Here is a 115,343-nt window from a genome sequence, read left to right on the forward strand (position 1 = left end):
TCAGCGCCGGGGGACACCCTGACCTGTTGAAAAAAAAAGATCCCGCCGGGGGCGGGATAAATTCGATCGGCCGTATCCCCGGCTCAGCGCCGGGGATACGGGATCTCATTTATTTGCTCAGGTACATCTTCCGCCTGGAGTAGAGGTTGTAGAAGGCATCGTCTTTCAGGTTTTTGATAAAAAGGATGCTCTCGCCCGTGCTCTTCATTTCCGGCCCCAGGTTCTTGTTGACCTTCGGGAATTTATTGAAGCTGAATACAGGCTGCTTGATGGCAAACCCTTCGAGCTGCGGGTTAAAGGTGAAGTCTTTGAGTTTGTTGTGGCCCAGCATGACCTTGGTTGCGTAGTTCACGTAGGGCTCCCCGTAGGCTTTCGCAATAAAGGGTACCGTACGGGACGCGCGCGGGTTAGCCTCGATGATATACACCTGGTCGCCCTTGATGGCGAACTGTATATTGATCAGCCCCACCGTGTTGAGGGCAAGGGCGATCTTCTTGGTGTGGTCCCTGATCTGCTGTATGACGAATTCACCCAGGTTGAACGGGGGCAGGGTGGCATTCGAATCCCCGGAGTGGACCCCACAGGGTTCGATATGTTCCATAATCCCGATGATATAAACCTCTTCCCCGTCGCAAATGGCATCGGCTTCTGCCTCAATGGCCCCATCCAGGTAATGGTCGAGCAGGAGCTTATTGTTGGGGATGTTCCGAAGCAGGTCCACCACATGGGCTTCCAGCTCTTCCTTGTTGATGACGATTTTCATCCCCTGTCCCCCGAGCACGTAGGAGGGGCGCACCAAAAGGGGGAATTTGAGTTTTTCAGCCAGTTTCAGGGCTTCATCGGCGCTTTCGGCCACCCCGAACTCCGGGTAGGGGATGCCGTTGTCTTTCAACAGGGTTGAAAAACTTCCGCGGTCCTCTGCCAGGTCGAGGGACTGGAAGGTGGTGCCCATGATCCGGATCCCGTATTTGTCGAGCTTTTCGGCCAGTTTCAGGGCTGTCTGCCCCCCGAGCTGCACGATTACCCCTTCCGGTTTTTCATGGAGGATAATGTCGTAGATGTGTTCCCAGAAGACGGGTTCAAAATAAAGTTTGTCGGCCGTATCAAAATCGGTGGATACGGTTTCCGGGTTGCAGTTGATCATGATGGTTTCATAACCGCATTCCGCAGCGGCCAGTACCCCGTGTACACAACAGTAGTCGAATTCGATCCCCTGCCCGATCCGGTTGGGCCCCGAGCCAAGCACCACGATCTTTTTGCGGTCGGTCACCTCGCTGTCGTTGGCCACAAAGCGCTCTTTGGACGGCGTTTCTATTTCCTCCTCGAAGGTGGAATAGTAATAGGGCGTCATGGCCCGGAACTCTGCCGCACAGGTATCTACCAGCTTATACACCCGCCTGATCCCCATGGCCATGCGCTTGCTGTGTACCTCGCTTTCCCAGCACTCCAGCATGTGGGCGATCTGCCGGTCGGCAAACCCCTTCTGCTTGGCCTCCAGCAGCAGCTCTTTCGGGAGGGTCTCCACATTGTACCGGCTGATTTCCTTTTCCAGCTGGTACAATTCTTCATACTGGCGAAGGAACCACATGTCGATGCGGGTGATCTCATGGATGCGGCTAAGGGGAATGCCCAGTTGAATGGCATCGTAGATGACAAAGACCCGGTCCCAGCTGGCGTAAGTCAACTTCTGGATAATCTGGTCGTAGTCGGTGTAACTTTTCCCGTCGGCCCCCAACCCGTTTCGCTTGATCTCAAGCGACTGGGTGGCCTTGTGCAGGGCTTCCTGGAAGGAGCGCCCGATCCCCATAACCTCGCCTACCGATTTCATCTGCAGGCCAAGGGTGCGGTCGGCCCCCTCGAATTTGTCAAAATTCCACCTGGGGATCTTCACGATCACATAATCCAGCGTAGGTTCGAACAGGGCGGAAGTAGATTGGGTAATCTGGTTTTTGAGTTCATCCAGGGTATACCCTATGGCCAGCTTGGCCGCCACCTTGGCAATGGGATACCCCGTTGCCTTGGAAGCCAGGGCCGATGACCTGGAAACCCTGGGGTTGATCTCAATGGCGATGATTTCCTCTTCCTGGTCGGGGCTCACGGCAAATTGCACATTGCAACCCCCGGCAAAATCCCCGATGCTGCGCATCATTTTAATGGCCATGTCGCGCATGCGCTGGAAGGTCCGGTCGGAGAGGGTCATGGCCGGAGCCACCGTGATGGAATCCCCGGTGTGTATGCCCATTGGGTCCATGTTTTCGATGGTACAGATAATGACCACATTGTCGTTCTTGTCGCGGAGCAACTCCAACTCGTACTCCTTCCAACCCATCATGGCCTTGTCGATCATCACCTCGTGGATCGGGGAAATTTCCAGGCCACGGCTCAGCAATTCATCGAAATCTTCAGGACGGTAAACTATGGAAGCCCCGGCCCCTCCAAGGGTATAGCTGGCACGGATCACCAGGGGAAAACCAAATTCCTGGGCAATTTCCTTCCCTTTAAGAAAAGAGGTGGCCGTTGCCTGCGGGGCCATCTTCACCCCAATGCGCGTCATAAGTTCCCGGAATTTTTCGCGGTCTTCGGTAATGTTGATGGCGTCGATATCGACCCCGATGATCTTGATCCCAAATTCTTCCCAGATCCCCTTTTCCCCCGCCTCGATACAGAGGTTCAGGGCAGTCTGACCCCCCATGGTCGGAAGGACCGCGTCGATTTCCGGGTGCTTTTGGAGCACTTCTGCAATCGACCGGGTGGTCAGGGGGAGCAGGTACACATGGTCGGCCATCGAAGGGTCGGTCATGATGGTAGCCGGGTTGCTGTTGATCAGGACCGTCTTGATGCCGTCTTCCCGCAGCGACCGGAGTGCCTGAGACCCAGAGTAGTCAAACTCGCAGGCCTGACCGATGATGATGGGGCCGGAACCAATTATCAGTACGGAGTGTATGTCTTTGCGTTTGGGCATTTGGGGTGGAATTTGAAATTTCTGGATAAAAAAAAGGTGTTACTTTCAGCAAGTAACACCTGGATTATTTGTACAATGGGTATCCCATTACTTTTTGTGCCTCGGCTCGGAAGATACGCTTATTTTTTTACGTCCCTTAGCTCTTCTGCGCGCCAAAACCTTTCTGCCGTTGGCAGAGGCCATACGCTCACGGAACCCGTGCTTGTTCCTACGTTTTCTTTTCGAGGGCTGGAATGTTCTCTTCATGGATTGTGGTTTAACCGGTGTACGGTTGAGGCCCTGTGGCCGTGCAAAAATCTGGGCGCAAATATACAAAGAGTTTTCGCATTCCCAAACCCAAATAAATTTTTTTAGCATTGTTTTTACTACTTTTGCACCGGATCCTCCAGGAGCATTTCCCATGCAGAAAGTTTTGGCCATTCTTTGCGTTTTTGTCGGTTTTCAGGGCGCGGTATATTCCCAGGTAATGCTGGAATACCGGCTCAGGGAAGGAGACGTTTTCACCTTTGAACAACAGGCAGAACAACGGGTCTCCCAGACCCTGGAAGAAACCACCCAGGTGCTCACCAACCGCATTTCCGGGATTCTGCAGTACAGGGTCCTTAAAGTGAGGGAAAAGGGCTATTTGCTGGAGTTCCTGTTCAGAGACCTCGTTTTCCAGATCGAAGACGGGCAGGGCGGCATACTCCTCGACGTCCATGCGTCCGAACCTCAGAACGGGGATGCCCAGTCGATGGTCTTCAACGCCCTGCTGAACGTGCCCGTACAGATGGAAATTGACCGCAAGGGAAAAATCCTGCAGGTCAGCGGGGGCGACAGCCTGGTTTCCCAGGTTATCCAAAAATCAGGCGTGCCGGAAGGGTTTGCCCGGACGGTGATGCGCAAGTCCCTGGAGCAGGAATACGGCTCTGAGGCCCTTGCGCGCAGTTATGAACAAATGACCTACCTGTATTCCGGGACCCCGGTCCAGGTTGGGGACCAGTGGCGCAATGCCTTTGGAGGGAAATTGCAGGCGAAAAATCTCTGGAGGCTCGACAGCCTTACCACGGACCGCGCTTCCATCAGCGGGAAGGCCGAGGTGACCATGCGGGTGGAAGAACCCTCCATGACCATGGAACTGACCGGGAAACAGGAAAGCACCCTTTCAACAGACCGCCACAGCGGTTTCATACTTGAAATGCGGGTAACCAACCAGGCCAGGGGAATATCCACCCTCTCCCAGACAGGGCCCCTGGAGGTCCCTACCGTGGTAACGTCCAATGTAGTGTACCGTTTAATAGACCAGAAACATGTTCAATAAAAACATCAAGCTTGCCCTTGCCATTGCTATAGTGGCCTTTGCAGGGTACCAGTTCGCGGAAGGCGAAATTGGCAACGGAATCTTCCTGATCCTGCTGTCCCTTATCTTCGTTTTCCTCTATTTCCGAAATGAGATTATCCTCCTGTCTTTTTTGCGGATGAGGAAACAGGACCTGGAAGGGACCGAGAAATGGCTTCAGAAGATAAAAAATCCGGAAAGCGCGCTGACTACCAAGCAACAGGGGTATTACAACTATCTCTACGGCATCATCTTCTCCCAGAAGAACCTGACCCAGGCCGAGAAATACTTTCGCAAAGCCCTTAAATTAGGGCTGAACATGGATTACGATGTGGCCATGGCGAAACTGAGCCTGGCGGGAATCGCCATGCAGAAACGCAGGAAACGGGAAGCGGTTACCCTGCTGCAGGAGGCCAAAAAGCTGGATAAAAACAACATGCTGGGGGAGCAGATCAAGATGATGCAGCAGCAATTGAAACGCATCTAAGCAGGTTCCCTGGCCGTACCTGCGGCACCCTGTTACGGATGGAATGCATTCTTCATAGCCGATAATCTGACCGCAGGCAGGTACTCCCGGGTCTTTAAGCTGCCTGACGACTACGACCGTAAACCCCGCTGAAGGAAACGTAATTTTTGCTATGCGGGGTATTCCAATGGCAATGGAGGCCATTGAAGCATGCGACCCCCAGGCCATCCACGCAGAAAATGGACCGGAGTTTCTCTCCCGGGTGTTTTTGAACTACTGCCACCCGGAGGATCTCCGGATCAAATACATCCCGCATGTAAAGCCAGGTCAGAACAACGACATAGAGCGGTTTACAGGACCTGTCATGAGGATATCCCCGGGGCGTATTTGTGCCGGGGAATCCAAAAAGCCGACCCGGAGACGTAAGGTCCGCAGAAGCGGGGAACAGGTTCCCTCTTCAAAAATTCTTTCGCAGGAAAGATACAGGGGAATATCCTGAAAAATCTTCCGGGGAGCATGCCCCTCAAAACATCTTTTTGTTTAATTTAACACTGCGCGGAAAGAGGGAAGCCTTCAGAAAGGGAGGAGCCTTCTCAACGGCCTGAATCCAGTGGCAGGAAAAAGTAATGCTTCCAATACCCATTAAGATGAAAATAAATGCAGTTTATTTAGTGCTTTTGTGGCTCGTCCCACTGGTAGGTGGCATTGATAACCAAGGGAAAAGGAACATTGCCTCAAATAGCGAGGATTATATCAAAGTAACATTTAACGGCACAGAGTTCCTCTTCAATGAAAAAGATTACCTGCAGGCCTTCACCGGAATCATGCCCGATGGCAGGCACTTTTTATCCATTAACGGCAGTATTCCCGAAGACAGTTCGGGTTCTTCCGAAGCCGTTTCAATCCTGATTTACTCTCAGGATGAAATTAGGGCAGGGATCTACGGTGATGGGGGATTTGTGGAGTTTGGACCCTTTGGAAATTTGTTTGTGGGACCGGAGTTAGGGTTTATCTCTCAAACAAATTCTTTGTTAACGGCCACAGATCCAAACAACCCGCAATCCACAGTAAACATTCTTGAGTTGAATGAAACGGGCGTTAGAGCTACATTTTCAGGGACGGTAATCAACCCAATGGATAGAAGCTCTCACAGCATTAGCAATGGGGAGTTATTTGTTGCGTTTTAAATCCACACCATTATCAGAACACCTGTTTTAAGTCTGTTACTTTTACTTTCTTTTACAAGTATATCGTGCCGGCAAACGGCAGAGAAATACACCGAATCGGTAGAAGAGAAGGTCAATAATTTTGAAAAGTCACCCGGCGATGGGGTATGGCGGGAGGAACTCCATAAAATAACGCCATTTACCACAACACAACTCATCTCTAAATTGCCCCGGAATATATCGGGAGTACCCCTAAGAAGCGCTTCAGAATCTGGAATGCAAATGGTTACAGCAACCTACAGTAACGATACGGAATCAACAGATGAAAGCAAAGTTATTACCGTTACCATTACAGACGGTGCGGGTACAAACGGACAAGGGCATATAAACGCGGTTTATAGAATGCTTGCACAGGACATGGATTTAAAGACATCTAATGGGTGGACTAAAACCTATACCCTAAGCCATTTGAGAATTATGGTGAAGGAAGAACAGGACAAGGAAATAACGCTGTCCGAAGTAGAGTATATCAAAAATAAGCGCTACCACGTTCGATTAAATGGCAGGAACATAAACAGTGACGAATTGCTTAAAATTATGAATGATTTTGAAAAAACTGATTTTTAATGTGCTGATAGTGTATAAGATATTGATTTAAAACCATCCGTTATTCGTTCTTGTAATAACATTGCTTTGGTCCTGTAAAGTAGAAACCAAGGCTGACTTGAGGTCAACACCCAAGCTTCCCCTCCCCCACCCGGCTTCAATTTACCCGGAATACCTGCATTCCACCATCAGGCCCTGAACCTACTGTCCGCGTAACGAGGGTTTAAACCAGGCCGGCGGTAAAGAATGTAAACGAAAATTAATTGCCCCCCTGCTTATGTCCCGAAACGGGCCTTTAGGGCATGCTCTACCCTGAAAAGGAGGACACCGATCATCAGGCACATCACCACAATCGCCAGAAAAGCAGCCCATCCGGGATGCATTGGGAACTGAAGGCCGGCCAGGCCCAGCACCAGCTGTATCCCTCCGACCCAAACCATACCGCGTGCGGCATAGGTTTGCGCAAAATCCCAGCATTCCTGGCTTTTCATGGAACGGGCCGTTCGATACCCGTAGAGCCAGTTGATGTTCTTTGGGGGGTATTTCCAGAGGATGGTGCCTGAAATTGCGAAAATCACCCCGGTAAGCACCAGGGTTAGCGTCCAGGGGTTGGTCAGAAGCGCTTCCATATCCATGCCGTTAGAGTTGCCCAAGATGAAAGTTGCCCGAAGGGCCCCAAAGCCTCCCGACGATCAGGGCCCAACCCGGTAATAGCCCTTCATCGGGATATCGAGCTGGTATACCTTCCGGGAGGCGTTATTCAGGTGGGGTTCCCTGAGCCAGGGATTATGGCGCTTGAGGATCTTGTAATTGATGCCATACTGGGTCGCAAACTCTGCAAAATTGGCCACCGGGGTATCGACCTCAACCTGGAAGGTGGGGACATTTTTGTACAGGTGCTCCTCTTCCATCATAAAACCGTATTTGTCGGGGTTGGAAAGGATTTCCTTGATGGCCAGGATGCGGAAGAGGTACCGGCCGGTTTCCTGCCCGAGCAACAAATCGTAGTAGCCGCCGGCCTGCTGGACCGACATGAAGCGATCGATCGCACCAGTACCCGCATTATAGGCCGCGGCCGCCAGGGTCCAGCTTCCGTATTTCTCTTTGTATTTCTTCAGGTAACGGCAGGCCACCTCGGTCGATTTTTCGAGGTGGTACCGCTCATCCACATTTTCATTGATCTCCAGGCCATATTCCTTTCCCGTGGCCTTCATAATCTGCCAAAAGCCGGTGGCCCCTGCAGGGGAAACCACGTTTTGCAGGCCGCTCTCAGCCACTGCAAGGTATTTGAAATCATCAGGGATGCCGTTTTTGGCCAGGATAGGCTCAATAACCGGGAAATACTGGTGTGACCGCTTCATCAGCAGCAGGGCATTGGACTGCCAGTAGGTGTTGACAAGGAACTCCCGGTCAATCCGCTCCAGTACCTCGGGGTCGTCCTGGGGCACCGGTTCCCCGGCAAAATTGAGATCGTCCGGGATCGCGATGGCCGATATCTGATACGTCGGGCTAACCCGCAATTCCGGGTCAGTAGCCGGCCCTGAAGCAGCCGGTGATTCGGGCGGTTCCAATCCCTGCTGTACGGCAAAAATGAGGGTGCTGACCACGAACAGGAACCCAAGAAACATCAGGCTGTTTTTCAGAAATCGCATAAGACAGGGCTTAAAAGTTTGTATTCAAAGGTATTAAAAGGAACTATCATCCTGCAAAATTATTGCAGGGAGGTGTTCATTTAGCCATCGGTGGCGGTGAAGGATCATGGTATGGGTACCCCCGGGCACCGCAATACACGAACCGATGTGGGCCATGGGGAATACGGAATCCTTATCGCCATGGATATGGACCAGGCCGGGAATGGGGGTATCGCGTTCCCAATGGACGATGCGGTCAAGGGCCCAGTCGAGGTAGGTTTTGTCGCGCACGGCCAGATACCGCTCGTAAAGCTGCAACCGCTTTTTGACCGGATCGCCAAAGGCCAGCCGCGCCAAAACTTCCACATTGCTGATGATACCTGTGGGGAGGAGTTTGTACAGGCGGGTATACCGGGCTACCAGGAGCCGCCGGGGCATTTCCAGGCGCGACTTGATGCTCGAAATAATAATGGTTTTGCGGGGCTGCAGGTAGCCGGCCATTTCCTGTGCCAGCATCCCTCCAAAAGACACCCCTACCAGCACCGGATTGGGGTGGGTTACCTTTTTAGCCATCTCTGCGGCATACTCGCTGAGGGTCATCCCCGGCCGCGGAATAAACCACTTCAGCAGGTGGACTTCGAACTCGGCAGGGGGAAGGTGGATGAATTCAAAAATCTCGGGGCTGGCGGCAAGGCCGGGGATCAGATATACGTGGATCTTATTAGGGGTATCCGGGTTCAAAACACGCTAAATCTTAGTTTTTTAGCATTTTTTTTAGTACTTTAGCATTCTGTTTTGGTTGTTCTTTAAAACTTCCAGAAAAGCGATCTTTTTACAGGCTCAGCTCCGATGGCATAGATCGCATTTTTTTCATCTGAAACCAAATTAAATCAAACTATATGAGTGATCTGGCCATCAAGGACAACAGCTTTCTGCGCCAATTTGAAATTCGCGTAGACGGGGAGCTGGCAAAAATCGAGTACTCCTCACAGGAGCGCAAGGTATTCCTCACCAAATTAGTGATCCCGGAAGCCATCGACCGGGAAGGTTTCAAAGAAGAGTTCATCAAGGCCGTACTGCACCACATCCAGGAACAAAACCTGCGCGTAGTTCCGACAAGCCCGCAAATTGCGGGGTTCCTGCGAAAAAATCGCCAGTACAAGGAAATGCTGCCTATAGGCATCCGGATATAAACAGCACCCCTTACGGCAATCCCAGTATCCCGGCCACAGTGCCGGGTTTTTTATTTCGGGGATCCCCCTCAGGGGCCAAACGCACCAACCCATCGGAGTCTATCCTGTCAAGAACTACCCGGTGCAGGGTGTTGACCAGGGCAGGGTCCCAGGGGGCCTTTACCTTCACGTAGTTTTCCGTAAAGCCATGGATATAGCCCTTTTTATTTTCCCCTTCAAATAGTACCATCCTGGGCAGGCCGAGTTGGCTTTCGTAAAACGCCCTCCGCTTCTTTTCCGAAAGGCCCCGCAGCAGGGTGCTCCTGCGGGCCCGCTGCTTCGCGGAAACCACCCCGTCCATGGCAGCAGCAGGGGTATTGGGCCGCTCCGAGTAGGGGAAAACATGGAGGTAGGCGATGTCGAGCCCGTGAAGGAATTCATAGGTTTCCATGAACGCTTCCTCCCCTTCCCCGGGAAATCCGACGATGACGTCCACCCCGATACAGGCATGGGGCATCCGTTCCCGGATGCGGGAGACCCGTTCGGCATACAATTCCCTCAAATAGCGCCGGCGCATGCGCCTGAGGATTTGGTTGCTGCCGCTCTGCAGGGGGATGTGGAAATGGGGTACGAAACTGTTGCTGCAAGCGACAAAGTCAATGATGTCGTTGGTAAGCAGGTTGGGCTCAATGGAAGAAATGCGCAGCCGGTGGATGCCTTCCACGGTATCCAGGGCCTGGATGAGCTCCAGGAAAGTGTGCTCATGCTTTTTGTTCCCGAACTCCCCCTTTCCGTAATCCCCAATATTTACCCCAGTAAGCACGATTTCCCGGATGCCCTGCCCGGCGATCTCAGCGGCATTCCGCAATACATTCTCCATGGTGTCGCTGCGGGAAATCCCCCGGGCAAGGGGAATGGTACAATAAGTACACTTATAGTCGCACCCGTCCTGCACCTTCAGGAAAGCCCGGGTACGGTCCCCGATGGCATAGCTGCCCACGTAAAAATCTGCCTGATCGATCTCACAGGAATGCACCTGCCCGGTTTCCTGTTTGCCCAGGCCCTGCAGGTACTGCCCCAGGTTGAATTTCTCGGTGGCCCCGAGGACAAGGTCCACCCCTGGTATGGCGGCAATCTCCCCCGGCTGGAGCTGGGCATAACAGCCCACCACGGCCACGAGCCCTTCCGGGTTTGCCTTTTGCGCCTGCCGGAGCGCGGTCCGGAACTTCCGGTCGGCATTCTCCGTCACGGAACAGGTATTGATGACATACAGGTCCGCAGCCTCCGAAAAATCCACTTTCCGGAACCCGTCTTTTTCAAGGTCCCGGGCAATGGTGGAAGTTTCCGTAAAATTGAGCTTGCACCCCAGGGTGTGATAAGCCACCTTTCGTTCCATACCCGTTTTAAGCGGTTTTTTAAGGCCGCAAAGATACCAAAAATCAGCAGAAAGCCAGTGCCTTGCAGAAAGAGGGCGCGACCGGCATCAGGATTTCCGGTACTTCCGGCTTTGTTCAAACACCTGCAGGAAGATCTCCTCATCTTCCCGGGTAAATTCCTGTCCCCGGCGCTCCATGGCCACCCGGGCCGCTTCAAAAGCTTTTTCCGGGAAGTAGGTGCTAAACCCGGATGTCCCGCCCCAACTGAAGCTGGGGATGAAATTCCGCGGGAACCCGGCCGCAAAAATATTGCAGCTGACCCCAACGACGGTCCCTGTGTTGAACATGGTATTGATCGCCGATTTGCTGTGGTCGCCCATGACCAGGCCGCAGAATTGCAAGCCGGTTTGGTCAAAACCACCACTCTGGTAATTCCAGAGCCGCACCCTGGCGTAATTGTTCTTCAGGTTGGAATTGTTGGTGTCAGCCCCAAGGTTGCACCATTCCCCCAAAACGGAGTTCCCCAGGAACCCGTCGTGGCCCTTGTTGGAGTACCCGAACAGGACTGCATTGTTGACTTCTCCCCCTATTTTGCACCAGGGGCCTGCCGTGGTGGGCCCGTAAATCTTTGCCCCCATCTTTACCACCCCATGCGCGCCGAGGGCAAACCCGCCCCTTATTAAACTCCCTTCCATGACCGTGGCACCCTGCCCGATGTAGATGGGGCCTTCTGAGGCGTTCAGGATGCTGAACTCCACGCTGGCGCCTTCCTCCAGGAAGATGTGTTCGGGGTGAACCGCCCGGTTCGAGGCCGGGAGGGGCATCGATTCACGGCCCCGGGTAAGCCTTTCAAAATCCTGTTCCAGGGCCGGGCCGTTGATGGAAAAAATATCCCAGGTATTGCGCAACTCCAGAACGTCCCCAGGGTAGGCGATGCGCCCCAGGCCCTCAAGCTGTCCCTCCTCCAAAGGCTCCGGGCTGCGATAGGCAAGCAGGCCGGGAGGCCCGAAAAGGGCTTCGCCTTTTTTCAGGTTCTGCACCGCCTGCACCAGGTGGGCATCGGGAAGCAGCGAGCCTTTGATAAACAGGTTGTCGGTACCGGCCTCCATGGGAAATTTCCCGCTGAGGTAGGCTACCGTCGAAAATGAAACGGGGGCACCCAGGTCGTGGGCCCACTTTTCCTGCAAGGTAAGGATGCCGGTGCGCAAGGCGCCCACGGGGCGGGTGTAGGTAAGGGGAAGGAGGGCTTCGCGCCGGTCACCGTCAAAAAGGATATAATGCATGGCAGGCCATTTTAGGACAAAGGTAACAATTCACCGTATTCCTTCCCGGCCTGCCAAATACCGCGGAAAAGAGGCCAAAAAAAAAGGGCAATACCCCAGGGGGTACTGCCCAATATGCGTGTAAGGACAAAAAAGTGGCGGTTGCCCCTTAGTCCTTTTTGAACTTCTGGTATTTGTTTTTGAATTTGTCGATCCGGCCTGCGGTATCGACCAGTTTGGCTTTCCCGGTGTAATACGGGTGTGAGGTCCTGGAAATTTCCAGTTTCACCAGGGGGTATTCCACCCCATCCACTTCAAGGGTCTCTCTGGTATCTGCCGTGGATTTGGTGATGAAGACATCCTCATTGGACATGTCCTTGAACGCTACCAGCCTGTAATTTTCGGGGTGAATGCCTTTTTTCATGGGTAATACGATTAATTCCTGCAATTTTTCAAGGGTGCAAATGTAAGGAATTTTTATTTTAAATCCTTAGGACCCCAGCCGAAAAAAATGAAATTAAATCCATATTTTGGTGTAACGTTTCCCCCTGGGAATAAACCAATAGCCACCAAACCTTAAATATAGATAGTATGGAATCCACTGCACCCAAAACCGGTAAATTTTCCCTTAACTACGGACTGATCCTCGGGGGTCTGGGGGTCGTCTTCGGGATAATGCTGTTTATCAGCGATGCCCATACCTCCCAAAGCCCGGTCAATTCCATTGTGAGTATAGCCATGATGATCGGGGTGATCTTCTGGGGGATCATCAGCTTCAGAAAAGCCAATGAGGGCTTCCTCACTGTTGGACAGGCCTTGAAACTTGGGGCCGGGATCGCCTTGATCGCCGGGGTACTTACGATCCTTTGGACCCTGGTCCTCACCAATGTCCTCGATCCGGATTTCCCGTCCAAAGTCATGGACGCCCGGCTGGCCGAAGCGGCTTCCGACCCTAACCTGACCCCGGAAATCATCCAGCAGCAGAAGGAAATGGGCCTTAAATTCTGGTGGGTGGGCTACCCTGTGATCCTGATCGTCAATATCCTGTTGGGATTGCTCATCGGCCTTGTGGGAGGCCTGATCTTCAAGAAGGCGCGTCCGGAGTATTAATCCCAAAAGCCTACCTTTGGGGAGGAAAAAGCCATACCCCTTGATGCACCTGTCCATCGTCATCCCCCTGCTGAACGAGGAGGAATCCCTCGGAGAACTCTACCATTGGATTGCAGATGTCATGCAATCCAATGGTTTTTCGTATGAGGTCCTGTTCATCGACGACGGCAGTACCGATAACAGTTGGGGGATTATCCGGGAGCTCGCTGCCACCCACCCTGAAGTTCGCGGGATACGGTTCCGGAAAAATTTCGGGAAATCCCAGGCCCTGCACGCCGGGTTCAGGGCGGCAAGGGGGGAGGTAGTGATCACCATGGATGCCGATTTGCAGGACAACCCCGAGGAAATCCCGGAAATGGTGGGGATGGTCAGGGAAAAGGGCTACGACATGGTCTCGGGCTGGAAGAAAAAGCGGTATGATTCCCTGCTGATGAAAAACCTGCCGTCCAAGTTGTTTAACTGGGCGGCCCGAAAAACCTCGGGGGTGCGCCTTCACGACTTTAATTGCGGCCTGAAGGCCTTCCGCAGGGAAGTCATCGAGAATATAGAGGTTTCCGGGGAGATGCACCGGTACATCCCGGTATTGGCCAAGAATGCAGGCTTCGGGAATGTCGGGGAACAGGTGGTACGCCACCAGGCCAGGAAATACGGGAAAACAAAATTTGGGGCAGACCGTTTTATCAAAGGGTTCCTCGACCTGATCACCATTTGGTTTGTTTCCAAATTCGGCAAGCGACCCATGCACCTTTTCGGGGCCCTGGGGGTGCTCATGTTTGTAATCGGGTTTGGCTTTGCCCTCTACCTGGGAATCGACAAATTGTTCCTGAACCCAACTGGCCGGCTGCTGGCCCAGCGTCCGGAATTTTTCATCTCCCTTACTGCCATGGTTATCGGGACGCAAATGTTCCTGGCCGGGTTTTTGGGGGAAATGATCCTCAGGGTAAAAAAGAACCAGGAGCGATATACCATCCAGGAAACCCTGAATCTCGACAAACCCCTGACAGGGGCCGTTCATGAAGTCACGGGTTAGGCACGCCTGCTGGGGTCCTGCCCTGTCCCCTTTTTAGATTTTCTGATGTAACTTTGCCAAAAAACCACCCATGCCCATCGACCCTTCCATCCTGGAGGCTGCCCAAAGCTGGCTGACCGATTTTTTCGACCCGGCGGTAAAGGCGGATATCAGGGAACTGATCGAAAAAAACCCGGAAGAACTTACCGACCGTTTTTACAAAACGCTTGAATTTGGAACCGGCGGCATGAGGGGGATCATGGGGACGGGCACCAACCGGATCAACAAATACACCCTCGGGAAAAGTACCCAGGGCCTGAGCGATTACCTCCGGGAGGTATATGGGCCCGATGGCCTGAAGGTCGTCATCGCCTATGACTGCAGGCACAACAGCCAGTCCCTGGCCCGCACGGTGGCCGAGGTATTTTCCGCCAACGGGATCGGGGTCTTTTTGTTTTCAGAGCTGCGCACCACCCCTGAGCTTTCTTTTGCCGTGCGGCACCTCGGATGCCATGCGGGGATCGTCCTGACCGCGTCCCATAACCCGCCCGAATACAATGGGTATAAGGTTTACTGGACCGACGGGGGGCAAATCGTACCCCCCCAGGACCAGGAGATCATTGACCGGATCAACCGCCTCCGGTACGAGGATATCCGGTTTGAAGCCCGGCAGGAGCTGATCACTGCCATTGACCGGGAAGTCGACGAGGCCTTTATAAACGCCTGCGTGCAGCACGGGAGTTTCGATGCCCCGGGGCGGGAAGCCCTCTCCATAGTGTTTACCTCCCTGCACGGGACGTCCATAACCGCCATCCCCGAGGTCCTCAGGCGGGCCGGCTATACCGGGGTTACCATCATCGAAAGCCAGGCTACCCCTGACGGGAGCTTCCCTACCGTAAAATCCCCCAACCCGGAGGAACCCGAAGCCCTGAAAATCGCCCTGGAAAAAGGCGCGGAAATTGGGGCCGATATCGTTATTGGCACAGACCCCGACAGCGACCGGCTTGGGATTGCCGTGCGGAATGCCGAAGGGCAACTCGAATTGCTCAACGGCAACCAGACCATGGTGCTCATGACCCGCTTCCTGCTGGACCACCGGAAAAAAGCCGGTTTTCAAGGGGATGAATTCATTGCCTCCACCATTGTTTCCACCCCCATGATGCAGGCCATGGCCGATGCCTATGGGGTGGAATGCAAGACCTCCCTGACCGGGTTTAAGTGGATCGCCAAGATGATCCGGGATTTTCCCGACCAACACTTTGTCGGGGGCGGGGAGGAAAGTTTCGGCTATATGGTTGGGGACTTTGTACGGGACAAGGATGCCGTGACCGCGACCCTCCTGGCCTGCGAAATTGCTTCGGCGGCCAAGTCGCGGGGAAGCAGCTTTTACCAGGAGTTATTGCAGTGCTATGTGGATTTTGGCTGCTATCGGGAACGCCTGGTTTCCCTGACCAAAAAGGGCATGCACGGGGCGGCGGAAATCTCCGCCATGATGCGGGAATTCCGGGAAAATCCGCCCGCAAGCCTGGACGGCTCCCCGGTGGTGCGGATTGACGATTACCAGCAGTCGGTTTCCCGCAACCCCCGGGAAGGAACGACCAGGCCTATCGAACTGCCCCGGTCGAATGTACTGATCTACACCACCGAAGAAGGGCTTCGCCTGGCGGCACGACCCAGCGGCACGGAACCCAAGATAAAATTCTACCTGAGTGCTCACCAGCCGATTGAAGACACGGAAGCGTACCCTGTGGCCCTGCAGGAACTGGAATCCAAACTGGACCGCATCCTGGAGGAACTCAACTTAAACGGATGAGCTACTTCAGGAAAATCCTCCGTTTTGCCCTCCCCTACCGCCGGTACGGGCTGCTGAATATCTTCTTCAATATCCTCTATGCCCTCTTCAGCGCCCTCTCGTTTGCGGCCCTGATCCCCATGCTGGATGTGCTTTTTGAGCAAACCCGGGAAATCGCCACAAAACCGGTATACCAGGGCATCGGCCAATTGGAGCCTTTTGTAAAGGGCTGGCTGTATTACCAGGTGGGCAACGTGGCCGGGGAAGACAAAATGAAAGCCCTGGTTTTGGTCATCGGGTTGGTATTGCTGCTATTCCTGTTAAAGAATGTCTTCAATTACCTGGCCATGTACTTCATTACCTTCCTCAGGAACGGGATCCTCAAGGACCTGAGGAATGCGATTTATGAAAAGATCGTCTCCCTCCCGGTTTCCTATTATTCCGAAAAGAAAAAAGGGGATGTGATCGCCCGGATTACTGCCGACGTACTGGAGATCCAGCACTCCTTCCTCTCCATCCTGGAGCTCATTGTCAGGGAGCCCCTGACCATCCTGTTTACCATTGCGGTGATGTTCTTTATCAGTGTTGAGCTCACGGTTTTCGTCTTTGTCTTTATCCCCCTGGCCGGGATCGTGATCTCCCGCATCGGGAAATCGCTGAAACGGCGCTCCGACCGGGTCCAGGCCGAGCAGGGGGCCCTGCTTTCCATTGTGGAAGAAACCCTCGGGGGGCTGAAGATCGTGAAGGCCTTCAATGCCGAAAAACGGTTTATAAAGGTCTTCCACGATTCCACCGGACGGTTCTTCCATTTCTCCAACAGCCTGCTGAACCGGCAAAACCTGGCTTCCCCCACCGGGGAATTCCTGGGTATTCTGGTGATCGGGGTCCTGCTGTGGTTCGGGGGTCGGATGGTGCTTGTGGAAAATACCCTTGACGCCTCTTCCTTTATCGCCTACATGGGCCTTGCCTACAACATCCTCACCCCGGCCAAGGCGATCAGCAAGGCTTCCTACGGGGTTCGGAAAGGGAATGCCGCAGCGGAACGGGTACTCGAAATCCTGGAAACGGAAAACCCTATTAAAGATCCGGAGGATGGCAGGCAACTGACCGGGTTTAACGAAAGCCTCTGCCTTGAGGATGTTTCCTTCAGCTATGGGGAAGAGCCGGTCCTGAAGCAGGTGAGCCTTAGGGTACCCAAAGGGAAAACCGTGGCCCTGGTCGGGCAATCGGGCAGCGGGAAAAGTACGATAGCCAGCCTGGTTACCCGCTTTTACGACGTGAATTCCGGCTGCATCACCATCGACGGCACCGACCTCCGCGAAGTGACAAAGGCCTCGGTACGACAGCTGATGGGCCTGGTGACCCAGGATTCCCTCCTGTTCAACGATACGGTGCACAACAACATCCTGTTGGGCCGGGAAGGGGCATCGCGGGAAGAAGTGGAAGCTGCTGCCCGCGTCGCCAATGCCCACGACTTCATCATGCAGCTGCCACAGGGGTATGACACCTCCATCGGGGATGGGGGCAACCGCCTCAGCGGCGGACAGAAGCAGCGCCTTTCCATCGCCCGGGCCGTACTGAAGAACCCACCCATCATGATCCTGGATGAAGCGACTTCCGCCCTTGACACCGAAAGCGAAAGGCTGGTGCAGGATGCCCTTGAAAACATGATGCGCAACCGCACCTCCCTGGTCATCGCCCACCGCCTGAGCACCATCCAGAAAGCCGATCTTATCGTGGTCATGCAGCAGGGTGAAATTGCCGAACAGGGGACACACGAGGAACTACTCCAAAAAGGAGGGGTGTATTCCCGCCTGGTGGAAATGCAACAACTCGGATAAGGCAAAAAGGATACTGCCCTCCTGAGGCCCCGTTAAACCTTTTGGGCCCGGAAGGGGTCTAAAGCACAATATGGCAACCATGTCAGCCGATTCCATTTTAGTGGCGCAACTCAGGGACCCGAAAAGCCGGGAGGCAGCCTTCAGGGAACTGGTGTTGCGGTACCAGGAACGGCTTTACTGGCATATCCGGGGCATCGTGCTCTCCCATGAGGATGCCGATGACGTGCTCCAGGAAACCTTTATTAAAGTCTATAGGAACATCGACAGCTTCAAGGGGGAGAGCAAGTTGTATTCCTGGATGTACCGCATAGCTACTAACGAGGCTTTGAGCTTTCTGAAGCGGACTGCCAAAATACGGGGCGGCAGCAGTGAGGCCCTGCAACAGCATCTGGTGCAAAACCTGCAGGCGGACCCTTATTTCGATGGGGGCCAGGCAGAATTGAAGTTGCAGGAGGCACTGGCCGGGCTTCCGGAAAAACAGCGACTGGTGTTCAATATGAAGTATTTCCAGGAGATGAAGTACGAGGAAATGTCTGAGGTACTCGATACCTCGGTAGGCTCCCTGAAAGCCTCCTACCACCTTGCCGTAAAAAAAATAGAAAAACACCTCAAGGCAGGCCTGTTGGAGCGGCACTAAGATTTTAAGGATTAAACCTTTGGGATAAATTAGCGTCTAAGAAACAATGAGCACACCATCTAAGTACCATGGGTTCAAGGTCCCTGAAGGCTACTTCAGAGGATTTCCGGGGCGCCTCTCCGACCGGTTACGGGAGGAGGAAGGTCAGGCCCCGCCTGTGGAAAGCGGATTTAAGGTGCCTGAAAACTACTTTGAAACCTTTCCGGACCGCCTTCAGGAGCAGCTGAAAAAGAAAGAAAACCCGGTGCGCCCGCTGTGGCCGGCCTTGAGGTTGCCCATCGCTGCGGCAGCAGCTGCCGTGCTGTTGCTGTTCCTCCTCCGTCCATGGGCGCAGGGGGATACCCCCACGCCCCGGTTTGAAGACCTCGCCGGGGAAACCCTCGAAGCCTACCTTGATTCCGGGGATTTGGACCTCACGCCCTATGAGCTGACGGAAACCATCCCCCTGGGGGAAATAGGCCTGGCCGATGTACTGGAAGCCAGTCCCGGGGACCGGCTAATTATAGAATACCTGGAAAACGATACCGATACGGACGATGAACTCTACTGGGAAAATGACAACTAGGACCCTTCGAACAAGCTTCCTGGCGTGCCTGGGCTTTCTGCTGGTCACTACCGCCTTCGGACAGGACCCCGATGACCGGGAAAAAATCAAGGCCCTTAAGGTGGCCTTCTTCACCGAAAGGCTAAGCCTTAGCCCGGAGGAAGCCAGCGTATTCTGGCCGCTGTACAACCAGTACGAAGAAGAACGCGAAGCCCTCAGGGACAGGCAGCGCAGCGAAGTAAGGAACAGGCTGGAATCCCTGGGGTCCATCCCCGAGACGGAAGCCCGGAAAATCCTGGACCGCTACCTCGCCCTGGAAGCGCAGGAAGAGGAAGCAGAACGTAAGTTCTACCAGAAAATGGCCGATCAGTTTTCCGCCACCCGCACCCTGGAACTTTTTAAGGCCGAACACGATTTCAGGCGTCGTTTGCTGGAGGAATACCGAAAGCGCAAGGGTAACCGTCGCTAAAACCCCTATCGAAAACGCAGCCTGGAAATCCTTCCTTTTCCGGAGCCTATGGCCGTGGAGTCGTCCAAGAAGCGCAGGCTGTAGAACCCTTCCTTGGAAAGCAGGGCCCAGGTGTCTCCCCCATCGCTTGAATAGGATATCCCCATAAACCCAACGGCTACCAGGTCGCGTCCATGGCGCCCGGGCACATACTGCACGCAGCTGCGGTAGCCCGGGGCGCTGCCGGAAGCGCGGAGGGTCCAGGTCTTCCCCCCGTCATGGGTGGCCACCTTGTTGGCCCGGGTATCTTCGGGCAGGGTGTAGTCGCCCCCAATGGCATAACCGGTAAGGGTATCGTAAAAGTCCAGGCTGTACAGGCCGTAGGTCTCCGATTCCGGGCGCACCGGAGTGGAATACACCTCCCAGCTATGACCCAGGTCGCTACTGTGCAAAATCCGGCCTTTGCTGGTAACCACCCAGCACTCCCCTCCCCGAATGGCGATATTGGTGTCACTGGCAGCAAAGGCCCCTTCGCCCTCCAGGGCCGTGGGCAGTACTTCACAAGGCAGTTTATTCCAGCTTAGCCCCCCATCCCGGGTAAGCAGGATACTCAGGCAGCCTCCAAGGGCATCGCCCACCGCAACCCCGTTCAGGTCGTCCCAGAAAGCCATGGCATCGTAAAAAACCCCTGGGCCGTGTTCCTCATAAACCAGTTCCATACGCCCCTGCCCACCGGTTTTGTACAAAAGGGCCGGGTCACCGGCGGAGAGCATAAAAAAATCGCCAGGGGTGTGGGCCACCGCCCGGAATTCAGGGTAGCTCCCCTTATACTCCATACGGCCTGTCCTGACCGTGAAATCCCGGGTGTCAATGCTGCCGAAAAGGCCGTTGCTGCCTGCAAACCCCACGCTGCCTGCCATGGGCTCCAGGGCACGGACCGAGATACTGCTGTCCTGAAGGAGGGTCATTACCTCCACCGTGTGGAAGGGAGCCGCTTCAGGAGGTTCCCCGCAAGCCATTGCCCCGATGAGGCAAAAGAAGCCAAATACTCTTTTCATTTCACATTCCGGTTTGGGTAAATATAGCCCTATTTGAGCCAAAAGGGTACCTTTGCCCCCTATGATGCGTTTTCATAAAAACCTGACAGACGGGGTCATCGAGGCCCTTGAAAAAATCTTTAACGAGGGGGCCTATGCCGACCGGGCCCTGGAATCCCTGTTGAAACATAACCGGCAATGGGGAAGCAGGGACCGTGGTTTCGTGGCAGAAACCGTGTACGAGATCGTCCGCTGGAAACGGCTGTATGCCGAAATTGCCGGGGCTGCTTCACCCTACAGCCGGGCAGACCTGTACCGGATCCTGGGTGCCTGGGCCCTGCTGAAAGGGCATTCCCTCCCCGCCTGGCCCGAATTTTCCGGTTTGGAGGAAAAAGAAATCAGGGACCTTCATGCAAACCTGGTAAAACAGCGTAAGTTCAGGGAGTCGGTGCCGGACTGGCTCGATCGCCTGGGCGCGGAAAGCCTGGGCGAGGAAGCGTGGACACGGGAACTGGAAGCCCTGAATCAACAGGCACCGGTGGTGTTGCGCGCCAATACCCTGCGTACGACACCTGAAGCCCTCAGGACGCAATTGGAAAAGGAAGGGTTCAAGACCGATTTTATAGAAGGGTACCCCTGGGCCCTCAAGCTTCAGCAACGCGCCAATGTCTTCAGGACGCAGGCCTTCCGCGACGGGTGGTTCGAGGTACAGGATGCTTCCTCCCAAAAGGTGGCCCCCTTCCTGGAAGCAGGCCCCGGGATGCGGGTCGTGGACGCCTGCGCGGGGGCCGGGGGAAAAACCCTGCACCTGGCGGCGCTTATGGAAAATAGGGGACAGCTCCTGGCGCTGGACGTGTACCCGGCCAAGTTGGAGGAACTGCAAAGGCGGGCCAGGCGGGCCGGGGCGTACAACATCGAAGCCCGTGCCATCACCTCCTCCAAGGTCGTCAAGCGCCTGGAGGGTAAGGCCGACCGCGTGCTGATTGACGCCCCCTGTTCCGGGCTGGGGGTGCTCAGGCGCAACCCCGATGCCAAATGGAAACTGGATCCCGGATTTGTGGAAACGGTTTGCCAGACCCAGCGGGACCTGCTGCGAGAGTATAGCCGTATGGTGAAACCCGGCGGGAAGGTGGTGTATGCCACCTGCTCCATCCTGCCTGCGGAAAACCACCTTCAAGTGGCCGAATTCCTTGAGGGTGAGGCCGGTAAGGGGTTCCGGCTCCTCAAGGAGGAAGCTGTTTTTCCTTCCCGGGAAGGATTTGATGGGTTCTACATGGCCCAATTGGAACGGGTCGGGTGAGCTGTTGACAAAACAGGCCCCGATTGTTGATTTCTTCAACCCGTGCCATTGGGATGAAAATAATACCTTTGTGGCCTGAAACCCCTACAAGCCGGCTTCCCATGATCCACTTTTTCGGAGATCCGCAAACCACTGTCTATGCCTTGTCCTGCGAAGGCGAATTGTCCGCAGAAAATACGGCTAAACTGAGCTGGCTCTTCGGCAACCAGCCCCGGCTGGATACGGCGTCTGTGGACGCCTTTTTTATTGGGCCCCGGGCGGCCATGGTGACCCCCTGGAGTACGAATGCCACGGAAATCACACAGAACATGGGGATTGAAGGCATCCGCCGGATCGAGGCCTACCGCCGCACCCACGCTTCGGACACCGCATATGACCCCATGCTGTTCCAGAAATATGCCAGCCTGGGACAGGAGTTGTTCCACATAGCCCACCAACCAGAACCCGTACGCGGTATCAGCGATATAAAGGCTTACAACCAACAGGAAGGCCTGGCCCTGAGCGGGGAGGAAATCGCATACCTTGAACGGTTGAGCCAACGCCTTGGGCGGCCATTAACCGATTCGGAAGTTTTCGGCTTCAGCCAGGTGAATTCCGAACATTGCCGCCATAAAATCTTCAACGGGACCTTTGTGATCGACCACATGGAAATGCCGGATTCCCTTTTCAGGCTCATCCGGAAAACCGCTGAGGCCCATCCCAATGACATCGTTTCTGCCTACAAGGACAACGTGGCTTTTTTGAAAGGGCCTGAGGTGGTGCAGTTCGCCCCGAAAAGGCCCGATGTCCCTGACTGGTATGAGGAAAAACCCTTTGCCTCGGTCCTCTCCCTTAAAGCGGAAACCCACAACTTCCCAACCACGGTAGAGCCCTTCAACGGGGCAGCCACCGGGTCGGGGGGGGAAATACGCGACCGCCTGGCCGGCGGCAAAGGGGCGCTCCCCCTGGCGGGTACGGCCGTCTACATGACCGCCTATTCCCGTCTCGAAAAAGACCGGCCATGGGAAAAGGGAGTGGCCGCGCGCCAATGGCTCTACCAAACCCCTGTGGACATCCTGATAAAGGCTTCCAACGGGGCTTCCGATTTTGGGAACAAGTTCGGACAGCCCCTGATCTGCGGCTCTGTCTTCACCTTTGAACATGAGGAACGGGGACGGGTAGTGGGCTACGACAAGGTGATCATGCTGGCTGGGGGAATTGGTTACGGAAAAGCCTCGCAGGCCCTGAAGGATACCCCCCGAAAAGGGGACCGCATCCTGGTCCTGGGCGGGGATAACTACCGCATCGGGATGGGGGGCGCTGCCGTGTCCAGCGCCGATACGGGCGAGTTCAGCGCAGCCATAGAATTGAATGCCGTTCAACGGTCAAACCCCGAAATGCAGAAACGGGCGGCCAATGCGATCCGCGGCCTGGTGGAAAGCGAGCAGAACCCGATAGTATCCATCCACGACCACGGCGCCGGCGGGCACCTGAACTGCCTCTCCGAACTGGTTGAAGAAACCGGGGGATACATCCACCTTGAGCGCCTCCCCGTAGGGGACCCTACCCTGTCGGCCCGGGAGCTCATCGGGAACGAATCGCAGGAACGCATGGGGCTGGTCATGGGACCGGAAGACCTGGAGTTCCTGAGGCGGGTGGCTGAACGGGAGCGCGCACCTTTATACGACGTGGGCCACGTAACCGGGGACCAGCGTTTCACCATTGCCTCTGAAACGGAAACCCCCATGGACGTGGAACTTGCCGACCTGTTTGGCAGCTCGCCCAAAACCATTATGGAAGACAAGACCCTGGAGCGGCACTACCAGGAACTGGATTACCAGATGGAACGGTTCCACTCCTACCTCGATCAGGTTCTCCAACTGGAGGCCGTCGCCTGCAAGGACTGGCTCACCAACAAGGTAGACCGGTGCGTGGGCGGCAGGGTTGCCAAGCAGCAATGCGCGGGGCCCCTGCAATTACCCCTGAACAATTGTGGGGTTATGGCCCTGGATTTCAAAGGCCGCGAAGGTATCGCCACTTCGCTGGGGCATTCGCCGGTATCGGCCCTTATCGACCCGGAAGCCGGGAGCCGCAACAGCATCGCCGAAGCCCTTACCAACCTGGTGTGGGCCCCGCTGAAGCATGGCCTGAAATCGGTAAGCCTCTCGGCCAACTGGATGTGGCCCTGCAACAACGAAGGCGAGGATGCACGACTTTACCAGGCGGTTAAAGCCGCATCGGAATTCGCCATTGCCCTGGGGATCAATATCCCGACGGGCAAGGATTCCCTCTCCATGAAACAAAAATACCCGGACCGCGAGGTACTTGCCCCCGGTACCGTAATTATCTCAGCGGCCGCGCACTGCACGGATATCCGCAAGGTGGTGGAACCGGTATTCCGGAAAAAAGGAGGGCCGGTGTATTACCTGAACCTCTCCCGCGACGGGTTTAAACTGGGTGGGTCCTCTTTTGCACAGGTACTGGGAAAAGTGGGCCGGCAGGCGCCCACAGTCAGGGACCCGGAATATTTCGCAAGGGCTTTTGACACCCTGCAGGGCCTCATCCTCGAGGGGCAGGTGCTGGCCGGGCACGACGTGTCTTCCGGCGGGTTGATCACGACCCTGCTGGAAGGTTGCTTTGCCAACCCGGGAACCGGGCTCGAACTGGACCTGGGACCCCTGGGGGAACCGGACCTGATCAGGGTGCTGTTTGCGGAAAACGCCGGGGTGGTCGTGCAGGCCGCGGATGAAACTATAGAAAAGGTGCTGGATAAGGCCGGGATAACCTTCCACCGGATCGGAAAGGTACTCGAACGCCCGGAGATCCGGATCAAGAACCAACGCGTAAGCCTGGAACTCGACGTGGCCCCCCTGAGGGATACCTGGTTCAGGACGTCCTACCTTCTGGACAAAAAGCAGACGGCTTCCGACCTGGCCTCACAGCGTTATGCAAACTATAAAAACCAGCCCCTTGCGTTTTCCTTCCCCCAGGCCTTTAAGGGCCAGCTCCCCGCTATAAAAACGCCGGTCGGGCAGCGACCGAAAGCGGCCATCCTCAGGGAAAAGGGAAGCAATTCCGAGCGGGAAATGGCCCATGCCCTATACCTGGCCGGGTTTGATGTAAAAGACGTTCACATGACCGACCTGATCAGTGGGCGGGAAACCCTGGAAGGCATCCGGTTCATCGGGGCCGTGGGGGGCTTCTCCAATTCCGACGTGCTGGGCAGTGCCAAGGGCTGGGCCGGGGCCTTCAAATACAACGAAAAAGCCAGGAGGGCCTTACAGAATTTCTTCAGCCGCCCCGATACGCTTTCCATAGGCATCTGCAACGGCTGCCAGTTGTTCATGGAACTCGAACTGCTGCACCCCGACCATCAGGAGCATGGCAAAATGACCTTCAATGATTCCCACAAACACGAAAGCAGCTTTACCTCCGTGAAGATCGGGAAAAACCATTCCGTAATGCTTTCAGCCCTTGCCGGCACCACCCTGGGGGTCTGGATTTCCCACGGGGAGGGAAAATTCCGGTTGCCTTATGCTTCCGACCGCTACAATATCGTGGCGACTTACGGGTATGAAGGCTATCCTGCTAACCCGAATGGCAGTGACTATAATACCGCAATGCTCTGTGACGATAGCGGGCGCCACCTGGTCACCATGCCCCATATCGAGCGCTCCATCTTCCCCTGGAACTGGGCGTATTACGAGCCCGGGCGGGCCGATGCGGTTTCGCCCTGGCTGCAGGCATTTGTCGAGGCCCGAAAATGGATCGAGTCGCATAAGTAGGGGGATGAGTGTCCCCTTTGCCCGCTTTTTTCATATTTTAGGGGAAAGATCTTTTGCTTAATCCCCACTCCTATGAAAAAATCGCTGCAATTCCTGGGGCTCTTGGCGTCCTTATGGTTGTTTCCGGGTTTCCTCCAGGCCCAGTTCAGCCTGGAAGAAGTCCTTGGGGCGCCCTATACGGAATCCCTGAATGCCTCCCCTGACGGGGAGCATCTGGCCTGGGTGGTCAATGAAAAAGGGGTCCGAAACATCTGGTATACGCCTGTTTCCGCCGTGGCTCCCCGCCAGGTCAGCGGATACTCCGAAGACGATGGCCTTGCCATTTCCCTGGAGGCAGTCTTGCCGGACTTCCTTTTTTATGTTCGGGGCAATGGCCCCAACCGCAGCGGCGAACCTGCAAACCCGGCCAGCCTCCCCGGGGTGCCCGAGCAAAAACTAATCCGGATCCGCCTGTCGGACGGGCGCATTGACACCCTGGCCAGCGCGTCGGGGGCCCACCTCAGCCCAGATAGAAAAGCGTTGCTTTTCTCAAGGGGAAAGCAGGTGTACCTGCTAAAAGACATCACCGGGCCAGAGCCGCAAACCAGCCTGCTGTTTGAAGTTCGCGCCGGGGTGGGTTCCCTGTCCTGGTCGCCTGATGGCAGCCGGATTGCCTTTGTGAGCCCCCGGACCGACCACAGCTTTATCGGCGTTTATTCCCTGGAAACCCACCGCCTGCGATGGATCGCCCCCGGGCTGGGGTTTGATGAGTATCCTGCCTGGGCCCCTGATGGAAAACGCATAGCCTTCCTGCGCAGGCCGGGACGCAGCCAGGGGGAACTCAGGGACCTTACCGGAGGGAACCCCTTTGAACTCATGGTGGGGGATGCCGATACCGGCCAGGCCCAGTCGATCTGGAAATCCCCGGCAGATGACGGGGGGTTCGCCCAGTACTACCCCAACGCCCCCCTGCGGTGGACCCCGGGGAACCGGCTCCTGTTTTATTCCGAACACCAGGGTTGGAACCACCTCTACGCGATAAGGCCTGACGGCTCGGGGCTGACCGACCTTACCCCCGGCGCCTGCGAAACGGAAGACAGCAACCTTTCCCCCGACGGGCGCTACCTGTACTCCTCAAGCAATTGCGGGGACCTTAACCGGCGTCACCTTTGGAGGACCGATCTGGAACGCGGTAAATCGGAGCAAATAACGGGCCCAGAAGGCATCCAGACCCATGCTGTGGGCCTGGCCGGGGAGGTTTTGGCCTACCGGGAAGGGGGGTATAACCAGCCCACCACGGCCGTATTGCAAAAACAAGGAGAACAGACTGTACTTGGGCCCCAGGGCGCCAGCTTCCCAAAGGGAATGCTGCAAAAACCCGGGGAGGTAAGGTTTACGGCCCCAGATGGGCTGGAAATCCACGGGCAGCTTTTTGCCCCACCCCCGGGGGCAAAGAAAAAATACCCGGCTGTAATTTTCATGCACGGGGGCCCTATCCGGCAAATGCTCCTGGGCTACCATTTCAGCGGGTATTACGCCAATGCGTACAGTATGAACCAGTACCTCGCCTCAAGGGGCTACGTGGTACTGTCGGTAAATTTCCGCTCCGGGACCGGCTATGGCCGGGCATTCCGCAGGGCGCCCAACCAGGGGCCCAGGGGGGCTTCCGAATACCAGGACATCCTCGCCGCAGCGCGCTACCTGCAATCACTGCCTGAAGTGGATCCCGAAGCCATCGGGCTGTGGGGAGGGTCATACGGCGGGTACCTCACAGCCATGGGCCTGGCCCGAAACTCCGATCTTTTCAAAGCCGGGGTGGATCTGCACGGAGTGCATGACTGGGCCTGGCGGGGGCGGGAATTTTCACCCGGCGGAGGCTGGGGCCTCACCGAAGGCCTTATGGAGCAGGCCCTGGCATCATCCCCGGTTTCAGACCTCGGGACCTGGAAATCCCCCGTGCTCCTGATCAGCGGGGATGACGACCGCAACGTGATGATCGGGCAATCCATAGACCTTAAAAATAGGCTGGATGCTCTTGGGGTCTATAACGAGGTGCTGGTTTTCCCCGATGAGGTCCACGGGTTCCTGCGGCACGACAGCTGGCTGCAGGCCTATGAGGCCACCGCTTCCTTTTTTGACCGTTTCCTGAAAGGGATGCCCCCCCGGGACTGATCCAAAGGTTTTAAGAGGCGGGCAAAGGGCCCCCTGCCCCCTAAGATCTGCTCGATCGGTTTGGGCAAAAATACCGTTGCCAACGGCTCCCTGTGATTCCGACCTTTCCTTACGGTTTCTGTATTCCTTTGCAGGATTCCCAATCAGCCCGTTGGGAGATTGCTAATCCTGTTGTAAAATACCCCGGGCTTTTCGTATTTTGCAAATCGCTAACAACTAACTCCGATGCAATCCATTTCGAGACTCTTTGATATTCCTTATTACCAGAATGAGCACTTCCCCATGGAAAAATCCATGGTGACAAAGTACGACGGGGAGTGGCTCCCGGTTTCCACGAGCGAATACCTGGACCAGGCCAATGCCGTCAGCAGGGGCCTGCTAAGGCTCGGCGTGAAGCCCGGGGACAAGATTGCCCTTATTTCAATGACCAACCGCACCGAGTGGAATATCATGGATACGGGCATCCTGCAGCTGGGCGCCCAGGACGTCCCCATCTACCCGACGATTTCAGAAGCCGATTATGCCTATATCCTGAACCACTCCGGTTCTACCTATTGTTTCGTCTCCTGCCAGGAGGTACTGGACAAGGTGCGGGCCGTGCAAAAGGAAGTGCCGGCCCTGAAAGAAGTGTATTGCTTCGACCGGATCCCGGGCTGCAAACATTGGAGCGAGGTTAAGGAACTTGGGGCAGACCCCTCGAACCAACCGGAGGTGGAAGCCTGCAAAGCAAAAGTAAAACCCGAAGACCTGGCAACCCTGATTTACACGTCCGGGACTACAGGCAGGCCTAAAGGGGTAATGCTTTCGCACCATAACATCGTTTCGAATGTCCTGGCCAGCAAAGAACGGGTCCCGTTCGAGCAAGGGGGGTCGGCCCTGAGTTTCCTCCCGGTCTGCCACATCTTTGAGCGGATGATCCTGTACCTCTACCAGTATTGCGGAATCACCGTGTATTTTGCCGAGGGCCTCGACAAAATCAGCGAAAACCTGAAAGAAATAAAGCCGAATACCATGACCGTGGTTCCCCGCCTGCTCGAAAAGGTCTACGACAAGATCATTGCACGGGGCAGCGAGCTTACCGGGCTGAAGAAGGCCCTGTTTTTCTGGGCCGTTGAGCTGGGCCTTGAATACAAGCCTTACGGGGCCAATGGCTGGTGGTATGAGAAAAAGCTGGGCCTGGCCCGGAAGCTGATTTTCCGCAAATGGCAGGAAGCCCTTGGAGGCAATCTTGAAGTGATGGTCTCCGGAAGTGCGGCGCTGCAGGCGCGGCTTGCCCGGGTGTTTGCTGCCGCGGGTATCCCGGTGATGGAAGGATACGGCCTTACGGAAACTTCCCCGGTGATCTCGGTGAACGACCATCGAAACCGGGGTTGGAAAATCGGGTCCGTGGGGAAGATCATCAAGGGCATCGAGGTTGTGATCGCCCCGGACGGGGAAATCCTGTGCAAAGGCCCCAATGTGATGATGGGCTATTATAAGGAACCGGAAAAAACAGCTGAAGTCATCGACAGCGACGGATTTTTCCATACGGGGGATATAGGGGAATTCGACGGGGAAGGCTTCCTGCGGATCACCGACCGCAAAAAGGAAATGTTCAAGACCTCCGGGGGGAAGTATGTCGCCCCCCAACTCCTGGAGAACCGCCTGAAGCAGTCGCGGTTTATCGAGCAGGTGATGGTGGTCGGGGAAGGGGAAAAAATGCCCGCTGCCCTGATCCAACCCAATTTTGAATTCCTGCTGGAGTGGGCGAAACGGCATGATATTGCCCTCGGAGCCATGGAGTCGGCCCTGACCAGCCCCAGGGTCCTGGATCGATTCCGGCAGGAAGTGGAAGAGGCTAATGAGAATTTCGCCAAATGGGAAAAAGTGAAGGATTTCCGGTTGACCCCCGAAGCCTGGACCGTGGAGGACGGCCACCTGACCCCGACGATGAAGTTGCGCAGAAAGGCCATCAAAGAGAAATACCTGCCGCTCTACAACGATATCTACGGGCATTCATAGGACCCTGGCCGGGGGACTTGAAACTTACGGGAGGCTGTGGATGAATCCATGGCCTCCCTTTTTGCTTGTTGATAACTTCTCCTTACATTTATTATGCATGCATAGTATTTTTTCCTATATTTGGTACCATGGATCCCCTAATGATGAAGGACATTACCATCGACTATGCCCTGCGCGCCACCTGGCAGGCCGTAGCCCGAATGTATAACGAAGAGGCCAAACGGTTCGACAGCACCATGGCCGTTGGCTTTACCCTCCTGAGCATCGACCCCAAGACGGGAACCCCTTCCACCGCCCTGGGGCCGAAGATGGGCATGGAGGCCACCAGCCTTTCCCGAATCCTTAAAGCCATGGAAGAAAAGGGCCTGATCCGGCGACGGCCCAACCCGGAAGACGGGCGGGGGGTCCTGATCCACCTCACAGATTTCGGTTTGGAAAAACGCATGGATTCCAAGGATGTGGTCCTGCGATTCAATGAGGCAGTCCGCCAGGAAACCACTGAGGAAGAACTCGAGGGGTTTTTCGCAGTCATCGGGAAGATCAACCAATTGATTTCCGAAAAAAAGATATACCGTAAAGAAAAAGAGTCAACTACCAAATAGCCTGTATCCATGAAGAACAGACATATTCAAAAAGTGGCCGTAATCGGGTCGGGGATCATGGGAAGCGGGATCGCCTGCCACTTCGCCAACATCGGCGTGGAAGTACTCCTGCTCGACATCGTCCCAAGGGAACTCAACGAGGCTGAAAAAGCCAGGGGCCTGACCCTGCAGGATAAGGCGGTGCGAAACCGCCTGGTGAACGATTCCCTGGCCGGCGCCCTGAAATCGAACCCTTCGCCCATTTACCACCGCAGTTTTGCACAACGCATTAAAACGGGAAACCTGGAAGATGATATTTCCAGGGTTTCTGAAGCCGATTGGATCATCGAGGTGGTCGTGGAGCGCCTGGATATCAAAAAGCAGGTCTTCGAACAACTCGAAAAGCACCGCAAACCGGGAACCCTGATTACCTCCAACACCTCCGGTATCCCCATCGCCTTTATGAGCGAGGGGCGCAGCGCCGATTTCCAGGAGCATTTCTGCGGAACGCATTTTTTCAACCCGCCCCGCTACCTGAAGCTGTTTGAGGTCATCCCCGGGCCGGCAACCCGGCAGGATGTTTTGGAATTCCTCGCCGCCTATGGGGAAAAATTCCTCGGTAAAACTTCGGTACTGGCCAAAGACACCCCGGCCTTCATCGGAAACCGGATCGGGATCTTCAGCATCATGAGCCTGTTTCACGCCGTGAAAGACCTCGGGATGACCGTTGAGGAAGTGGACAAACTCACCGGGCCGGTCATCGGGCGACCGAAATCGGCCACCTTCCGCACCGTGGATGTGGTGGGGCTGGATACCCTGGTTCACGTGGCCAACGGGATCCGGGAGAATTGCCCGGGCGATGAACGGCATGAGCTGTTCCAGCTGCCGGGCTTCATCCAAACCATGGTCGACCAGGCATGGCTCGGCAGTAAGAGCGGGCAGGGATTTTATAAAAAGGTCCGCAAACCGGACGGTTCCAGCGAAATCCTGACCCTCGACCTCGACTCCATGGAGTACCGCTCCAATAAAAAGGCCGGTTTTGCCACGTTGGAGCAGACCAAAACCATTGATAACGTCATCGACCGCTTCCCGGTGCTGGTCGCCGGAAAAGATAAGGCGGGGGAATTCTATCGCAAAAGCTTTGGCGCCCTGTTTGCCTATGTTACCCACCGCATCCCCGAGATCACCGATGCCCCCTATAAAATCGACGATGCCATGAAGGCCGGCTTTGGATGGGAACACGGGCCCTTCCAGATCTGGGATGCCATTGGTCTGGACAAGGGCCTGGAACTGATCGCCTCCGTTGGGCAATCGCCGGCGGGGTGGGTGGACAAAATGAAAAAAGCGGGTATCACCTCCTTTTACAGCGTTGCCGATGGCGACACCCTTTGCTATGACCCGGAGGCCAAAACCTACGCCAGGATCCCCGGGCAGGATGCCTTTATCATCCTGGACAACATCCGGAAAACCAGGGAGGTGTTCAGCAATACCGGGGTGGTGGTCGAGGACCTTGGAGACGGCATCCTGAACGTGGAATTCCGTTCCAAGATGAACACCATTGGCGGGGATGTACTGGCTGGCCTGAACAAAGCCGTGGACCTGGCTGAGCAGGACTTCCAGGGACTGGTGGTGGGCAACCAGGCTGCGAATTTCTCAGTTGGGGCGAACATCGGAATGATCTTTATGATGGCCGTGGAACAGGAATATGACGAGCTGGCCATGGCGATAAAGTATTTCCAGGATACCATGATGCGGATGCGCTATTCGTCTATCCCGGTTATTGCAGCGCCCCACGGGATGACCCTGGGAGGGGGATGCGAGCTCAGCCTGCACGCAGACAAAGTGGTGGCTGCCGCCGAGACCTATATGGGGCTGGTTGAATTTGGCGTTGGGGTGATCCCCGGCGGGGGCGGCTCCAAGGAGATGACCCTTCGGGCTTCAGATACCTTCCGCAAGGACGATGTGGAGCTAAACGCCCTGCGGGAATATTTCCTGGCCGTAGCCACGGCAAAAGTTTCCACCTCAGCCTATGAAGCGTTTGACTTCGGGGTTTTGCAAAAAGGAAAGGATGTGGTCGTGGTAAACAAGGACCGCCAGATTGCCACCGCAAAAGCGCACGCTAAGCTGATGGCCGAAAGCGGTTATACCCAGCCCATCCCCAGGAACGACATCAAGGTGCTGGGCAAACAGGCCCTGGGGATGTTCCTGGTCGGGACCGATTCCATGAAGGCCGGCCGGTACATTTCGGAACACGACAAAAAGATCGCCAACAAGCTCGCTTATGTGATGGCAGGGGGCGACCTCTCAGAGGCCAGCTATGTCAGCGAGGCTTACCTGCTGGAGCTGGAACGGGAAGCCTTCCTTTCCCTCTGCACCGAACGCAAGACCCTGGAGCGCATCCAGCACATGCTTAAGACCGGAAAACCCTTAAGAAATTAATCGCATCGCAAAGCAAACCTATTATGAAAGACGCCTATATCGTTAAAGCATACCGGACTGCCGTCGGAAAGGCCCCCAGGGGCACCTTCCGTTTCAAGCGGCCTGACGAGATGGCTGCCGAGGTCATCGCCCACATGATGAAGGAGCTGCCCGGGCTGGATAAAAAACGGATCGACGACGTGATGGTGGGCAACGCCATGCCCGAAGCGGAACAGGGGCTCAACATGGCCCGGCTGATTTCCCTGATGGGACTCGACCTGGTGGATGTACCCGGGGTTACCATAAACCGCTATTGCGCTTCCGGCCTGGAGACCATCGCCATGGCGACGGCCAAAATCCGGTCGGGCATGGCGGAGTGCATCATCGCCGGGGGTGCTGAAAGCATGAGTTATATCCCCATGGGCGGATATAAACCCGTGCCGGACTACCGCCTTGCCAAAGCAGGCCATGAAGACTATTACTGGGGGATGGGGCTGACTGCAGAAGCCGTTGCCGATCAATTTAAGGTCTCCCGGGAAGACCAGGACGAATTCGCCTACCAATCGCACCAGAAGGCCCTGAAAGCCCAGCAGGAAGGGAAATTCGATTCCCAGATCGTGCCCATCACCGTGGACCACACCTTCGTGGACGGCAGGGGAAAGAAAACGTCAAAATCGTATACCGTGGAAGCCGATGAAGGCCCGCGGGCCGATACCTCCGTGGAAGCCCTGGGCAGGTTAAAACCGGTCTTCGCTTCCGGGGGTAGCGTAACGGCGGGGAATTCCTCCCAAATGAGCGATGGGGCTGCCTTTGTGATGGTTATGAGCGAAGCGATGGTAAAAGAACTAAACCTGGAACCCATTGCCCGCCTGGTGAATTACGCCGCCGTTGGGGTGGAGCCACGGATCATGGGGATCGGCCCGGTTAAAGCCATTCCGAGGGCCCTGGACCTGGCCGGCCTGAAACTGAAGGACCTGGAGCTTATCGAGCTGAATGAAGCCTTTGCCTCCCAGTCCCTGGCGGTCATCAGGGAACTCGGCCTTAACCCTGACCTGGTCAATGTAAACGGCGGGGCCATAGCCCTGGGGCACCCCCTGGGATGTACCGGGGGCAAATTGTCGGTACAACTCTTTGAGGAGATGCGGCACAGGAACCTGACGGGCAAATACGGCATGGTGACCATGTGCGTGGGTACCGGGCAGGGGGCCGCCGGCATTTATGAATTCCTGTCCTGAAGGGTTTTAACCCCGGGGACATAAAAAATTAGTCACGGAAATACGTAAAACATGAGCAGCGAAACCAAACAAAAGGACATTCTGAGGGGTGGGCAGTTCCTGGTTAAGGAAACCGCCTGTGAAGACATCTTCACGCTGGAAGACCTGGATGAGGAACAAAAAATGATGCGCGAGAGCGCCGTTGAATTTGTCGACCGGGAACTTTGGGCCCATTGGGAACGATTCGAACAAAAAGACTACGCATTCACTGAACAATGCATGAAGAAGGCCGGCGAACTGGGCTTTTTAAGCATTGCGGTCCCTGAGGCGTACGGGGGCATGGGGATGGGCTTTGTCTCCACCATGCTGGTCTGCGATTATATCTCCGGGGCCACCGGGTCGTTCAGTACCGCATTTGGCGCCCATACGGGGATCGGGACCCTTCCCATTACCCTCTATGGTACCGAAGAGCAAAAGCAAAAATACGTGCCCAAACTGGCCAGTGGGGAATGGTTCGGGGCCTATTGCCTTACGGAGCCCGGGGCGGGGTCTGACGCCAACTCCGGAAAAACCAGGGCAGTGCTCTCAGAAGACGGGAAATACTACAGGATCACCGGCCAGAAGATGTGGATCTCCAATGCCGGCTTCTGCAACCTTTTCATCGTATTCGCCAGGATCGAGGACGACAAGTACATCACCGGCTTTATTGTGGAAAACGACCCTGAAAATGGGATCACCCTTGGAGACGAGGAAAAAAAGCTGGGGATCCACTCCTCCTCTACCCGCCAGGTGTTCTTCAATGAAACCCGGGTACCGGTGGAAAACATGCTTTCCGAGCGGGGCAATGGCTTTAAGATTGCCATGAATGCGCTGAATGTGGGCCGGATCAAACTGGCTGCGGCCTGCCTTGAAGCCCAGCGCAGGGTAACCGATGAAGCCGTGCGCTATGCCAAGGAACGCGTGCAGTTCGGGACACCGATCATCGACTTCGGGGCGATCAAGGCCAAAATTGCCACCATGGCGACCAATGCCTATGTGGGCGAATCCGCTTCCTACCGGGCGGCCAAAAACATCGAGGACCGCATTGCCCTTAGGGTTGCCGCGGGGAACTCGCACCAGGAGGCCGAACTCAAAGGGGTGGAGGAGTACGCCATAGAATGTTCCCTACTGAAGGTAGCGGTTTCAGAGGATGTGCAGCAGACCACAGATGAGGGGATTCAGGTATTCGGGGGGATGGGCTTCAGTGCCGACACCCCTATGGAGTCGGCCTGGAGGGATGCGCGTATCGCCCGGATCTACGAAGGGACCAACGAGATCAACCGGATGCTCTCAGTGGGCATGCTGATCAAAAAAGCCATGAAAGGACATGTGGACCTGCTGGGCCCGGCCACGGCGGTAGGTGAAGAACTAATGGGTATCCCCAGTTTCGACACCCCTGATTTCTCCGAGCTGTTTGCCGAGGAGAAAGACCTGATCGCCCGGTTGAAAAAAGTGTTCCTTATGGTTGCCGGAAGGGCAGTCCAAAAGTTTGGCCCCGACCTCGAGGAACACCAGCAACTGTTGCTGTCGGCCTCCGATATCCTCATCGAGGTGTATATGGCGGAATCGGCAGTTCTGCGGGCTGAAAAGAACGCCAAACGCTTTGGGGAAGCCTCCCAGGAAGCCCAGATTGCCATGGCGCGCCTCTACCTCTACGAGGCGGCGGACATCGTGATCAAAAAAGGCAAGGAGGCCATCGTTTCCTTTGCCGAAGGAGACGAACAACGCATGATGCTGATGGGCCTTAAACGGTTTACCAAATACCAAAACCCTCCCAATGTAGCGGCCCTTCGGGAACTGATCGCCGACCGGGTGGCAGAGGACAACGGATATACCTTTGATTGACCCTTGTCGGTGGAATCCCGATCAGATATGACCGCCCCTGCATGGGGCGGTTTTTTTTCATTTGGCCGTATTTCGCGATTTTACCAGTGATGCCTTAAGGTGGCCTGTTTTGGGCTAAAGGGACCCCCCCCCCCACCCCCCAAAAACAAAATTACCCTCCCAGCCTGCACCCCGCCTGCATCCCGGCCTTTTTTTCATTGACAGAGTAAAGGAAACAACCTACATTTAGGGCATGGAAAAGACCCTGCTGGAAAACGCTTACGATCCGCAACACTTCCGGGAAGCCGGCTGCAGGCTGGTCCACAGGCTGGCGGACCACCTGTCTGCCGCACAGGGCGGATTTGGAAAAGTTTTGGAGTATAGGGAACCCCGGGAAGCCCTGGCTTTCTGGGAAGAGTATCTCCGAAATGGCACAAACGACAGTTTTGCAGGGGACGTTTTGGAACGGATCACCCGGGTACACCACCCGAAATACATGGGGCACCAGGTAGCCCCTCCCCTTCCCCTCGCTTCCCTGATGGCGCTTCTGGGTGGCACCCTGAACAACGGTATGGCTGTATACGAAATGGGGATGGCCCCAACGGCCATGGAGCGGATAGTCACCGACTGGCTATGCAGGAAAGTAGGATATTCCGACAGGGCCAGGGGGTTCCTGACCTCAGGCGGGACCCTGGCCAACCTGACCGCCCTGCTGTCTGCGCGGCGGAACAGGGCCCGACACGACATTTGGAACGAAGGATACAGCGGCGGACTTGCAATTCTGGTCAGCGAAGCCGCCCATTACTGCGTGGACCGGGCGGCCCGCATCATGGGCCTGGGTACCGACGGGGTACTCAAAGTGCCCGTACGGGAAGATTTCAGCATGGACACTTCCCTGTTGCCACAAATGTATCGGGACGCCACCTCCCGGGGGCTGGAGGTCTTCGCCCTGGTGGGCAGCGCCCCCTGTACGGCCACGGGCACGCATGATGACCTGCGGGCCCAGGCCGAATTCTGCCGGGAGAAAAACCTGTGGTTCCATGTAGACGGGGCCCATGGCGGTGCCGCAGTGTGTTCTGAAAAATACCGCCATATACTCTCCGGGATTGATGGGGCCGATTCCGTTGTGATCGATGGGCACAAGATGATGGGGATGCCGGTAATCACCACGGCCCTGCTCTTCAGGGAAGGGGCCGACTCTTACACCACCTTCAGCCAGGAGGCGGAATACCTCCTTACGGAGACCCCGGAGGAAGACTGGTATAACGGGGCCAAGCGCACCTTTGAATGTACAAAGCTCACCAGCGCCTTAAGCTGGTATGCCGTACTCCACCAGTATGGAGAAGGCATCTTTGGGGCCTACCTGGACCGGCAGTATGACCTGGCCAGGGAATTTGCCCGAATGCTGGACGGGAGGGAAAGGTGGGAACTCTTCGCGCATCCTCAATCGAACATCCTTTGTTTCCGTTGGGTCCCCGCCGGGGTCCCCGAAGAAGCCCTGGACAACCTGAACGCCCGCATGCGGCAACTGGTCCTGGAACAGGGGCAATTCTATCTCGTACAGACCCGGTTGCAGGGACGCTATTACCTCCGCACCACCCTGATGAACCCCTTTACAGAGCCCAAAGACCTCGAAAGCCTGGTCGATCACCTCGAAGCATTGGGACACCGAGTGATGAAGGAATCTGCCCCTTAATCCTGTATGCTTTGCAGCACCTCCTGTTCGCTGGCTTTCCGGGAAAAATTCAGGGCGCATTCGATCAGGGCCAGGTGGGAATACGCCTGGGGGAAATTCCCGAGCAGCCGTTTGGTCTTAAAGTCGATATCCTCGCTGAACAGGCCCAGGTGGTTGCTGTAGCCCAGGACCCGGTCAAACCACTCCTTTGACCGCCCTTCTTCCCCTATACGGAAAAGGCTGTTGATAAACCAGAAGGTACAGATGGTAAAGGAAGACGAGGGCAGCCCGAAATCATCCTCGTTCTTGTACCGGTAAAGGAGGCCTTCATGGCTCAACTCCCTTTCGATGGCCTTTACGGTGCTCACATAGCGGGGATCCATCGCATCGATAAAACCATAGGGTTCCATCAGCAGGACCGAGGCATCGAGGTACCGGGTGCCATAGGCCTGGGTAAAGGCCCCTGCCTCCTCATTCCAGGCTTTGTGGTGGATGTCTTCCCGAATCTCCGCTTCCAGGAGAAGCCATTTGTCGATTTTCTGCTGCTTGCGAAAAATCCGCGCCACCTTGATTGCCCGGTCGATGGCCACCCAGCACAGTACCTTGGAGAAGGTAAAATGCCTGTCTTCGGTCCGAAATTCCCAGATGCCCTTGTCGGGTTCTTTCCAGTGCTTCTGTACGATCCAGACAATGCCTTTAGTGAGCGACCAAAGCTCTTCCCCGTATTCGATATCGTTGGGGAATCGGACCAACTGGGTATGGATCACGTCCATAAGGATCCCGTAAATGTCATTCTGCCGTTGGCGGTACGCTGCGTTGCCCACCCGCACCGGCCGGGATCCTTTATACCCGCTGAGGTGATCCAGGGTTGTTTCGGTCAGCTGTTTCTCCCCATTGATGCCATACATGATCTGGAGTTTTTCATCCTTGTCAGGAATCAGGTCCACGACAAACTTCAGGTAACGACGGGCCACTTCTTTATGCCCAAGGTCGGAAACTACCTTTACCACCATGGACGCGTCACGGATCCAACAGAAGCGATAGTCCCAATTGCGCACCTCCCCCAGGGTTTCCGGGAGGGAAGTCGTGGCCGCCGCCAGTACCGCCCCGGTCCGGTCGTAACTCAACAGCTTCAGGGTAATGGCCGAGCGGTTGATCGCGGCATTGTATTCGCGGTACCTCGGCGTCTGGCTGCTCCAGTTAAGCCAGTAGACCTTGGTTCGCTCCATTTCGAGGTACATGTTTCGCGTGGTGGGTTTAAAAAGCTTTTCATTGTAGCCCATAAGGAAAAAGCCGTCTTCCCGGAGGGTTATGGGCCGGCCTTCCATCACTGCGTTTTTGTTGAAGGAAGTATACAGGAATACCGTGTCGAATTTATCCCCCTCATTAAGGCTGACGACAAAGGAGTGTTTTACATACGTACGGGTTTCCCCCTGGGCATATTCCAGACGGGGGTCGTATTTCACCCGGAAAACCGGGCTGCCTCCCAGGTGCCTGATGTAGCGGATGATTTCCGGAGGGGTGTGGTAACTGCCGTCGCGATTGCGGTAGCGCGGCATGAAATCCCTGACTTCGAAACGGTCCGGGCCCCTGGAAAACCGGGTAACCAGTAAGGCCGTTTCCTTTTTGTAGTATTGGGTGACTTCATACCCGGGTTCGACCAGGATTTCAAAACTCCCGCCCTTCTCTTCATCCAGGAGCCTGGCAAACACAGAAGAAGAATCGAACTCCGGGAGGCAGCACCAGTCCAGGGAGCCGGTTTTGGAAATGAGGGCAGCAGAACGGCAGTTTCCAATAATACCGTAGTCGAGGTTATCCATAGGCAGTAGTTTCCTTAAATCAGTGGTTTTTATTGGCCATCCGGGCCTTTTTGCCGAAATTTAGGGAAAATGGGTCCTTTAAACGAAAAAATCCCCTGAAATGAGCAAAACCATCATCCTTTCAAACCGCCTTCCGGTCCAATTACGAATCAGCGAGGGTCGCATCGAGGCCATCCCGAGTGTTGGGGGACTGGCTACCGGGATGAAGTCGGTCCACCAGGATGGGGAGAGCCTCTGGATCGGCTGGAGCGGGCTGACCCGGGAAGAAACCCCCGGGGACCTGGAAGGCGACATCGACAAGGCCCTGGCAGGCCACGGGTGCCTCAAGGTATCCCTCAGCAGGGAAGAAGTAGACGGCTTCTATTTCGGGTTCAGCAACCGCACCCTGTGGCCGCTGTTCCATTATTTCATGGAGTATTCGGAATTCGAGCTGGCCAACTGGGAGGTCTATGAGGCGGTCAACCGGAAATTCGCAGACGCCGTTGTGGAAGAAGCCGGGGAAGAGGACGTGGTGTGGGTACACGATTACCAGTTGTTACTGGTGCCCGAAATGGTCCGGCAGCAGCGTCCCGGGCTTTCCATAGGGTTTTTCCTCCATATCCCCTTTCCCTCCTTTGAAATTTTCCGGACACTTCCCTGGCGGAAGGAAATCCTGCGGGGACTGCTCGGTGCCGACCTGATTGGCTTTCATACCTACGACTATGAAAGGCACTTCCTCAGTTCGGTTCGCCGCCTGCTCGGGCTGGAGGTAAACTTTAACGAAATTCACCTCGAAGGGCGGGTGGCCAAGGTGGATTCCTTTCCCATGGGGATCGATTACAAAAAATTCCGGGAAGCCGCCCTCAGGCATGCCGCCATGGAAGAAGGGGAGGAATCTGACCTGCAGCGCCGCCTGAACCTGCACAAGGCCTCCACCCCGGAAGCCAAGTTTTTCCTGTCCATAGACCGCCTCGACTATACCAAGGGTATCGCCAAACGCCTGAAGGCCTTTGAATATTTCCTGCAGAAGTACCCTCATTACCGGGAAAAAGTGCGCCTGATCATCCTGGCGGTGCCTTCCCGCTCAAAGGTTCCCCAATACCGTCGCCTGAAAAAGGAAATTGACGAACTGGTAGGGCGGATTAACGGGGAACTTTCCACAGTAAGCTGGACCCCGATCTGGTACTTCTACCGCTCCCTGGAATTTGAAAACCTCATCGACCTGTATACCAGCTGCGATATCGCCTGGCTGACCCCGATCCGGGACGGGATGAACCTGGTGGCCAAGGAATATATCGCCACGCGGACCGACCAGTCGGGGGTGCTTATTTTAAGTGAGATGGCCGGGGCGGCCAATGAGCTGCACGAGGCCCTGCTGATCAACCCGAACAATTTCGAGCAAATCGCCCAGGCCCTGGACCAGGCGATCAATATGCCCCCGGAGGAACAGGCAGCCCGCAATGCCCCCATGCAAAAGCGCCTGGAACGGTATGATGTGGAGAAATGGGCGCAGGATTTTATGGACTCCCTTTTGGCACAGAAAAAGCAGGATGCCCCGTATGTGGCGAGCAAGCTGACCCTGGACCATATCGACACCCTGATGGGGCAATACCGGAAAGCCAAAAGCCGCATCCTGTTCCTGGATTACGATGGCACCCTGGCCGGGTTCAAAAACGACCCCACCAAAGTAGTCCCCGACCCCGCGCTGATGGAGTTGCTCGATGCCCTCAACCGGCAGGAGCACACCGAGGTCTTCCTGATCAGCGGGCGCGATAAGGAAACGCTGGGGCGTTGGTTCGAAGGAAAAAATTTTTCCATGATCGTGGAACACGGGGTGTGGATCTCGGAAAACGGGAAGGAATTCCAGCTGCTGGAAAATGTAAAGAACGACTGGATGCCGAAGATCCGGCCTGTCCTGGAATCTTTTGTGGACCGGACCCCGGGCTCCTTTATCGAAGACAAGAATTACTCCCTGGCCTGGCACTACCGCAACACAGACCCCGACTTCGGGCAGAAACGCGCTTCGGAGCTGAACACCGTCCTGACCTCCCTGATTGCCAACGATGACCTCAGCGTCCTGAATGGCAACAAGGTGGTGGAGATCAAGAGCAGCAATGTGAACAAGGGGCGTGCCGCCATGCGCATGATAGCGCGCAGGCCCTATGACTTCATCTTTGCCATCGGGGACGACTGGACCGATGAATTCATGTTCCAGGAACTGCCGCGGGAAGCGGTGACGGTAAAAGTTGGCCGCATGAAAACCCAGGCGCGGTATTACCTGGAAGGCATCGGTGCCGTTAGGGAATTGCTGCGGCATTTTGCCGATTTCGAGGCAGGAAAGTAACCCGTGGATACCCACAGAATGTTTTAGTTTTACCCCGTTAAGGCCCGGGGTGTCCCATGGCCGTTAGCCCGTATACCCATGGAAAAAACGCTTAAAAAGGCCTTGATCAGCTACCTGGCGCTGGTGTTTCTCCCCCTGCTGCCCGGAGGGGGAGGGGTCTATGCCCAGCCCGAAACCGACGTCTACCTGGCTGGCCTGACCACGAAAAACGGGGAAACCCGGGTTTCTGAGCCGGTGAATATTTCCCGGAATCCCGGGTATGACAACCAGCCATCCTTCACCCGGGAAGGGAACATAGTATATTCCCGCACGCGGGATGGGCAAACCGATATTGCCCTCTATTCCCCGGAAACCGGGGAAACCTCCTGGCGCACGAATACCCCCCGGGGAGGAGAATTCTCTCCCATGGAAATCCCGGGGAAGGCTTCCCTGTCCGCAGTCCGGCTCGACAGCACCGGCCTGCAACGCCTCTACGAGTATCCACCGGAAGGCGGGGCATCGGTCCCCCTGCATCCGACCCTTAAGGTGGGGTACTACCTCTGGCTGACTGAGGATAAGGTTGCCTGTACCGTGCTGGTGGAAGACCGGATGGACCTGTTCCTTCTCGATGTGGGCGAGCAACGGGCGACCATGGTCGAAAGGAATGTCGGCAGGTCGCTCCTGCCGGTCCCCGGCACAAAACAGTTTATTTACACGAGGACGGAAAACGGGCATTCGGTAGCGTATTCGATGGATCCGGAGGGCCTGGAGCAAAACCGTATCGTTTCCCTTCCCGGGGGGGTTCAGGACCTTGGCCGGCTACCCGACGGCAGGCTGCTCTGCGGGAAAGAAAACCAGCTGCTTGCCTTCACCCCCGAAACCAGCCAAAGTTGGGAGGTGCTCCACAGCTTCCCGACGTCCCTGGGCCATCTGACCCGCCTGGCCACCAATCGCGAGGGGACCCAACTGGCCTTCGCGGCCGAACCGGTACCGGCAGGCCGGTAACCCCGGGGCGCTCAGGAATCCGCATGTCCCCAGGGGGCGGGGTGAAAAACAGCAGGCGGTTGGCCGATCCTGTTTTGACGGGGGCCCGGGATTCCCTAAATTCACCCTTTGAACTTCAAAGTAAAGACCTGAACACATACCTATGAAAAAATTCCTGCTTTTCCTTGGGCTGGCCCTGGGGTGCACCGCCCTGCCGGCGCAAACCGACCCCCGTATATATGACATTATCGAATCGGTATCTGCAGCGCGGATCGGTAACGATATCACCACCCTTGCCGGGTTTGGCACCCGGCACACCCTTAGCGATACGGTTTCCCAGACACGGGGAATCGGTGCCGCGCGGCGGTGGATCAGGGCGGAATTTGAAAAAATTTCAGCAACCTGCGGGGGCTGCCTGGAAGTTTTTTACCAGAAAAACCTGGTGAAGGCCGGGGAAAACCAACGCATCCCGGAAGATGTCTGGGTGGTGAACGTGGTCGCCGTGCAAAGGGGGCAAAAGCATCCGGGCCGTTATGTGATGATGAGCGGCGATATCGACTCCAGGGTGAGCGATGCCAACGATGCGACTTCCGATTCCCCCGGGGCCAACGACAACGCCAGTGGCATGGCCGGGGTCCTTGAAGCCGCCCGGGTACTTTCCAAATACCGTTTCGACAACAGCATCGCCTATGTGGGGCTTTCCGGCGAAGAACAAGGGCTCTTCGGCGGCCGGGGCCTGGCAGAATACGCCCGCGACAATGCCTGGGAACTGATCGGGGTCATCAACAACGACATGATCGGAAATATCCGGGGGGTCGATGGGGTCGTGAGCAACCGGGATTTCAGGATCTTCTCCGAGCCGGTACCCCCGACTGAAACCGAAAGGGAACGCATGGCCCGACGCTTTTACGGGGGCGAAGTGGATGGGATCTCCCGCCAACTGGCCCGGTACATCCATCGGACAACCCGCACCTATATGCCCGGGATGAACCCCATGCTGATCTACCGCCTCGACCGCTTCGGGCGGGGAGGGCACCACCGGCCCTTCAACGACCTTGGCTTTGCAGGGGTCCGGATCATGGAGGCCCATGAAAACTATACCCAGCAGCACCAGGATATCAGGGTTGAGGAGGGCATACAATACGGAGATCTGCTGGAGTTTGTCGATTTTGGATATGCCGCCAAACTGACCGCGGTCAATGCCATTACCCTGGCCTCCCTGGGGTGGGCGCCCCCGGCGCCTTCCGGGGTGGAAATCGGCGGGATCGTGGAACCTTCCGCCCGCCTGCGCTGGGAACCCGTACCGGGCGCCAAAGGGTACAAAGTCTACTGGCGCGATACCACCTCCCCCACCTGGGACCACTTCCGCTATGTGGAAGGGGCCTCAGAAGTGACCCTGGATGGCATCGTTATTGATAATTATTTCTTTGGCGTGGCCGCGGTGGGTGAAGACGGGCATGAGAGCCCGGTGGTCTTTCCCTCCGGGATCTTCCGCAATTAAAAAGATGCCCCGATGAAACGCACCGTCTTTTTACTTTCAGGTCTCCTGGCCCTTTTGCCGGGCTGTTCCACCTCCCCTGAAAAGGCACCTGAGGTAGATTACCAGACGATGCACCTGCCCGAACTGGAGGGGTTTTTTCAACTTTACCAGAGGCTATTGGAACGCGGGGCCTACCAGGCCCTTGGGGATACCCTCCAGGCGGCCAACCGGGACCTGCAGGCCTCGGAACTCTATGTGGAGGCTGCCCGTGCCTACTGGAATGCCGGCATGGAGGAAGCCACGGCTTCCATGTTGCACCGGGCTATCGACCGGGGCATGTCGAACCCGAACATCCTGGAAAAAATCGGCGGGAGGAAGCAGGTGCCCGGGGGCGCCCTGTGGGAGTCCCTGCAAGGAAGGCTTGATTCCATCCGAACGGAGTTGAAACAAGTGTCCAATTTCGAGATGAAAGCAGGTTCCATGGAACGCTTCTGGCCCTTTTTCGATTCTGCCATGGCCGACACCTCCCGGGCCCGGCAACACCTCAGGGCCTTCGTCCTTTCAGGGCCCCCGGAAATCAGGGACTTTTATGTGGTACGTTACGGAAGTATAGGCAATATGTACGGGCAGATGATCAATGCCGCCCCGGAATATTACCGGTATCTAAGGGAACAGTTCAAACCGGACAGCCTCAGGGCCCTGCAACAGACCACCACCCTGTGGATGGAACATTTTCGGGAGGTGTTCCCCGAGGCGGTCTTCCCCAAGGTATTCCTGGTGCCCGGGATCCTGAACTCCGGGGGTACCGCAACTGAAATGGGGATGTTCCTGGGGGCAGACATGTACGGCCGCTCCCCCCGGATGCCCACGGAACAACTCAGCGAATGGCAGGAAGAATCCATCATGACCTTCAGGGACCTTCCCAGAATCACCATCCACGAGTTGATGCATTTCCAGCAAAATTACAGGGACACCCTGCGGGAGGGCACCCTCCTTAGCGCGGTCCTGCGGGAAGGCGTATGCGATTTTATGGTAGAGCTGTGCTCGGGGGAACCCCAGGAGAGCGAAAACCTGGAATTCCTCGCCGACCGGGGTAACCGCGAATGGATTTTCGGGGAACTACAGCAGGAATTGTTTGAGGAAGACACCTCCAAATGGTTGTATAACGGGGATATTGAAGACCGTCCAAACGATCTTGGCTATGCCGTGGGCTATCTCATAAGCAAATCCTTCTACCAGGGCCACCCCGATAAAAAACAGGCTGTGAAAGAATTGCTCACCACAGACGACTATACCCGGATCGTCAGGGGCAGCCGGTATGCCTACCTCCTGGAACGGGAGGGGGCTACCCCCGGGGATCAGGACCTTTAAGCAAGGCGTTATGAAACAAAGACTGTTATTTGCCTCCCTCTTGTTGACAGCATTCTGGGGAATCGCACAGGAAACCTATACCCGTCAGGATACGCTCAGGGGCAGCATCACCCCCGAGCGGGCCTGGTGGGACCTCAACCACTACGACTTATATGTGGAAGTAGACCCCGAAAGCCGGAGCATTACCGGCCGGAATACCATCCGATATGAGGTATTGCAGCCCGGAAACCGCCTGCAGGTGGACCTGCAGGAGCCCCTTCGCCTGGAGGCTGCATTCCAGGAAGGCCAGGAACTGGAGGTGGAAAAAGACGGCAATGCGCACTTCATCCTCCTGGAAAAAGCACAGGATCCCGGAAGCTTCGAGGCAGTGGAAATTCGGTATTCCGGGAAGCCCAGGGAAGCGGTAAATGCCCCCTGGGACGGCGGGTTTTCATGGAAACAGGACAGCAGGGGCCTGCCGTTTGTGGCCACCTCTTGCCAGGGATTGGGGGCCAGTGCCTGGTGGCCCAACAAGGACCACATGTACGACGAGGCAGACTCCATGTCGATACGGGTTGAGGTGCCCAAACCCCTGATGAACGTGTCCAACGGAAGGCTAAAAGAAGTAATCGACAAGGGGGAGACCCGCGTTTTCCACTGGACGGTCAGCAACCCCATCAACAATTACGGGGTAAACGTGAATATTGCCGACTATGCGCATTTCGGGGAAACCTACGAAGGTGAAAATGGGGCCCTGGACCTGGACTACTACGTACTGCCTGAAAATTTGGATAAGGCAAAAGAGCAATTCCGGCAGGTTCCCCTGATGCTGGAGGCCTTCGAGTACTGGTTCGGGCCGTATCCCTTCTATGAAGACAGCTTTAAACTGGTGGAGGTGCCCTATCTCGGGATGGAACACCAGAGTTCCGTAACCTATGGCAACGGGTACCAGAACGGGTACAGGGGGTATGACCTTTCGGGCAGCGGCTGGGGGATGAAATTCGATTTTATCATTATCCACGAGGCGGGCCATGAATGGTTCGCCAACAGCATTACCTACAAGGATATCGCGGACATGTGGATCCATGAAGGGTTCACAGCCTACTCCGAAAACCTCTACCTCGATTACCACTTTGGCTCCCGCGCAGCCTCGGAATACGTGGTCGGCACCCGGGCGAGGATCCGCAATGACCGCCCCATCATCGGAACCTACGGGGTAAACCGCGAAGGCTCCGGCGACATGTACTACAAAGGGGCCAACATGCTGCACACCCTGCGGATCCTGGTTGAGGATGACGCTCTGTGGCGCAGGGTGCTCCGGGGATTGAATGAAACTTTCCGCCACCAGACAGTGACCACCGAACAGATCGAAGGCTTCCTCAGCGAGAAGACCGGGAAAGACCTTTCGGCCTTTTTTGACCAGTACCTCCGCACTACGCTCATCCCGGTGCTGGAGTACCGGTGGGACGGCGTGGTTTTGCATTACCGGTACCGCGATATTGTCGATGGTTTCGACATGCCGGTTCGGGTATTCCTCGATGGGGAGGAATCGTGGATTTACCCCACGGCAGCCTGGAAGGAAACTTCCTTTGGCCGCCAACCCGTAACCTTTGAGGTGGACACCAACCTCTATGTGATCCCAAGGGGCCTGTAAAGGGCCCCGCCCCCCCCGGTGTGTTAAGGGAAGTGCTCTTGTTTGTTTTAAAAAGGTTATCTTTGAACCTTCCCGGCTGCCTCCCCTGCGCGCTGAAACCAGAACCCGCCCGGGAAGCCCCAAATGTCAAAGCTTCCGGAAAACCAACAATTTTTAGACCTTTCGGACTATGGAAGGCCTTTTGGCCGGCAGATCGCTTCCTGGCTGGTCCCCACCCCGCTAACACCCGTACACGTAACCCTTGGATTTGCACTTTGCGGCCTGCTGGCCATCTTCAGTATCTACCAGCAGCACTACTGGACTGCCGTTTTCTTCCTGGTTCTGAAATCCATCCTGGACGCCGCAGACGGGGAACTGGCACGAATGCGGAAAACCCCTTCCTATACCGGGCGCTACCTCGATTCTGTAGCCGACATTGGGATCAACCTGTTGCTGATGTACAGCATCTGGCAGGTTACCGACGGATCCAAATGGTTCTTCCTGCTGGCTTTTCTGGGCCTGCAACTGCAGGGAACCCTATACAACTACTATTACGCCATCCTTAAAAGACGCTTTCAAGGCGACACCACAAGCCGCATTTTTGAACGTACCCCCCCGAAAGCCCTTGCGGGGGAACGCCAGGGCTGGGTAACCTTCCTCTTCCGACTGTACCAGGGGTGTTACGGCCTTTTCGACCGGGCGATCTACGCCATGGACCGCAAAGCCCCCTCGGCAAAACACCTTCCCAAATGGCTCATGACGGCCGTTTCCACTTTTGGCCTGGGCTTCCAACTCCTGATGATCGGCTTAATGCTGGCCCTGGGGTTGAAAGACTTCATTTTCCCTTTCTTTATCAGTTATTCCGGGTTTATTTTCATTTTTATCGGGATCCGCCGCTATATAAATCGCTAAATCTTTTTACCTTTTGGAACGCCGGGTTCCACCCAAAACCCTGCACATAAAAGGTAACGCCATACCCTATGACCAGGAAACTCCTCCCCTTGATGGCCCTGCTTCTTGCCGGCTGCAAGTCCTCTCCCGAAGCCGTGAGCCAATCGGCCCTGCTGATCCGCAACGTCCAAATTGTGGATGTGGAAAGGGGTACGGTGGTAGAAAACCAGCAAATCGCTGTGGACTCCGGTAGAATCGTGCAAATCGCATCGCAAATCACACATCCCGAACGCTACCCTGTTATCATTGACGGCAAGGGGGCCTATGCGGTCCCGGGCCTTACGGAGATGCATGCCCACATCCCCTCGCCCCCTGTTTCCGAAACGCGAATTGCAGAAACCCTTTACCTGTACCTCGCCCGGGGGGTCACCACCATCAGGGGCATGCTGGGGCACCCTTATCACCTCGGGCTCCGAGAGCAGGCGAAAAAAGGGGAAATCCCCAGCCCCAGGATATTTACCTCGAGTCCTTCGCTAAACGGAAACACGGTCAGAACTCCCGAGGAAGCCATGGAAAAAGTACAGCAGTACACCCGGGAAGGATATGACTTCCTGAAAATCCATCCCGGGATCAACAGGGCCGTTTTTGATTCCCTGGTTGCCGCAGCCCGGCGGGAGGGCATCCCCTTTGCCGGGCACGTACCGGTGGATGTGGGGATACGGCACGCCCTGGAAAGCGGGTATGCCAGCATTGACCATGTAGATGGCTACCTGGAAGGCCTGGTCCCCGAAGCCGCAGGGGTGAAACCGGAAGACAATGGTTTTTTCGGGTTCCGCTTTACGACCCTGGCTGACACCGCTTTTATCCCCGAATTAATGGCGCTTACCCGAAAGCACAAGGTTTGGGTCGTTCCCACCCAGAGCCTGTTCGAGCGCTGGTTTGCCCCCACGGAGGCCGACAGCCTCCTCGCCCAGCCCGAAATGAAATACATGCCCGAAGCCACCCTCGACACCTGGAGGAAAGTCAAAAAGCAATACATGGAAGATCCTTCCTGGGATCCGGAACAATGGAAGGCTTTTGATGCCCTCCGCCTGGAACTGATCCGACGCCTGGCCGCAGAAGGCCATGGCCTGTTGCTGGGGTCGGATGCCCCCCAGGTCTTCAATGTGCCCGGCTTTTCCCTGAAACACGAAATGGCCGGCATGCGCCGGGCAGGCCTGTCACCAACTGAAATCCTTCGGATGGGCACCCTGCACCCGGCACAGTTTTTCGGGCAGGAATCGGAATGGGGCAGCCTGGAAGAAGGCAAGGCCGCAGACCTGTTCCTGGTCGAAGGAAACCCTTTGGAGGACCTCGGTGCCCTGGAAACCATCCATGGGGTTATGCTCCGGGGCCGGTGGATCCCCAGGGAAGAACTGGACCGGAAACTCCATGAAATTGCTGCCAACGCTGCATCGGATGATCCCGGGGGTCAGGATTGAGGCCAGGGGCAACAGGCCGGATGCCGGTTCCCCCAACACCCGTCCGTTATGACAAGAGACCAAAGCAAGAAACCTAACCGTCCTATGAATCGAAAAGACTTTGTGAAAACCACGGCCCTGGGGACCCTGGGCAGTGCCTTCCTTCCGGGCATCCTGGGGGCAAACCCCTCCGGCGTCAGGGCATTTGAAATGCTCGACACCATCGGGATTCAGCTGTTTTCCCTACCGAAAATGCTGGAGGCAGACCTCAGGGGTACCCTCGCCATGCTGGCAGAACTGGGGTACGGGGAACTTGAGTTGTTCGGCCCGTATCCGTTCAGCGCAGCGAGCACTAAGGCCAGTTGGCAACAGCTGATTCCGCTTCTGGGCTTTTCGGGAAGTGGATGTTTCGGGGTTTCCACAGGGGAATTCAAGGCTATGGCCGGCGACCTGGGCCTGAAAATCCCTTCGCTGCATACAGACCTCGATACCCTTGATCAGCACATGCCTATCCTGGCAGCGGAAGCCCGGGCATTGGGGGCCACCTACGTGACCCTGCCCCTTATCCCGGCCGAGCGGCGCCAATCCCTGGACGATTACCAAAAGATGGCGGACACCTTTAACCGCATCGGCAAGTCGGCCCTTGATGAAGGGGTCAGGTTTGCCTACCACAACCACGGATACGGCCTTCAGGAGCAGGACGGTAAAGTTCCGTTCCGGTTGCTCGTCGAAGCCACCGATCCGCAGTCGGTCTTCCTGCAAATGGATGTTTTCTGGACTGTTGCCGGCAAGGCAGACCCCACAACCTACCTGAACGACTATGCCGGGAGGTATAAGCTCATGCACCTGAAGGACATGAAGGAACGAAAATATTTCTCCGGGGACGGGGGTGACCCGGGGCAATGGATGGAGCTCTTCCCCCTGATGGCCTCCGCAGGAAAAGGCGTTCTGGATCTTCAGGCTATTGTAAAAACAGCCCTTGAGACCGGCGTGGACCACTTTTTCGTGGAGCAGGACCTGGTGGCGAACCCACGGGAAGCCCTGGGGGAAAGCCAGCGCTACCTCGGGTCGCTTTGAAAAGGCCAGGCGAACCGCGGCGCCCGGATACCCCCGGCCACACTTAAACAATATTCCATGATCTCGCTGAAACCCCTTTTCCTCCTCCTTTGCCTGACCAGTATCCTCAATGTACTTTCGGCCCAGGTCCTGCTCAAACCACAACAGGTTTTCGACGGAAATGCCATGCAGCCGGGCTGGGTGGTTTACGTGAAGGATTCCACCATAGCTTATGCCGGGCCGCAGGACCGGTTTCAGGTCCCGGAAGGAACACCTATTATGGCCCTGGAGGGAATGACTCTGCTTCCCGGCTTGATCGAGGGCCACTCACATCTGCTGCTGCACCCGTACAATGAGACCTCCTGGAATGACCAGGTGCTGAAGGAGTCGCCGGCGGAACGGGCCATCCGGGGGAGCGTGCATGCACACAGGTCCCTGATGGCAGGGGTGACCACCCTGAGGGACCTGGGATCCGAAGGTGCAGGATACGCCGATGTGGCCCTGAAAAAAACCATAGAAACGGGGATTATCCCGGGACCCCGCCTGTTGGTCGCCGGCCCGGCCATAGTGGCTACAGGCGCGTATGGCCCAAAGGGTTTCCATGAAGGGGTGACAGTCCCCCTTGGGGCAGAACCGGCCAGCGGCGTGGATGGGGTCATTGCCGCAGCGAGGCGACAACTTGGGGGAGGGGCCGATTTCATTAAAATCTATGCCGATTACCGATGGACCCCAGGGGCTCCGTCACAACCGACATTCCTGCCAGAAGAGCTGGAAGCCATTGTAGCTGCCGCCCGGAGTGCGGGAAAATATGCTGTGGCCCATGCCAGTACCCCGGAGGGCATGAAACGCGCGGTTCAGGCGGGTGTGGAAACGATCGAGCATGGCGACGGGGGTACTGCGGAGGTCTTCCGGATGATGAAGGAAAAAGGGGTGGTCCTCTACCCCACCCTGGCCGCCGGGGATGCTATCGAACGGTATGGCGGATGGGATGGTATCACGGAATCCGACCGCATCAGCAGGAAAAAGGAAAGTTTCCGCCTGGCACTCGCATCGGGGGTGGCCATAGGATTCGGCGGGGACGTTGGGGTATACCCGCATGGGGAAAATTACCGGGAGCTTGAACTCATGGTGGCCTATGGGATGGAACCCCTGAAGGTCCTGCAGGCGGCAACGGCCGTAAATGCCCAAACCTTCCACCTCGATCGGCTGGGGCGGATCTGTGCTGGCTTCCTGGCCGACCTGATTGCCGTGCCCGGCGACCCTTCGAAAGATATCCGGGCGCTGAGGGATGTCCGTTTTGTGATGTTCAATGGCAGGGTAGTCAAGGGAGGTCCCCGGGAATAAAGGTCCTTGTCGCCTCAAAAGGGACCGGAGCCGATTTCTGGCTGTGGATTGGGGTAAAGCACCGGTTTTTTTTAAGGTGGTGCCCCCCCTCCCCCAAAATCGAAAATACGCCCCTGCCCTGCAACCTGCACGCAGGAAGGAAAAAAAAAATCAATCGCCCAATACCCCTAAACTCCCAGATTACCTGGCCAGCAGAAAACCCCGGGAGCCTGGAACAGGTTAGCCGGTGCGTTACTCCTCCAATTCCCTTTTAAGGGCCTCCAACTGGGCACTCAGGGCATCAAACCGGTCCAGGGCATCTTTTCCGGGGGCCTGGTCGGCCTGGTCCATCATGGAATAAAGGTAGCGCCACTGATCGGCCAGCATGGGCTGCATGTAAATCCCCTCCTGGGTTTCTATCCGGCTCATGACCTGCCGAAGGGTTTCCAGCTTTCGTTTTTCAGCCTCGGAAGGGGCGGCAGATTTCTGCAATTCTTCAATTTTTTTCTCGAGGTCGTGCTGCAGCCTTAGCGTTTCACTGACCTTGTCACGGATTTTGAGCAGGAATCCGACCTGGGCATCCACTTCGGATTCGGTTACCCCGGAAGCAACCACCCTGGGGTCGAGGACCAGTTCAAAGGGCGCGCTTGCCTGGGCCTGCCCGGTATGGAGGACCGCCGTATACCGCCCGGGCCCGGCCATGGGGCCATTTTCGTACCTGCGGTTTTCCTGCGGGGACCAGGGGCCGGGCAGGGTCATGTCCCAATGGAACCGGTTGAAACCGGGATTTTTTGTAAGGTCTTTCGATACCCGGAATTCGGTGAAATTCGTAGCCATGTCCCGCTCGGCCCCGGTTCCGCTTTCGGACAATGCGTCACTGGTAAAGGCGGCCAGGACGGTACCTGAAGCATCGCGGATTTCCAGGTGCACAGGGCCTGGCACCGCCTCCGGAAGTACATAGTCAAAAATAACCGAAGGCTTTGGATACCTGGGGGTTTCACTGTCCCAGGCCCCGGAAGGGGTCCGGTAGCGGACAGTCGGTTCAGGCTGGAAAACCGCGGGGGCCTCGGGGGCTTTTGCTTCCATCTGTCGAAGGGCCGTGATGCGATCGAGGACCCAGAAGCCCCTTCCCATGGTGGAGAGTACCAGGTCGCCCCGGTGGATTTTCAGGTCCGTAATGGGGGTAATGGGCAGGTTTTGCTGGAAGGGTTTCCAGGTCTGTCCATCATCCATGGAAAGGTACATCCCATCTTCTGTCCCGGCAAAGAGGAGGCCTTCCCTCACCGGGTCCTCCCGAACCACTCGCACAGGGGTCCCGGAGGGGATACCATTGGTCCCGGGGGTAAGCAATTTCCAGTTTTTGCCGTAATTCTCAGTTTTGAACAGGTAGGGCTTAGGGTCCCCCAACTGGTATCGCAGGACGCAGACATACGCTTTTGCCGGGTTGTGCGGGGAGGGTTCCACTGCATCGACCCGCCCGCCCGGGGGCAGGGCTTTCGGGGTAACTGCCTCCCAGGAACTTCCCCCATCGCGGGTTACGTGTACGGGCCCGTCGTTGGCCCCTACCCAAATCACCCCTTCCTGCAACGGGGATTCCCTGATGGCGTAAATTGTGCTGTAGAATTCCTCCCCGGTGACGTCCCTGGTAATGGGTTCCCCGGAGACCACTTGTTTGTCAGCTTCGAAAGCCGTAAGGTCGGGCGAGATGATTTCCCAGGTTTTTCCTTCATCTACCGTTTTATGCACATACTGGGAGGTGTGGTAGATGACCTTCGGGTTGTGCGGTGAAACATGGATGGGGGATACCCGCTGGAAGCGGAATTCCAGGTCCCGGGGGTTATGGCCATACATGTTGGCAGCCCCCACATAATACGACTGTTCGGTGCCGGTGCGCTTGTTGTAAACCGTAAACCGACCCTTGCAGTTGGAATACACTATATCGGGGTTGGTCGGGTGGGGTACTGCCGGACCGGTCTCGCACCCTCCGGTATTGATGATGTAGCCTATCCCTTCAGCCTGCACCCCGTAAGGCGGCATACTGGGGACGGCCACGGTGGAATAGTTATCCTGCTGCCCCCCGTAAAGCCAGTACGGGTACTGGTTATCGACCTCCACCTGGTAGATTTCCGCTGTGGGCTGGTTGAACTGGGTAGACCAGGTTTGTCCCCCGTTGAAGGTGACGTTGGCCCCACCGTCGTTGCTTTGTATGAAAAGGTCCGGGTTGTCGGGGTTGATCCACATATCGTGGTTGTCGCCGTGCGGGGGCCGCATTCGGCTCCACGTTTTGCCGCCATCCTCAGACTTGAAGTACCCCGTTGCCATGGCGTAGACAATATCGGGGTTTTTGGGAACAACCCTGATATTGGTATAATAGAAGGGCCGCGTGCGAATGCCATTATGGGATGAAACCTGCGCAAAGCTCTCCCCCTGGTCTTCCGATTTGTACAGGCCGCCCTCCTCTCCCGGGGCTTCCACCAGCGCATATACGATACGGGAATCAGACGGGCACACTTCAATGTCAATTTTTCCTATCAACCCGGTGGGAAGGCCTTTTTCTATTTTAGTCCAGCTGGCACCACCATCGAGGCTTTTATAGATACCGCCTTCTTCCGGGGTCCCGCCGCTGATAATCGTCCATGGGGTCCTTTGGGCCTTCCAGGCTGCAGCAAAAAGGACATTTGGGTTGGTAGGGAGCAATTCCACATCGGAAACCCCGGTCCGGTCCGAGATCGAGAGGACTTGTTTCCAGGATCGCCCCCCATCGGTTGTTTTATACAATCCCCGTTCCGTACTGGCCTGGAAGGCTTTCCCGATGGCAGCCACATACGCCGTGTTGTGGTCCTGGGGGTGGAGGCGTACCCCACCGATCTGCCCGGTTTGCCCCAGCCCGATGTGCTGCCAGGTTTTGCCTGCATCGATGGATTTATAGACCCCTTTCCCCTCAATTACGTTACTGCGAAGGCCGTCGGAACCTGTCCCCACATAAACGATGTTGGGGTCATTTTGCGCCACGGCAATCGCCCCGATGGAAGGGGTGCTGAAATACCCGTCGGATTTATTTTGCCAGCTGGCCCCATAATCTTCTGTTTTCCAAACCCCGCCTCCCGTGGCTCCAAAATAAAACGTACCCGGATGGGAAGCCACCCCGGCCACCGTCGTAACGCGTCCACCCCGGTAGGGTCCCAGTTCGCGGTATTGCAGGGCGGAAAAATCCTGGGCCATCAGGGGTGTTGCGGCCATCAGGAAAGCCAGGAGGAAAAAAAGAGTATTCTTCATGGGTTTGAGGCTTTAGATAGGGACGGAAGATACGGATTGTTTGGAAAATGAGGGTGAATTTTTAATCCGCCATACTGCAAGGGGATTATCCCGGAGGGGGGTAATTTTGTTCCCGGGGGTGGGGGGCTTAGGCCCCAAAAGTTGTCGGCGGGAAACCTGTCCTTATGGATCTTTCAGCCCCAAAGCAGGGTCAAAATACCCTTATCTTATTTCAAGTACAGCTCGGTGAAATGCTTCATGTGCATCCCGGGCAACATCATCTTCCAACGGTCTTTTTTCGAAATAATCCCCTTGGCCGCCAGGCGGGACCCATCGATCCAGGTCCTGTAGATCAGGGCATATGCAACGATCAGGATCAGGAGGGTCCCCGGGCCGATGGCGTCCTGCCACCGCAACAACAGGATCAGCCCCAGGGGTATAAAAACGGCGAGGTAATAGAGGACTAAATTTTTCACAAAAGAACTTTTCTCACTCCATAAAATTACAGAATTACAGCGGATAATCGGGATGGAATCGGGATATTCGGCATAGTGAATTTCCCGGGTGCGGATGACTTCGGATAAGCTGCGCATGGGCGCTTTCTTTCAAAAAACCTAAGGATGCAGGCGGGTTGTGCACTTTAATGGCAGGGAGAGCACTACTTAATCCGCCTGCCCTGGGTGGTGAAGGATAAGCCCTGTTGGCCGGACGTTGATATCATAATGGCTTCAAACAGTGGTTCCGGTACGCCGGGAAGCACCGCCCAGTCAAAAATAAAATTGGCCCCAGTACCCCCTTCCCTGTCGGTCTCTTCAATTACGATCTCCACCGTTTCCATTGGGGCCACGAAGATAGTCCGGTCAAAATAGGTTCTTATTGGTGCCCCATGGGTGTTGAAATAGGCCGCCTTTTGCAAAAACAACGTATCCGAAAGGCTTGTGTTGCGCATGCTCACCGTAACCGTGAGGTCATGGGTCCGATGCTCCGTCAGGCTGTAAACCTGAGAGTAAACCGAAAGGTAGGTGGTTCCCCGCTCCAGGGAATCTGGCAAGGTCGCGGTTGCCCTCCGATTTTCCCAGTTCACAGGATTGGTGGAACTAAGTGTGCCTTCGTCGTTACAGGAATACGCAAGGAAACCAAGTAGCAGGAAAATAAATAGGGATTTCATAGGCTAGAATCTAAATCCAGGGCCTGAAAGCAAAGGCCCTGGCCCAGATAGTCTTTGGTAACGAAGGTACTTTTTTTTCGCTGTTTTTAGTATATCCTACCCGTAAACCAGACATTGGATCACCCCCTTAGGCCGGGTCCGTTAACACACTTTTAAGAGTTCCACCCTCCGTTTTTGGTATCTTTAGCCGACCAATTCCTAACCCTATGAAAAAACTATTCCCCCTGCTGTTGCTGTTCGCAACGGCACCGTTTTTCGGACAACAATTTGATATGACCCTTGCGGGCGACCTCAAGCCCCGGAACATAGGTCCCGGAGGGATGAGCGGCCGGGTTACGGCCATAGACGTGGTGACCGCTGACCCCGACATCATGTATGTGGGCACCGCATCGGGCGGCCTGTGGAAGTCAGCCTCCGGGGGGATCCGGTGGGAGCCCATTTTCGATAAGGAGGTTACCGCCTCTATCGGGGCGGTGGCCATCCAGCAGTCGAACCCCTCCGTGCTTTGGGTGGGTACCGGGGAGGGCAATCCCCGCAATTCCCTGAATGGCGGGTACGGCATATACCGCTCCCTGGATGCCGGCCGGTCCTGGCAGCGCATGGGCCTTGAAGAAACCCGGCATATCCACCGGATCCTGATTGACCCCACCGACCCCAATACCATTTATGTGGGCGCCATTGGATCGCCCTGGGGAGAGCATCCACAACGGGGGGTTTACAAAACCACCGACGGGGGAAAAACCTGGGATAAAATCCTGTTTGTCAACAACAAAACAGGGGTGGCCGACATGGTTATGGACCCCGCCAACCCCAACAAGCTCATGGTGGCCATGTGGGAACACAAGCGGGACCCCTGGTTCTTTAAATCGGGCGGACCGGGTTCAGGCCTGTACATGACCCATGACGGGGGGGTTACCTGGAAGCAATTGGGGGAGAAGGAAGGGTTGCCCAAAGGGGAGCTGGGCCGGATGGGCCTGGCAATCGCCGGGGGGAAACCCAATGTGGTTTACGCCCTGGTCGAGGCCAAAAAGAATGCCCTTTACCGGTCGGAAGACGGAGGATTCTCCTGGAAAAAGGTCAATGACGGAAACGACATCGGCGACCGTCCGTTTTATTACTCCGACATTTTTGTGGACCCGCAAAACGAAAACCGGGTCTATTCCGTATTCACCTATGTGAATGTTTCCGAAGACGGGGGACGCAGTTTCAACCAGCTGATGCCGGCCTATGGCGTCGATAACGGGGTACACCCCGACCACCACGCCTGGTGGATCCACCCGAAAAATGGCCAGTTTATGATCGACGGGAATGACGGGGGGATGAACATTACCCGCGACGGGGGGAAGTCATGGCGTTTTATAGGGAACCTGCCCGTGGGGCAGTTCTACCATGTGGCCGTGGACCAGGAGTTTCCCTACAATGTGTACGGGGGGATGCAGGACAACGGTTCCTGGCGGGGGCCAGCCTATGTTTGGAGGGCCCAGGGCATCCGCAATTCCTACTGGCAGGAAATCGCCTTCGGGGATGGGTTTGACGTGGTCCCGGACCCTGAAGATTCGCGTTACGGGTACGCCATGAGCCAGCAGGGCTTTGTGCAGCGATATGACTGGATGACCGGGAATGACTATACCGTGCGCCCCACGCCCCCGGACGCCACCACCGAATTGCGGTTCAACTGGAATGCAGCCATAGGACAGGACCCCTTCAACCCATCCACGGTTTACTTCGGCAGCCAGTTCGTCCATAAAAGTACCGACAAGGGCCTGACCTGGGAGGTGATCTCCCCCGACCTGACCACCAATGACCCCGAAAAGCAAAAACAAAGCGAAAGCGGGGGGCTTTCCATGGATGCGACCGGGGCCGAAAACCACTGCACCATCCTGGTGATCGAACCTTCGCCTGTGGAATCCGGAATGCTGTGGGTGGGTACCGATGACGGCCGGGTGCACTACACCCCCGATGGCGGCACTTCCTGGACGGAAGTGACCCAAAACCTGAAAGGGCTGCCCAAAGGGAGCTGGATTGCTCAAATAAAGGCCTCCGGGCGCAATAAGGGGGAAGCCCTGCTGATTGCCAACGATTACCGAAGGTATAACTTTACCCCTTACGCGTACCGCACCCGGGACTATGGAAATACCTGGGAGCGCATTGTTGATGGAAACGATGTGGAGAGTTTTACCCTTTCGATTGTGGAAGATCCCGAAAACCCGAACCTGTTGTTCCTGGGAACCGACGATGGGCTTTACCTCTCACTGGACGCGGGAAAATCATGGCAGAAGTGGACCCGGGGCTATCCGACGGTGCCCACCATGGACCTGGTGATACACCCCAGGGAGCACGACCTGGTGATCGGTACGTTTGGAAGGGCCTTCTGGGTACTCGACGATATCCGTCCCCTCAGGGCTTTGGCTGAAGACCCGACCGTGATGAACCAGCCCGTCCGGCTTTTTCCTTCCCCAACGGCCTACCTGGCTGCCTACCAGCAACCCTCCGGAAGCCGCTTTGGGGCGGATGCCATTTTCAATGGGGAAAACCGGGAAAATGGCGCCATGATCACCTATTATCTGAAGGAAGGGAAAAAGGCCGGCGAGGTACAGGAAAAACCGGAAGAAAAAGAAGCACCGGAAAATGGCGATTCCGACCCGGAAACATCCTCCGCGAAGGTGAAAACAAAAGACTCCGTGTTCCTGAAAATCTACGACGGGGAGCGGCTGATACGGACGTTGAAATTTCAAACCCCGGATTCGGCAGGCTTTCACAGGGCCTACTGGGGGCTGGACGAAGCCGGCCCCGACCGCCCTTCCCGCACGTTGCGCAAGCGCACCCGCGAACCCGGGGGGGTAACCGTCCTGCCCGGCACTTACCGGGTGGTAATCGAGCTCGGGGAGGCCCGGGATGAGACCACCGTTAGGGTTGAAGCCGATCCCCGCCTGCAACAATCCCCTGCTGCCCTGGAAGCTCAGTACGCTGCGGTGAAAAAACTGGACTCGTATATGCAAACGGCCGCTGATGCCGTAAAGCAGCTCCTGGAGAGCAAAAAAGTGGCCAGTCAGTACGAGAAGGAAATGAAAGACCTGGATAAGGAGAAGTTCAAGGAGCAGATCAAGGCCTCGGGCGAGATCAGCAAACAAATCGACTCCCTGCTGGATCGCTACCTGGGGAAGGAAGACAAACGTCAGGGGATTACCCGAAACCAGGAAATGACGGTGGTGCGCCGGATTTCCAATGCTTACGGGTATGTGGGGAGCCGCCCCTCCGGGATGACGGCTACCGAAGCCCGCCTGATGGAATTTGCCGAAGAGGACCTGAAGAAGGCCCTGGGGGAAACCAACGCCTTTTTCGCGAATGCCTGGAAAGCCTATCGGGAATCCATGCAGTCCCTTGACCTTTCCCCCTTCAAGGAAACCAAAACCCTGACCCTGGAATGAATGCAGCCACAGCCTACCCCCTGCGGATGAAATTATCCTTCCTCGCCATCGGCGTTGCCCTGGCCGTGTTGGGTTGCAAAAAGGAAGCGGCGGCGCCCACGGTGGCGCAGTCCCTTAAGGCGTATACCATCGAACAGATGATGGACAATGAAAGTGTGGGCGGGGGCAGTTTTTCCCCGGACCAATCCAAACTGCTGGTCCACAGCAACCGTTCGGGCATCTACAACCTCTATACCGTACCGGCAGCCGGGGGTGAGTTTACTGCGCTAACCGCCTCTGACAGCTCTTCCGTATTTGCCATCTCCTATTTTCCCCGCGATGAGCGCATCCTGTTCCGAATGGACAACAATGGGGATGAGGTATTCCACATCTACCTGCTGGAACCCGACGGGTCGCACCGCGACCTGACCCCGGAGGAAGGCGCGCGATCCCTGTTCTACCGTTGGGCAAAAGACAAGAATTCGTTTTACTTCGGTTCCAACAAGCGGGATGCCAATTTCATGGACCTGTACCGCATGGACCTGGAAACCTTTAAGCCCACCCTGCTCTTCCAAAATGACGGGGGGTACGAATTGGAGGCCATTTCCCCCGATGAGCAATACCTTGCCCTGGCCAAATCCATCAATACCAACGATAGCGATTTGTTCCTATACCATCTTGGGGAGGGTACCACCACCCGCATCAACGCGGGGCAATCGGCGAATACCGCCCAGGATTTTACCCCGGATAACACGGCCCTGCTCTACACCACCGACGACGGCTCAGAGTTTGCCTACCTCATGAAATACCACCTGGCCGACGGGACCCGGGAAAAGGTATTACAGCGCGACTGGGATATCACCGGGAGCAGCTTTACCGAAAATGGGAAATACCAGGTAACCTACATCAACCAGGATGCCAAAACGACAATCGAAGTGATGGAGGCCGGGACAGGAAAACAGTTGGAATTGCCTATTCCTGAAGGGCTGGACCTGAGCAGTGTGGCCTTCTCCGACGATGAGCGAACCATGCGTTTCTTCGCCGGGGGCTCCCACTCCCCTGCGAACCTGTATGTCCTGGACCTGGAAGACCAACAGATGGTCCGCCTGACCGACGTCCTGAACCCGGAAATCGATCCGGCCCACCTGGTCCGGGCCGAAGTGGTGCGGTTCCCGTCCTTTGACGGCCTGGAAATACCCGCCATCTATTACCGGCCGCATCAGGCTTCCGAAACGCAACCGGCCCCTGCCCTGGTCTGGGTACATGGGGGGCCCGGCGGGCAATCGCGACAGGGCTTTAACCCCCTGATCCAGTACCTGGTCAACCACGGGTATGCGATCCTGGCGGTGAACAACCGCGGGAGTTCGGGGTACGGGAAAACCTTTTACCAGATGGATGACCTGAACCACGGCGACAAGGACCTGAAGGACTGCATAGCCGGAAAAGACTGGCTGGCGGGCCTGCCCGTCATAGACGGGGAAAAAATCGGGATCATTGGCGGCTCGTATGGGGGCTACATGACCATGGCCGCCCTGACCTTCGCCCCGGAGGAGTTCGGCGTGGGGGTAAATATCTTCGGGGTGACCAACTGGATCCGTACCCTGCGTTCCATCCCGCCCTGGTGGGAATCGTTCAAAGAGGCCCTCTACAAGGAACTGGGAGACCCGTACAGCGCCGACTCGGTGCGGCTAAGGGCTATCTCCCCCCTGTTCCATACGGAGCAGGTAACCCGGCCGCTTATGGTTCTTCAGGGCGCCCAGGACCCCAGGGTATTGCAGGTGGAGTCCGACGAGATTGTAGCGGGGGTGCGTAAAAACGGGGTTCCCGTGGAATACGTCCTGTTTGAAGATGAAGGCCACGGCTTCCTGAAGAAGGAAAACCAGGTGGAAGGCTACCGAAAAATCCTGGAGTTCCTGGATACCCACCTGAAAAATGCCCCCGTTTCCCCGATCCGGGACAACCCCATGGAAGGGGGGGCACTGGAAAACGAATAAAGACCCCGGCGTTTGAGCATACGAAACAGGAAACAACAAGGGAAATTCAAGGCATGTTGGCTCGCCTGCCTGCTGGTGCTCCTTTTGGGCAGCCTTCAGCCCATGGCGGGCCAGCAGACCGGTGAAAACGAGCTGGGGGGGTGGTATATGTATTTCGGCACCAACCGCCTTTCACAGCGGTGGAGTTTGCATACCGAAGCCCAATGGCGTCACTACCAGTGGAGAGGGAATTTCAACCAGCTGCTGTTGCGCACCGGCATGAACTACCATATCAATCCGGAAGCCATAGCCACCCTGGGGTATGCCTATATCGGCACCGACCCGACTTTTGAAGAAAAGCCGTCGCAGGAGGCTGCCTTCGAAGGGAATTTTTTCCTGGAACACCGGATTTTTGAGCAATTTATTTTGCTCGACAGGATATGGGAATTCCGGATCGAACACCGATACCGCCTGGAACAGCGTTTTCTGGACTTCGGCGGGGATTCCGACCTCCAGCACCGGGCGCGCTACCGCCTGCAACTCACCCTTCCCCTTACCAACACCTTCTTCGTCAATTTCTACGATGAAGTCTTCCTGAACCTGCAGGACGAGATTTTCGGGCAAAACCGCCTCTACGGGGCCCTTGGGGTACACCTGACGGATAACAGCAACGTGCAGGTTGGGTATTTGAAAAACCATTTTCAGGGAGCGGACTTCGACCGCCTACAGGTAGCCCTGTTTTACAACCCCGACCTGCGGGGCCTTTTCAACAAGGCCAAACGCGACTAAGCCCGGGGCAGCCATCTGTATTTGCTGGGGGAGCCCTTGCGGCCTTAGGGAGCCTACCCTTGACAGGTACCGTTTATTTTTACGACCTTAGGGCAAAGGACCCTTCCATGAGAACCCAAAAAGTACATTTTGAAAATCGCCAGGGCCACCGCCTGACCGGACGGCTGGTCCTTCCGCCCAACCGCCACCCGCACCATTACGCCCTTTTCGCCCATTGTTTTACCTGCAGCAAAAACCTGGGTGCGGCCCGTCAGATCAGCCAGGCCCTGGCGGGGATGGGGTTCGGCGTGCTGCGGTTCGACTTTACGGGCCTGGGGGAAAGCGAGGGCGATTTTTCGGACACCAACTTTTCCGGCAATGTGGAAGACCTGGAAGCGGCTGCGGCCTTCCTGAAACGGGATTATGAGGCCCCCGCCCTGCTTGTGGGGCATTCCCTGGGCGGTGCGGCCGTACTTTTCGCAGCCACCAGACTACCCACGGTACGGGCGGTGGCTACCGTGGGGGCGCCTTCAGACCCGGATCACGTCACCCGCCTGCTCAAAAGCAGCCTGGAAGAAATCCGGGAAGAAGGCATGGCCAGGGTCAACATCGGCGGCCGTGGGTTCACCATACAGCGGCAATTCCTCGAAGACCTCCGGAACCACTCCCTGGATCGGGCGATCAAAGGCCTGGAAGCCTCCCTGCTGATCCTGCATTCCCCCCAGGACCGGGTGGTTTCCGTGGACAATGCCGAGAAGATTTATCGCGCCGCCCGCCACCCCAAGAGTTTCCTGAGCCTGGACGGGGCAGACCACCTCCTGAGCCGGGCGGAAGACGCCTCCTATGCAGGGCAGGTCATCGGGAGCTGGGCCTCCCGATACCTGGAAAGGCAGCGGGAAGAGCCGCTGAAAAGCGACCATCAGGTGGTGGCCAGCCTCGACGCGGAAGATGGCTTCACCACCCGCATGAAAGTGGGAAACCATTACCTGACCGCAGATGAGCCGGTCTCCTATTCGGGAAATGATTTCGGCCCTTCCCCATACGAATTGCTTTCGGCCAGCCTGTCGGCCTGTACGGCAATGACCCTTCAAATGTATGCCCGCCGAAAGGGCTGGCCCCTGGAAAATGTGGAGGTCCACACCTCATACGCCCGGGAGCACGCCCGGGATGGGCTGGAATGCATGGAGGACCCGAATGCAAAAATTGACACCTTCCACCGCGTCGTGGAATTCTCCGGGGCCCTGGACAAGGACCAACGCTCCCGCCTGTTGGAAATCGCGGGGCGCTGTCCGGTACACCGGACCCTGGAGTCCCCCATCCAGGTCCTTACCCGGGAGGCGGAAGATCGCCCGTAAAGCGCCGGTTGACAACCACTGCTGAATTCCGTATCTTTAAAGCCAACCCAAAAAACGATCCCGATGAAAAAACGCACCTTTCTGAAAAGAACCGCCATGGCCGCCACCGGAGTTACGGTAGCCCCTTCCCTCCTGTTCAGTTCCTGCAAAGGCGAACCAAAAGCAGCAGAACCAGCGGCAGCCGCGTTGGCCCCGGTCGTTTTTGAACTTCCCGAAATCCCCTATGGCTACAATGCCTTCCCGGAAATCATCGACGCGATGACCATGGAGATCCACCACTCCAAACACCACCAGGGGTATACCAACAACCTGAATGCTGCCTTGAAGGAAGCGGGCATTGGGGACAAAACACTTGAGGAGATCCTGGCTATGGACACCCTGCCCACGGCCATCCGCAATAACGGGGGAGGATATTACAACCATAACCTGTACTGGGACGTCCTGACCCCCGGGGAAGATACCGGGAGTGCCATTGAACCGGCGGTAGTGGAGCACTTCGGTTCTATGGAGGCCCTGAAGAACGAACTGGCCGAAGCCGGAGCCAGGCGTTTCGGGTCTGGCTGGGCCTGGCTGTGCCAGGATGCCGACAAAAAATTATTTGTATGCTCCACGCCCAACCAGGACAACCCCCTGATGCAGGTGGCAGAACGCAGGGGAACCCCGCTTTTGGGTATCGATGTGTGGGAGCATGCCTATTACCTGAAATACCAGAACAAACGGGGTGAATACCTCCAGAACATCCTGAAGATCATCAACTGGCAGAAAGTAGCCTCCCGGATGGCATAGGGCTCCGCGCCCCTGTTTTCAGGCATTTCCTTAACGCTGTATTTTTTTAAGGGATTGATGGGCCAGGTAAACCCGAAGGCCCAGCGCGCACATGATCGCCATCCACAATGAAAAAAGGAGTATTTCCATAACGTGTGTTCCTAAGTGTTCTTTCCGGGATCCTGAGCTGCAACGTTTCGGGATCTGCGGGATACGGTAAAGATAGGGATCCTGCCGGCGCGGGAAACTGACAAAAACACTCAGGTATCGCCCAAGCCGGGTGCTGTTCGTCGAAAACCCCGGGTCCGACAGGCGTTGGTCGAAAACAGGGGCAAAAAAGAACGGATGCTTTGGGATGACCTGGTGAGGAATACCTATTTTCACCTAATTTTGGAACCCCAGACCGGCATTCAATGAACCCCTCTGCTCCTGGTTGGATTGATAAATTTGGGTCCCTCACCGGGGACCGGCCCATGCCTTATACCGACTATCGGGGGCTGGATTCAGACCTGAGGGCCTGCGGCTTCCTGTATGGGATCAATGTGGGCATCCCGGCCACTGTGGTCCCCCCCTACCCCCTGTCCCAGGACGAAAATGCCAAGGTAAACCTGTTGGCAGGGCTCAGCTACAGCTACCGCCTGGCCCGCCCCGGGGGCGATTTCGCATCGTTCCTGGCCACTGCACTCGAATTTTACCATAAAATGGAACTGGCCCAGCCCAACTTGCTGCAAAAAGTTTTCAGGAGCGGCAAACCCGCTTCCCAGCTGGAAAAGTTGCTCGATTCGAGGGTCTACCTCGGGGAGCCCCTGTTGAGCCGGACCTTCAACTCCACCATTACCAATATGCTGTTACCCCTCGACCTGCTGGGCTTTCGCGCCTACCTCGGGGGCATCGCAGACCCGAAAAGCCATGTGCAGGAACTGGAATCCATAGTCATCAACCTGATCTACCATGCCCTGGACCCCCGGGGCCCGGGGGAAAGCCGAAAAAAACTCCTGGAGGTCTTCGAGAGCTCACGCAGCTACCTGAAGGCCCAGGATCCTTTCCTTTCCGATGACTTCCCCGCCCTGCTTTCGCACCACCGGGGGACCGATGTGGCCGGGTACCTGCTGGACATTGCCGCCCTGGCCGTTTTGGGACAGGAATCCCCGAAATTCCCGCGAAGGCAAAAAGAGGTATTCCTTCTGGGGGAATCCCTTGGGTTTTCGGAAAGCCAGGTGGAGGCTGCCCTTCGCGATGCGGAGAATTTTTTCAGGCTGTATGAGGACCAGGTCTATTTCCTGAGGGATGCGCTGCCCGGAGCTCAGTACTATGAGAGCATGGCCAGGGTCGTGGACCGGCTGATCCACCGCAACAGTAAAAGGCTCCGGAAAGAACTGATGGAAAGTAAGGAACTCATGGTGCTGCTTTCCAAATCGACCCTGAAGGAACTGACCCCGGAGGAGAAAAAAAAGGTCCAGAAACAACTGCTCGACGTTTTCAAAAGCATCCCTTCCCTGGCCATCTTCCTGCTTCCCGGAGGGGCGGTTTTACTCCCCATATTTATCAAGCTGGTCCCGAAGCTCCTGCCTTCCTCTTTTGACGAAAACCGGGTGGAAAAACCCTGAATTCCCACTATAAGAAATTTCTATAGTGTTTTTTAAAACCTTTTATACCAGAAGCTTATTTGCTGTTATTCCAACCAAAGCTTAAAATCCCGTACCCGTTCCCGGCTCACGATGATTTCCTGTTCCCTGAAGCGTTTGAGCTTAATTTTCAGGCGGGAATTCGAGTAGGCGACGATGTCTGAAATATGGTCGATATGCACATAAAACTTCCGGCTTACCCGGAAAAACGTTTCAGGTGAAAGCTCTTCCTGCAAGTGTTCCAGGGTGGTGTCCAGCAGGTAAGACCGCCCATCCGTGGTGGCGGCATAAGTGCCCTTGTTCTCGCTGTAGAAACACTCCACTTCGTCGGCAGGGATAATCTTCAGGTGTTGCCCTACCCGGGCTGTAAAGCGCTTTTTGTAGTCGCGGTCGAGGGGATGGACCAGGAGTTTTCGGATGTCCTCAAAATCGACCTGCAGGGGGCGGGCCACGGGGTTCAGGCTCCGGAATTTTTCAAGGGCTGCCTCCAGTTCTTCCTCGTCAATGGGCTTCAGAAGGTAATCGATGCTGTTGAGCTTGAATGCCTGCAGGGCATATTCATCGAAGGCCGTGGTAAAGATGATGGGGCATTTCACCGGCACCGCATCAAAAATTTCAAAAGACAGGCCATCGGATAGCTGTATGTCCAGAAAGATCAGGTCCGGGCCGGGGTGTTGGGCAAACCAGCTCACCGACTCCGAAACAGAGTGCAGCATATGCTCCACTGCCACGCCCTGGCGTTCCAGGAGCCGAGCCAGCCTCCGGGCCGCAGGCTTTTCATCTTCAATAATAACCGTTTTCAGGGGTCCTACTTCGCGCATCCTGCCGGGGGTTTCAGGGTTGGTCCATATAGTTTCCGGCTTCACGCCGGTCTTCTTCCATGTATTTCTCGATCATCTTCCGCTCCCAGGTCCTGCCAAAAAACGGGTTCCACTGGAAGGCCGACATGGCGTGGAACGCCAGGCCAATCCCCCAAAAAAGCGGGGTTACCAAAAATCCCCACCATCCCCACGAGAACCCCTTATGGTGCCCGTAAACGAGGTTCATCAGAATAATCAGGGTATTGATCACCATATAAACGGCCAGGTGGGTATAAAAGCCCCTGATTTCCTCCACCCGCTTTTTTGCGCGGTTCAGCTTTTGGCTATTTTCCATGGTTTCCGGGTTTTTTGTTATTCCCATCGGGATCCGTTTTGCTCTTCTTCCTGCATAAATTCCCGGATCTTCCGTTCTTCCCAATCCCTGGAGAAGAAAGGGTTCAGCCTGAAGGTCTTCAGGGCGTGGAAAAATACCCCGATCCCCCAGCCAAAGGCCGCCCACAGGAACCAGGCATAGCGCCATTCGTTGGTCAGGTAATTGATAAGGGCCAGCAGGCCGATGACAAAGATATAGGAGGTCAGGTTCCCGTAAAACTTTTTCAGTTCTTCCACGCGTTCCCGCGCTTTGAGGTATTTGCTTTCGCGTTCGTCCATTTCAGTATTTTAAAAGGGTTTATAGTGAAGGAGTATTTCAGGAGAGTTCCTGTTCTTCCCGGGCCATGAGTTCCCTTATTTTCCGGGCCTCCCAGTTCTTTCCAAGAAAAGGGTGGTATCCGTGGGCTTCCATCCCGTGCATCAACAGGCCAAACCCCCACCCCAGGGCGGGGATCAGGGCCCAGGGGAAGCTTGTAGTCCGCAGGTTGATCCAAAACAGGAAGGGGATTACCAGCAGGTACGAAAACAAATTGGAGTAAAACCCCTTAAGGCATGATACACGCTCCCTTGCGCGCTCGTATCGTTGCTGTTTTTCAAAGGCATCCATTGTGATTGATTTATAAGGTTTCGCCAAAATTCAGAACCCAGACCCGTTTTCCGAAAAAATTGGGATCCAATTGACGGAATCGCCTCCCGAATTGGCCATTCGGCGCTCACCAGTCGTCCCGTTCCATCAGTTCCCGTATTTTTCTGGCCTCCCACCGCTTACCCCAAAGGGGGTTGTACCCATAGGCCTCCAGGCCGTGCATCACCAGCCCAAAGCCCCAGCCTACTGCGGGAAAAAGTGCCCATGGGAAGGAGGTGGACTTCCAGTTGAGCCATGCCAGGAAGGGGATGACCAGCAGGTACGCCCCCAGGTTCCCGTAGAAACCTTTTATGGCCTCGACCTTTTCCTTTGCCTTTTGATAGCGCTTATCTTCCACAAAGGCCTCCTGGGTGACCGGTTGGGTGACCTGGCGGGTAAGGATGGGAATGGCTACCTCGAAAGTGCCGTCCTCCATTTTAATGGCTACCTGGCGCCGGGTTAGCAGGGAATACCGGTTGCGGATGTTCTGCAGCCCAACCCCGCTGGATTTCTTCACCACCTGCTTCGGTTGCAGGGTATTGGCAACCACGATAAACCCTCCCCGTTCCTCCACCCTTATGTGCAAAGGGCTTTCCTGGGTGACCACATTGTGCTTTACGGCATTTTCAAGCAGCAGCTGCAACGACAGGGGTACAATCTTACCCTCGGGGTTGGTGCTCTGTTCCGGGATATCGAATACGATGCTGTCTTCGAAGCGCATTTTAAGCAGGCGTACGTAGGTGCGGGCAAAGGCGAATTCCTCGTCCACGGGTACCACCTCCTTATTCTTCTGTTCCAGGACATATCGGTAGACCTTGGAAAGGCCCGTGGTAAAGCGCTGAGCCTGTTGCGGATCTTCTTCGATCAGGCTGGTGAGTACGTTCAGGCTGTTGAACAGGAAATGAGGATCCAACTGGTTTTTAAGGGCATCGAACTGGGCAGAGGCAGCCCCGGCGATGATTTTTTCCTGCTTCACCCGGGTTTCCTGACGGTACTTGTAATAATACAGGCCGAAAAAAATTGCGGAAACGCAAAGCGCAATCACCAGTGAATTGACATAGTACGCAGCAGATTCCCCCTTGATGAACTCCAGGAACCCCACCCCGTTAAAGCCGGTAAGGATGATGGAACGCGCCAGGAAGATTCCCAGCAGGGAAACAGCAATGTTACCCATAACCGTAACCAGCAATACCTTCCAGTGGAAATTATGGTTGCGCAACCATCCAATGGCATAGCTGATCAGCAGGGCGTTGGCCAGGTACAGGATCCATGAAAAGATCATGTGCTCGAGCAACTCCTGCCCGGAATCGGCATCCCAGCGCAGGCTTCCCCCCCGTAACAGGTGGATGACCCAGAAGACCACGTATAGCGCCAACCCTACCAGGGTGGCATTGCCAAAATGCTTGAGCAGTTTTTTCATGGGCTGCAGGTTTTTCTCAGGCCCGGGATAGCCGGCCCGATCGGCCATTGCGACCAACTGGTTTAAAGGTACCAAAAAGAGAATTTCGACCGGGAGGCACTTGTCCGGAAAGTTCGGGCCACCGGCTTTCAAAATTCGACCTGTTTTCCCCAAAGTGCCAAAAAAAATGGGGCCAGGTGTTCATTTCGGGCCCTGAACCCCCATATGCGACCCCTGGAATGCGCGCCGGCCCTGGCCCGGTTCCTTTAATGAAAGCAGGGGGGTAGCCGGGCCGGGATGGACCGGGTTCAGGGACTGTAGCGCTAATGCAGCCATTCTGAAGGAAGACCTGCAATTTCCTTATTTTAGCCAGGCGTAACACAACAGCGACCTGCCAATGTATATCCCTGACCACTACCAAAACTCAGACGAGGATGCCCTGAGGGACTTCATCCTGAAAAATCCCTTCGGAATCGTGGTTTCCAACGGACCCGAAGCCCCCCTGGCCACCCACCTTCCCCTGCAGCTCCTCGCAGAGCCCGATGGCTCCGTATGCCTCTACGGGCATTTTGCCCGGGCCAACGACCACTGGCGCCACCTGGCAGAGGGTGCTCCCGTATGCTGCATTTTCAATGGGCCGCAGAGCTATGTGTCCTCTTCCTGGTACCGTGAGGAGGAAGTCCCCACCTGGAATTATATCTCCGTCCACGCACGCGGAGCCTATTATGTCCAATCCGAAGCCGCGTTGCTGGCCTCCCTGCACCAGATGGTGGACCTGTACGAAAAGGATTCCACCCACCCCGTTTCCCTCCACAACATGTCGCGGAAGACGATGCGGCAGGTCCGCGGCATTGTGGGTTTCCGTATTGCGGTTACCTCCCTGGAAGGGGCCTGGAAGCTTTCCCAGGGTCGGGAGGACGACCACCCGCGGATTATCGAGGAACTGGAAAGGCGGGGAAGTGCGGCTTCCGCAGTGGCCCGTGCCATGAAAGGCCCCGGGAACCCGGGAAGCTGATCCTGAAAATCCGTATATTTAAGCAACAAAAATCCCAACCATGCTTAAAAGTAAATTCTGGCAGGGCTTTTTTGCCCTGTCGCCCCTGGTTTGCATGCTGCTTCTGCTGGTCGGCTACGGCATTGTGATATTTTCCATCTTCAGCCACCTCCCGGAACTGGAACGCCCGGGCGGAGACCCGCCCATGGCTATATTTGGAGGGTTGGGGGTTTTCCTGCTGCTCGTATTCCTGATGGTGGCGGTTTCCCTTGCCAGCCTGGTCTTCTATATCGTGCATGCGGCCAATAACCCCAACCTGAAGGAAAACAACCTGCTGCTGATCTGGATCCTGCTGTTCATTTTTGCCTCTGGTATCGCCCAACTGATTTACTGGATCATCGAAATCCTGAACAAACCTGAAAATTCCCGATAAATCCCCGTCATGACCATACACTCCAGAAGGACCTTCCTGAAACACTCCCTGTTGGGCGGAATCGCCCTGGCCACCCCAACCCTTTCCGTGTTGGGCAGTCCCCTGACCGCCATCCCTACCGGGGCCACCCTGAAAATCTCCCTGGCGCAGTGGTCCCTTCACCGGGCCCTCGAAAAGGGGGAGGTCAGGGCGGAAGATTTCCCTGTTCTGGCCAGGAAAGAGTTTGGTCTCGGGGCGGTGGAATACGTCAGCCAGTTCTACAGCGACAAAGCCACAGCGAAAGCCTTCTGGCAGGACCTCCGGCGCAGGGCGCAATCGGAAGGCGTTGAAAATATACTGATCATGGTAGATGGGGAAGGAGACCTCGGGGACCCTAAGCAGAAAAAACGGGTGGAGGCGGTCGCGAACCACAGGAAATGGCTGGAAGCCGCCCACCTGCTGGGCTGCCATTCCATAAGGGTGAATGCCTTTGGGAGCGGGGGCAAGGCTGCCCTGATCGACGGGCTCGGGCGGCTGGCCGAAGCAGGGGCCGCGACGGGGATTTCGGTGCTTGTTGAAAACCATGGCCTGCATACTTCCAATGCGGCGTTTATTGCCGAAATCCTCGAGGCTGTGGACAGCCCTTACCTCGGGACCCTCCCTGACTTTGGGAACTGGTGTTTGAACAAGCCCTGGGGCAGCACCCAGGATGGGGAGTGTACAGAAAGCTACGACCCGGTCAGGGGCCTTGAGGAACTCCTGCCCTTTGCCCGCGGGGTGAGTGCCAAGTCGTATGATTTTGATGCTGACGGAAATGAAACCCTGCTGCCCTACCCCACCCTGCTTGAGAAGGTAAAGGCTTCGGAATTTTCGGGTTACATCGGCATTGAATACGAGGGACACCGCCTGTCGGAATACGAAGGCATCCGGGCGACAAAGTCCCTCCTGGAAAAAGTGTGGTCAACCTTGCCCTGACCGGGCCGCACCCGGTCGGCCTGTTCGGCAGCCTGTCCGGCAAATTCGCCAACTCAGTCACCCCGGTTTGCGAAAGCGCAGGGGTTGGGCCAGATTTGCCCCCGTAACCCAATAAACGCCAATACCCATGAAATCACCTTTTTATCTTTTGTTCTTCCTGGCGGGTCTCACTTACGGGCAGGCCCCTGCCGACGAAGGGGTCACCGTTACCATTATCCTGGAAAACGTCCTCAACGACCAGGGCGAAATCCTGGCGGGCCTGCACACTTCAGAAACCTTTATGAAAGGGGGCGGCATCGCTTCGTACCGGGGCGCCGCCGAAAAAGGGGTCCTCACTTTTCAATTCCCAAATGTGTCGCAAGGGGTGTATGCCGTTTCGATCCTGCACGACCTCAACGGCAACGAGCGCATGGATTTCCAACCCGGCGGCATGCCGTCGGAGCCCTATGCCATGAGCGGGAACGATATGAGCATGGGGCCGCCTTCCTTCGAGTCGGCCCGGTTCACAGTCGGCACTGAAGACGTTAGCCTTCGGATCCGCTTTTAAAAAAACATGACAATAGGGTAGGGAGTTTCTCGTTAGGATTGTTGTATAGATCCAAATCTTAACATTACAATCCTATGAAAACTTTGAATTTCGCAAAAGCAAATGTTTTAAGAATCCTGAAAACAGCCCTGTTGGCACCGGTCTTCATCCTGTCTTTGTCCTGTAGCAATGATGATGACTCCTTTGCCCGGGTAACCGTTAACGGAACCTTGCTGCAGACCAGCGCTTCGGATTTCACCATTGGCGACCGTTCTGATTTTAACGGGGACATCGACGCCAGCTTTACGGGAAACGGAGGAACAGCCACCCGTATGTTTTCCTGGAACAACAACCTGAATACGGCCGATTACAATGCAGATATCACGGCTACTACTGAAGGGACCTTCCAGATCATTGTGGAGGATTCCGAAGGAATGGTCGTTTTGGACAGGACGATCCAGGGTGGTGCTGAACCGGACACCATATGGGGGGTAACGGAAGTCGGGGCCTCCGGTATTTGGACCGTAACGATCCGCGTAACAAATTTCAACGGAGATGGCAGTTTTTCCCTGAGCGAGGGGAATTAGCCTTTCATAAATTAAAAACAAAAAGCGCTGTCAGCCTGCTGACAGCGCTTTTTATTTATTTGCGGGAACGGCGTATACGGGCACTTACCCCAATGAAATTTCGGGGGTTTCCATAAAACCCTTCTGTCAGATCTTCTCGGCGAGCCAGGCCTTCATCATCCAGACGGTCTTCTCCTGTTCGGTGATGAAGTCGCTCATCATGGCGTTGGTCCCTTCATCATTGGCCTTGTCAGAGGCCTCCAGGATTTGCCGTTCCAAAATCAACAATTCTTTAAGGCAATCTACAATAAGCCTTATGGCTTCCTCATCCTTGGAGATATTCTTCCCGACAGGGACCCGGGAAGCCCGGGTATAGGCCTCAAAGGTATGCAGGGGCACTTCCCCCAGGGTGAGTACCCGTTCGGCAAGCATATCGACCTTCATGTTGGCGTCATTGTATAACTCCTCGAATTTGGCGTGCAGGTCAAAAAAACTCCTGCCCCGGATATTCCAATGGATGCCCCGCAGGTTCTGGTAATAGGTTTGGAAATTCGCTAAAAGGATGTTCAGGTCTCCGGCGAGTTCCTTTGACTGGGTAGCCGGCAGACCAATACTGTTAAGATTCATAAGCTTTCGTTTTCCATAAAGATACTAAATATAAAAAGGCATTTCAATCAGGTTTATCGATACTTTTAATACCTTTAATCCGGTAAATAGGTAATATCAATGACCATAACCCAACTGCAATATGTGCTGGCGGTGGCCGAATACCAGAATTTCACCCTGGCCGCGGAAAAATGCTTCGTGACCCAGCCAACCCTGAGCATGCAGGTGCAAAAACTGGAGGATGAACTCGGATTGCAGATTTTTGACCGGGGCAAAAAGCCGATTTCCATCACCGACGCCGGACGGAGAATCGTGGAGCAGGCCAGGAATATCGTTAACGAAGCCGCGCGTATCCGGGATATCGTAGACCAGGAAAAGGGGTTTGTGGGGGGCACCTTTACCCTGGGGATCATCCCGACAGTCATGCCCACCCTCCTGCCCATGTTCCTGAAAACCTTTGTGGAGCGGTATCCCAAGGTACACCTCATCCTTCGGGAACAGAACACCGAAAGCATGATCCGCAACCTGGAAGAAGGACACCTCGATGCCGGAATTGCCGCCACCCCCCTGGAAAAAGAGCACCTGGTGGAACGACCGCTCTATTACGAACCCTTTGTGGCCTACGTGCCCGCAGGGCACCGGCTGGGCTCCCTGGACCGGCTGCAGCCCGAATACCTGAACCTCAGCGACATTCTGCTCTTACAGGACGGGCATTGCTTCCGCGACGGGGTGATCAACCTGTGCAAGGCCATCGGGGAAGCCGGGGAAGATCACTTTGAACTGGAAAGCGGAAGCTTCGAGACCCTGGTGAACCTGGCCGATGAAAATATGGGAATGACCCTGCTCCCCTACCTCAATACCCTGGGCCTTTGCGAACGACGGAAGCGAAACCTTAAATATTTCACCGATCCGCCCCCGGCAAGGGAAGTCAGCCTGATTTACCATAAAAAAGAACTCAAGCACCAGATCACCGAAGCCCTGCGGGAGGTAATCTCAGGAGTGATCCGGGGGGCCATCACTTTCCAGGACGTAAAAATTATCAGCCCCGGCAAACGGCGAAAGGGGTTTTGATCCCCATGGGCAAAAAAAATCCCGCCGGGGGGCGGGATTTCCAATGAGTTAAGCTGGCAAATAGGCCAGGCTTTGCTGAAGTTCCGGTTTGTCCGTCACAAAGTGCAAGAGCCATTCTTTTAATTCCTGAAGTTCATTGGGCAAAAGCCGTTGGATGGCTTTTTTTAATTCCCGGCTGAACAACCGCGCATCGAAACTTACTTTTTGGAGCACCGTTTTGGTGTACTCCAGCATCGATCCTGCCATAATTCAGTAAAGGTTTAGTTAGATTGTTGTTACTAAATTAAGTCATAAACAACCAATTATATTGCACAAAATCAGTTAAATATTTAATAAATTCATATAAAATTCGATCAACACCAGCCTAATCCTTGTCAACAACCACCACGCTATTTCGCAGATTCCCCGGATTTTACCTGTGGCTCGCCTTTGGGCTCGCCTTTGTTATCACGGGTTGCTCCTCCCGAAAGAGGGCGCAGCAATTCCTCCACAAACAACTTGCGCCCATAGAAGACACCGAACAATTTACCGGACTGCTCATGGTGGATGTGGCAACTGGGGATACCCTCATTGCCCGGAACCCACAGCGCAATTTTACCCCGGCAAGCACCCTGAAAGTATTTGCCCTGTACGCCGGCCTGAAAACCCTCCCCCCCCGGATTCCGGCCCTGAAGTACCAGTACCGGGGTGATACCCTGCATCTGCTCGGGACCGGGGACCCCTCAGCCCTGCATCCGGTGCTGGCAGACAGTACCGCCCTGAAATTCATTCAGGGATCACGGGTAGTGGTACTCCATCAGGGCAACCTGCAGGATCCACGGTGGGGCGATGGCTGGGCCTGGGACGATTTCGACCGCTATTACATGCCTGAAAAATCGACCCTCCCCATCCATGGAAATGTGTTGCGCCTCGAGCGGGCACCCGGGGGGGTAGTCATTCGCCCTGTGGAATTCACAGACAGCCTTAGCCTGCAATCGCAGCGCTACAGGAGGTCCCTGGCCGGCAACCAGTTCTTCTATGGGCCCTCCCTGCCCGATACGGTGGAAATTCCCATGCTCCTGTCGCCCGGACTAATCCATGATTTGTGGGCCTCGGCGGCCGGAAAGCCCCTGCGGAAGGGAACGGATCCCCCCGCGGGCAGGTGGGAGGTCCTTCCCGGCATGCCCTCCGACAGCCTCTACCGGCATATGATGGCAGTAAGCGATAATTTTATTGCAGAACAACTCATGCTGCTGGTTTCTTCCACCCTGGGCGACAGCCTTAGTTTTCAATCCGCCCGGGACCATATACAGGAAACCTACCTCCGGGGGATTCCAGGGCCCGCCCGCTGGGTGGACGGGTCCGGCCTTTCCCGGTACAACCTGGCTTCCCCGGAGTCCCTGGTTGCCCTCCTGATGAAGCTCTACCGGGAGGTGCCCGAAGAACGGCTTTTTTCCCTCATGGCCCGCGGGGGGGAGGATGGCACCTTAAAAAAGGGGTATTCCGGACCGGAAGGGCCTTACCTGTTCGGGAAAACCGGGAGCCTGGGCAACAACCACAACCTTTGCGGATACCTGCGGACCCGATCTGGAAAAACCCTGGTGTTCAGCTTTATGAACAACCATTACTCAAAACCCACCGCCCTGGTAAAACAACGGATGCAGCGGATCCTGGCCTGGATCCACGAAAACTACTAAAGCGTCAGGGAATGCCTGGCCAGCGGGCCGAACAGCAGGGCGTGTTGTAAGAGGATAAGCGTTTTGGCATCGCGGACCTCCCCGTGGCGGAGGGCATCGGCCACGGCCGCGTAAGGCCACTCCAGTACCTCGATGTCTTCGGATTCCTCAGGTTTCCCCCCACCCTCGCCGGTTTTCATTTCCGGACGGTAAAGGGCCTGATACAGAAAAAGCCTTTCAGTAACGGCCCCGGGGGAGGTATAGACCTCCCCTACCTTCTCCACATGCGGCACGGTATACCCGGTTTCTTCAAGGATTTCCCGACGCAGGCATTCCTCCGGGTCCTCCCCGTCCAGCATCCCCGCGCATACCTCCGTGAGCATGCCGTCAGGGTTTTGGTTGATATAGGTAGGCAAGCGGAACTGGCGGGTAAGCAGGACGGTTTCCCGCACCGGGTCAAAAAGGAGGACGGCCACCCCATTCCCCCGGTCGTAGGCCTCCCTTTGCTGCCGGTCCCAGCGGCCATCGGCCCTCAGGTATTCAAACGTGTACCGGTACAGGGTATACCAGGCCGCGGAAAGGGTCTCCCTCCTCAGGTTTCTAACTCGGTCTGTAATGGACATACATATGGTCTTGGGGGCCCCGGCGGCAATCAATCCACCTCCAGGGCCCGGTTCAGATAGCGGCGGAAAGGCAACATTTCCCGATAGGTATCGAGCACGAAACCCTCCAGCTCCCCGGAAGCCAGGGTGCTGCGAGCGAGCGGCCGAACAACCGCAAAACTCTTGTTCCTGAGCAGTTCCGCATGCGGATGGTCCGGGGAAAAGCCCTTGGGCATGCGCTGGAGTTTTTCATCTTCGTAAAGGCCCTGAAACCCCTTCCTGAAGGATGGCTTTTCCAGGATGGCCTGCAGCACTTCCCCATCGTAATCTATGGCTTCCCGAAGCTTGCGGAGCCTTTCGGGGCCGGGCCGCCAGATCCCACCCGCCAGCAGGGATTCCCCTATCCCGACCTGGATGTAGAAATCCCCCTTGCCGGGGGCCTTGTCCAGGCCGGCCCCAAAATGGTCCTTGTATACGGGCCGGTTCGGGTGGTATAACAGGTTGTTGTTGATCCGGTTGATACCCGTTTTCCCGGGGGTGGGATAATAATCGGGGTCCAGGGCCGCCAGCTTCCCATCCAGGTCATCCAGCCAGAGGATGAAACTCTTTCGAAGGGCCTGGTACTCCTTGCGGTTCCGGTCCATCCATTCGCGGTTGTTGTTCTCGCTGAGCCGATGGAGAAAATCCAGCAGGGCGTTGAAATCCATAAAAAAATTGTTTCAGCGGTTGTCGCCCATAATGATGTCGCCGATACCCCCGAGGAGGCTTCCCTCCCCTTTCTGCTTCCCTCCCCCTCTGGGCGCGGCTGCCCAAACCCGCTGCGCGAGCCGGCTAAAGGGCAGGGACTGCACATATACGATCCCGGGGCCCCTGAGGGTGGCAAAAAAGAGCCCTTCGCCCCCGAATAGGGAATTGCGGATGCCGCCGATGAATTCGACGTCATAATCCACGGTATGGGAGAAGCCCACCAGGCACCCGGTATCGACCCTCAGGGTTTCCCCCGCCTGCAATTCGCGCCGGGCCATGGTGCCCCCGGCGTGCACGAAGGCCATGCCATCGCCTTCCAGCTTCTGCATGATAAACCCTTCGCCCCCAAAAAGGCCCCTCCCAAGCCTTTTGGAAAATTCAATGCCTACGGATACCCCTTTGGCAGCGCACAGGAAGGCATCCTTCTGGCAGATAAATTTGCCCCCTTTCTCCGAGAGGTCTATGGGGAGGATTTTTCCCGGGTAAGGGGAGGCGAAACTAACCTTCCGCTTCCCCTGTCCCACGTTGTAGTAAGCGGTCATAAAAAGGCTTTCCCCGGTAAGGATCCGCTTGCCGGCTGAGAAGATCTTGCCCAGGATGTCTCCCTGCTGATCCTTATGGGAGCCATCCCCAAAGATGGTTTCCATTTTTATATCCGGTTCCATCATCATAAAACTTCCGGCTTCCGCCACTACCGCTTCCATCGGATCCAGTTCGATGGAAACGTACTGCATCTCTTCTCCGAAGATGTCGTAGTCTATTTCGTGTGCATTCATGGTTTGACTGATAGCTTAAACGTTCGTTGGTTTATTGAAAGAAAGATAGTTTATTAAAATTAAAATTTTAGGGGAATCCTCCCGCCCCAGTATATTAACTACCCGCTTCCGGAGGCGGGACATTTTCAGCGGGGACCTGTACACCCTGTTTCACCTTCAGGGTCCACTCGAAATGGAATTCGCTGACTATCTGCCCGGCTTCATTCCTGCCCGTGGCGGCCATCCATAGGGTATGGCCCTCCCCGGTGGCCAACACCTGTTGCATCACCTCTTTCAGCGCGTCCCCGTCCTCACAGCGAAACTGGATCCGTCCGGTAGCCTTTTTGGAGAAATGCGCGCGGTTGTTGAGCACCAGCATGGAAACCTCGCGGCCGCTTTTTCGTATTTCCTGCATTACCAGGGTACCGGTGCTCAGTTCTGCAGCCATTCCCTGTACCGCCCAAAACATGGAGCGAAAGGGATTTTGGTTCATCCACCGCAGGCGAACCCCGGTCTGGGCAAAGCCGTCCCCCACCTCTTCCAGCCGAACCCCGCACCACCATGCCGCAGGCAGTTTAAAAAAGAGATAGCTATTGAACTTCCTAACGAATCCGGCCATTCCCATCGAGTAATTCCCCCTAAAGGTATTGAAAAACGCAGCATGACAATATGTTAATTTTATGTTAATATATGGTACTATGTTTTGCATATTACTATCCTTTGTATATATATTTGCATAAGAAACAACTATGCCATGACAGACTCAATTCCCAAACACGAGCGAAACCTGTCCGCCGTGATCCACGGGGCCACCCTGGGCCGGTTCTTTGTCCCCTTCGGGCAGTTCCTGCTCCCGCTGGTGTTTTGGCTGCCCAACCGCAACCAGTATCCCTTTGTGGATTACCATGGCAGGCAGGCCCTGAACTTCCAGATCAGCATGGCCCTGTACCACCTGCTTCTTGGCCTGGTGTCCGTACCTTTTTTTCTCGGTTTCTTTCCTAACGTACTGGAATGGAATTCCTTTGAATGGGGGCATTGGAATGGTTTCTGGCCCTTCAGATTTCATTTCAACACCCATTTTTCAGACGTGCCCGGCCTGTGGTTGCCCCTAGGCCTGGCCGGCCTGCTGCAACTGGGGTTGTACGGCTTCAATATCGCCTATACCCTCCTGGCGACCATAAAGGCCAGTGAAGGCACCTATTTTAAATACCCTGTAACCATCTCATTCCTTAAATAATGAAACCCCGTTCCAAAAGCTTCCTGTTTCCATTGCTGGCCTCGGCCCTGTGCGCCTGGGGCCAGGTCCCGGAGGATTCAGAACTGTACCGGACCATCCTGGATATGGACGCTGCCTATTTCACGGCCTATAACACCTGCGACCTGGAAACCCAGGCAAACCTGCTCAGTGACGACCTGGAGTTCTACCACGACATGGGCGGGTTGAGCACCTCGAAAAATGAAATTATAAAAAGCATCGAAGCAAACATCTGTGGGAAGGTTACCCGAAACCTGGTAGAAGGCAGTGTGGAAGTGCACGAAATCGCGGGATTCGGCGCCATTGAAATCGGGTATCATACCTTTTTCAACAACCAGGAGCCTGAGGCACCTTCCAAACCCAGCCGGTTTATAACGATCTGGAAACGGAACGACGGTGCCTGGAAGATGCACCGCATTGTAAGCCTCCACTGATAAAACGAAGTTTATTCATCAATCCAATCATCAATCAATCAAAATCATGAACCCTCAAAAAACGAACAGTTAACCCGGGCCCCTGCCTTAACCGGCAGGGGATCACAGAAGCAACAAGATTATGAACATAGAGAATACCAAAGCACAAATGCGCAAAGGGGTGCTGGAGTACTGTATCCTTTCCATCCTCAGTGGGGAAGACAAGTACGCCTCAGAAATCCTCGACACCCTGAAAGACGCGAAAATGCTGGTTGTTGAGGGTACCATCTACCCCCTGCTCACCCGGCTGAAAAATGCGGGCCTGCTGAATTATCGCTGGGAAGAGTCCAGCTCCGGGCCTCCAAGGAAGTACTACGGCCTCACGGAGACCGGAAAGGTTTTCCTGAATGAACTCAATACCACCTGGGATGAACTCCGCACGGCGGTAAACGTGGTAACGAACGCTAAAAAGAAGTAACATGAACAAGACGGTTAACATAAATCTGGCCAACATGCTTTTTCATATCGATGAAAATGCATTCCAAAAGCTGCAACGCTACCTGGAGGCCATCAAAAGATCCTTTTCGGGAACCCGTGGGAGCGATGAAATCATCGCCGATATCGAGGCCCGGATCGCAGAGCTCTTCTACGAAAAAGTGGAAAGCCAGCGGCAGGTCATAACCATGAAGGAGGTAGATGAAGTCATCTCCATCATGGGACAGCCCGAGGATTACCACATCGATGAGGAGATTTTCGAAGACGCCCCCCCTGCAGGACAACCGGCATCCCGCCCCAGGGTGAAGAAGCTATACCGCGATATGGACAACAAGTTCATAGGCGGGGTCTGCGCCGGCCTGGAGCACTACCTCGGCCTGGATGCCTTGTGGATCCGGCTGATTTTCCTCTTCCTGGCCATTTTTGGCAGCGGCTTTGGGTTGATTGCCTACATCATCCTTTGGATCCTGGTCCCCGAAGCGGCCACCACGGCCCAGAAGCTCGACATGACCGGCGAACCGGTGAATATCAGCAACATCGAACGCAAGGTAAAGGAAGGCATTGACGATGTGGCCGACAAGGTTCGCAGTGTAGACTATGAAAAGGTGGGGAGCCGGGTCAAGCAAACCGGTAAGTCCTTTTTCGATACCCTGGGGGACATTATCCTGTTCCTGTTCAAGGTGTTCGGCAAGTTCATCGGCATTGTTCTGATCCTTGTCGGGGCCGCCACCCTCCTCGGGCTGTTCATAGGCCTGTTCACCGTAGGCATCATGGATGCGATCCATATCCCCGGCATTGACCTGATGGGGCTGATCACCGATGTCCCGGTATGGCTGGCTTCCCTTTTGATGTTCTTCGCCGTGGGGATTCCCTTCTTTTTCCTGATGTACTTGGGCCTGAAAATTTTGGTGACGAACCTGAAATCCATCGGAAACATCGCGAAATTTTCCCTGCTGGGGCTCTGGCTGATCTCCATCATTACCCTGAGCGTCCTGGGGATCCGGCAGGCTTCCGCCCATGCCTTCACCGGCAGCGTGAGTGAAACCCATGCCCTGGCCCCGGTCGATTCCCTGAGGATCCAGTTCCGCGACGCGGAATCCTCAGACCTGCCCTCGGCCTGGGTGGGAGGCGTGGAAGTCCGTTATGACGAAGGCGATAATGCCCGATTGTATTTCGACGACATCCTGCTCGATATCCAAATGGCGGATGATTCCGTGGCCAGCTTGCGGATCCGGAAAGACGCCGACGGCCGTTCCTTTGCCGATGCGAGGGAAACAGCTGCAGCCATTGACTACGCCTTTGCTTTTTCGGGCAGTACCCTGCAACTGGATGAGCATTTTACCACCCATGCCGAGAACAAGGTGCGCGACCAGGAAATAAGGTTGACGCTGTATGTGCCGGAGGGGACCGTGCTGTCTTTTAACCCGGGGGCCGGGGACCACCTTAGCCGCAGGATCCGAAACGACCGTGACCTCAATCGCAAGCGTTTGGCCAACTACACCTGGAAAATGGATGGAGAAGGCCGGCTGGAATGCCTCGACTGCCCTGAAGACCTGCCCGGCGAAACCGGAAACGGACACATCATCATCAATGAAGACGGGGTGGATATCGACCTGAAGGACGACACCGACGCCCTGCGCGTAAAAATCGACGAGGAGGGGGTCCGGGTGAAAGCCGGGCGGGACGACCATTGACCGCTTCAGGACCCGAAACCGACACTTCGGTAGGATTTTCTGTGACAAAACCCCGGAACCTTCCAGTTTTGTACCCGGATCCACCTAATGTAAACTGGCCCTGATCGGCCGAAAACCATAAAAAAACAGAAACCATGACCACAATTGCACGATTTACCATAGCCATAATCCTGGCCCTGCTTACCTCCTCCTGCATGTTCGACCTGAACCTGGGCAGCGGGGTACGGGGCAACGGGCAGGTGGTGGAGGAATCCCGAGAGGTAACCGAAAACTTTACCGAAGTCCTGGCCTCGGAAGGCCTGGATGTTTATGTCACCCAGGGTTCCGCCTCCTCTATCCGGGTTGAGGCCGATGAAAACGTCATCGACCTGATCGGTACCGATATACAGGATGGGAAACTGAAGGTCCACGCCATCGAGAACATCGGAAGGGCGACCAAAAAGATCTACGTTACGCTGCCGGAAATCACTTCCCTGGAAGCCAGTAGCGGGTCTGATCTCGTCGGACAGGGACTGATAAAGGCAGACAAAATCAGGCTAAGCGCTAGCAGTGGTGCCGACCTTAAGCTCGAGCTGATGGCCGACCAGGTGGAGGCAGACTGCAGTTCAGGGGCCGATATGCAACTGGGCGGAAGCGCTAACCTTCTCTACGCCGATGCCAGCAGCGGGGCGGACCTGAACGCAGGCGAACTGGAGGCAAAAGTTTGCCGTACCAACGCCAGCAGCGGGGCAGACGTAAAGGTACATGTGCTCGAGGAACTGACTGCGGATGCCAGCAGCGGGGGCGATGTCCATTACCGTGGGGAAGCCCGCGTGGAAACCCGCAAATCAGCCTCGGGAAGCGTTACGAAATACTAGGGGCCAAAAACCCGGCGGCCAGCACCCGGCCGAATTGCGCTCAGGGGTCCCCGATACTTTTTCGGGGACCCCTGACTGTTTATGGATTAAGGGAATTCCGTACTTTAGGAGCCCGTAAATGCCGAAAAAGTGAAGCTGAAAACTCACCCCTATACCCTTAACCTGGCGCACAGCTTTGGGATTTCAAGGGAACGTTATGATACGCAGGACACCCTGATCGCGAGCCTTACCCACGAGGGGGTTACCGGATACGGGGAGGCCACCTCCAACCCCTACTATGGTATTACCCTCCAGTCCCTGCAGCGGGAAATCGAGGCTGTAAAAACCCTGGTGGAAGCAGCCCCTGCTGACGACCCTGAAGGCCTGCACCTGCTTCTCAGCCGACAGCAAATTTCCAATTTTGCCCGCTGCGCCCTGGATATGGCCGCCTGGGACCTCTATGGAAAACTTCAGAAAACGCCCCTGTACGCCCTTTGGGGAACTTCGATTGACCGGTACCCGGTGACCAATTACACCATAGGGCTCGACAGTGCCGGGGTAATGGTGGCCAAAATGCTCGAAAAACCATGGCCCGTATACAAAATCAAGCTGGGGACGGACCAGGATGTAGCCCTGGTTGCTGAATTAAGGCAGCATACCGATGCCGTTTTCAGGGTAGACGCCAATTGCGCCTGGGGGGCATCGGAGACCATTGCAAATGCCGTGGCCCTGAAAGAACTGGGGGTGGAATTCATAGAACAACCCCTCCCGGCAGACGACTGGCAGGGCATGGAAAAGGTGGCACACCGCTGCGTTCTCCCGGTTATGGCCGACGAAAGCTGCATCGTGGAAGCGGATGTGGAACGCTGCGCCCTGCATTTCCACGGGATCAACATCAAGCTTACCAAATGCGGGGGGCTAACCCCTGCGCTGCGGATGATCGAAAAGGCCAAATCCCTGGGGATGAAAGTGATGGTTGGCTGCATGACGGAGTCATCCGTGGGAATTTCAGCCATTGCCCAGCTTTTGCCCCAGCTCGACTTTGTGGACATGGACGGGGCCCTGTTGCTGCGGGAGGATATCGCCTCCGGGGTGCGTATTGAAGCCGGCGGCCGGGTCCTGTTCCCCGAATTGGGGGGCACCGGGGTAACCCTTTTGCCATGACCCTGCAAACGGAAGGCATCCCGGGGCCTGAAGTCCGGGCCGATGGGGAAACCTACCTGTATTTCGGGGGTACCGCCTATCTGGGTATGCAGACGGGCCCGCAATTCCTCGACCTCCTTGCGGCCCATACCCGTCGCCTTGGGGCACACTGGGGGGCTTCCCGTATGGGCAACCTGACCCTTGGGGTTTACCGGGAGGCGGAGGCACGCCTGGCCTTTTGGATGCAAAGCCCGGCCTGCCTTAGCCTTTCGTCCGGCTTCCTTGCGGCGCGCCTCGTAGCCGAATACCTCCACACCCAGGGCCACGAGTGCCATTTCAGCCCGAATTGCCATGCCGCCCTGCTACTGCCGGGCCACTCCCGCCAGGCCACCTGGGACCACCTCAAAGAAGCCGTGGGCCGGTCCCTGGCCAGGACCCCGAAAAAAACCCCTGTTGTCCTGGCCGATACCATGGGAGACGGCATCGCCCCCGGGCCCGCCTGGGAACTCCTGGCCACCCTGCCGCGCGAGGTCATCCTGGTGGCCGATGATTCCCATGGACTGGGAATCTGCGGGCCCGGGGGCACCGGCTCCTATCAACCCCTGAATGCCCTGGGCTTCCGGGAGCTCCTGTTGTGCGGTTCCCTTGGCAAAGCCATGGGGATTACCGCAGGGGTGATTGCCGGCCCGCAACCCCGGATCGACGCCCTCAAGCAGACCCCCCTGTTTGCAGGGGCCAGCCCGGCGCCTCCTGCCGGGCTGGCGACCCTGGCGGAAGGCCTGGAACGGGGCTGGTACCACGAGAAATTCCTGCAGGTTTCAAGCCTGGCTGCTGCGCTCCAGGGGCAGCTTGCGCCTTCCCTGCCCCTGCAGTGGCGACAGGGCTACCCGGTCCTCTCCTTTCGCTCCCCGGCCCTGGCCCGCCACCTTCGGGAAAACAGTATCCTGATTACCGATTTTCAATATGCGGCAGAGGGGGGAACCTCCTCCCCCAGCCGGATCGTGATCACCGCGGCGCACAAAGAACCCCATTTGCAGCAACTGAAAAAAGTATTGGGGGCTTTCCGGGGCAGGGAATAACCCGAAACCGGTTTTACGATCCGTAATGCTTTCCCGGGAACACCCTTGATATATTCAATTTTTATCGTATCTTTTTGAGGAGTTTCCAACCATAAAACCCATAGATTATGAAGAAAATATTTGGCGGGTTGATGCTGGCCGCAGCCATTTTGGTCACCACCGCCCTTACCACCCCGGCCCCAAAGGCCATGCATTCCATCGAAGGGACCTGGCAGCTCCAGAGCTTCTACAATTACGATGGGCAGCAGGTGGTGGATACGGTTTACCTGGTCCCGGGCTACCGGCAGGTAAAAATGTATTACAACGGCAAGGTGATGTGGTCCCGGACCGACCCGAATGATACCATCGGCCGTTTTGGCTACGGGTCGTACCGGATCACCCAGGATGAGCTCACGGAGGTCATCGAATACGGCGATCACTACATGATGCAGGCCCTGGATACCATCAGGCAATTTAGTTTTGAACTGGTGCTGGGGGATGAAACCTACAGCCAGATCACCATTGATGAGGAAGGCAACCGGACCTTCTCGGAAAACTACAAGCGGGTCGACTAACCCCAAAACAAAAGGCCGCTGCATTCCGCAGCGGCCTTTTGTTTCCTTTCGTCCCGGAGGGGGTCACGACACCGTTTCCGGGGTTTCCACCGTGGCCAGGTAGCGCTCGGCGTCCAAAGCTGCCATGCATCCCGTACCCGCCGCAGTCACGGCCTGGCGATACACCTTGTCCTGCACATCCCCGCTGGCAAATACCCCTGGTTTGTTGGTCTTTGTCGTCTTCCCCTGGGTAATGAGGTACCCGGTATCGTCCATATCGAGCTGCCCCCTGAAAATATCCGTGTTGGGCTTGTGCCCGATAGCCACAAAAAACCCGGTAATGGGGATTTCCTCTTTTTCCCCTGTCTGATTGTTGACCATGCGAAGGCCTTCCACAACCTGGTCGCCCAAAATCTCATCTACCTCGGTATTGAACCGGATATCGATATTGGGAAGGTTCATCACCCGGTGCTGCATGGCCTTGGAGGCCCGCATCTGGTCTTTGCGAACCAGCATGGTGACCTTATTGCAGATGTTGGCCAGGTAAGAGGCTTCCTCTGCAGCGGTGTCCCCACCGCCGACGATGGCGACGTCCTGCCCCTTGTAGAAAAAGCCGTCGCACACCGCGCAGGCCGATACCCCTCCCCCGCGGAGCCGCTGTTCACTGGGAATGTTCAGGTATTTCGCCGAGGCCCCGGTGGAAATGATTACCGTACGGGCTTCGATGACCTTGTTGTTATCGATGGTGACCCGGTGGATGCCACCCGGCTGATCGCTGAATTCTACGGCGGTAGCCATCCCAAGGCGCACCTCGGTACCAAAGCGCTCGGCTTGCTGCTGCAACTGCACCATCATGGTAGGGCCGTCGATCCCTTCCGGGTAGCCGGGAAAATTCTCCACCTCCGTGGTGGTGGTCAACTGGCCCCCGGGCTCCATGCCGGTGTACATCACGGGTTTGAGGTCAGCGCGGGCCGCATAGATGGCAGCCGTATAGCCCGCAGGACCTGATCCCAGGATCAGGGTTTTAACTCTTTCGATTTGTTCAGCCATGGCTGTTGCATTTTAAATTCCCTGCAAAAGTAGGATTTTCAACTGCTTCCTTACGGGCAAAGTTATCAAAAGTTATAAAACCCAAACGGCTTTTAAACCCCTTTGGCAAGGCCCGCCCCGGCTGGTTTTTTCCCTTCGGCAGTACGGCATCAGGAACCGGTCAGGGTTTCCCGCACCTCCCCACAGGTGAGCATGGCATCCCCGTAATACGGGTTACGCACCTCCGGATCCCTGCTGAGCCAGTAGGCCCCCTGGTTTTGGTTCGCCATAGGGCAGTACTGCACGTAGAGCGGGCGGGAAGGCGAAGCCAGTACCCTGGCCCCGCCGATAAGGATCCGGGAGAATCCCTGGAAGGCTCGGCGTTGTTCTTCCAGGGTCCCTGCAGCGGCCAAAGCGCGGACGGCTTCTTCCAGGGGTTCCAGGGAACCGGAGTCGCCTGCATCCTTATCCATCACGGCTAAAAGCGGGAGCAGGGCCCGGGCTGCCTCTGAAGTTTTGGACGGGTCGGAAGCCACCAGGGCATCCTTAATCGCCAGGTATTGTTCGAGGACCGCCCCGAACCCGTCAGGCAGGGTCCCGGGAAGCCCGGACGGATCCCCGCCCGGTACGTCGGGAAGTGTCCCCCCAATGACCCCGTGGTCGCCGTGCCCGGTCTGGGATGGCCCCCCACCGGGGTTCATCATGGAGGTATTGCCCTGCAACTGGGCAGCAGCATCGACCGTGAAAGCCCCCTTGCTAACAATTTCCTCCCCGGCCCTGAGCCCTTCCAGGACGGGATACATCGGGCCCGACCTGGGCCCCAGGGAAACCTCCCGCAACACAAAGGAAGGGGTTGTCCCGGGTACCTTTACGTAAACGACGGAACGGGACCCGGTCCAAAGGACGGCAGTCTCCGGGATGTAGAGCCCCCCTTCGCCTGTCGCAGTCCGCACCGTGGCCCTTACGAACATCCCCGGCTTTAACCTGCCCCCGGGATTGGCCAGGGAAACCCTGACGGTCACCGTCCGGCTGGAAACTTTCATTAACGGGTCGATAAAATCGATCCGGCCTTCCAGCTCCTGGCCGGGAAACGCATTTGGGACAATCCGGACCTGCTGGCCTTTCTGCAGGCCCGAAATCTGGTTCTCATAGGCGTCAAAAACAGCCCATACCGAACCCAGGTTGGCCACTTTCATCAGGGGGGCACCCCGCTCGACATAATCGCCTTCTTCCACCATGATTTCCGTTACGGTTCCCCCAAGGCCAGCCCTGATGGGGAAATATTCCTGTACGGCCCCGCGTGCCTCTATCCCCTCGATTTGCCCGGGATCCAGCTTCCACGAAAGCAATTTCCGCTTCACCGCCTCATACAGGGCGGGTTGCTTTTGCTTAACCCGGGCTGCCGTGAGCAACTCCTGCTGGGCAGTAATCAGTTCCGGGGCGTAGAGGGTGGCCAGGAGTTGGCCCTGGCGGATTTCCTCCCCGGGGTAGGTAACCAACAGCCGTTCGATCCTCCCGCCGTAATAGGCAGACTGCACCGCATTGGATTCCTCGTTCTCGCGGATGGTCCCCGAAAGGACCAGTTCCCGGCCCTCCCCCGCCCCGGCCTGTACCCGGGTGGTCTGGATATCGGCCAGGGCGATGGCATTTTCCGAAAGGCTTACCTGGCCTGCTGCCCCAGTCCCGCCAGCCTGGTCCACGGGGATCAGGTCCATGCCGCAAATCGGGCAATCCCCAGGTTCGGGTTGCAAAATCTGGGGATGCATGGAACAGGTCCACTGCGTGGCCAGGGCCTGGCCTTCCTCATGGGTGTGGACTTCCCCAGCTCCCCCGCTTCCGTTCCCGAAAATGAGATAACCTGCCAAAAGCCCCGCCACCAGGGCAGCCCCAATCCACAAATAGGTCTTTTTCATAGGTAACAGTTAGGTTTTCTTAAAATAGTTCTCCACTTTTCGCCACCGGGGCGAACTGACATACCAAAGCACAAAGCCGCTTCCTACGGTCACCAGGCCCAGCAGGGAGAAAACCCGAAGCAGTGCGGTATTGAAGTTATCCCTGCCCTGATAGTCCATGGTGTGCATCATCCAGAGGAAATCAAACCAGCGCCACGACCGGTGCCGCACCGCCTGGAATTTCCCGTCCCGGGCGGAAACATAGGCCTTGATCGCCTCAGGGGAATCAAAATGGAATATATAGGCGGGCAGGGGTTTTTCGCGGTACTCATGGTGGGGGCCTGCCGCCTCGAGGTAGTCGACCCCTGTAATGGCAAGGTCTGAACGCATGTGCGCTTTCACGACGTCCCTTGCCTGGGCTTCGGAAATACCGTCCACGGGCTGTCCGCTTCCCGCATCTACCAGTACATTGCCGTTGACCCAGTAATACGGCTGTCCCCCGATATCCCTCAATTCCAGGCTGCGGATCCCCTCCCCTTCAGGAAGCCGGATCCCCTCAAGATGCGGGAAAGCAGCCTGCTCCGCCGGGTCCTTCCGGAAATGATCCCCATGGATCTGGTCGATATCCGTCCATGAGAAATAGAGTCCCCCAAGGGTCCACCCCACAAACTGCACCCCCAGGAAAATCCCGAGGTACCGGTGCGCCCGACGCAACAATAGGGTGTTTTTCCTGGAAATCATATCGGTTTGTTTATGTTGCTGTTCTTAAGCCTGAGTGCATTGGCTATGACGGAGACGGAACTGAAACTCATGGCGAGGGCGGCCAGCATGGGCGAGAGCAAAATACCGAAAAAGGGGAAAAGTACCCCGGCGGCCACGGGCACGCCCAGGGTATTGTAGATCAGGGCAAAAAACAGGTTCTGCCGGATATTCCGCATTACCGCCCGGCTCAGCCTGCGGGCCTTTACAATGCCCCGCAGGTCCCCTTCGACCAGGGTGATGGCGGCACTTTCCATGGCCACATCGGTACCGGTCCCCATGGCGATGCCCACATCGCTTTGGGCCAGGGCAGGGGCATCGTTGATGCCATCCCCCGCCATGGCGACTTTCCGGCCGGCTTCCTGCAGGCGGGCAATCTCCCGGTACTTATCCTCTGGCAACAGGCCCGCCCTGTAATGGGAAAGCCCAAGCGCATCGGCAATGTGCCGGGCGGTTTCCTCCTGGTCGCCCGTAAACATAAAGACTTCCATCCCTTCCCCCTGAAGTGCCGAAATAGCTTCCCGGGTCCCTTCCTTCAGCACATCCCCGATCACCAGGTAGCCGATGACTTCCTGGTTTCGCGACAGGTAGGAGATGGTCTTTCCCTCTTTCTGGAACGCCAGGGCCTCCCGTTCCACTTCCTCTGGCAAGGGCGCCTCCACCATTTGCATCAGTTTGGGGTTCCCCAGGGCGAGGCTGGCCCCTTCCACCTGCCCGACGACGCCCTTGCCCCCAATGGCCTCAAAGCCATCCACGTCCCGAGGGGAAATCCCCTTGTCGCGGGCAAAGTCCATAACCGCGAGGGCAAGGGGATGCTCGCTGGGCTGGTTCAGGGAGCAGGCCAGGCGGGTGAGTTCTTCCTCCCCGATTCCCGGACAGGTGGAAACCACGTGTTCCACCGAAGGTTTTCCCCGCGTCAGGGTCCCGGTTTTGTCGACCACCAACAGGTCTATGGCAGCCATTTTTTCAAGGGCTTCCGCATTGCGGATCAGGACCCCGTTTTGGGCCCCCTTTCCGACCCCAACCATAACCGACATCGGGGTAGCCAGGCCAAGGGCGCAGGGGCAGGCGATAATCAGCACGGCAATGGCGTTGACCAGGGCATAGACGTAGGCGGGCTCAGGGCCCCACACCGACCAGACCAGGAACGTCAGCATGGCCACTCCCACCACGGCCGGTACGAAATAGCGCGAAATCCGGTCCGCCAGGTTCTGGATCGGGGCCCGGCTTCGGCTGGCCTGCCGGACCATCTCAATAATCCGCGCCAGGAGGGTTTCGGAGCCCACCTTTTCAGCCTCCATCAGAAAGGACTGGTTGGTGTTCAGGGTGCCGCTTCGAACGGCATCGCCTTCCGACTTTTCCGCCGGGATGGGCTCCCCGGTAATCATGGATTCGTCTATGGCGGGGGTACCCCGGGTAATCCGGCCATCCACGGGGATCTTTTCCCCGGGCTTCACCCGCAGGATGTCGCCGGGTTGGATTTCCTCCACGGAAACCTCCTGTTCCACCCCGTCGACCACCTTTACCGCCCGGTTGGGTGCCAGGCGGAGCAATTCCCTGACAGCTGCCTGGGTCTTCCGGTGCGCCCTGGCTTCAAGGACCTGGCCTAAAAGGACCAGCGTGAGGATGACCGTGGCCGCCTCAAAATAGACATGAACCGTACCGGACTCCGCCTTGAACTGGGGGGGGAACCACCCGGGAAACAACAACGCGAATACACTGAATACCCAGGCTACTCCGGCCCCGATACCGATGAGGGTAAACATGTTGAGGTTCCAGGTCTTCAGGCTCCGGTAAGCGCGCTCGAAAAACATCCAGCAGGCGTAAAAGACCACCGGGAGCGACAGCAGCAGTTGTACCCAGTTCCACCCTTCCTGCCCCATAAGGCGGTACAATGGGTTCCGGGGGATCATTTCACTCATGGCAATCGCGAATACCGGGAGCGTAAACCCCAGGGCAATCCAGAATTTCCGCAACAGCCTGACATAGGAATCTTCTTCCCCCGGGGCGGCTGAAACGGCCTGGGGCACCAGGTCCATCCCGCAGACCGGGCAATCGCCGGGTTTGGGATAGGTCTTTTCGCCCTCGCAATGCATGGGGCAGTACCACTCCGCTTCCCCTTCGGGCATTGGTGCAGTTTTGGCGGTTTCCACAGCCATGTGGGCCTGTTCCCTGTCGGGATGGATCTGGTACCGCCCCGGGTGCACATCCAGGGCCTCCTGCAACCGTCCTATGGGAATATCCCGTTCCAGTTCGAGAAGGGCCGTACCCTCCTGCAGGTCCACCAGGGCTTCCCGAACCCCGTCGACGCCCCCGAGGGCCTGCGTGACGTGGTGCTGGCAACCCATGCAACTCATCCCCGAAATGTGATACTGTTTTTTCATACGTGCTTGTTTTTAAAAGGCCGGTGCCCCATCCCCACAGCCTTAGGGCATTCAGGGGTTATCCCCTGGAAATCGTTTCCTCAACCTTGCCGCAGCGCAACATCGCACTGCCATAATAGGGGTTCAGGATGTCCTGCGATTCGGAATACCAGAAAGCCCCCTGGTTCTCAAAAGCCATAGGGCAATACTGCTTGTAGATCGTCCCGGATTGCAGGGACTCCTGCAGGATGGGGGAAAGCTGGATGCTCAGGGGTTGGAAATGGGTCCTGAGCTGCTGCAGGTCGGTGCCCTCCGCTAGCTTCCCAACGGTTTCCCGGATTTCCGGGAAGGCTTCCAGGCCCTGGCTCTTCATCGACAATACGGCATGGCGTGCATTCTCGAAATCGGAGGCTACCAGGGCATCGCGCAGGGCCAGGTAGTTGCGGAAAAGGGCCTCTACCGTTTCCTCGCTAAAGGCAACGCCGGCCTCTGCAGGCATTTCCCCCCCTGCTTTCTCGCCCGCTCCCGAATTGGAGGGGGTGGCTTTCTGACCCTCGCCACAGCTACCCAGGACAAGGAAAAAGACAAGGAAAATGGCTTTTTTGAACGTTTCAATAGTTTTCATCACAATGGTTTTAAGTTAAGGAATGTTTAAGGCTTTTCGTCGTTTTCACTCAGGTAATTGACCAGGGCTGCCTTGCTGAAGTACGCTGCCAGGGAGGCCGAACGGCCCATGAGTAGCTTCAGCTCCAGTTCCTGGACTTCCAGCAGCTGGGTGTAATTGAGGGTGGCGCTCTGGTAGCCTGCGAGCAGGATTTCAAGGGCCTGCCGGGCCTGTTCTATATTCTTGTCATAAGTCACACAACGGATGCGTTCTGCCTCCCGCTCCTGCAAGGCCCGCTCCATCAGGGTTTCCAGGGCGTTACGCCTGGAGGCTTCCTCTGCCCTGAACTGTTCTTGCTGCAGGCGGTTCTGCTCGGTGCGCGATCGGTAAGGGGAATTGAAAACGGGGATGGAAAGGGTCAACATGGGCATGAAAACATCCTTTCCGTTGTCGGGGAGCTGTACATCGGTCCGGCGCGCGACAGGGATATAGTCGAGGCCGATGCCCAACCCGGGCTGTGCCGATTTCTGGTTCAGCCGCTCAGCCTCCATGACCGAAGCATAGAGCCGCTCGTATTTCTGTAGTTCGGGGTGTACGCCGACCTGACCCGGGGCAACTTCTTCCGCAGCCCCGGGTAATTCCCAATCCGGAAAGGCGATGGGAAATGGCGACACGTTGAGCATCCTGAAAAAAGCGAAATGGGCCGCCTCGTACTTCCCTTCCCAGACCTGAAGGGTTCCCGTCACCTCGTTCTTTCGGATTTCCATCCGCAGGGCATCCACGGCAGAAGCCTTCCCGGCCTCCACCCCGGCCAGGACGATTTCCGTGTACTGTTCCAGCAGGTCGAGTTGCCTGCGAAGCACGGCTGTCTGTTCCTCCAGGGCCTTTAGCTCATAATAGCCTTCAGAAACCTGCAACATCAGCTTCCTTCGGGCGATGACCCAGTCGAGGTATTCCACCTCAGCCAGGCTGGACGCATAGTTTTCCCGGGCGGTTATGGTCCCGAACCATGGCAGCATTTGCCGTAGGCTGAACCGGGCTTTTTGCGCCCCGGTCCGCGTTTCGGGTTCACTGGCAAACCAGCCGGCACCAACCTCCAAATTGGGAAGGGCCCCCGATTCAGCCACTTTTTCCCCTGCCCGCAGGTACTTGAGTTCAAAAGCCTTCAATTCCGGGCTGTTAGACTCTGCCAGGGCAAGGAACTCCTGTAATTCCTGGGCCCTGCCCCCGGATGGTTGCAGGCCGAGCAGGAGGCAGCAGGCCCAAAGTGCGATGCGGTATTTTAGTGTGATTCCGGTTCCGGTTTCCATCTTCAGTCGGCTTATTTGAGTTTGCGTTCTTCCGTCCAGCAAAACAGCACGGGCACCACAAAAAGGGTGATCAGTGCAATGAGCATGCCCCCGAAGGCCGGAATGGCCATTGGGATCATAATGTCGCTGCCCCGGCCTGTGGAAGTCAGGACCGGCAACAGGGCCAGCACGGTAGTGGCTGTGGTCATCAGGCAGGGGCGGATCCGCTTCTGGCCGGCGATCAGCACCGCCTCGCGGATTTCCGCGACGGTATCGGGCGTTCGCTTCCGGAAGGTCTGCACAAGGTAGGTCGCCATGACCACCCCGTCGTCCGTGGCAATCCCAAAAAGGGCGATGAACCCCACCCATACCGCCACGCTAAGGTTTACCTGATGCATCTGGAACAGATCGCGCAGGTTTTCCCCAAAGAAGGAAAAATTGAGGAACCAGGGTTCTCCGTAGAGCCACAGCATAAGGAAGCCCCCGGAAAACGCCACGGCAACCCCGCTGAATACCATCAGGGCGGTGCCCACGGCGCGAAACTGCAGGTAGAGGATCAGGAAAATGACCAGCAGGGCCATGGGAACGACCACCGCCAGGGTTTTCTCGGCACGCAGCTGGTTCTCGTAGGTGCCCGCGAACTCATACGAAATCCCGGGGGGGACCCGGAGTTCACCCTGCTCAATACGGCGGGCGATTTCGTCCCGGGCATTCTCCACCACCGTTACCTCCGCATATTCCGGCTCCCTGTCGAAGAGGACATACCCGATCAGGAAGGTATCCTCGCTCTTGATCATCTGGGGGCCCCGTTCATACCGGATTTCGGCAAGTTCCCCGAGGGGGATTGGGTTGCCACCGGCAACGGGGATGTAAATGCGGGTAAGGGCTTCCGGGTCATCCCTGAGTTCCCTGGGGTAGCGTACCCTCACCCCGTAGCGCTCCCTGCCCTCCACGGTCTGGGTCAGGGCAACCCCACCCAGGGCTACTTCCAGTTGCCGCTGTACGTCTTCGACCCGGATGCCGTAACGGGCCAGCCTTTCCCGCTTGATGTCCACCAGCAGGTAAGGCTTGCCCACGATGCGGTCGGCAAAAACAGCGCTGGCTTTCACCCCTTCCGCCTGGCGGAGGATGCGCTCCAGTTCCATCCCAAAGGCTTCGATCCGGGCCAGGTCGCCCCCTTTGATGCGAATGCCCATAGGGGCCCGCATCCCGGTTTGCAGCATTACCAACCGGGTCTCAATGGGCTGTAGTTTCGGGGCCGAGGTAACCCCGGGCAGTCGCGTATAGGTTACGATTTCGTCCCAGATATCCCCGGGGCCCCGGATGCCCGGCCTCCAGTTCCGGAAATAGGATCCTTCAGGGTCAGGCACCAGGAGGCCGGAAACCGCCGACCCAAAGGGCCTGACCCCTTCCGGCAGTTCGGCATCCATTTCTTTATGGTTCGGGTTATGCACCCGGGTGCCGTCCGAAAGCACGAAAAACCCCTGCCCGTCTGTGCGGAACCTTTCCGGGGATCCGTCGGCCCCCCTGGCATATTCCGGATAATACCGGATGATGTTTTCATACATAAAGAGGGGCGCAGGATCCAGGGCCGATTCGGCCCGGCCTGCCTTGCCCACCACGGTTTCCACCTCCGGGATGGCGGCCACGGCCATATCGAGTTGCTGCAATACCCTTTTGTTTTCGGCAATGCCCGAATGGGGCATGGAAGTGGGCATCAGCAGGAAGGAACCCTCATCGAGGGAGGGCATGAATTCCTCCCCCGTATTGCGATAGATCTGGATGCCAGAAACCACCAGGGCCAAAGGCAGCAACAAAAACCACCCTTTATGTTCCAGGGTCCACCGCAGCAGTCGGGCGTAATGGTTCTGGAAGAGGTAAAACCCGCCCAGTACGGCGGCACAGATCAGGCTTACAAACAAAAAGTTTATGCCGATGCTGTGATCAAAGCCAAGGGGCCTCCAGTACATGGAGAGTGCCAGCAGGACCGTACCGGTGACCAGTCCGATCTGCAGATTGCTGTACAGGGGGGGGGCTATCCGGCCCAGGGCCCTTGCCAGGCCAAGCAAACCCAGCAACACCAGGGCGTATCCCCAGGCGCTGAAGGAAAGGGCAATACCCAAACCAGCCAGCAACAACAGGGAAGGACCCAGGTACCGACTGTAGTGGCCTACCCGGTATTTCCGGAACACCAGGGCGGCCAAAGGCGGGATCAGGAAAAGGGCGACCAGGATGGACGCGGCCAGGGCCATGGTTTTGGTAAACGCCAACGGCCGGAAGAGCTTGCCTTCTGCTCCCGTCAGGGTAAAAACGGGAAGGAAACTGATGATGGTGGTCAGTACCGCCGTCAGGATGGCCCCGGAAACTTCGGCCGTGGCCTTGTAGACGATTTCATCGACCGACCGGCCTTCCCGGTCCGCCTCAAGGTGGCGGATGCTGTTCTCCGAAAGGATCACCCCCACATCCACCATGGTCCCAATGGCGATGGCGATCCCCGAAAGGGCCACGATGTTTGCATCGACCCCGAAAGCCTTCATGCTGATAAAGACCATCAGCACGGCTACCGGAAGCAGGCCCGATACCAGCGCCGATACCCTCAGGTTAAACACCATTATGACAATCACCAGGATGGTAATGAGGATTTCGTAGTTCAGGGCATCACCCAGGGTGCCCAGGGTTTCCTGTATGAGTTCCGTGCGATCGTAGAAGGGGACTATGGTCAGGCGGGAGGTACGGCCATCGGGCAATACTTTTGTGGGCAGGGAAGGCGAGATGGCAGCAATCTGCTCCCTGACCCGGGTGATGACCTCCAGGGGGTTGGCCCCGTAGCGGGCTACCACCACCCCCCCGACCACCTCGGCCCCCTCCTTGTCCAGGATGCCCCTCCGCTCTGCGGGGCCCAGCCCCACGCGGGCCACATCGGCAAGGCGGATGGCAGTGTAGCCTTCGGACCGCACCACGGCCTGCTCCAGGTCTTCCACCGATTCAATATACCCGAGCCCCCGAACCAGGTACTCGGCCTGGTTGATCTCCAGGGTCTGGGCGCCAATATCGCGGTTGCTCTGGCGCACGGCGGCCACCACCTGTTCGAGGGAAACCCCGTACTGCCGGAGCAGTTCAGGGTCGACGTCGACCTGGTATTCCTTTACATACCCCCCGATGGATGCCACCTCAGAGACCCCTGAGGCCGCCGAGAGGGCATATTTCACATAAAAGTCCTGGGTGCTTCGCAACTCCTGCAAATCCCACCCACCGGTGACCCTTCCGTTTTCATCCCTGCCCTCAAGGGTATACCAGAAGATTTGCCCCAAAGCAGTGGCATCCGGGCCCAGGCTTGGCTGCACCCCTTCAGGGAGCAGGCCGCCGGGCAGGGAATTAAGTTTTTCCAGGATGCGGCTTCGGCTCCAGTAGAATTCGACGCCTTCTTCAAAAATGATATAGATACTGGAGAACCCGAACATCGAGGAGCTCCGTATGGTCTTCACCCCGGGAATACCCAGAAGGGAGGTCGTCAGGGGATAGGTGATCTGGTCCTGGATGTCCTGGGGGGAGCGCCCGGGCCACCGGGTAAATACAATTTGCTGGTTTTCCCCTATATCGGGGATGGCATCCACAGCCACCGGGTCCCTGGGCAACCCGCCGAGGTCCCAGTCAAAAGGGGCATTGGCTATTCCCCAGAAAATGGCAAGCCCAAACAGGATAAAAGCAATAAGCTTGTTGAGGATGAAAAACCGGATGATTTTATTAAGCATACTACAGGTGATTTAAACGTGTCCCAAAAGGGTGCCCTTCCTCCACGGGGTGACACCTTGCTGTCTTCCCTGTTAGGGGAGGCAGCCCAGAACCGTTTAAATCAGATCAGCAGACGCTGGTCGCGCAGGGGGATGTCGAAGACCAGTCTCGGGGGGGAATATTCGGGAAAGGGGATAAAGGCTTCCCGGGGGTCTTGCACCAAAAGGGGGGAGAACACCTGAAAACCCGGTTGGATCAGGGGTGAGGTCAAATGGACCACAAAGGCCGCAGGACCGGGGTTTAACTCATCCTGGCCCAGGATGCTCACGGTCTCGTCGCTGCAGCAACCCGGGGCATCCGCCATGGCGCCATCCATCGCCATCCCACAGCCTTCCGCCTTGTGGAAGACGCCCAAATCAACAAGGGTTTCCCCGCAAAAGTGCATATCCACGGTAAAAGACAGCGTGGAAAACAGCAGGAGTGCTGAGAGCAAAAGGGCCCCCGATTTGCGAATGCGTTCCTTCATACAAGGGTAAAACTACAAAATATTCCGATTTATTGCAGGCTTTAAGGAAAGTTTGGGGAATCGGCAACCTCTCCTATAGCCTGAAAATCATCCTTTAAGCCTCCTCAGAGCACCTGGAAGCCCTCAGGGAACGGATGGGTGTCGTCAATCAAAAGGGTATTGTACCCATAGACCCAGGCCGAGCCCCTGATCTCCGGGAGTATTGCGGGAAAATCGCCTACCCGTGCTTCCCCCAGCACCCTCCCCTCGAAAAGGGAGCCGATATAGCTTTCATGCACAAAAACCTCCCCGGGCCGCAGGCGGCCTTGTTGTACCCATTGGGCCATACGGGCAGAGGTCCCCGTCCCGCAGGGGGAACGGTCAATGGCTTTCTCCCCGTAAAATACGGCATTGCGGGCCGTAGCAGCCTTTGCAAGGGGTGGCCCGGTCCATAGCAGGTGGCTTACGCCCCCGATGTTCGGGTCCTGCGGATGGATAAATCGGTCAGGGAATTTCTTATTGATCCTGGGGCGCAGGTCCTGGCTGAACCGGACCAGGTCGGCGGCGGTGAAATCCCCAAGGCCCTGGAAATGCTCCTGGGGGTCGATGATGGCGTAGAAATTCCCCCCATAGGCCACGTCGAAACGGAGGGTGCCCAAATAGCTGCTTTCGACCTCGAGGCTTTCGGCGGCCAGGAAGGAGGGCACATTGGCCAGGGCCACCCAACTGACCCTGCCCCCCTCCTCGCCGTACCGAATGCGGACCAGCCCTGCCGGGGTTTCCAGGCGGACTTCCCCCGGGACCCTGGGGTGGATGAGGCCTTCCTGCAGACCGATGGTAATGCTGCCGATGGTCCCGTGGCCGCACATGGGGAGGCAGCCGCTGGTCTCGATGAACAGGATGCCCAGGTCGTTTTCGGGGTTGCAGGGCGGGTACAGGATACTGCCGCTCATTACGTCGTGCCCGCGGGGCTCGAACATCAGCCCCTTGCGGATCCAGTCGTAGTCGCGCAGGAAATGCAGCCGTTTTTCCCCCATGGTCCTGCCTTCCAGGGGAGGGCCGCCCCGGGCCACCACCCGGACGGGGTTCCCGGCCGTGTGCCCGTCGATGCAGGTAAAACGATGTGTTGCCATAGTGCCGTTCTGAGGGTTTTGATTAGAGGATATTGGGCAGGGGTGCAAGGCTCAGGTGCCGCCCTGTTGGTTGGTGAAGGTTCCGTTGACCAGCCTCCAGATCCCCAGGGGGTTATCGTCTCGGAGTTCAGGGGGGAGCAGGGATGCCGGGGCATTCTGCAGGGCCAGGGGCCGCGTCCACCGCCTTATGGCATCGGTTCCCACCGAGGTAAACCGGGCATCCGTGGTGGCCGGGAAAGGGCCGCCGTGCTGCATGGACGGGCACACCTCCACCCCGGTGGGTACCCCATTGAGCAGGAGCCGGCCCACCCTATCGCGGAGCAGGCCGAGCAGGGTCCCGAAACGCTGCAATTCCGCTTCCTCCCCCAGGAGGGAGGCCGTGAGTTGGCCTTCCAGGGAGCGGACCGCCCGTTCCAGTTCAGCGGGGCCGCTACAGGAGACCGTGAGGGTAAACGGCCCGAAAACCTCGCGCTGCAGCCCGGGGTTGGCGATAAAATCCTTCCCGGAAACGGCCGCCACGGTCGCGCCGACCAGGGCCCCTTCCCCCGGGGAGGTGGGAACGAGCTCCTGCACCCCCCGCTGGGCGAGGAAATCGGACCGCATGCTGCGATACCGCCCGGCCATAGAGTCCTGCAACATACAACCCTGGGGCACCCGGGCAATGGCTTCGGCCAGGGAGCGGGTGAACTGCTGCCACCCTTCCCCGACGATCCCGAGGATCAGGCCCGGGTTGGTGCAGAACTGGCCAGTGCCCAGGGTAACCGACTGGGCATAAGCCGCTGCCCACCCCAGGCCGGGATCCGTGGCGGAAGGCAAAACCACTACCGGGTTGATGCTGCCCATTTCTGCGAAAACCGGGATGGGTTCTGCCCGCTCCTGCCCCATACGACTGAGTGCCAGGCCCCCTTCCCGGCTACCGGTAAACCCGACTGCCCGCGAGAGGGGATGCTGCACCAGCCAGGCCCCCAGATCCTTCCCACTCCCCTGCAGGTGGGAGAAAACCCCTTCGGGCATACCGGTTTCGCGGGCCGCCTGCCCGACCCGCCGGGCCACCGCCTCCCCCGTACCTGCATGCAGCGGATGCCCTTTGACCACCACCGGGCAACCGGCAGCCAGGGCGCTGGCCGTATCGCCCCCAGCCGTGGAAAAGGCGAAGGGGAAATTGCTCGCCCCAAAGACCACCACCGGCCCGAGGGGGACCTGGTATTTCCGGATATCGGGCCTTGCAACAGGTTGGCGGTCGGGTAGGGCAGTATCGATCCGGGCTTCCACCCAGGAACCCTCGGCTGCCAGATCGGCAAAGGCACGCAATTGGCCCACCGTGCGCCCGAGTTCGCCCCGGGCCCGGCCTTCCGGGAGGCCCGATTCTTCCATGTATATAGGGACCAGGATTTCCGCATCTGCCTCGAGGGCCCCGGCTATGGCCCTGAGGAATGCCGCCCTGCGCCTTCCCGGAACCTCCTGGTAGGCCTCATGGGCCTTGGAAGCCAGGGCCATGGCCAGTTCTGCCTCCTCCCGGGTGGCTTCGCGGAAGCTCCAGGGGGTTGGCGCCCCGGTCTTCGGGTTATGGGTCCGGAAGGTATCGCTCCCGCGGGCAGAGGATGAAAATCCGATCAGTTGTTCTCCGGTGATGGGTTCTTGCATCAAAAAAGCTTTTCTTGTTGTTGGGGGGCGCCCCCATTACCTCGTTGCGGATATCAGAGATACGCCTTGTACTCCGGAAGCTCCGGACGATCTTTAAGGGCCCCTGCAATAAGGGCCGCGACCCGCTCCCGTTCCGGGCCTTCAAGGGGAAGCCTCGGGGCCCTGACATGCTCGGAGCCGAGCCCGGTCATGGCTTCCGCCAATTTGATGTTCTGTACCAGTTGCGGGTTGATGTCGAGCTCCAGCAACGGCAGGAACCAGCGGTAAATGGCGAGGGCGTCCCGTATCTTGCCGGCCCGGGCCAGGGCATATACGGCCACCGTTTCCCTGGGGAAGGCGCACACCAGGCCGGCTACCCACCCATCGGCCCCCATCAGCAGGCTTTCCAGGGCCAGGGTGTCGACCCCGCACAGGATGTTCAGGCGATCCCCAAACCGGTTGCGAATACGCGTCACGTTGGAGACGTCCCGGGTCGATTCCTTCACGGCCTGTATATTCGGACACTGGTCCAGCAAGGATTCGAACTGGTCCAGGGTCACCTCGGTACCGTAATCCACAGGGTTGTTATAGACCATGATGGGCAGGTCGGTATGGGAGGCCACTTCCCGGAAAAAGGTTAGGGTCTCCTGGGGGGTGGGGCGGTATCGCATCGGGGGCAGCAGCATCAGCCCGGCTGCCCCGTTCGCCCCGGCAGTTTTCGCGGCCGCTATGGCGCTGCGTGTACTCCCCTCCGCCACATTGACAATTACCGGGACACGCCCGCCGGCCAAAGCCACGGCCCTGCGCGTCAATTCAACCTTTTCGCCCTCGGCCAGGGTACTGGATTCCCCCAGGGTCCCCCCCAGGATCAACCCGCTCACCCCGGCTTCGAGTTGGGCGTGGACGTTTTTCTCAAAAAGGGCGAGATCGAGCTGGTCGTTGGCATCGAACTTAGTCGTGAGTGCGGGCATGACCCCTTTCCAGTCAAATGGCATAATCCGGGTTTTAATCGCCTTTAAAGATAAGGATATGCCCCGGAATTCCGACCCGAAAAAAGCCCTTAGCACAGGGAGCCAGGGGGCCTGGTCCTGTTCACGGGGTATGTAACCCAGGTTACTGCAGGGCCCAATGGGGGTGGGTACCTTTGTAAGGACAAAAAAATGAACCTTTTAACTTCAATAAATCGCAATAACCATGGAAGAAAATCAAACAGGGAACCCCATGCCCCGCATCGGCGACCAGGCCCCGGATTTTACCGCAATGACCACCAAAGGTAAAATCAAATTCTCAGACTTCGCCCCGGATCAGTGGACCGTGCTGTTTTCGCACCCGGCCGATTTTACACCTGTATGCACCACAGAAATGAGCGGCTTTGCCACCCGTAAAGGCGAATTCGACGCCCTGAACACCGCCCTGATCGGCCTCAGCATAGACAGCATCCACGCCCACCTCGGATGGGTACAAAACGTCAGGGAAAACACAGGGGTGTATTTCGACTTCCCCATCATTGCCGACCTGGACATGAAAGTTTCAAAACTGTACGGCATGCTGCAGCCCAACGAAAGCGAAACGGCTGCCGTGCGTGCGGTCTTTTTCATCGACCCGGCAAAGAAAATCCGGCTGATCATGTACTACCCGCTGAATGTCGGACGGAACATGGATGAAATCCTGCGGGCCCTGGAGGCCCTGCAGACGGCAGACAAATACAAGGTAGCCATGCCGCTCGACTGGAAGAAGGGCGACAAGGTAATCGTGCCGCCGCCCAAAACCCTGGATGAGCTCAATGAGCGCCTTGCCGACGACAGCCTGGAGAAAACAGACTGGTACCTCGCCAAAAAATCGCTGTAAGTTCGTAACTTAAAGCACTCCTGATTGAACACTACGGGCACCCGGGAAAAACGGGTGCCCTGTTTAAAAACAACACCGATGACCATAAAACAATTTGAAGACAAGCCACTTGCCCATTATTCCTATGCCATCCTGAGCGGGGGGGAAATCGCCCTGGTGGACCCGGGCCGGGACCCGGAGCCCTATTACAGGTTTGCGGAAGCCCACGGGGCCCGCATTACTGCCGTTTTCGAAACCCACCCCCATGCCGATTTCGTCAGCAGCCACCTGCAGATCCACCGCGAAACCGGCGCAACCATTTACGCCAGCAAACTGGTGGGGGCCAGCTATCCACACAAGCCCTTTGACGAGGGCGACCGGATGACCCTGGGGGAAGCGGAGCTTTGGGCCCTGAATACCCCCGGCCATTCCCCCGACAGCATCAGCGTTATGGCGCGCGACTCGGAAGGCACCACGGCCATGTTTAGTGGGGACACCCTTTTTATCGGCGATGTGGGCCGTCCGGACCTGCGTGAGAAAGCCGGAAACCTGACCGCCAAACGCGAAGAACTGGCCCGGATGATGTACCATACCGTTAAAGAAAAATTCAACGACCTGCCCGACGACACGCTCATCTACCCGGCCCACGGGGCCGGTTCCCTCTGCGGCAAGAACCTTTCCTCCGAGGCTTCCAGTACCCTGGGCAACGAGCGTATGGGCAACTGGGCGTTCCGGGAGCAAACCGAGGAAGCCTTCGTTTCCGAAATCCTGAAAGACCAGCCGTTTATCCCCGCGTATTTCGGGTTTGACGTGGACCTCAACAAAGGGGGCCCCGATTCCTTTGAACCCTCCGTGGCTGCGGTACCCCTGCTGTTCAAGCCGGAAGCCCTGGAAAAGGGTATCCCCGTAGTGGATACAAGGGACGCCGAAGCTTTCGCAGCCGGCCACTACCCGGGAAGCATCAACATCATGGCCCGCAAGGAGGAAGACAAAATCGAGACGTGGCTGGGCTCCATTATCCAACCCGAAGAACCCTTCTACCTGGTGGTTCCTTCCATCGCAGAGCGGGAAGCGGTGCTCAGCCGCGTGGCCAAAATAGGGTATGAAAAACAAATCCGGGCCCTTGTGGTCCCTGGAGAAGGGTTACCGGTTCGTTCGAAGGCCCTGGACCTGGACCATTTCCGAAAACACCCGGAGGCCTATACCATAGTGGACATCCGCAACCCCGGGGAGGTAAAGGAGGGCAAATTCTTCGAAAGCGCCCTAAGCAAGCCCCTCTACGACCTTCGCAATTCGATAGCCGAAATCCCTGCCGACAAGCCCCTGGTGGTCCATTGTGCCGGCGGATACCGGAGCGCGGCAGGCAGCAGTATCCTGGCCGGCGCCATTTCAAGCCAGCCCGTGTATGACCTGAGCGAGGCCGTGGAACAATTCAAGCCGTAACGAAAAGAATACGTTGTACATAAGGCCCCTCCCCGATGGAGGGGTTTTTTTGTGGCATTATCCACCAAAGTTGGGGATCGACCCGGTTGCCAAAGCCCTGCAACACCCGCTGTCGGAACCCGCATTCTTCTTGGGCGACAACCGTGGGCCTGTGTTGGCAAAGGGTGAAAAAAATTATAGTAAATTCAAGTCTTGTAACCCGGGTTACTTACCCATTGGCCGGGTTCCGGGTACCTTTATGCCATAAACCACCCTATATGGAAACCGAAGTTCTCGCCCGGATCCAGTTTGCCTTCACCGTTGCCTTCCACTATATCTACCCGCCCCTGAGTATTGGCCTGGGCCTGCTGATGGTGATCTTCGAGAGCATTTACCTGCGAACACGCAACCCCGAATACCATGCCCTGGCAAAGTTCTGGACCAAAATCTTCGCCCTGACCTTTGGGATCGGGGTGGTGACCGGGATTGTGATGGAATTTGAGTTCGGCACCAACTGGGCCGTGTATTCCCGCTATGTGGGCGACGTGTTCGGCAGTGCCCTGGCCGCGGAAGGGATTTTCGCCTTTGCCCTGGAGAGTGGGTTCCTGGGCGTCCTCCTGTTCGGGTGGAACCGCGTCAAACCCTGGGTCCACCTGGTGGCCACCGTAGGGGTATTCCTGGGGTCCATGTTTTCGGCGATCTGGATCGTGGTGGCCAACAGCTGGCAGCAAACCCCTGCCGGGTTCCACATTGTGGGGGAAGGGTTACAGGCCCGGGCAGAAATCACGGATTTCTGGGCCATGGTCTTCAACCCGTCGAGCGTGGACCGGTTGCTCCACGTCTGGCTTGGGGCCTTCCTGGCCGGGGCGTTCCTGGTACTCAGCGTACACGCCTACTACCTGCTGAAAGGCCGTTTTATGCAAATTTCCCAAAAGGCCTTTAAAATAGCCCTGGTGGTGGCCACGATTTTTTCCCTGGGACAACTGCTGACCGGGCACCATTCCGCGGACGGGGTGGCCAAAAACCAACCCGCCAAACTCGCTGCCCTGGAAGGGCATTTCGAGGCCAGCGCCCCGGCGGATATGTACCTGCTGGGCTGGGTCGACAAGGATAAGCAAACCGTCACAGGGATCAAAGTGCCCGGGGGCCTGTCATACCTGCTGGAATACGATACCGAGGTCCCGGTAACCGGGCTGAATGCCTTCCCGGAAGACGAGCGTCCCCCACAGGTGAATGCCGTCTTCCAGTTTTACCACATAATGGTGGCCATCGGCATGGCGCTCATCCTGCTTACCCTGCTGGCCTGCTACCAATGGGGGCGGGGGCGCCTCTTTCAAAAGCGATGGCTGCTTTGGGCGTTTGTTTTTGCCGTCCTCCTGCCCCAGATTGCGAACCAGGCCGGCTGGTTCGCCGCGGAAATGGGGAGGCAACCCTGGGTTGTTTATGGCCTGCTGCGCACCTCGGATGCCTTTTCCCAATCCGTTACGGAAAACCAGATCTTGTTTTCCTTAATCCTTTTCTTCCTGGTCTATGCCCTCTTGCTCGTGCTTTTCCTGTACCTGTTGCACAAGAAAATCCATCACGGGCCTTACGACGAGGAACCCGGGGAAGGAAGGCCGCGTACCCGCGAGATTGCGGAAATGCTCACCAAAAACTGATCGGATATGGAAACGTTCCTCGGGATTGATTACCCAACCTGGTGGTTCCTCGTGGTAGGAGCCCTGTTCTCCGGTTATGCCATCCTGGATGGTTTTGATTTCGGGGCGGGGGCCTGGCACCTGTTCTTCAAAAAAGAAAAAAGCCGGCGGATCGCCCTGAATGCCGTTGGGCCGGTTTGGGACGGGAATGAAGTCTGGCTGGTCATCGGGGGCGGGGCCCTTTTCGCCGGGTTCCCGGTCATGTACGCGACCTTTTTCTCCTCCCTCTACATCCCGTTCATGCTATTTTTGGTCTTTATTATTTTCCGGGCCGTGGCGATCGAATTCCGCAGCAAGGAACCGATGGTCTGGTGGAGAAAGACCTGGGACACTACCTACAGCATTTCCAGCATCATGCTGGCCTTCCTGCTCGGGGTGGTGCTCGGCAATGTGCTGCAGGGGATACAGATCGGACCCGATTACCAGTACGCCGGCAGCGGGTTCTTTGAATTCCTGAACCCCTATGCGCTGCTCACCGGGGCTACCACCCTTTCCCTTTTTATGATGCACGGGGCCATCTTCCTGCTCCTCAAGACCGAGGGGCAACTCTATGACAAAATCCAGTCGCTGCTTCGGCGCGGGATGGTTTTTTTCATGGTAAGCTTTGGGATCACCACCCTGTATACGCTGCTCTACATCCCCCACCTCTCCGATGATTTCCAGCAGGAACCCCTGCTGTTTGTGATACCGCTGCTGACCTTTCTGAGTATTGCCAACGTACCCCGGCTGGCCACCCGAAAAAAATTCCGGTTGGCCTTCTTGTTCTCGTCCCTCACCATTAGTTTTCTGCTGGTGCTCGTGGCCGTGGAACTCTACCCGGTCCTGTTGCGCTCAAGCCTGAATCCGGCCTATGACATTACGGTCTACAATGCGGCCTCCTCGACCAAATCGCTGAAGATCATGATGGTCATTGTAGCGATCGGGGCCCCGCTGGTGGCGGGGTATACCCTGTTCGTTTACCGCACCTTCCGTGGAAAGGTAAAACTGGACGAAACCAGTTATTAAGAAAACCGCCCGGCCTCAGGAACGGGATTTCGATTCGGTAACCCAGATTGCTGACCACCACTGTTAAAAGCCCGTATTTAACAAAAAATACTATGACCCTCACTTCTTCCCTCCACCTGCGAGGGCTCCTTGCGGGCCTCCTTGCGCTTGGCCTAACGAACCTTTCATGCGACTCCGACGGTGATGCTGCAGATGAAACCATCACAACGGAACAAACCCTCGGGCCTGAGGACCAGCAAGCCCTGCTATACCTGCTGGAAGAGGAAAAGCTGGCCCGGAACGTCTATACCTACCTGGGTTCCCTGTGGGGGGGCCGGATTTTCGACAATATTACCCAAAGTGAAATCCAGCACGTGGGGTCTGTGGAAGGACTGCTGACAACCTATGGCGTGGACTATGAATCGCTGCCTCCCGGTGCATACAACAACGAGGAGTTGCAGGGCCTGTACGATGCCCTGGTCGCCCGGGGAGAAGCGGATTTGGAAGCGGCCCTGGTTGTGGGCTGCACCATTGAAGATCTCGATATTGTAGATCTGCAAGCCATGATCGACCAGACTTCCGTTCCCGCCCTGACTGGGGTCTACAGCAGCCTGCAATGCGGTTCCCGAAACCACCTGCGCGCCTTCAGCGCCAGCCTGGAAGCCCTTGGGGCTTCCTACACCCCCCAATACCTCAGCCAGGAAGCGTACACCGCCATCCTGGAGTCTGGCAGGGAAACCTGTAACTGACGAACCACTTGGTAAGGTTCCTTTTTTCCGTATTACCCCAATCCCGGACAGGTCTGTCGGCCTTTACCCGTGTTCCAGCCTAGGTAACGAAAGTTACTGTAAGGCGCGGAATACCGGGGTAATTTTGGCCCAAACAAAAACGACGAACATGTCCAGAGTCCTACTCCGACTGATGATCTTCCTCCCGGGGCCCCTGGCCCTGTTGCAGGCCCAGGAAGTGCCGATTTCCCAACAGGAAGCCTTAACCCGCGCCCTGGAGGCCAACACCGGCCTGAAGATTGCCGGGGCCGATTTCGAACAGGCACGGGCCGATTACCGGCAAACGCGGTCGGTGTTCCTGCCCAGCATCAGCGCCTCCCACACCGGCTTCACGACCACCAACCCCCTGATGGCTTTTGGTTCCCGCCTGAACCAGGAAGTATTGCAGGCCTCCGATTTCGACCCGGCCCGGTTAAACGACCCCGACCGGACCGATAACTTCGCGACCCGGCTGGAGGTGTACCAGCCCGTGGTCCAGGTCTCAGGCCTGTACCAACGGCAGGCTGCGCGCCTGAAAATGGAAGCGACGGCCCTGCAGCGCGAGCGGAGCCGCGACTACCTCGCCCTGGAATCCCGGAAGGCCTATATGCAATTGCAACTGGCCTACAAGGGGGTCGGGGTCCTGGAAAAAGCCCTGGAAGCGGCAACGGCCAACGAAAAGATCGCAGCAGACCGGTTCCGGGAAGGCCTGCTGCAAAAGGCTGACCTGCTGGCCGCCTCCGTTCGCGTGGGGGAAGTGAGCAACCAATTGCAGGCCGCCCGCAGCCAGGTGGAAAATGCCTCGGATTACCTCGGCTTCCTGATGAATGCCCCCCAACCCGGCACCTATCGCCCGGCAGATAGCCTGGCAAAGGTGCCCTACGAACCCCGGCTGCAAGACGCAGTACCCGAAAACCGGCCCGACCTGCAGGCGGTAAAACTGGCTTCCGAGGCCTACCAGAAAGCCTACCAGGCCGATAAAATGGCCTTTTTACCCACCCTGAACGCCTTCGGGTCGTATGAATTGTTCGACGACGAACTGTTCAGGACCGGAGCCAGTGGCTATACCCTTGGGGCCCAACTGAGTTGGGACCTCTTCAAGGGGTCGCAACGGTTGGCAAGGGCCGAAAAGAGCAAGGCGGAACTCCGGAAATCGGAGCTGGAATGGGAACAATACCAGGCCCGCAGCAATATGGAACTGGCCCGGGCCCAAAGGAATTTCGAAGATGCCCGCCTTAACCTGGAAACCAGTGAACAGGCCCTGCGGCAATCAGGGGAGTCGCTTCGCATCCGGACCAACCGATATGGGGAAGGCCTGGAGAAAACCGCAGACCTCCTGTTCGCGGAAACCCAGTACGCGCAAAAACAGCTGGAGTACTACCAAACCCTTTTCGAATATAATTACGCCCTGGCGTACCTGGATTTTTTAATGCAGGATAATCCATAAATAAATCTTCCGGATCCCGCGGATCCATCTCCCTAATACAATGGAATCATGAAACGATCAAACCTGTTTTTACTCACCTTAGCTGCCACACTTTTCTCTTCGGGCTGCGGGGATTCTTCCACTCCTGACGCCAACGGCAACATGTCCCCGGTAGCGGTCAGGGTGGTCCCGACCGGGGCCGGCCAGGAGCCCGCCTTCCTAACGATCAGCGGCAAGGTGGAAGCCGGGCAAAGCGCCCGGGTAAGTACGCGGATGATGGGGTACATCACCCGCATCCATGCCAGGGTTGGGGAAACTGTAAACGAAGGTCAACTCCTGGTCTCCCTCCAAAATGAAGGCTTGCAGGCGAAAACAGCCCAGGCCCGGGCCGGGGTGGCCGAGGCGAAGGCCGCTTATGAAAATGCCCGGAAAGATTTCGAGCGGTTCCAGAACCTCTATGCCTCCGAAAGTGCCTCCCAAAAGGAACTGGACGATATGGCGGCCCGTTTTGAAATGGCTGCCGCCCGGCTGAATGCGGCCCGCGAAATGGAAAACGAAGTGGAAGCCGAAGGGTCATACGTCCGCATCCGGGCGCCTTTTTCGGGGGTAATCACCCAGAAATATGCCGAAGAAGGGGACCTGGCCAGCCCGGGAATGCCCCTGTTGGGCCTGGAGAACCCCGGACGCTTCAAGGTGAGCGCCCTGGTACCCGAGAATGAGGTTAGCAGGGTACGGGAGGGCGACACGGCCAGGGTCCTCATCAAATCCCTGGGCCTGCAAGTCCCGGGAACCGTAAGCGAGCTGAGCTCCTCCGCCATGGCCACAGGAGGGCAATACCGGGTGACGATTAGCCTTCCCAAACCAGTGGAAGGGCTCCGCTCGGGCATGTATGCCAGTGTCCGCTTCCCGGGCCAACCCAAAGCAGGGCCAGCCCGGGGGTCCCTGTTGATCCCCCGCGAAGCCATAGTGACCCAGGGCCAGCTCACCGGGGTCTACACGGTCAGCCAAAGCCAGACAGCCCTGTTGCGCTGGCTCCGCCTGGGCCGGGAATACGGGGAGCAGGTGGAAGTGCTTTCCGGACTCCGGCCCGGGGAAACCCTGATCATTTCCGCCGAAGGAAAACTCTATAACGGGGCCCCGCTCCGGATTCAGTAACCAGAAGATTCTAAAGATGAAAGACGGATTAGCCGGCAAAATCGCCCGAGCCTTTATAGATTCCAAACTCACCGTACTGCTGATGATCGTCTTCATGGTCATCGGGGTGTACAGCTCCTTCCTAATCCCCAGGGAGGAGGAGCCCCAGATCGATGTCCCCATGGCAGACATCTTTGTCCGCTACCCGGGGGCCAGCCCTGAGGAAGTGGAATCGCGGGTGGTCAAGCCCCTTGAAAAACTGGTCTTCAACATTCCCGGGGTGGAATACGTGTACGCCACAGCCAGCCAGGGACAGGCCATGGTGATCGTGCAGTTCTACGTGGGGGAAGACATTGAGCGCTCCTTTGTGAAGCTGTACAACGAGATCAACAAACACATGGACATAATGCCCCGGGGGGTTAGTTTCCCCCTGGTGAAAACCCGGGCCATTGATGATGTCCCCATGCTGGCCCTCACCCTGTGGAGCGAAACCTACGACGACTTCCAGTTGGGAAAAATGGCCGGGGAACTGGCTGAAGAAATCGAAAAAGTGCCGGAAGTTTCGGTGACCAAACGGATTGGGGGCCGAAGCCGCGAGTTGCGCATTGTCCTGGATAAGGACCGGCTGGCCGCCAGCGGGCTGGATTTTGCCGCAGTGGCTGAAACGGTACAGGGTGCCAATACCCAGGCCCACGCCGGCAGCTTTGACCGGAACGATACGGAATTCCTGGTGAAAAGCGGTGGGTTCTTCCGGTCGGCCCAGGAGGTGGAAAACCTTATTGTCGGGGTCCAGGACGGGCATCCGGTGTACCTGAAGCAAATCGCCTCGGTGGTGGATGGCCCCGAGGTGCCGGTGAATTACGTTTCCATGGGCTTCGGGCAGGCGGGCGCCCGGGGCGCGGACTACCCTTCGGAGTACCCGGCCGTAACCATTTCGGTGGCCAAGCGCAAAGGGGCCGATGCCATGAAGATTTCCCAGGTGATCCTCGATAAGGTGGAAACCCTCAGGCAAAACCTCATCCCCGATGACGTCCATGTGGAAGTGACCCGGAATTACGGGGAAACGGCCTCCCAAAAGGTTTCGGAACTCCTGATGCACCTGATCGGCGCCATTGTGGCTGTGACCCTGGTGGTGATGCTGGCCATGGGGCTGCGGGGGGGCCTGGTCGTCTTCCTTTCGGTGCCCATCACCTTCGCCCTGACCCTGTTGAGTTATTATATGCTCGACTACACCCTGAACCGGATTACCCTGTTCGCCCTGGTATTCGTTACGGGAATCGTAGTGGATGATTCCATCATCATTGCCGAAAACATGCACCGGCACTTTAAAATGAAGCGCCTACCCTTTAAGCAGGCCGCCCTGTATGCGATCAACGAGGTGGGCAACCCCACCATCCTGGCGACCTTTACCGTGATCGCCTCGGTCCTGCCTATGGCGTTTGTCTCCGGCCTGATGGGACCCTATATGTCGCCCATGCCCATCGGGGCGTCCATCGCCATGATCCTGTCGCTGTTTGTGGCCCTGACCATCACCCCCTACCTGGGGTACCTCCTGCTCAGGGAAAAAGACAAAGAAGGGTCTAAGGACCCTGGACAGGGTTCAGAAGACCTGCAGAAGACCTTTATCTACCGCTGGTATGAGCGCCTGGAAAAACCCCTGATCGAGAACCGCAAAAAACGATACCTGTTTTTGGGGATTACCGTGCTGTTGCTGCTTGGGTCGGTCGCCATGTTCTTCACCCGCGCCGTGGCGGTGAAGATGCTCCCTTTTGACAACAAGAACGAGTTCCAGGTGGTCATCGACATGCCCGAGGGCACCACCCTGGAACGCACCGCGGTGGTCGCCCGGGAAATCGGGCAGTACCTGGGCACCCGGCCCGAGGTGGTGAATTACCAGGCCTATGTGGGCACCTCCGCCCCGATTACCTTCAACGGCCTGGTGCGCCACTACGACCTGAGGGGGGGCAGCAACATGGCCGACATCCAGGTAAACCTTACAGACAAACACGACCGGTCGGCCCAGAGCCACGACATCGCAAAAGCCCTGCGCCCGGAAATCCAGCGGATCGGGGCGGCCTACAACGCCAATGTGAAGCTGGTGGAAGTGCCCCCGGGGCCCCCGGTCCTCTCCACCATCGTAGCCGAGGTTTACGGGCCCGATTACGACCAGCAGATTGTACTTGCCGATTCCCTGCAGCAGCTCCTGGCCCGGACCCGGGATGTGGTGGATGTGGACTGGATGGTGGAAGAACCACAGGTGGAATTCACCTACCAGGTAGACCGTGAAAAATCGCTGCGTTACGGGGTAGCCCCGGGCCAGATTACCCGGAACATGCACCTGGCCCTTTCCGGGGAGCCCATCAGCGCCCTGTACGACGAAAAAGCCCTGGACCAGGTGGGGATGGTGCTGGCCCTGGATGAAAAAGAAAAGGCGTCCGTGGCGGATATTTCCCAGCTCCAGGTCCGCTCCGGCCAGGGGGGGGTGGTACCCCTGGGCGACCTGGTGGAGATACAGGAAGGACAAAAACCCTACAGCATCTACCGTAAAAACCTCAAGAGGGTGGTGTATGTGCTGGCCGACATGGCCGGGGAACTGGAAAGCCCGGTATATGCGATCCTGGGCATGGAAGAACGCCTGAAGGCCCTTCCCCTGCCCCCGGGGTACACCCTGGAGGAACGCTACCTGAACGCCCCGGAGTACGAAGATGACTTTACCGTGAAATGGGACGGGGAATGGCAGGTGACCATGGAGGTTTTCCGCGACCTGGGCCTGGCCTTTGCCGGGGTGATCGTCATCATCTACATCCTGATCGTGGGCTGGTTCCAGAACTTCAAGGCCCCGGTGGTCATGATGGTGGCCATCCCCCTCTCACTGGTGGGGATCGTGATCGGACACTGGTTGTTGGACGCCTTTTTTACGGCCACCTCCTTTATCGGGATGATTGCCCTGGCGGGCATCATGGTGCGGAACTCCGTGTTGCTGATCGATTTCGTAAACCTGCGCGTGGCCGACGGGGTCCCCCTGAAGCAAGCAGTGATCGAAGCCGGGGCGGTGCGCACCACCCCCATCCTGCTTACGGCCGGGACCGTGGTCATCGGGGCCTTTGTGATCCTGTTTGACCCCATTTTCCAGGGGCTGGCCATCTCCCTTATGGGGGGGACCATTGCCTCCACGGTACTGACCTTACTGGTGGTGCCCCTGGTGTATTACCTCATAGAGCGAAAAAACCATAAAGAAGAGTAAGATGAAACTGGTAATCGTAACAGCAGTAGAACAGTTCAAGGGCGATGTCCTCCGGCTTTTCAAGCAGGCCGGCATCGAGAGTTTCAGCGGTTCGGAAATCGACGGCTACAAGACGGCCCCTTCCCTGATGATGGCCCGGAGCTGGTTTCCCGGGGAGCGGGGGGGGAACGAATCCAGCCTGTTTTTTTCATTTACAGACCAGGGGCACATCGAGGGCCTTTTCGGCCTGATCCGGGCCTTTAATGCCACCCTGGAAACCAACAACCCGATCAAGGCCGTGGTGGTACCTATCGAACAATCGATCTGAATCTCCTGGTGTGGCTCCCGGACCCGGGTTGTCAATAATTGCCTGAATCAATTGGCCCACTATACCCGGGACGAGGGTTGCCTGCCCACCGGCATCAACAACCGGGTTTCCAGCCTGGTTATCAAGCGGATCAATTAGTGGCTTGCAAGAACAAGTTCCTGTGAAAATCCGGGCCGATGGCCCGGATTTTTCTTGACGTATTTGCAGATATGGTGTACTTTCGGGATTCCCCTTCAATAACACCCGGCCCTATGAACTACTTTGTCATCACCACCATTCTGGTACTGATCTCCGCTGTATTCGGTTACTGGAACGTGCGTTTTATCAAGCTGCCAAACACCATAGGGCTTACCGTGATCAGCATTGCCTTTACCCTGGCGGTATTTGCCCTGAGCTATATCGACGATTCCCTGCTGGAGGCGGAGCGCTATATCATCACCCATATTGACTTCAAGACCGTCCTGCTCGACCTCATGCTGGGGTTCCTGCTTTTTGCGGGTGCCCTGCATACGGACCTGGAGAAATTAAAGAAGCACCGGTGGCCAATCCTTGCCTTTGCCACCTTTGGGGTGCTGGTATCGACCTTCCTGATCGGGGGGGCGAGCTATTACGTGGTGCGGTTGTTTGGGATGGAAGTCCCCTTCATTTACTGCCTGCTCTTCGGGGCCCTGATCTCCCCTACCGACCCCATTGCCGTCCTTGGGATCCTCAAGCAGATTGGGGCACCCAAAAAGCTGGAGATCAAAATCGTGGGAGAATCCCTTTTCAATGATGGGGTTGGAGTGGTCATTTTCCTCACCATTTTCAGCCTGGCAAAAAGCCCGGGGGCGGAATTCTCCATCCTGGAGGTGGGCCAACTCTTTGTCCACGAGGTATTCGGGGGGGTCATGCTGGGGGTTGTACTGGGGTGGATCACCTTCCAGATGATGCGCCGCATCGACGATTATGCCGTGGAGGTGATTATTTCGCTGGCTGCCGTAATGGGGGGGATCGTCCTGTCGCAGTACTTGCATGTATCGGGACCCCTGGCTATGGTCATCGCCGGGCTTTTTGTAGGTGGCAGCCGGAACCGTTCCCTGGCCATGTCGGAAATCACGGAAACCTATGTGGATAAATTCTGGGAACTGATCGACATCCTGCTCAATACCATCCTCTTTGTCCTGATCGGGATGGAAATCCTGGTCCTGGACCTAGAATCGGAATACATCCTGGCCGGGGTCCTGATGATCCCCATAGCCCTGCTGTGCCGGTATGCCTCCCTGCTGTTACCCGTGCGCATTTTTCAAAGGCCCCTGGAATTCCTGCCGCATACCAACCTGGTGATGACCTGGGGTGGCCTGAGGGGGGCTATTTCCATTGCCCTGGCCCTGGGCCTGACCCAGGAAATGTACCGGGACCTTTTCCTGGTAATGACCTATGTGGTGGTGATTTTCTCCATCATCGGGCAGGGTCTGACCGTAAACCCCCTGATCAAAAGGCTTCAGAAAATCTGGAAAATCGATTTACGGGAGTAAGGTGACTTTTGTCACTTTCCGGTTCACCATTAATTCACAACTTTGGGGTTACCGAAATTACCGTCCTATGCCTTTCCTTACCAGAAAAGGGATCATCCCGCTGCTCGGGATACTCCTCATCGCAGGTGGACCTTCCCTCCGTTCCCAGCATGTAAATCCTGTCAAAGCAAAAGAACGTAACATGCTGGAGCACCAACTCCCTGATACCACCCAGGAAATCCATGGGGGGTTGCATTCCCTGCAGGAGTTCTTCGGGCTGGGGACCATCACGGGCCACCTGCGCAACTTCTTTATGAGCACCCACAATGAGGGCAGCCTCAGGGATTACTATGCAAACGCCATAGGCGGCTCCATGCGGTTCCGCTCCCACGAATTCTATAATTTTGAGTTCGGGGCGGCCGGAATCTTCACCTACAAACTGTTTTCCAACGACCTGAATGAGCCGGATCCGGTTGTCGGGCGGGTCTCCAAGTGGGAGCATGAACTCTTCGACATCCTGAACCTGGGGAACTTCAATGACCTGGACCGGCTTGAGGAACTCTACGTCCGGTACAATTTT

Annotated in this window: 98 protein-coding genes (1 of these 98 running past the window's edge); 63 read left to right on the top strand and 35 right to left on the bottom strand. The window is 56.7% G+C overall.

What is annotated here, in order from left to right; genetic code table 11:
* Positions 1-109: 109 nt before the first annotated feature.
* Together carB and rpmH are read right to left on the bottom strand one after the other, a co-directional pair.
* On the bottom strand, positions 110-2,962 hold the full coding sequence (gene carB / locus NG653_RS10595; protein ID WP_252741679.1) for a carbamoyl-phosphate synthase large subunit: 2,853 nt from the start codon (positions 2,960-2,962) through the stop codon (positions 110-112).
* 87 nt (positions 2,963-3,049) lie between these two features.
* Positions 3,050-3,208 carry a 50S ribosomal protein L34 gene (gene rpmH / locus NG653_RS10600; protein ID WP_252741777.1) on the bottom strand — a complete coding sequence of 53 codons (159 nt, stop codon included), beginning with the start codon at positions 3,206-3,208 and terminating at the stop codon, positions 3,050-3,052.
* 154 nt (positions 3,209-3,362) lie between these two features.
* Here rpmH and NG653_RS10605 point away from each other — a divergent pair, with 154 nt between their 5' ends.
* The 5 genes from NG653_RS10605 (at position 3,363) to NG653_RS10625 (ending at position 6,539) form a co-directional block, all read left to right on the top strand.
* Positions 3,363-4,262 carry a DUF6263 family protein gene (locus NG653_RS10605; RefSeq protein ID WP_252741680.1) on the top strand — a complete coding sequence of 300 codons (900 nt, stop codon included), beginning with the start codon at positions 3,363-3,365 and terminating at the stop codon, positions 4,260-4,262.
* The gene (locus NG653_RS10610) at positions 4,252-4,767 is read left to right on the top strand and encodes a tetratricopeptide repeat protein (protein WP_252741681.1); all 516 of its coding nucleotides are present in this window, start codon (positions 4,252-4,254) and stop codon (positions 4,765-4,767) included. The genes NG653_RS10605 and NG653_RS10610 overlap by 11 nt, the downstream gene beginning before the upstream one ends.
* Before the next feature lie 172 nt (positions 4,768-4,939).
* Positions 4,940-5,245: a hypothetical protein gene (locus tag NG653_RS10615; RefSeq protein WP_252741682.1), complete on the top strand. Its 306-nt coding sequence runs from the start codon at positions 4,940-4,942 to the stop codon at positions 5,243-5,245.
* A 148-nt stretch (positions 5,246-5,393) separates the two neighbouring features.
* Entirely contained in the window at positions 5,394-5,933 is a 540-nt protein-coding gene (locus tag NG653_RS10620; RefSeq protein WP_252741683.1) for a hypothetical protein, read from the top strand.
* A gap of 261 nt (positions 5,934-6,194) precedes the next feature.
* Positions 6,195-6,539, top strand: coding sequence for a hypothetical protein (locus NG653_RS10625; RefSeq protein ID WP_252741684.1), 345 nt, complete (start codon positions 6,195-6,197; stop codon positions 6,537-6,539).
* Positions 6,540-6,793: 254 nt separating this feature from the next.
* Here NG653_RS10625 and NG653_RS10630 read toward each other — a convergent pair whose 3' ends face one another.
* The 3 genes from NG653_RS10630 to NG653_RS10640 all read right to left on the bottom strand — a co-directional run bounded on the left by NG653_RS10630 (position 6,794) and on the right by NG653_RS10640 (position 8,890).
* Positions 6,794-7,147 carry an SdpI family protein gene (locus tag NG653_RS10630; protein ID WP_252741685.1) on the bottom strand — a complete coding sequence of 118 codons (354 nt, stop codon included), beginning with the start codon at positions 7,145-7,147 and terminating at the stop codon, positions 6,794-6,796.
* Positions 7,148-7,210: 63 nt separating this feature from the next.
* Complete coding sequence (locus NG653_RS10635) at positions 7,211-8,170, bottom strand: lytic transglycosylase domain-containing protein (RefSeq protein ID WP_252741686.1); 960 nt, start codon at positions 8,168-8,170, stop codon at positions 7,211-7,213.
* A 33-nt stretch (positions 8,171-8,203) separates the two neighbouring features.
* Positions 8,204-8,890: an alpha/beta hydrolase gene (locus tag NG653_RS10640; RefSeq protein ID WP_252741687.1), complete on the bottom strand. Its 687-nt coding sequence runs from the start codon at positions 8,888-8,890 to the stop codon at positions 8,204-8,206.
* A 158-nt stretch (positions 8,891-9,048) separates the two neighbouring features.
* On the opposite strand from NG653_RS10640, the gene NG653_RS10645 reads away from it, so the two are divergent.
* Positions 9,049-9,342 (top strand): GNAT family N-acetyltransferase, encoded by a 294-nt coding sequence (locus NG653_RS10645; protein ID WP_252741688.1) that lies wholly within the window; start codon positions 9,049-9,051, stop codon positions 9,340-9,342.
* 10 nt (positions 9,343-9,352) lie between these two features.
* On the opposite strand, the gene mtaB is transcribed toward NG653_RS10645, so the two are convergent.
* From mtaB to NG653_RS10660, 3 genes are all read right to left on the bottom strand, one after another.
* Complete coding sequence (mtaB, locus tag NG653_RS10650) at positions 9,353-10,717, bottom strand: tRNA (N(6)-L-threonylcarbamoyladenosine(37)-C(2))-methylthiotransferase MtaB (protein ID WP_252741689.1); 1,365 nt, start codon at positions 10,715-10,717, stop codon at positions 9,353-9,355.
* A gap of 87 nt (positions 10,718-10,804) precedes the next feature.
* On the bottom strand, positions 10,805-11,980 hold the full coding sequence (locus tag NG653_RS10655) for a GlmU family protein (RefSeq protein WP_252741690.1): 1,176 nt from the start codon (positions 11,978-11,980) through the stop codon (positions 10,805-10,807).
* A 148-nt stretch (positions 11,981-12,128) separates the two neighbouring features.
* Positions 12,129-12,383 (bottom strand): type B 50S ribosomal protein L31, encoded by a 255-nt coding sequence (locus NG653_RS10660; protein ID WP_252741691.1) that lies wholly within the window; start codon positions 12,381-12,383, stop codon positions 12,129-12,131.
* A gap of 167 nt (positions 12,384-12,550) precedes the next feature.
* Between NG653_RS10660 and NG653_RS10665 the strand changes: the two genes are divergently transcribed.
* The 7 genes from NG653_RS10665 to NG653_RS10695 all read left to right on the top strand — a co-directional run bounded on the left by NG653_RS10665 (position 12,551) and on the right by NG653_RS10695 (position 19,361).
* Positions 12,551-13,069, top strand: coding sequence for a DUF4199 domain-containing protein (locus NG653_RS10665; protein WP_252741692.1), 519 nt, complete (start codon positions 12,551-12,553; stop codon positions 13,067-13,069).
* A gap of 43 nt (positions 13,070-13,112) precedes the next feature.
* Positions 13,113-14,099, top strand: a complete 987-nt coding sequence (locus NG653_RS10670; protein WP_252741693.1) for a glycosyltransferase family 2 protein — start codon at positions 13,113-13,115, stop codon at positions 14,097-14,099.
* A gap of 70 nt (positions 14,100-14,169) precedes the next feature.
* Positions 14,170-15,891 carry a phospho-sugar mutase gene (locus NG653_RS10675; RefSeq protein ID WP_252741694.1) on the top strand — a complete coding sequence of 574 codons (1,722 nt, stop codon included), beginning with the start codon at positions 14,170-14,172 and terminating at the stop codon, positions 15,889-15,891.
* Positions 15,888-17,711, top strand: a complete 1,824-nt coding sequence (locus tag NG653_RS10680) for an ABC transporter ATP-binding protein (RefSeq protein ID WP_252741695.1) — start codon at positions 15,888-15,890, stop codon at positions 17,709-17,711. Before NG653_RS10675 ends, NG653_RS10680 begins: the two co-directional genes overlap by 4 nt.
* Positions 17,712-17,790: 79 nt before the next feature.
* Positions 17,791-18,348: an RNA polymerase sigma factor gene (locus tag NG653_RS10685; RefSeq protein ID WP_252741778.1), complete on the top strand. Its 558-nt coding sequence runs from the start codon at positions 17,791-17,793 to the stop codon at positions 18,346-18,348.
* Between the two features lie 46 nt (positions 18,349-18,394).
* Complete coding sequence (locus NG653_RS10690; RefSeq protein WP_252741696.1) at positions 18,395-18,913, top strand: hypothetical protein; 519 nt, start codon at positions 18,395-18,397, stop codon at positions 18,911-18,913.
* Complete coding sequence (locus NG653_RS10695; protein WP_252741697.1) at positions 18,903-19,361, top strand: hypothetical protein; 459 nt, start codon at positions 18,903-18,905, stop codon at positions 19,359-19,361. The genes NG653_RS10690 and NG653_RS10695 overlap by 11 nt, the downstream gene beginning before the upstream one ends.
* Positions 19,362-19,366: 5 nt before the next feature.
* On the opposite strand, the gene NG653_RS10700 is transcribed toward NG653_RS10695, so the two are convergent.
* Positions 19,367-20,398 (bottom strand): WD40/YVTN/BNR-like repeat-containing protein, encoded by a 1,032-nt coding sequence (locus NG653_RS10700; protein WP_252741698.1) that lies wholly within the window; start codon positions 20,396-20,398, stop codon positions 19,367-19,369.
* 64 nt (positions 20,399-20,462) lie between these two features.
* On the opposite strand from NG653_RS10700, the gene NG653_RS10705 reads away from it, so the two are divergent.
* The 9 genes from NG653_RS10705 (at position 20,463) to NG653_RS10745 (ending at position 37,365) form a co-directional block, all read left to right on the top strand.
* Positions 20,463-21,677, top strand: a complete 1,215-nt coding sequence (locus NG653_RS10705; RefSeq protein ID WP_252741779.1) for an RsmB/NOP family class I SAM-dependent RNA methyltransferase — start codon at positions 20,463-20,465, stop codon at positions 21,675-21,677.
* A 101-nt stretch (positions 21,678-21,778) separates the two neighbouring features.
* Positions 21,779-25,441, top strand: a complete 3,663-nt coding sequence (gene purL / locus NG653_RS10710; RefSeq protein ID WP_252741699.1) for a phosphoribosylformylglycinamidine synthase — start codon at positions 21,779-21,781, stop codon at positions 25,439-25,441.
* Positions 25,442-25,513: 72 nt separating this feature from the next.
* Positions 25,514-27,592: a S9 family peptidase gene (locus tag NG653_RS10715; protein WP_252741700.1), complete on the top strand. Its 2,079-nt coding sequence runs from the start codon at positions 25,514-25,516 to the stop codon at positions 27,590-27,592.
* Positions 27,593-27,817: 225 nt separating this feature from the next.
* On the top strand, positions 27,818-29,593 hold the full coding sequence (locus NG653_RS10720; protein WP_252741701.1) for an AMP-dependent synthetase/ligase: 1,776 nt from the start codon (positions 27,818-27,820) through the stop codon (positions 29,591-29,593).
* A 143-nt stretch (positions 29,594-29,736) separates the two neighbouring features.
* Positions 29,737-30,195 (top strand): MarR family winged helix-turn-helix transcriptional regulator, encoded by a 459-nt coding sequence (locus tag NG653_RS10725; RefSeq protein ID WP_252741780.1) that lies wholly within the window; start codon positions 29,737-29,739, stop codon positions 30,193-30,195.
* Between the two features lie 9 nt (positions 30,196-30,204).
* Entirely contained in the window at positions 30,205-32,613 is a 2,409-nt protein-coding gene (locus NG653_RS10730; protein ID WP_252741702.1) for a 3-hydroxyacyl-CoA dehydrogenase/enoyl-CoA hydratase family protein, read from the top strand.
* A gap of 23 nt (positions 32,614-32,636) precedes the next feature.
* On the top strand, positions 32,637-33,827 hold the full coding sequence (locus NG653_RS10735; protein WP_252741703.1) for an acetyl-CoA C-acyltransferase: 1,191 nt from the start codon (positions 32,637-32,639) through the stop codon (positions 33,825-33,827).
* Positions 33,828-33,878: 51 nt separating this feature from the next.
* Positions 33,879-35,690, top strand: a complete 1,812-nt coding sequence (locus tag NG653_RS10740; protein WP_252741704.1) for an acyl-CoA dehydrogenase FadE — start codon at positions 33,879-33,881, stop codon at positions 35,688-35,690.
* Between the two features lie 232 nt (positions 35,691-35,922).
* On the top strand, positions 35,923-37,365 hold the full coding sequence (locus tag NG653_RS10745; RefSeq protein ID WP_252741705.1) for a pyridoxal phosphate-dependent decarboxylase family protein: 1,443 nt from the start codon (positions 35,923-35,925) through the stop codon (positions 37,363-37,365).
* Here the strand turns inward: NG653_RS10745 and NG653_RS10750 are convergent.
* The gene (locus NG653_RS10750; RefSeq protein WP_252741706.1) at positions 37,362-39,164 is read right to left on the bottom strand and encodes a glycoside hydrolase family 15 protein; all 1,803 of its coding nucleotides are present in this window, start codon (positions 39,162-39,164) and stop codon (positions 37,362-37,364) included. The genes NG653_RS10745 and NG653_RS10750 overlap by 4 nt on opposite strands.
* Positions 39,165-39,264: 100 nt before the next feature.
* On the opposite strand from NG653_RS10750, the gene NG653_RS10755 reads away from it, so the two are divergent.
* From NG653_RS10755 to NG653_RS10795, 9 genes are all read left to right on the top strand, one after another.
* Complete coding sequence (locus tag NG653_RS10755; RefSeq protein WP_252741707.1) at positions 39,265-41,487, top strand: bifunctional alpha,alpha-trehalose-phosphate synthase (UDP-forming)/trehalose-phosphatase; 2,223 nt, start codon at positions 39,265-39,267, stop codon at positions 41,485-41,487.
* Positions 41,488-41,565: 78 nt separating this feature from the next.
* Positions 41,566-42,471, top strand: a complete 906-nt coding sequence (locus NG653_RS10760) for a TolB family protein (RefSeq protein WP_252741708.1) — start codon at positions 41,566-41,568, stop codon at positions 42,469-42,471.
* A gap of 142 nt (positions 42,472-42,613) precedes the next feature.
* Positions 42,614-43,951: a M28 family peptidase gene (locus tag NG653_RS10765; RefSeq protein ID WP_252741709.1), complete on the top strand. Its 1,338-nt coding sequence runs from the start codon at positions 42,614-42,616 to the stop codon at positions 43,949-43,951.
* A 12-nt stretch (positions 43,952-43,963) separates the two neighbouring features.
* Positions 43,964-45,301, top strand: a complete 1,338-nt coding sequence (locus tag NG653_RS10770) for a DUF2268 domain-containing putative Zn-dependent protease (RefSeq protein ID WP_252741710.1) — start codon at positions 43,964-43,966, stop codon at positions 45,299-45,301.
* A gap of 10 nt (positions 45,302-45,311) precedes the next feature.
* The gene (locus NG653_RS10775; RefSeq protein ID WP_252741711.1) at positions 45,312-46,934 is read left to right on the top strand and encodes a M1 family metallopeptidase; all 1,623 of its coding nucleotides are present in this window, start codon (positions 45,312-45,314) and stop codon (positions 46,932-46,934) included.
* A gap of 123 nt (positions 46,935-47,057) precedes the next feature.
* The gene (locus tag NG653_RS10780; RefSeq protein ID WP_252741712.1) at positions 47,058-47,825 is read left to right on the top strand and encodes a CDP-alcohol phosphatidyltransferase family protein; all 768 of its coding nucleotides are present in this window, start codon (positions 47,058-47,060) and stop codon (positions 47,823-47,825) included.
* A gap of 68 nt (positions 47,826-47,893) precedes the next feature.
* The gene (locus NG653_RS10785) at positions 47,894-49,285 is read left to right on the top strand and encodes an amidohydrolase family protein (protein ID WP_252741713.1); all 1,392 of its coding nucleotides are present in this window, start codon (positions 47,894-47,896) and stop codon (positions 49,283-49,285) included.
* Between the two features lie 84 nt (positions 49,286-49,369).
* On the top strand, positions 49,370-50,341 hold the full coding sequence (locus NG653_RS10790; protein WP_252741714.1) for a sugar phosphate isomerase/epimerase family protein: 972 nt from the start codon (positions 49,370-49,372) through the stop codon (positions 50,339-50,341).
* A 57-nt stretch (positions 50,342-50,398) separates the two neighbouring features.
* On the top strand, positions 50,399-51,664 hold the full coding sequence (locus NG653_RS10795; RefSeq protein ID WP_252741715.1) for a metal-dependent hydrolase family protein: 1,266 nt from the start codon (positions 50,399-50,401) through the stop codon (positions 51,662-51,664).
* 231 nt (positions 51,665-51,895) lie between these two features.
* Here NG653_RS10795 and NG653_RS10800 read toward each other — a convergent pair whose 3' ends face one another.
* The 3 genes from NG653_RS10800 to NG653_RS10810 all read right to left on the bottom strand — a co-directional run bounded on the left by NG653_RS10800 (position 51,896) and on the right by NG653_RS10810 (position 56,066).
* Positions 51,896-54,919: a VPS10 domain-containing protein gene (locus NG653_RS10800; protein ID WP_252741716.1), complete on the bottom strand. Its 3,024-nt coding sequence runs from the start codon at positions 54,917-54,919 to the stop codon at positions 51,896-51,898.
* Positions 54,920-55,125: 206 nt separating this feature from the next.
* Positions 55,126-55,374 carry a hypothetical protein gene (locus tag NG653_RS10805; protein ID WP_252741717.1) on the bottom strand — a complete coding sequence of 83 codons (249 nt, stop codon included), beginning with the start codon at positions 55,372-55,374 and terminating at the stop codon, positions 55,126-55,128.
* A 182-nt stretch (positions 55,375-55,556) separates the two neighbouring features.
* Positions 55,557-56,066, bottom strand: coding sequence for a DUF3124 domain-containing protein (locus tag NG653_RS10810; RefSeq protein WP_252741718.1), 510 nt, complete (start codon positions 56,064-56,066; stop codon positions 55,557-55,559).
* 206 nt (positions 56,067-56,272) lie between these two features.
* Here NG653_RS10810 and NG653_RS10815 point away from each other — a divergent pair, with 206 nt between their 5' ends.
* The 6 genes from NG653_RS10815 to NG653_RS10840 all read left to right on the top strand — a co-directional run bounded on the left by NG653_RS10815 (position 56,273) and on the right by NG653_RS10840 (position 65,941).
* Entirely contained in the window at positions 56,273-59,494 is a 3,222-nt protein-coding gene (locus tag NG653_RS10815) for a VPS10 domain-containing protein (RefSeq protein ID WP_252741719.1), read from the top strand.
* Entirely contained in the window at positions 59,491-61,467 is a 1,977-nt protein-coding gene (locus tag NG653_RS10820; RefSeq protein WP_252741720.1) for a S9 family peptidase, read from the top strand. Before NG653_RS10815 ends, NG653_RS10820 begins: the two co-directional genes overlap by 4 nt.
* A gap of 12 nt (positions 61,468-61,479) precedes the next feature.
* Positions 61,480-62,235, top strand: a complete 756-nt coding sequence (locus NG653_RS10825; protein ID WP_252741721.1) for a DUF2490 domain-containing protein — start codon at positions 61,480-61,482, stop codon at positions 62,233-62,235.
* A gap of 107 nt (positions 62,236-62,342) precedes the next feature.
* Entirely contained in the window at positions 62,343-63,569 is a 1,227-nt protein-coding gene (locus NG653_RS10830; protein ID WP_252741722.1) for a bifunctional alpha/beta hydrolase/OsmC family protein, read from the top strand.
* Between the two features lie 63 nt (positions 63,570-63,632).
* Positions 63,633-64,355: a superoxide dismutase gene (locus tag NG653_RS10835; protein ID WP_256470468.1), complete on the top strand. Its 723-nt coding sequence runs from the start codon at positions 63,633-63,635 to the stop codon at positions 64,353-64,355.
* Positions 64,356-64,747: 392 nt separating this feature from the next.
* The gene (locus NG653_RS10840; protein WP_252741723.1) at positions 64,748-65,941 is read left to right on the top strand and encodes an LETM1-related biofilm-associated protein; all 1,194 of its coding nucleotides are present in this window, start codon (positions 64,748-64,750) and stop codon (positions 65,939-65,941) included.
* Between the two features lie 65 nt (positions 65,942-66,006).
* Here NG653_RS10840 and NG653_RS10845 read toward each other — a convergent pair whose 3' ends face one another.
* The 5 genes from NG653_RS10845 to NG653_RS10865 form a co-directional block, all read right to left on the bottom strand.
* Positions 66,007-66,762, bottom strand: coding sequence for a LytR/AlgR family response regulator transcription factor (locus tag NG653_RS10845; RefSeq protein ID WP_252741782.1), 756 nt, complete (start codon positions 66,760-66,762; stop codon positions 66,007-66,009).
* 31 nt (positions 66,763-66,793) lie between these two features.
* Positions 66,794-67,114 carry a 2TM domain-containing protein gene (locus NG653_RS10850; RefSeq protein WP_252741724.1) on the bottom strand — a complete coding sequence of 107 codons (321 nt, stop codon included), beginning with the start codon at positions 67,112-67,114 and terminating at the stop codon, positions 66,794-66,796.
* 17 nt (positions 67,115-67,131) lie between these two features.
* The gene (locus tag NG653_RS10855; protein WP_252741725.1) at positions 67,132-67,431 is read right to left on the bottom strand and encodes a 2TM domain-containing protein; all 300 of its coding nucleotides are present in this window, start codon (positions 67,429-67,431) and stop codon (positions 67,132-67,134) included.
* 37 nt (positions 67,432-67,468) lie between these two features.
* Entirely contained in the window at positions 67,469-67,759 is a 291-nt protein-coding gene (locus NG653_RS10860) for a 2TM domain-containing protein (RefSeq protein ID WP_252741726.1), read from the bottom strand.
* Between the two features lie 106 nt (positions 67,760-67,865).
* Positions 67,866-69,197, bottom strand: coding sequence for a 2TM domain-containing protein (locus NG653_RS10865; RefSeq protein WP_252741727.1), 1,332 nt, complete (start codon positions 69,195-69,197; stop codon positions 67,866-67,868).
* A 376-nt stretch (positions 69,198-69,573) separates the two neighbouring features.
* Between NG653_RS10865 and NG653_RS10870 the strand changes: the two genes are divergently transcribed.
* The 5 genes from NG653_RS10870 (at position 69,574) to NG653_RS10890 (ending at position 72,670) form a co-directional block, all read left to right on the top strand.
* The gene (locus NG653_RS10870) at positions 69,574-70,191 is read left to right on the top strand and encodes an FMN-binding negative transcriptional regulator (RefSeq protein WP_252741728.1); all 618 of its coding nucleotides are present in this window, start codon (positions 69,574-69,576) and stop codon (positions 70,189-70,191) included.
* 40 nt (positions 70,192-70,231) lie between these two features.
* Positions 70,232-70,603 (top strand): hypothetical protein, encoded by a 372-nt coding sequence (locus NG653_RS10875; RefSeq protein ID WP_252741729.1) that lies wholly within the window; start codon positions 70,232-70,234, stop codon positions 70,601-70,603.
* A 9-nt stretch (positions 70,604-70,612) separates the two neighbouring features.
* A complete protein-coding gene (locus tag NG653_RS10880; protein ID WP_252741730.1) occupies positions 70,613-71,557 on the top strand; it encodes a sugar phosphate isomerase/epimerase family protein in 945 nt (314 codons plus the stop codon).
* Positions 71,558-71,684: 127 nt separating this feature from the next.
* On the top strand, positions 71,685-72,104 hold the full coding sequence (locus NG653_RS10885) for a DUF2141 domain-containing protein (RefSeq protein ID WP_252741731.1): 420 nt from the start codon (positions 71,685-71,687) through the stop codon (positions 72,102-72,104).
* Between the two features lie 131 nt (positions 72,105-72,235).
* Positions 72,236-72,670 (top strand): hypothetical protein, encoded by a 435-nt coding sequence (locus tag NG653_RS10890; RefSeq protein ID WP_252741732.1) that lies wholly within the window; start codon positions 72,236-72,238, stop codon positions 72,668-72,670.
* 126 nt (positions 72,671-72,796) lie between these two features.
* Here the strand turns inward: NG653_RS10890 and NG653_RS10895 are convergent, their stop codons facing one another.
* Positions 72,797-73,276 carry a Dps family protein gene (locus NG653_RS10895; protein WP_252741733.1) on the bottom strand — a complete coding sequence of 160 codons (480 nt, stop codon included), beginning with the start codon at positions 73,274-73,276 and terminating at the stop codon, positions 72,797-72,799.
* A 99-nt stretch (positions 73,277-73,375) separates the two neighbouring features.
* Between NG653_RS10895 and NG653_RS10900 the strand changes: the two genes are divergently transcribed.
* Complete coding sequence (locus NG653_RS10900; protein WP_252741734.1) at positions 73,376-74,326, top strand: LysR substrate-binding domain-containing protein; 951 nt, start codon at positions 73,376-73,378, stop codon at positions 74,324-74,326.
* Between the two features lie 48 nt (positions 74,327-74,374).
* On the opposite strand, the gene NG653_RS10905 is transcribed toward NG653_RS10900, so the two are convergent.
* Positions 74,375-74,572, bottom strand: a complete 198-nt coding sequence (locus NG653_RS10905) for a hypothetical protein (RefSeq protein ID WP_252741735.1) — start codon at positions 74,570-74,572, stop codon at positions 74,375-74,377.
* A gap of 125 nt (positions 74,573-74,697) precedes the next feature.
* On the opposite strand from NG653_RS10905, the gene NG653_RS10910 reads away from it, so the two are divergent.
* The gene (locus NG653_RS10910; RefSeq protein WP_252741736.1) at positions 74,698-76,002 is read left to right on the top strand and encodes a D-alanyl-D-alanine carboxypeptidase/D-alanyl-D-alanine-endopeptidase; all 1,305 of its coding nucleotides are present in this window, start codon (positions 74,698-74,700) and stop codon (positions 76,000-76,002) included.
* On the opposite strand, the gene NG653_RS10915 is transcribed toward NG653_RS10910, so the two are convergent.
* The 4 genes from NG653_RS10915 to NG653_RS10930 form a co-directional block, all read right to left on the bottom strand.
* Positions 75,999-76,604, bottom strand: a complete 606-nt coding sequence (locus NG653_RS10915; RefSeq protein WP_252741737.1) for an NUDIX domain-containing protein — start codon at positions 76,602-76,604, stop codon at positions 75,999-76,001. The genes NG653_RS10910 and NG653_RS10915 overlap by 4 nt on opposite strands.
* A gap of 29 nt (positions 76,605-76,633) precedes the next feature.
* Entirely contained in the window at positions 76,634-77,290 is a 657-nt protein-coding gene (locus NG653_RS10920; RefSeq protein ID WP_252741738.1) for a DUF2461 domain-containing protein, read from the bottom strand.
* Positions 77,291-77,302: 12 nt separating this feature from the next.
* Positions 77,303-78,106 carry a TIGR00266 family protein gene (locus NG653_RS10925; RefSeq protein ID WP_252741739.1) on the bottom strand — a complete coding sequence of 268 codons (804 nt, stop codon included), beginning with the start codon at positions 78,104-78,106 and terminating at the stop codon, positions 77,303-77,305.
* 94 nt (positions 78,107-78,200) lie between these two features.
* On the bottom strand, positions 78,201-78,704 hold the full coding sequence (locus tag NG653_RS10930) for a DUF4442 domain-containing protein (RefSeq protein ID WP_252741740.1): 504 nt from the start codon (positions 78,702-78,704) through the stop codon (positions 78,201-78,203).
* A gap of 135 nt (positions 78,705-78,839) precedes the next feature.
* Here NG653_RS10930 and NG653_RS10935 point away from each other — a divergent pair, with 135 nt between their 5' ends.
* The 8 genes from NG653_RS10935 to NG653_RS10970 all read left to right on the top strand — a co-directional run bounded on the left by NG653_RS10935 (position 78,840) and on the right by NG653_RS10970 (position 85,554).
* The gene (locus NG653_RS10935) at positions 78,840-79,322 is read left to right on the top strand and encodes a DUF4870 domain-containing protein (protein WP_252741741.1); all 483 of its coding nucleotides are present in this window, start codon (positions 78,840-78,842) and stop codon (positions 79,320-79,322) included.
* A complete protein-coding gene (locus tag NG653_RS10940; protein WP_252741742.1) occupies positions 79,322-79,774 on the top strand; it encodes a nuclear transport factor 2 family protein in 453 nt (150 codons plus the stop codon). Before NG653_RS10935 ends, NG653_RS10940 begins: the two co-directional genes overlap by 1 nt.
* Positions 79,775-79,895: 121 nt before the next feature.
* Complete coding sequence (locus NG653_RS10945) at positions 79,896-80,231, top strand: PadR family transcriptional regulator (protein WP_252741743.1); 336 nt, start codon at positions 79,896-79,898, stop codon at positions 80,229-80,231.
* 1 nt (position 80,232) lies between these two features.
* Positions 80,233-81,942, top strand: coding sequence for a PspC domain-containing protein (locus NG653_RS10950; protein WP_252741744.1), 1,710 nt, complete (start codon positions 80,233-80,235; stop codon positions 81,940-81,942).
* 134 nt (positions 81,943-82,076) lie between these two features.
* Positions 82,077-82,799, top strand: coding sequence for a head GIN domain-containing protein (locus NG653_RS10955; RefSeq protein WP_252741745.1), 723 nt, complete (start codon positions 82,077-82,079; stop codon positions 82,797-82,799).
* 129 nt (positions 82,800-82,928) lie between these two features.
* On the top strand, positions 82,929-83,942 hold the full coding sequence (locus NG653_RS10960; protein WP_252741746.1) for a dipeptide epimerase: 1,014 nt from the start codon (positions 82,929-82,931) through the stop codon (positions 83,940-83,942).
* A complete protein-coding gene (locus NG653_RS10965) occupies positions 83,939-85,000 on the top strand; it encodes an aminotransferase class I/II-fold pyridoxal phosphate-dependent enzyme (protein WP_252741747.1) in 1,062 nt (353 codons plus the stop codon). Before NG653_RS10960 ends, NG653_RS10965 begins: the two co-directional genes overlap by 4 nt.
* Before the next feature lie 107 nt (positions 85,001-85,107).
* Positions 85,108-85,554 (top strand): hypothetical protein, encoded by a 447-nt coding sequence (locus NG653_RS10970; protein ID WP_252741748.1) that lies wholly within the window; start codon positions 85,108-85,110, stop codon positions 85,552-85,554.
* Between the two features lie 63 nt (positions 85,555-85,617).
* Here the strand turns inward: NG653_RS10970 and trxB are convergent, their stop codons facing one another.
* The 11 genes from trxB to NG653_RS11025 all read right to left on the bottom strand — a co-directional run bounded on the left by trxB (position 85,618) and on the right by NG653_RS11025 (position 101,457).
* Complete coding sequence (trxB, locus tag NG653_RS10975) at positions 85,618-86,583, bottom strand: thioredoxin-disulfide reductase (RefSeq protein WP_252741749.1); 966 nt, start codon at positions 86,581-86,583, stop codon at positions 85,618-85,620.
* 149 nt (positions 86,584-86,732) lie between these two features.
* Positions 86,733-88,475 carry an efflux RND transporter periplasmic adaptor subunit gene (locus tag NG653_RS10980; RefSeq protein ID WP_252741750.1) on the bottom strand — a complete coding sequence of 581 codons (1,743 nt, stop codon included), beginning with the start codon at positions 88,473-88,475 and terminating at the stop codon, positions 86,733-86,735.
* 9 nt (positions 88,476-88,484) lie between these two features.
* Entirely contained in the window at positions 88,485-89,195 is a 711-nt protein-coding gene (locus NG653_RS10985; RefSeq protein WP_252741751.1) for a PepSY domain-containing protein, read from the bottom strand.
* Positions 89,192-91,597: a heavy metal translocating P-type ATPase gene (locus NG653_RS10990; protein ID WP_252741752.1), complete on the bottom strand. Its 2,406-nt coding sequence runs from the start codon at positions 91,595-91,597 to the stop codon at positions 89,192-89,194. Before NG653_RS10990 ends, NG653_RS10985 begins: the two co-directional genes overlap by 4 nt.
* Positions 91,598-91,655: 58 nt before the next feature.
* Positions 91,656-92,201, bottom strand: coding sequence for a DUF3347 domain-containing protein (locus tag NG653_RS10995; RefSeq protein ID WP_252741753.1), 546 nt, complete (start codon positions 92,199-92,201; stop codon positions 91,656-91,658).
* 26 nt (positions 92,202-92,227) lie between these two features.
* Positions 92,228-93,490: a TolC family protein gene (locus NG653_RS11000; protein ID WP_252741754.1), complete on the bottom strand. Its 1,263-nt coding sequence runs from the start codon at positions 93,488-93,490 to the stop codon at positions 92,228-92,230.
* Between the two features lie 11 nt (positions 93,491-93,501).
* Positions 93,502-97,221, bottom strand: a complete 3,720-nt coding sequence (locus NG653_RS11005; protein ID WP_252741755.1) for an efflux RND transporter permease subunit — start codon at positions 97,219-97,221, stop codon at positions 93,502-93,504.
* Between the two features lie 101 nt (positions 97,222-97,322).
* Positions 97,323-97,727, bottom strand: a complete 405-nt coding sequence (locus NG653_RS11010; RefSeq protein ID WP_252741756.1) for an HYC_CC_PP family protein — start codon at positions 97,725-97,727, stop codon at positions 97,323-97,325.
* Between the two features lie 104 nt (positions 97,728-97,831).
* Positions 97,832-98,839 carry a 4-hydroxyproline epimerase gene (locus NG653_RS11015; RefSeq protein WP_252741757.1) on the bottom strand — a complete coding sequence of 336 codons (1,008 nt, stop codon included), beginning with the start codon at positions 98,837-98,839 and terminating at the stop codon, positions 97,832-97,834.
* Between the two features lie 51 nt (positions 98,840-98,890).
* Entirely contained in the window at positions 98,891-100,483 is a 1,593-nt protein-coding gene (locus NG653_RS11020) for an aldehyde dehydrogenase (NADP(+)) (protein WP_252741758.1), read from the bottom strand.
* Between the two features lie 53 nt (positions 100,484-100,536).
* A complete protein-coding gene (locus tag NG653_RS11025) occupies positions 100,537-101,457 on the bottom strand; it encodes a dihydrodipicolinate synthase family protein (protein ID WP_252741759.1) in 921 nt (306 codons plus the stop codon).
* Between the two features lie 199 nt (positions 101,458-101,656).
* Here NG653_RS11025 and NG653_RS11030 point away from each other — a divergent pair, with 199 nt between their 5' ends.
* The 11 genes from NG653_RS11030 to NG653_RS11080 all read left to right on the top strand — a co-directional run.
* Positions 101,657-102,310, top strand: a complete 654-nt coding sequence (locus NG653_RS11030) for a peroxiredoxin (RefSeq protein WP_252741760.1) — start codon at positions 101,657-101,659, stop codon at positions 102,308-102,310.
* Positions 102,311-102,388: 78 nt separating this feature from the next.
* On the top strand, positions 102,389-103,732 hold the full coding sequence (locus NG653_RS11035; RefSeq protein WP_252741761.1) for an MBL fold metallo-hydrolase: 1,344 nt from the start codon (positions 102,389-102,391) through the stop codon (positions 103,730-103,732).
* A gap of 257 nt (positions 103,733-103,989) precedes the next feature.
* Positions 103,990-105,369: a cytochrome ubiquinol oxidase subunit I gene (locus NG653_RS11040; protein ID WP_252741762.1), complete on the top strand. Its 1,380-nt coding sequence runs from the start codon at positions 103,990-103,992 to the stop codon at positions 105,367-105,369.
* Between the two features lie 6 nt (positions 105,370-105,375).
* Complete coding sequence (gene cydB / locus NG653_RS11045; RefSeq protein ID WP_252741763.1) at positions 105,376-106,413, top strand: cytochrome d ubiquinol oxidase subunit II; 1,038 nt, start codon at positions 105,376-105,378, stop codon at positions 106,411-106,413.
* Positions 106,414-106,505: 92 nt separating this feature from the next.
* Positions 106,506-107,141 (top strand): DUF2202 domain-containing protein, encoded by a 636-nt coding sequence (locus NG653_RS11050; RefSeq protein ID WP_252741764.1) that lies wholly within the window; start codon positions 106,506-106,508, stop codon positions 107,139-107,141.
* Positions 107,142-107,289: 148 nt separating this feature from the next.
* Positions 107,290-108,606 (top strand): TolC family protein, encoded by a 1,317-nt coding sequence (locus tag NG653_RS11055; protein WP_252741765.1) that lies wholly within the window; start codon positions 107,290-107,292, stop codon positions 108,604-108,606.
* A gap of 48 nt (positions 108,607-108,654) precedes the next feature.
* Positions 108,655-109,740, top strand: a complete 1,086-nt coding sequence (locus tag NG653_RS11060; RefSeq protein WP_252741766.1) for an efflux RND transporter periplasmic adaptor subunit — start codon at positions 108,655-108,657, stop codon at positions 109,738-109,740.
* A gap of 16 nt (positions 109,741-109,756) precedes the next feature.
* Positions 109,757-112,963: an efflux RND transporter permease subunit gene (locus NG653_RS11065; protein ID WP_252741767.1), complete on the top strand. Its 3,207-nt coding sequence runs from the start codon at positions 109,757-109,759 to the stop codon at positions 112,961-112,963.
* 1 nt (position 112,964) lies between these two features.
* Positions 112,965-113,270, top strand: coding sequence for a hypothetical protein (locus tag NG653_RS11070; RefSeq protein WP_252741768.1), 306 nt, complete (start codon positions 112,965-112,967; stop codon positions 113,268-113,270).
* Positions 113,271-113,521: 251 nt separating this feature from the next.
* A complete protein-coding gene (locus tag NG653_RS11075; RefSeq protein WP_252741769.1) occupies positions 113,522-114,784 on the top strand; it encodes a cation:proton antiporter in 1,263 nt (420 codons plus the stop codon).
* Positions 114,785-114,965: 181 nt separating this feature from the next.
* A protein-coding gene (locus tag NG653_RS11080) for a hypothetical protein (protein ID WP_252741770.1) crosses the window boundary here: on the top strand, positions 114,966-115,343 show its beginning. It continues 951 nt past the right edge of the window; the window shows 378 of its 1,329 coding nt (coding positions 1-378); it begins with the start codon at positions 114,966-114,968; its stop codon lies off the right edge, out of view.

It is taken from the genome of Robiginitalea marina (assembly GCF_024006985.1).
Taxonomy (GTDB): domain Bacteria; phylum Bacteroidota; class Bacteroidia; order Flavobacteriales; family Flavobacteriaceae; genus Robiginitalea; species Robiginitalea marina.

What these genes read in the sequence shown, in the direction of transcription:
- carB (WP_252741679.1), bottom strand. Translation starts at nt 2,962, where the DNA reads ATGCCCAAACGCAAAGACATACACTCCGTACTGATAATTGGTTCCGGC.
- rpmH (WP_252741777.1), bottom strand. Translation starts at nt 3,208, where the DNA reads ATGAAGAGAACATTCCAGCCCTCGAAAAGAAAACGTAGGAACAAGCAC.
- NG653_RS10605 (WP_252741680.1), top strand. Translation starts at nt 3,363, where the DNA reads ATGCAGAAAGTTTTGGCCATTCTTTGCGTTTTTGTCGGTTTTCAGGGC.
- NG653_RS10610 (WP_252741681.1), top strand. Translation starts at nt 4,252, where the DNA reads ATGTTCAATAAAAACATCAAGCTTGCCCTTGCCATTGCTATAGTGGCC.
- NG653_RS10615 (WP_252741682.1), top strand. Translation starts at nt 4,940, where the DNA reads ATGGAGGCCATTGAAGCATGCGACCCCCAGGCCATCCACGCAGAAAAT.
- NG653_RS10620 (WP_252741683.1), top strand. Translation starts at nt 5,394, where the DNA reads ATGAAAATAAATGCAGTTTATTTAGTGCTTTTGTGGCTCGTCCCACTG.
- NG653_RS10625 (WP_252741684.1), top strand. Translation starts at nt 6,195, where the DNA reads ATGGTTACAGCAACCTACAGTAACGATACGGAATCAACAGATGAAAGC.
- NG653_RS10630 (WP_252741685.1), bottom strand. Translation starts at nt 7,147, where the DNA reads ATGGAAGCGCTTCTGACCAACCCCTGGACGCTAACCCTGGTGCTTACC.
- NG653_RS10635 (WP_252741686.1), bottom strand. Translation starts at nt 8,170, where the DNA reads ATGCGATTTCTGAAAAACAGCCTGATGTTTCTTGGGTTCCTGTTCGTG.
- NG653_RS10645 (WP_252741688.1), top strand. Translation starts at nt 9,049, where the DNA reads ATGAGTGATCTGGCCATCAAGGACAACAGCTTTCTGCGCCAATTTGAA.
- mtaB (WP_252741689.1), bottom strand. Translation starts at nt 10,717, where the DNA reads ATGGAACGAAAGGTGGCTTATCACACCCTGGGGTGCAAGCTCAATTTT.
- NG653_RS10655 (WP_252741690.1), bottom strand. Translation starts at nt 11,980, where the DNA reads ATGCATTATATCCTTTTTGACGGTGACCGGCGCGAAGCCCTCCTTCCC.
- NG653_RS10660 (WP_252741691.1), bottom strand. Translation starts at nt 12,383, where the DNA reads ATGAAAAAAGGCATTCACCCCGAAAATTACAGGCTGGTAGCGTTCAAG.
- NG653_RS10665 (WP_252741692.1), top strand. Translation starts at nt 12,551, where the DNA reads ATGGAATCCACTGCACCCAAAACCGGTAAATTTTCCCTTAACTACGGA.
- NG653_RS10670 (WP_252741693.1), top strand. Translation starts at nt 13,113, where the DNA reads ATGCACCTGTCCATCGTCATCCCCCTGCTGAACGAGGAGGAATCCCTC.
- NG653_RS10675 (WP_252741694.1), top strand. Translation starts at nt 14,170, where the DNA reads ATGCCCATCGACCCTTCCATCCTGGAGGCTGCCCAAAGCTGGCTGACC.
- NG653_RS10680 (WP_252741695.1), top strand. Translation starts at nt 15,888, where the DNA reads ATGAGCTACTTCAGGAAAATCCTCCGTTTTGCCCTCCCCTACCGCCGG.
- NG653_RS10685 (WP_252741778.1), top strand. Translation starts at nt 17,791, where the DNA reads ATGTCAGCCGATTCCATTTTAGTGGCGCAACTCAGGGACCCGAAAAGC.
- NG653_RS10690 (WP_252741696.1), top strand. Translation starts at nt 18,395, where the DNA reads ATGAGCACACCATCTAAGTACCATGGGTTCAAGGTCCCTGAAGGCTAC.
- NG653_RS10695 (WP_252741697.1), top strand. Translation starts at nt 18,903, where the DNA reads ATGACAACTAGGACCCTTCGAACAAGCTTCCTGGCGTGCCTGGGCTTT.
- NG653_RS10700 (WP_252741698.1), bottom strand. Translation starts at nt 20,398, where the DNA reads ATGAAAAGAGTATTTGGCTTCTTTTGCCTCATCGGGGCAATGGCTTGC.
- NG653_RS10705 (WP_252741779.1), top strand. Translation starts at nt 20,463, where the DNA reads ATGCGTTTTCATAAAAACCTGACAGACGGGGTCATCGAGGCCCTTGAA.
- purL (WP_252741699.1), top strand. Translation starts at nt 21,779, where the DNA reads ATGATCCACTTTTTCGGAGATCCGCAAACCACTGTCTATGCCTTGTCC.
- NG653_RS10715 (WP_252741700.1), top strand. Translation starts at nt 25,514, where the DNA reads ATGAAAAAATCGCTGCAATTCCTGGGGCTCTTGGCGTCCTTATGGTTG.
- NG653_RS10720 (WP_252741701.1), top strand. Translation starts at nt 27,818, where the DNA reads ATGCAATCCATTTCGAGACTCTTTGATATTCCTTATTACCAGAATGAG.
- NG653_RS10725 (WP_252741780.1), top strand. Translation starts at nt 29,737, where the DNA reads ATGAAGGACATTACCATCGACTATGCCCTGCGCGCCACCTGGCAGGCC.
- NG653_RS10730 (WP_252741702.1), top strand. Translation starts at nt 30,205, where the DNA reads ATGAAGAACAGACATATTCAAAAAGTGGCCGTAATCGGGTCGGGGATC.
- NG653_RS10735 (WP_252741703.1), top strand. Translation starts at nt 32,637, where the DNA reads ATGAAAGACGCCTATATCGTTAAAGCATACCGGACTGCCGTCGGAAAG.
- NG653_RS10740 (WP_252741704.1), top strand. Translation starts at nt 33,879, where the DNA reads ATGAGCAGCGAAACCAAACAAAAGGACATTCTGAGGGGTGGGCAGTTC.
- NG653_RS10745 (WP_252741705.1), top strand. Translation starts at nt 35,923, where the DNA reads ATGGAAAAGACCCTGCTGGAAAACGCTTACGATCCGCAACACTTCCGG.
- NG653_RS10750 (WP_252741706.1), bottom strand. Translation starts at nt 39,164, where the DNA reads ATGGATAACCTCGACTACGGTATTATTGGAAACTGCCGTTCTGCTGCC.
- NG653_RS10755 (WP_252741707.1), top strand. Translation starts at nt 39,265, where the DNA reads ATGAGCAAAACCATCATCCTTTCAAACCGCCTTCCGGTCCAATTACGA.
- NG653_RS10760 (WP_252741708.1), top strand. Translation starts at nt 41,566, where the DNA reads ATGGAAAAAACGCTTAAAAAGGCCTTGATCAGCTACCTGGCGCTGGTG.
- NG653_RS10765 (WP_252741709.1), top strand. Translation starts at nt 42,614, where the DNA reads ATGAAAAAATTCCTGCTTTTCCTTGGGCTGGCCCTGGGGTGCACCGCC.
- NG653_RS10770 (WP_252741710.1), top strand. Translation starts at nt 43,964, where the DNA reads ATGAAACGCACCGTCTTTTTACTTTCAGGTCTCCTGGCCCTTTTGCCG.
- NG653_RS10775 (WP_252741711.1), top strand. Translation starts at nt 45,312, where the DNA reads ATGAAACAAAGACTGTTATTTGCCTCCCTCTTGTTGACAGCATTCTGG.
- NG653_RS10780 (WP_252741712.1), top strand. Translation starts at nt 47,058, where the DNA reads ATGTCAAAGCTTCCGGAAAACCAACAATTTTTAGACCTTTCGGACTAT.
- NG653_RS10785 (WP_252741713.1), top strand. Translation starts at nt 47,894, where the DNA reads ATGACCAGGAAACTCCTCCCCTTGATGGCCCTGCTTCTTGCCGGCTGC.
- NG653_RS10790 (WP_252741714.1), top strand. Translation starts at nt 49,370, where the DNA reads ATGAATCGAAAAGACTTTGTGAAAACCACGGCCCTGGGGACCCTGGGC.
- NG653_RS10795 (WP_252741715.1), top strand. Translation starts at nt 50,399, where the DNA reads ATGATCTCGCTGAAACCCCTTTTCCTCCTCCTTTGCCTGACCAGTATC.
- NG653_RS10800 (WP_252741716.1), bottom strand. Translation starts at nt 54,919, where the DNA reads ATGAAGAATACTCTTTTTTTCCTCCTGGCTTTCCTGATGGCCGCAACA.
- NG653_RS10810 (WP_252741718.1), bottom strand. Translation starts at nt 56,066, where the DNA reads ATGAAATCCCTATTTATTTTCCTGCTACTTGGTTTCCTTGCGTATTCC.
- NG653_RS10815 (WP_252741719.1), top strand. Translation starts at nt 56,273, where the DNA reads ATGAAAAAACTATTCCCCCTGCTGTTGCTGTTCGCAACGGCACCGTTT.
- NG653_RS10820 (WP_252741720.1), top strand. Translation starts at nt 59,491, where the DNA reads ATGAATGCAGCCACAGCCTACCCCCTGCGGATGAAATTATCCTTCCTC.
- NG653_RS10830 (WP_252741722.1), top strand. Translation starts at nt 62,343, where the DNA reads ATGAGAACCCAAAAAGTACATTTTGAAAATCGCCAGGGCCACCGCCTG.
- NG653_RS10835 (WP_256470468.1), top strand. Translation starts at nt 63,633, where the DNA reads ATGAAAAAACGCACCTTTCTGAAAAGAACCGCCATGGCCGCCACCGGA.
- NG653_RS10840 (WP_252741723.1), top strand. Translation starts at nt 64,748, where the DNA reads ATGAACCCCTCTGCTCCTGGTTGGATTGATAAATTTGGGTCCCTCACC.
- NG653_RS10850 (WP_252741724.1), bottom strand. Translation starts at nt 67,114, where the DNA reads ATGGAAAATAGCCAAAAGCTGAACCGCGCAAAAAAGCGGGTGGAGGAA.
- NG653_RS10855 (WP_252741725.1), bottom strand. Translation starts at nt 67,431, where the DNA reads ATGGACGAACGCGAAAGCAAATACCTCAAAGCGCGGGAACGCGTGGAA.
- NG653_RS10860 (WP_252741726.1), bottom strand. Translation starts at nt 67,759, where the DNA reads ATGGATGCCTTTGAAAAACAGCAACGATACGAGCGCGCAAGGGAGCGT.
- NG653_RS10865 (WP_252741727.1), bottom strand. Translation starts at nt 69,197, where the DNA reads ATGAAAAAACTGCTCAAGCATTTTGGCAATGCCACCCTGGTAGGGTTG.
- NG653_RS10870 (WP_252741728.1), top strand. Translation starts at nt 69,574, where the DNA reads ATGTATATCCCTGACCACTACCAAAACTCAGACGAGGATGCCCTGAGG.
- NG653_RS10875 (WP_252741729.1), top strand. Translation starts at nt 70,232, where the DNA reads ATGCTTAAAAGTAAATTCTGGCAGGGCTTTTTTGCCCTGTCGCCCCTG.
- NG653_RS10880 (WP_252741730.1), top strand. Translation starts at nt 70,613, where the DNA reads ATGACCATACACTCCAGAAGGACCTTCCTGAAACACTCCCTGTTGGGC.
- NG653_RS10885 (WP_252741731.1), top strand. Translation starts at nt 71,685, where the DNA reads ATGAAATCACCTTTTTATCTTTTGTTCTTCCTGGCGGGTCTCACTTAC.
- NG653_RS10895 (WP_252741733.1), bottom strand. Translation starts at nt 73,276, where the DNA reads ATGAATCTTAACAGTATTGGTCTGCCGGCTACCCAGTCAAAGGAACTC.
- NG653_RS10900 (WP_252741734.1), top strand. Translation starts at nt 73,376, where the DNA reads ATGACCATAACCCAACTGCAATATGTGCTGGCGGTGGCCGAATACCAG.
- NG653_RS10905 (WP_252741735.1), bottom strand. Translation starts at nt 74,572, where the DNA reads ATGGCAGGATCGATGCTGGAGTACACCAAAACGGTGCTCCAAAAAGTA.
- NG653_RS10915 (WP_252741737.1), bottom strand. Translation starts at nt 76,604, where the DNA reads ATGTCCATTACAGACCGAGTTAGAAACCTGAGGAGGGAGACCCTTTCC.
- NG653_RS10920 (WP_252741738.1), bottom strand. Translation starts at nt 77,290, where the DNA reads ATGGATTTCAACGCCCTGCTGGATTTTCTCCATCGGCTCAGCGAGAAC.
- NG653_RS10925 (WP_252741739.1), bottom strand. Translation starts at nt 78,106, where the DNA reads ATGAATGCACACGAAATAGACTACGACATCTTCGGAGAAGAGATGCAG.
- NG653_RS10930 (WP_252741740.1), bottom strand. Translation starts at nt 78,704, where the DNA reads ATGGCCGGATTCGTTAGGAAGTTCAATAGCTATCTCTTTTTTAAACTG.
- NG653_RS10935 (WP_252741741.1), top strand. Translation starts at nt 78,840, where the DNA reads ATGACAGACTCAATTCCCAAACACGAGCGAAACCTGTCCGCCGTGATC.
- NG653_RS10940 (WP_252741742.1), top strand. Translation starts at nt 79,322, where the DNA reads ATGAAACCCCGTTCCAAAAGCTTCCTGTTTCCATTGCTGGCCTCGGCC.
- NG653_RS10945 (WP_252741743.1), top strand. Translation starts at nt 79,896, where the DNA reads ATGAACATAGAGAATACCAAAGCACAAATGCGCAAAGGGGTGCTGGAG.
- NG653_RS10950 (WP_252741744.1), top strand. Translation starts at nt 80,233, where the DNA reads ATGAACAAGACGGTTAACATAAATCTGGCCAACATGCTTTTTCATATC.
- NG653_RS10955 (WP_252741745.1), top strand. Translation starts at nt 82,077, where the DNA reads ATGACCACAATTGCACGATTTACCATAGCCATAATCCTGGCCCTGCTT.
- NG653_RS10965 (WP_252741747.1), top strand. Translation starts at nt 83,939, where the DNA reads ATGACCCTGCAAACGGAAGGCATCCCGGGGCCTGAAGTCCGGGCCGAT.
- NG653_RS10970 (WP_252741748.1), top strand. Translation starts at nt 85,108, where the DNA reads ATGAAGAAAATATTTGGCGGGTTGATGCTGGCCGCAGCCATTTTGGTC.
- trxB (WP_252741749.1), bottom strand. Translation starts at nt 86,583, where the DNA reads ATGGCTGAACAAATCGAAAGAGTTAAAACCCTGATCCTGGGATCAGGT.
- NG653_RS10980 (WP_252741750.1), bottom strand. Translation starts at nt 88,475, where the DNA reads ATGAAAAAGACCTATTTGTGGATTGGGGCTGCCCTGGTGGCGGGGCTT.
- NG653_RS10985 (WP_252741751.1), bottom strand. Translation starts at nt 89,195, where the DNA reads ATGATTTCCAGGAAAAACACCCTATTGTTGCGTCGGGCGCACCGGTAC.
- NG653_RS10990 (WP_252741752.1), bottom strand. Translation starts at nt 91,597, where the DNA reads ATGAAAAAACAGTATCACATTTCGGGGATGAGTTGCATGGGTTGCCAG.
- NG653_RS10995 (WP_252741753.1), bottom strand. Translation starts at nt 92,201, where the DNA reads ATGAAAACTATTGAAACGTTCAAAAAAGCCATTTTCCTTGTCTTTTTC.
- NG653_RS11000 (WP_252741754.1), bottom strand. Translation starts at nt 93,490, where the DNA reads ATGGAAACCGGAACCGGAATCACACTAAAATACCGCATCGCACTTTGG.
- NG653_RS11005 (WP_252741755.1), bottom strand. Translation starts at nt 97,221, where the DNA reads ATGCTTAATAAAATCATCCGGTTTTTCATCCTCAACAAGCTTATTGCT.
- NG653_RS11010 (WP_252741756.1), bottom strand. Translation starts at nt 97,727, where the DNA reads ATGAAGGAACGCATTCGCAAATCGGGGGCCCTTTTGCTCTCAGCACTC.
- NG653_RS11015 (WP_252741757.1), bottom strand. Translation starts at nt 98,839, where the DNA reads ATGGCAACACATCGTTTTACCTGCATCGACGGGCACACGGCCGGGAAC.
- NG653_RS11020 (WP_252741758.1), bottom strand. Translation starts at nt 100,483, where the DNA reads ATGCAAGAACCCATCACCGGAGAACAACTGATCGGATTTTCATCCTCT.
- NG653_RS11025 (WP_252741759.1), bottom strand. Translation starts at nt 101,457, where the DNA reads ATGCCATTTGACTGGAAAGGGGTCATGCCCGCACTCACGACTAAGTTC.
- NG653_RS11030 (WP_252741760.1), top strand. Translation starts at nt 101,657, where the DNA reads ATGGAAGAAAATCAAACAGGGAACCCCATGCCCCGCATCGGCGACCAG.
- NG653_RS11035 (WP_252741761.1), top strand. Translation starts at nt 102,389, where the DNA reads ATGACCATAAAACAATTTGAAGACAAGCCACTTGCCCATTATTCCTAT.
- NG653_RS11040 (WP_252741762.1), top strand. Translation starts at nt 103,990, where the DNA reads ATGGAAACCGAAGTTCTCGCCCGGATCCAGTTTGCCTTCACCGTTGCC.
- cydB (WP_252741763.1), top strand. Translation starts at nt 105,376, where the DNA reads ATGGAAACGTTCCTCGGGATTGATTACCCAACCTGGTGGTTCCTCGTG.
- NG653_RS11050 (WP_252741764.1), top strand. Translation starts at nt 106,506, where the DNA reads ATGACCCTCACTTCTTCCCTCCACCTGCGAGGGCTCCTTGCGGGCCTC.
- NG653_RS11055 (WP_252741765.1), top strand. Translation starts at nt 107,290, where the DNA reads ATGTCCAGAGTCCTACTCCGACTGATGATCTTCCTCCCGGGGCCCCTG.
- NG653_RS11060 (WP_252741766.1), top strand. Translation starts at nt 108,655, where the DNA reads ATGAAACGATCAAACCTGTTTTTACTCACCTTAGCTGCCACACTTTTC.
- NG653_RS11065 (WP_252741767.1), top strand. Translation starts at nt 109,757, where the DNA reads ATGAAAGACGGATTAGCCGGCAAAATCGCCCGAGCCTTTATAGATTCC.
- NG653_RS11070 (WP_252741768.1), top strand. Translation starts at nt 112,965, where the DNA reads ATGAAACTGGTAATCGTAACAGCAGTAGAACAGTTCAAGGGCGATGTC.
- NG653_RS11075 (WP_252741769.1), top strand. Translation starts at nt 113,522, where the DNA reads ATGAACTACTTTGTCATCACCACCATTCTGGTACTGATCTCCGCTGTA.